Origin of the sequence: Tardiphaga sp. OK246 (assembly GCF_900188215.1) — a bacterium.
Lineage (GTDB): Bacteria > Pseudomonadota > Alphaproteobacteria > Rhizobiales > Xanthobacteraceae > Tardiphaga > Tardiphaga robiniae.
In genome coordinates this window covers 1,185,441-1,298,130 of the sequence record NZ_FZOX01000001.1, presented here as the reverse complement: position 1 = coordinate 1,298,130, position 112,690 = coordinate 1,185,441, and the positions used below count along the sequence as shown (strand labels likewise).

Annotated in this window: 111 protein-coding genes (2 of these 111 only partly in view); 59 read left to right on the top strand and 52 right to left on the bottom strand. The window is 61.6% G+C overall.

The window, feature by feature from the left end; genetic code table 11:
* Nucleotides 1-154, top strand: partial view of an MFS transporter gene (locus CHC01_RS06315; RefSeq protein WP_089263383.1) — the 3' portion only. Its footprint begins 1,181 nt before the window's first position; only the last 154 of its 1,335 coding nucleotides appear in the window; its start codon lies beyond the left edge, outside the window; its stop codon occupies nucleotides 152-154.
* Nucleotides 155-255: 101 nt separating this feature from the next.
* Here the strand turns inward: CHC01_RS06315 and ccoS are convergent, their stop codons facing one another.
* The 10 genes from ccoS to CHC01_RS06265 all read right to left on the bottom strand — a co-directional run bounded on the left by ccoS (nucleotide 256) and on the right by CHC01_RS06265 (nucleotide 8,902).
* Entirely contained in the window at nucleotides 256-411 is a 156-nt protein-coding gene (gene ccoS, locus CHC01_RS06310; RefSeq protein ID WP_089263381.1) for a cbb3-type cytochrome oxidase assembly protein CcoS, read from the bottom strand.
* Complete coding sequence (locus CHC01_RS06305; RefSeq protein ID WP_089263379.1) at nucleotides 408-2,672, bottom strand: cation-translocating P-type ATPase; 2,265 nt, start codon at nucleotides 2,670-2,672, stop codon at nucleotides 408-410. Before CHC01_RS06305 ends, ccoS begins: the two co-directional genes overlap by 4 nt.
* A gap of 70 nt (nucleotides 2,673-2,742) precedes the next feature.
* Nucleotides 2,743-3,543 (bottom strand): DUF2189 domain-containing protein, encoded by an 801-nt coding sequence (locus CHC01_RS06300; protein WP_089263377.1) that lies wholly within the window; start codon nucleotides 3,541-3,543, stop codon nucleotides 2,743-2,745.
* A 16-nt stretch (nucleotides 3,544-3,559) separates the two neighbouring features.
* Nucleotides 3,560-3,775, bottom strand: coding sequence for a hypothetical protein (locus CHC01_RS06295; protein WP_244558220.1), 216 nt, complete (start codon nucleotides 3,773-3,775; stop codon nucleotides 3,560-3,562).
* The gene (ccoP, locus tag CHC01_RS06290; protein ID WP_089263375.1) at nucleotides 3,772-4,653 is read right to left on the bottom strand and encodes a cytochrome-c oxidase, cbb3-type subunit III; all 882 of its coding nucleotides are present in this window, start codon (nucleotides 4,651-4,653) and stop codon (nucleotides 3,772-3,774) included. Before ccoP ends, CHC01_RS06295 begins: the two co-directional genes overlap by 4 nt.
* Nucleotides 4,644-4,829: a cbb3-type cytochrome oxidase subunit 3 gene (locus CHC01_RS06285; RefSeq protein WP_349636609.1), complete on the bottom strand. Its 186-nt coding sequence runs from the start codon at nucleotides 4,827-4,829 to the stop codon at nucleotides 4,644-4,646. Before CHC01_RS06285 ends, ccoP begins: the two co-directional genes overlap by 10 nt.
* 2 nt (nucleotides 4,830-4,831) lie before the next feature.
* Nucleotides 4,832-5,572: a cytochrome-c oxidase, cbb3-type subunit II gene (gene ccoO, locus CHC01_RS06280; RefSeq protein ID WP_170849621.1), complete on the bottom strand. Its 741-nt coding sequence runs from the start codon at nucleotides 5,570-5,572 to the stop codon at nucleotides 4,832-4,834.
* Nucleotides 5,573-5,574: 2 nt separating this feature from the next.
* Nucleotides 5,575-7,233: a cytochrome-c oxidase, cbb3-type subunit I gene (gene ccoN / locus CHC01_RS06275; protein WP_089263372.1), complete on the bottom strand. Its 1,659-nt coding sequence runs from the start codon at nucleotides 7,231-7,233 to the stop codon at nucleotides 5,575-5,577.
* A 241-nt stretch (nucleotides 7,234-7,474) separates the two neighbouring features.
* Nucleotides 7,475-7,849 (bottom strand): nuclear transport factor 2 family protein, encoded by a 375-nt coding sequence (locus tag CHC01_RS06270; protein ID WP_068729987.1) that lies wholly within the window; start codon nucleotides 7,847-7,849, stop codon nucleotides 7,475-7,477.
* A 93-nt stretch (nucleotides 7,850-7,942) separates the two neighbouring features.
* The gene (locus tag CHC01_RS06265; protein WP_089263370.1) at nucleotides 7,943-8,902 is read right to left on the bottom strand and encodes a tripartite tricarboxylate transporter substrate-binding protein; all 960 of its coding nucleotides are present in this window, start codon (nucleotides 8,900-8,902) and stop codon (nucleotides 7,943-7,945) included.
* Nucleotides 8,903-9,060: 158 nt separating this feature from the next.
* On the opposite strand from CHC01_RS06265, the gene CHC01_RS06260 reads away from it, so the two are divergent.
* Complete coding sequence (locus tag CHC01_RS06260; RefSeq protein WP_089263368.1) at nucleotides 9,061-9,534, top strand: DUF2867 domain-containing protein; 474 nt, start codon at nucleotides 9,061-9,063, stop codon at nucleotides 9,532-9,534.
* A 203-nt stretch (nucleotides 9,535-9,737) separates the two neighbouring features.
* Nucleotides 9,738-10,082 carry a hypothetical protein gene (locus CHC01_RS06255; protein WP_141137048.1) on the top strand — a complete coding sequence of 115 codons (345 nt, stop codon included), beginning with the start codon at nucleotides 9,738-9,740 and terminating at the stop codon, nucleotides 10,080-10,082.
* On the opposite strand, the gene CHC01_RS06250 is transcribed toward CHC01_RS06255, so the two are convergent.
* Nucleotides 10,066-11,205, bottom strand: coding sequence for an FUSC family protein (locus CHC01_RS06250; protein ID WP_089263364.1), 1,140 nt, complete (start codon nucleotides 11,203-11,205; stop codon nucleotides 10,066-10,068). The genes CHC01_RS06255 and CHC01_RS06250 overlap by 17 nt on opposite strands.
* 129 nt (nucleotides 11,206-11,334) lie before the next feature.
* Between CHC01_RS06250 and CHC01_RS06245 the strand changes: the two genes are divergently transcribed.
* Nucleotides 11,335-12,699, top strand: coding sequence for an MmgE/PrpD family protein (locus CHC01_RS06245; RefSeq protein ID WP_089263362.1), 1,365 nt, complete (start codon nucleotides 11,335-11,337; stop codon nucleotides 12,697-12,699).
* A 6-nt stretch (nucleotides 12,700-12,705) separates the two neighbouring features.
* Here the strand turns inward: CHC01_RS06245 and CHC01_RS31850 are convergent, their stop codons facing one another.
* Nucleotides 12,706-12,975: a DUF1330 domain-containing protein gene (locus CHC01_RS31850; RefSeq protein WP_244558252.1), complete on the bottom strand. Its 270-nt coding sequence runs from the start codon at nucleotides 12,973-12,975 to the stop codon at nucleotides 12,706-12,708.
* On the bottom strand, nucleotides 12,976-13,365 hold the full coding sequence (locus CHC01_RS32840; protein ID WP_244558219.1) for a DUF1127 domain-containing protein: 390 nt from the start codon (nucleotides 13,363-13,365) through the stop codon (nucleotides 12,976-12,978). It lies immediately after the preceding gene.
* Between the two features lie 72 nt (nucleotides 13,366-13,437).
* Between CHC01_RS32840 and CHC01_RS06235 the strand changes: the two genes are divergently transcribed.
* The 5 genes from CHC01_RS06235 (at nucleotide 13,438) to CHC01_RS06215 (ending at nucleotide 19,392) form a co-directional block, all read left to right on the top strand.
* Nucleotides 13,438-14,328, top strand: a complete 891-nt coding sequence (locus CHC01_RS06235) for a LysR family transcriptional regulator (protein WP_089263690.1) — start codon at nucleotides 13,438-13,440, stop codon at nucleotides 14,326-14,328.
* 87 nt (nucleotides 14,329-14,415) lie between these two features.
* A complete protein-coding gene (locus tag CHC01_RS06230) occupies nucleotides 14,416-15,018 on the top strand; it encodes a 3-keto-disaccharide hydrolase (protein WP_089263360.1) in 603 nt (200 codons plus the stop codon).
* A gap of 105 nt (nucleotides 15,019-15,123) precedes the next feature.
* Nucleotides 15,124-16,041 (top strand): pirin family protein, encoded by a 918-nt coding sequence (locus CHC01_RS06225; protein ID WP_089263359.1) that lies wholly within the window; start codon nucleotides 15,124-15,126, stop codon nucleotides 16,039-16,041.
* Between the two features lie 66 nt (nucleotides 16,042-16,107).
* Nucleotides 16,108-17,025 carry a phosphoribosylaminoimidazolesuccinocarboxamide synthase gene (locus tag CHC01_RS06220; RefSeq protein ID WP_089263357.1) on the top strand — a complete coding sequence of 306 codons (918 nt, stop codon included), beginning with the start codon at nucleotides 16,108-16,110 and terminating at the stop codon, nucleotides 17,023-17,025.
* A 174-nt stretch (nucleotides 17,026-17,199) separates the two neighbouring features.
* Entirely contained in the window at nucleotides 17,200-19,392 is a 2,193-nt protein-coding gene (locus CHC01_RS06215; protein ID WP_089263355.1) for an SLC26A/SulP transporter family protein, read from the top strand.
* Nucleotides 19,393-19,433: 41 nt separating this feature from the next.
* Here the strand turns inward: CHC01_RS06215 and CHC01_RS06210 are convergent, their stop codons facing one another.
* From CHC01_RS06210 to CHC01_RS06195, 4 genes are all read right to left on the bottom strand, one after another.
* On the bottom strand, nucleotides 19,434-22,601 hold the full coding sequence (locus CHC01_RS06210) for an efflux RND transporter permease subunit (RefSeq protein WP_089263353.1): 3,168 nt from the start codon (nucleotides 22,599-22,601) through the stop codon (nucleotides 19,434-19,436).
* An 8-nt stretch (nucleotides 22,602-22,609) separates the two neighbouring features.
* Nucleotides 22,610-23,800 carry an efflux RND transporter periplasmic adaptor subunit gene (locus tag CHC01_RS06205; protein ID WP_176454505.1) on the bottom strand — a complete coding sequence of 397 codons (1,191 nt, stop codon included), beginning with the start codon at nucleotides 23,798-23,800 and terminating at the stop codon, nucleotides 22,610-22,612.
* Between the two features lie 472 nt (nucleotides 23,801-24,272).
* Nucleotides 24,273-24,623, bottom strand: a complete 351-nt coding sequence (locus tag CHC01_RS33435; RefSeq protein WP_139285799.1) for a hypothetical protein — start codon at nucleotides 24,621-24,623, stop codon at nucleotides 24,273-24,275.
* Nucleotides 24,624-24,681: 58 nt separating this feature from the next.
* Complete coding sequence (locus tag CHC01_RS06195; RefSeq protein ID WP_089263347.1) at nucleotides 24,682-25,038, bottom strand: hypothetical protein; 357 nt, start codon at nucleotides 25,036-25,038, stop codon at nucleotides 24,682-24,684.
* 277 nt (nucleotides 25,039-25,315) lie between these two features.
* Between CHC01_RS06195 and CHC01_RS06190 the strand changes: the two genes are divergently transcribed.
* Complete coding sequence (locus CHC01_RS06190) at nucleotides 25,316-25,528, top strand: hypothetical protein (RefSeq protein ID WP_089263345.1); 213 nt, start codon at nucleotides 25,316-25,318, stop codon at nucleotides 25,526-25,528.
* A 113-nt stretch (nucleotides 25,529-25,641) separates the two neighbouring features.
* On the opposite strand, the gene CHC01_RS06185 is transcribed toward CHC01_RS06190, so the two are convergent.
* Entirely contained in the window at nucleotides 25,642-27,132 is a 1,491-nt protein-coding gene (locus tag CHC01_RS06185; protein ID WP_089263343.1) for an NAD-dependent succinate-semialdehyde dehydrogenase, read from the bottom strand.
* A gap of 154 nt (nucleotides 27,133-27,286) precedes the next feature.
* The gene (locus tag CHC01_RS06180; protein ID WP_089263341.1) at nucleotides 27,287-27,616 is read right to left on the bottom strand and encodes a hypothetical protein; all 330 of its coding nucleotides are present in this window, start codon (nucleotides 27,614-27,616) and stop codon (nucleotides 27,287-27,289) included.
* 274 nt (nucleotides 27,617-27,890) lie between these two features.
* Here CHC01_RS06180 and CHC01_RS06175 point away from each other — a divergent pair, with 274 nt between their 5' ends.
* On the top strand, nucleotides 27,891-29,075 hold the full coding sequence (locus CHC01_RS06175; protein ID WP_089263339.1) for a serine hydrolase domain-containing protein: 1,185 nt from the start codon (nucleotides 27,891-27,893) through the stop codon (nucleotides 29,073-29,075).
* Nucleotides 29,076-29,237: 162 nt separating this feature from the next.
* On the opposite strand, the gene CHC01_RS06170 is transcribed toward CHC01_RS06175, so the two are convergent.
* Nucleotides 29,238-30,239 carry an adenosine kinase gene (locus tag CHC01_RS06170; RefSeq protein WP_089263337.1) on the bottom strand — a complete coding sequence of 334 codons (1,002 nt, stop codon included), beginning with the start codon at nucleotides 30,237-30,239 and terminating at the stop codon, nucleotides 29,238-29,240.
* Between the two features lie 160 nt (nucleotides 30,240-30,399).
* On the opposite strand from CHC01_RS06170, the gene murJ reads away from it, so the two are divergent.
* The 4 genes from murJ to CHC01_RS06150 all read left to right on the top strand — a co-directional run bounded on the left by murJ (nucleotide 30,400) and on the right by CHC01_RS06150 (nucleotide 34,452).
* Entirely contained in the window at nucleotides 30,400-31,953 is a 1,554-nt protein-coding gene (murJ, locus tag CHC01_RS06165; protein ID WP_089263335.1) for a murein biosynthesis integral membrane protein MurJ, read from the top strand.
* An 88-nt stretch (nucleotides 31,954-32,041) separates the two neighbouring features.
* Nucleotides 32,042-33,094 carry a tryptophan--tRNA ligase gene (gene trpS, locus CHC01_RS06160; protein ID WP_089263333.1) on the top strand — a complete coding sequence of 351 codons (1,053 nt, stop codon included), beginning with the start codon at nucleotides 32,042-32,044 and terminating at the stop codon, nucleotides 33,092-33,094.
* 157 nt (nucleotides 33,095-33,251) lie between these two features.
* Nucleotides 33,252-33,746, top strand: coding sequence for a universal stress protein (locus CHC01_RS06155; RefSeq protein ID WP_089263331.1), 495 nt, complete (start codon nucleotides 33,252-33,254; stop codon nucleotides 33,744-33,746).
* A gap of 136 nt (nucleotides 33,747-33,882) precedes the next feature.
* Nucleotides 33,883-34,452, top strand: a complete 570-nt coding sequence (locus CHC01_RS06150) for a NifU family protein (protein WP_089263329.1) — start codon at nucleotides 33,883-33,885, stop codon at nucleotides 34,450-34,452.
* Between the two features lie 74 nt (nucleotides 34,453-34,526).
* Here the strand turns inward: CHC01_RS06150 and CHC01_RS06145 are convergent, their stop codons facing one another.
* A complete protein-coding gene (locus tag CHC01_RS06145) occupies nucleotides 34,527-36,206 on the bottom strand; it encodes a methyl-accepting chemotaxis protein (RefSeq protein WP_089263689.1) in 1,680 nt (559 codons plus the stop codon).
* Between the two features lie 377 nt (nucleotides 36,207-36,583).
* On the opposite strand from CHC01_RS06145, the gene tsaB reads away from it, so the two are divergent.
* The 11 genes from tsaB (at nucleotide 36,584) to CHC01_RS06090 (ending at nucleotide 46,383) form a co-directional block, all read left to right on the top strand.
* On the top strand, nucleotides 36,584-37,279 hold the full coding sequence (gene tsaB / locus CHC01_RS06140) for a tRNA (adenosine(37)-N6)-threonylcarbamoyltransferase complex dimerization subunit type 1 TsaB (RefSeq protein WP_089263688.1): 696 nt from the start codon (nucleotides 36,584-36,586) through the stop codon (nucleotides 37,277-37,279).
* Complete coding sequence (gene rimI, locus CHC01_RS06135) at nucleotides 37,279-37,764, top strand: ribosomal protein S18-alanine N-acetyltransferase (protein WP_089263687.1); 486 nt, start codon at nucleotides 37,279-37,281, stop codon at nucleotides 37,762-37,764. Before tsaB ends, rimI begins: the two co-directional genes overlap by 1 nt.
* Nucleotides 37,765-37,806: 42 nt before the next feature.
* Nucleotides 37,807-38,259, top strand: coding sequence for a Fur family transcriptional regulator (locus CHC01_RS06130; protein WP_068730031.1), 453 nt, complete (start codon nucleotides 37,807-37,809; stop codon nucleotides 38,257-38,259).
* A 13-nt stretch (nucleotides 38,260-38,272) separates the two neighbouring features.
* Complete coding sequence (locus CHC01_RS06125) at nucleotides 38,273-38,977, top strand: HAD family hydrolase (RefSeq protein WP_089263327.1); 705 nt, start codon at nucleotides 38,273-38,275, stop codon at nucleotides 38,975-38,977.
* Between the two features lie 104 nt (nucleotides 38,978-39,081).
* A complete protein-coding gene (gene miaB, locus CHC01_RS06120; protein WP_089263325.1) occupies nucleotides 39,082-40,500 on the top strand; it encodes a tRNA (N6-isopentenyl adenosine(37)-C2)-methylthiotransferase MiaB in 1,419 nt (472 codons plus the stop codon).
* A gap of 4 nt (nucleotides 40,501-40,504) precedes the next feature.
* Nucleotides 40,505-41,560 carry a PhoH family protein gene (locus CHC01_RS06115; protein ID WP_068730036.1) on the top strand — a complete coding sequence of 352 codons (1,056 nt, stop codon included), beginning with the start codon at nucleotides 40,505-40,507 and terminating at the stop codon, nucleotides 41,558-41,560.
* A gap of 65 nt (nucleotides 41,561-41,625) precedes the next feature.
* Nucleotides 41,626-42,138 carry an rRNA maturation RNase YbeY gene (gene ybeY, locus CHC01_RS06110; protein WP_089263323.1) on the top strand — a complete coding sequence of 171 codons (513 nt, stop codon included), beginning with the start codon at nucleotides 41,626-41,628 and terminating at the stop codon, nucleotides 42,136-42,138.
* 1 nt (nucleotide 42,139) lies between these two features.
* Entirely contained in the window at nucleotides 42,140-43,255 is a 1,116-nt protein-coding gene (locus CHC01_RS06105; RefSeq protein ID WP_089263321.1) for a hemolysin family protein, read from the top strand.
* Nucleotides 43,252-44,859: an apolipoprotein N-acyltransferase gene (gene lnt, locus CHC01_RS06100; RefSeq protein ID WP_089263319.1), complete on the top strand. Its 1,608-nt coding sequence runs from the start codon at nucleotides 43,252-43,254 to the stop codon at nucleotides 44,857-44,859. The genes CHC01_RS06105 and lnt overlap by 4 nt, the downstream gene beginning before the upstream one ends.
* Nucleotides 44,860-45,132: 273 nt before the next feature.
* On the top strand, nucleotides 45,133-45,549 hold the full coding sequence (locus tag CHC01_RS06095) for a helix-turn-helix domain-containing protein (protein ID WP_068730045.1): 417 nt from the start codon (nucleotides 45,133-45,135) through the stop codon (nucleotides 45,547-45,549).
* Between the two features lie 78 nt (nucleotides 45,550-45,627).
* On the top strand, nucleotides 45,628-46,383 hold the full coding sequence (locus CHC01_RS06090; RefSeq protein WP_089263686.1) for a tRNA (guanine(46)-N(7))-methyltransferase TrmB: 756 nt from the start codon (nucleotides 45,628-45,630) through the stop codon (nucleotides 46,381-46,383).
* Between the two features lie 90 nt (nucleotides 46,384-46,473).
* On the opposite strand, the gene CHC01_RS06085 is transcribed toward CHC01_RS06090, so the two are convergent.
* Nucleotides 46,474-47,475 carry a 2-hydroxyacid dehydrogenase gene (locus CHC01_RS06085; protein WP_068730047.1) on the bottom strand — a complete coding sequence of 334 codons (1,002 nt, stop codon included), beginning with the start codon at nucleotides 47,473-47,475 and terminating at the stop codon, nucleotides 46,474-46,476.
* A gap of 224 nt (nucleotides 47,476-47,699) precedes the next feature.
* Between CHC01_RS06085 and CHC01_RS06080 the strand changes: the two genes are divergently transcribed.
* Complete coding sequence (locus tag CHC01_RS06080; RefSeq protein WP_068730049.1) at nucleotides 47,700-48,227, top strand: SH3 domain-containing protein; 528 nt, start codon at nucleotides 47,700-47,702, stop codon at nucleotides 48,225-48,227.
* Between the two features lie 47 nt (nucleotides 48,228-48,274).
* On the top strand, nucleotides 48,275-49,021 hold the full coding sequence (locus CHC01_RS06075) for an SGNH/GDSL hydrolase family protein (RefSeq protein WP_089263685.1): 747 nt from the start codon (nucleotides 48,275-48,277) through the stop codon (nucleotides 49,019-49,021).
* 22 nt (nucleotides 49,022-49,043) lie between these two features.
* Here the strand turns inward: CHC01_RS06075 and irrA are convergent, their stop codons facing one another.
* Nucleotides 49,044-49,532, bottom strand: a complete 489-nt coding sequence (irrA, locus tag CHC01_RS06070) for an iron response transcriptional regulator IrrA (protein ID WP_089263317.1) — start codon at nucleotides 49,530-49,532, stop codon at nucleotides 49,044-49,046.
* Nucleotides 49,533-49,839: 307 nt separating this feature from the next.
* On the opposite strand from irrA, the gene fabA reads away from it, so the two are divergent.
* The 3 genes from fabA to fabI all read left to right on the top strand — a co-directional run bounded on the left by fabA (nucleotide 49,840) and on the right by fabI (nucleotide 52,499).
* Nucleotides 49,840-50,379: a bifunctional 3-hydroxydecanoyl-ACP dehydratase/trans-2-decenoyl-ACP isomerase gene (gene fabA, locus CHC01_RS06065; protein ID WP_210269351.1), complete on the top strand. Its 540-nt coding sequence runs from the start codon at nucleotides 49,840-49,842 to the stop codon at nucleotides 50,377-50,379.
* 82 nt (nucleotides 50,380-50,461) lie between these two features.
* Complete coding sequence (gene fabB, locus CHC01_RS06060; RefSeq protein WP_068730055.1) at nucleotides 50,462-51,688, top strand: beta-ketoacyl-ACP synthase I; 1,227 nt, start codon at nucleotides 50,462-50,464, stop codon at nucleotides 51,686-51,688.
* A gap of 4 nt (nucleotides 51,689-51,692) precedes the next feature.
* Nucleotides 51,693-52,499, top strand: a complete 807-nt coding sequence (gene fabI, locus CHC01_RS06055) for an enoyl-ACP reductase FabI (protein ID WP_089263315.1) — start codon at nucleotides 51,693-51,695, stop codon at nucleotides 52,497-52,499.
* 6 nt (nucleotides 52,500-52,505) lie between these two features.
* Here the strand turns inward: fabI and CHC01_RS06050 are convergent, their stop codons facing one another.
* Together CHC01_RS06050 and katG are read right to left on the bottom strand one after the other, a co-directional pair.
* Nucleotides 52,506-53,111 carry a glutathione S-transferase family protein gene (locus tag CHC01_RS06050; RefSeq protein ID WP_089263313.1) on the bottom strand — a complete coding sequence of 202 codons (606 nt, stop codon included), beginning with the start codon at nucleotides 53,109-53,111 and terminating at the stop codon, nucleotides 52,506-52,508.
* 220 nt (nucleotides 53,112-53,331) lie between these two features.
* Nucleotides 53,332-55,536: a catalase/peroxidase HPI gene (gene katG, locus CHC01_RS06045; protein ID WP_089263311.1), complete on the bottom strand. Its 2,205-nt coding sequence runs from the start codon at nucleotides 55,534-55,536 to the stop codon at nucleotides 53,332-53,334.
* 237 nt (nucleotides 55,537-55,773) lie between these two features.
* On the opposite strand from katG, the gene CHC01_RS06040 reads away from it, so the two are divergent.
* Entirely contained in the window at nucleotides 55,774-56,679 is a 906-nt protein-coding gene (locus tag CHC01_RS06040; protein ID WP_089263309.1) for a LysR substrate-binding domain-containing protein, read from the top strand.
* 75 nt (nucleotides 56,680-56,754) lie between these two features.
* Here CHC01_RS06040 and CHC01_RS06035 read toward each other — a convergent pair whose 3' ends face one another.
* From CHC01_RS06035 to ccmA, 6 genes are all read right to left on the bottom strand, one after another.
* Nucleotides 56,755-57,126: a ComEA family DNA-binding protein gene (locus CHC01_RS06035; RefSeq protein ID WP_089263307.1), complete on the bottom strand. Its 372-nt coding sequence runs from the start codon at nucleotides 57,124-57,126 to the stop codon at nucleotides 56,755-56,757.
* A gap of 145 nt (nucleotides 57,127-57,271) precedes the next feature.
* Nucleotides 57,272-57,850, bottom strand: coding sequence for a DsbE family thiol:disulfide interchange protein (locus CHC01_RS06030; RefSeq protein WP_089263305.1), 579 nt, complete (start codon nucleotides 57,848-57,850; stop codon nucleotides 57,272-57,274).
* Entirely contained in the window at nucleotides 57,847-58,026 is a 180-nt protein-coding gene (ccmD, locus tag CHC01_RS06025; protein WP_089263303.1) for a heme exporter protein CcmD, read from the bottom strand. The genes CHC01_RS06030 and ccmD overlap by 4 nt, the downstream gene beginning before the upstream one ends.
* Complete coding sequence (locus tag CHC01_RS06020) at nucleotides 58,026-58,763, bottom strand: heme ABC transporter permease (protein WP_089263301.1); 738 nt, start codon at nucleotides 58,761-58,763, stop codon at nucleotides 58,026-58,028. Before CHC01_RS06020 ends, ccmD begins: the two co-directional genes overlap by 1 nt.
* A 123-nt stretch (nucleotides 58,764-58,886) precedes the next feature.
* Nucleotides 58,887-59,555, bottom strand: coding sequence for a heme exporter protein CcmB (gene ccmB, locus CHC01_RS06015; protein WP_089263299.1), 669 nt, complete (start codon nucleotides 59,553-59,555; stop codon nucleotides 58,887-58,889).
* Nucleotides 59,552-60,154, bottom strand: a complete 603-nt coding sequence (gene ccmA / locus CHC01_RS06010) for a heme ABC exporter ATP-binding protein CcmA (RefSeq protein ID WP_089263297.1) — start codon at nucleotides 60,152-60,154, stop codon at nucleotides 59,552-59,554. The genes ccmB and ccmA overlap by 4 nt, the downstream gene beginning before the upstream one ends.
* Before the next feature lie 230 nt (nucleotides 60,155-60,384).
* Here ccmA and acnA point away from each other — a divergent pair, with 230 nt between their 5' ends.
* The 3 genes from acnA (at nucleotide 60,385) to CHC01_RS05995 (ending at nucleotide 64,824) form a co-directional block, all read left to right on the top strand.
* On the top strand, nucleotides 60,385-63,105 hold the full coding sequence (gene acnA, locus CHC01_RS06005) for an aconitate hydratase AcnA (RefSeq protein WP_089263295.1): 2,721 nt from the start codon (nucleotides 60,385-60,387) through the stop codon (nucleotides 63,103-63,105).
* Between the two features lie 167 nt (nucleotides 63,106-63,272).
* On the top strand, nucleotides 63,273-64,025 hold the full coding sequence (locus CHC01_RS06000; protein ID WP_089263293.1) for a DUF1223 domain-containing protein: 753 nt from the start codon (nucleotides 63,273-63,275) through the stop codon (nucleotides 64,023-64,025).
* Nucleotides 64,026-64,461: 436 nt separating this feature from the next.
* Complete coding sequence (locus tag CHC01_RS05995; protein ID WP_089263291.1) at nucleotides 64,462-64,824, top strand: DUF2794 domain-containing protein; 363 nt, start codon at nucleotides 64,462-64,464, stop codon at nucleotides 64,822-64,824.
* Between the two features lie 15 nt (nucleotides 64,825-64,839).
* Here the strand turns inward: CHC01_RS05995 and CHC01_RS05990 are convergent, their stop codons facing one another.
* From CHC01_RS05990 to CHC01_RS05975, 4 genes are all read right to left on the bottom strand, one after another.
* Nucleotides 64,840-65,364, bottom strand: coding sequence for a GNAT family N-acetyltransferase (locus CHC01_RS05990; protein WP_089263290.1), 525 nt, complete (start codon nucleotides 65,362-65,364; stop codon nucleotides 64,840-64,842).
* Between the two features lie 82 nt (nucleotides 65,365-65,446).
* A complete protein-coding gene (locus CHC01_RS05985; RefSeq protein WP_089263288.1) occupies nucleotides 65,447-66,235 on the bottom strand; it encodes a Bax inhibitor-1/YccA family protein in 789 nt (262 codons plus the stop codon).
* Nucleotides 66,236-66,547: 312 nt separating this feature from the next.
* Complete coding sequence (locus tag CHC01_RS05980) at nucleotides 66,548-69,118, bottom strand: ABC transporter permease (protein ID WP_089263286.1); 2,571 nt, start codon at nucleotides 69,116-69,118, stop codon at nucleotides 66,548-66,550.
* Nucleotides 69,119-69,122: 4 nt separating this feature from the next.
* Nucleotides 69,123-69,863 (bottom strand): ABC transporter ATP-binding protein, encoded by a 741-nt coding sequence (locus tag CHC01_RS05975; RefSeq protein WP_089263284.1) that lies wholly within the window; start codon nucleotides 69,861-69,863, stop codon nucleotides 69,123-69,125.
* Between CHC01_RS05975 and CHC01_RS05970 the strand changes: the two genes are divergently transcribed.
* From CHC01_RS05970 to sucD, 6 genes are all read left to right on the top strand, one after another.
* On the top strand, nucleotides 69,862-70,569 hold the full coding sequence (locus CHC01_RS05970; protein WP_089263282.1) for an arylesterase: 708 nt from the start codon (nucleotides 69,862-69,864) through the stop codon (nucleotides 70,567-70,569). The genes CHC01_RS05975 and CHC01_RS05970 overlap by 2 nt on opposite strands.
* Nucleotides 70,570-70,796: 227 nt before the next feature.
* A complete protein-coding gene (gene thpR / locus CHC01_RS05965; protein ID WP_089263280.1) occupies nucleotides 70,797-71,333 on the top strand; it encodes an RNA 2',3'-cyclic phosphodiesterase in 537 nt (178 codons plus the stop codon).
* Nucleotides 71,334-71,397: 64 nt separating this feature from the next.
* The gene (zapE, locus tag CHC01_RS05960) at nucleotides 71,398-72,582 is read left to right on the top strand and encodes a cell division protein ZapE (RefSeq protein WP_089263278.1); all 1,185 of its coding nucleotides are present in this window, start codon (nucleotides 71,398-71,400) and stop codon (nucleotides 72,580-72,582) included.
* Between the two features lie 205 nt (nucleotides 72,583-72,787).
* Entirely contained in the window at nucleotides 72,788-73,753 is a 966-nt protein-coding gene (gene mdh, locus CHC01_RS05955; protein ID WP_089263276.1) for a malate dehydrogenase, read from the top strand.
* Between the two features lie 206 nt (nucleotides 73,754-73,959).
* The gene (gene sucC, locus CHC01_RS05950; RefSeq protein ID WP_089263274.1) at nucleotides 73,960-75,156 is read left to right on the top strand and encodes an ADP-forming succinate--CoA ligase subunit beta; all 1,197 of its coding nucleotides are present in this window, start codon (nucleotides 73,960-73,962) and stop codon (nucleotides 75,154-75,156) included.
* Between the two features lie 4 nt (nucleotides 75,157-75,160).
* Nucleotides 75,161-76,045: a succinate--CoA ligase subunit alpha gene (sucD, locus tag CHC01_RS05945; RefSeq protein WP_089263272.1), complete on the top strand. Its 885-nt coding sequence runs from the start codon at nucleotides 75,161-75,163 to the stop codon at nucleotides 76,043-76,045.
* A 130-nt stretch (nucleotides 76,046-76,175) separates the two neighbouring features.
* On the opposite strand, the gene CHC01_RS05940 is transcribed toward sucD, so the two are convergent.
* The 3 genes from CHC01_RS05940 to CHC01_RS05930 form a co-directional block, all read right to left on the bottom strand.
* Nucleotides 76,176-77,054, bottom strand: coding sequence for a sulfurtransferase (locus CHC01_RS05940; RefSeq protein ID WP_089263270.1), 879 nt, complete (start codon nucleotides 77,052-77,054; stop codon nucleotides 76,176-76,178).
* A 125-nt stretch (nucleotides 77,055-77,179) separates the two neighbouring features.
* A complete protein-coding gene (locus CHC01_RS05935) occupies nucleotides 77,180-78,319 on the bottom strand; it encodes an acyl-CoA dehydrogenase family protein (protein WP_089263268.1) in 1,140 nt (379 codons plus the stop codon).
* A 67-nt stretch (nucleotides 78,320-78,386) separates the two neighbouring features.
* Complete coding sequence (locus CHC01_RS05930; protein ID WP_089263266.1) at nucleotides 78,387-78,929, bottom strand: OsmC family protein; 543 nt, start codon at nucleotides 78,927-78,929, stop codon at nucleotides 78,387-78,389.
* 237 nt (nucleotides 78,930-79,166) lie between these two features.
* Between CHC01_RS05930 and CHC01_RS05925 the strand changes: the two genes are divergently transcribed.
* The 7 genes from CHC01_RS05925 (at nucleotide 79,167) to CHC01_RS05895 (ending at nucleotide 88,151) form a co-directional block, all read left to right on the top strand.
* Nucleotides 79,167-79,850, top strand: a complete 684-nt coding sequence (locus CHC01_RS05925; RefSeq protein WP_089263264.1) for a TetR/AcrR family transcriptional regulator — start codon at nucleotides 79,167-79,169, stop codon at nucleotides 79,848-79,850.
* A gap of 174 nt (nucleotides 79,851-80,024) precedes the next feature.
* Complete coding sequence (locus CHC01_RS05920; RefSeq protein WP_089263262.1) at nucleotides 80,025-82,982, top strand: 2-oxoglutarate dehydrogenase E1 component; 2,958 nt, start codon at nucleotides 80,025-80,027, stop codon at nucleotides 82,980-82,982.
* 116 nt (nucleotides 82,983-83,098) lie between these two features.
* Nucleotides 83,099-84,343 carry a 2-oxoglutarate dehydrogenase complex dihydrolipoyllysine-residue succinyltransferase gene (gene odhB, locus CHC01_RS05915; RefSeq protein ID WP_089263260.1) on the top strand — a complete coding sequence of 415 codons (1,245 nt, stop codon included), beginning with the start codon at nucleotides 83,099-83,101 and terminating at the stop codon, nucleotides 84,341-84,343.
* Between the two features lie 122 nt (nucleotides 84,344-84,465).
* Nucleotides 84,466-85,212, top strand: a complete 747-nt coding sequence (locus CHC01_RS05910) for an SDR family oxidoreductase (protein WP_089263259.1) — start codon at nucleotides 84,466-84,468, stop codon at nucleotides 85,210-85,212.
* A gap of 45 nt (nucleotides 85,213-85,257) precedes the next feature.
* Nucleotides 85,258-86,661, top strand: coding sequence for a dihydrolipoyl dehydrogenase (gene lpdA / locus CHC01_RS05905; RefSeq protein ID WP_089263257.1), 1,404 nt, complete (start codon nucleotides 85,258-85,260; stop codon nucleotides 86,659-86,661).
* Between the two features lie 38 nt (nucleotides 86,662-86,699).
* Nucleotides 86,700-87,230 carry a hypothetical protein gene (locus CHC01_RS05900; protein ID WP_089263684.1) on the top strand — a complete coding sequence of 177 codons (531 nt, stop codon included), beginning with the start codon at nucleotides 86,700-86,702 and terminating at the stop codon, nucleotides 87,228-87,230.
* A 27-nt stretch (nucleotides 87,231-87,257) separates the two neighbouring features.
* Nucleotides 87,258-88,151 (top strand): alpha/beta fold hydrolase, encoded by an 894-nt coding sequence (locus tag CHC01_RS05895; RefSeq protein ID WP_089263683.1) that lies wholly within the window; start codon nucleotides 87,258-87,260, stop codon nucleotides 88,149-88,151.
* A 4-nt stretch (nucleotides 88,152-88,155) separates the two neighbouring features.
* On the opposite strand, the gene CHC01_RS05890 is transcribed toward CHC01_RS05895, so the two are convergent.
* From CHC01_RS05890 to CHC01_RS05880, 3 genes are all read right to left on the bottom strand, one after another.
* The gene (locus tag CHC01_RS05890) at nucleotides 88,156-88,746 is read right to left on the bottom strand and encodes a DUF4337 domain-containing protein (protein WP_089263255.1); all 591 of its coding nucleotides are present in this window, start codon (nucleotides 88,744-88,746) and stop codon (nucleotides 88,156-88,158) included.
* 102 nt (nucleotides 88,747-88,848) lie between these two features.
* Nucleotides 88,849-89,847, bottom strand: coding sequence for a tyrosine recombinase XerC (locus CHC01_RS05885; protein WP_089263253.1), 999 nt, complete (start codon nucleotides 89,845-89,847; stop codon nucleotides 88,849-88,851).
* An 84-nt stretch (nucleotides 89,848-89,931) separates the two neighbouring features.
* Nucleotides 89,932-90,564, bottom strand: coding sequence for a carboxymuconolactone decarboxylase family protein (locus tag CHC01_RS05880; RefSeq protein WP_176454504.1), 633 nt, complete (start codon nucleotides 90,562-90,564; stop codon nucleotides 89,932-89,934).
* Between the two features lie 144 nt (nucleotides 90,565-90,708).
* Between CHC01_RS05880 and CHC01_RS05875 the strand changes: the two genes are divergently transcribed.
* The gene (locus CHC01_RS05875; RefSeq protein WP_089263251.1) at nucleotides 90,709-92,907 is read left to right on the top strand and encodes a primosomal protein N'; all 2,199 of its coding nucleotides are present in this window, start codon (nucleotides 90,709-90,711) and stop codon (nucleotides 92,905-92,907) included.
* Nucleotides 92,908-93,099: 192 nt separating this feature from the next.
* Here the strand turns inward: CHC01_RS05875 and CHC01_RS05870 are convergent, their stop codons facing one another.
* Complete coding sequence (locus CHC01_RS05870) at nucleotides 93,100-93,591, bottom strand: septal ring lytic transglycosylase RlpA family protein (protein WP_089263249.1); 492 nt, start codon at nucleotides 93,589-93,591, stop codon at nucleotides 93,100-93,102.
* 694 nt (nucleotides 93,592-94,285) lie between these two features.
* Between CHC01_RS05870 and CHC01_RS05865 the strand changes: the two genes are divergently transcribed.
* The 5 genes from CHC01_RS05865 (at nucleotide 94,286) to CHC01_RS05845 (ending at nucleotide 99,462) form a co-directional block, all read left to right on the top strand.
* The gene (locus tag CHC01_RS05865) at nucleotides 94,286-94,846 is read left to right on the top strand and encodes a F0F1 ATP synthase subunit delta (protein ID WP_089263247.1); all 561 of its coding nucleotides are present in this window, start codon (nucleotides 94,286-94,288) and stop codon (nucleotides 94,844-94,846) included.
* Nucleotides 94,846-96,381 carry a F0F1 ATP synthase subunit alpha gene (gene atpA, locus CHC01_RS05860; RefSeq protein ID WP_089263245.1) on the top strand — a complete coding sequence of 512 codons (1,536 nt, stop codon included), beginning with the start codon at nucleotides 94,846-94,848 and terminating at the stop codon, nucleotides 96,379-96,381. Before CHC01_RS05865 ends, atpA begins: the two co-directional genes overlap by 1 nt.
* A 121-nt stretch (nucleotides 96,382-96,502) precedes the next feature.
* On the top strand, nucleotides 96,503-97,378 hold the full coding sequence (locus CHC01_RS05855; protein ID WP_068730146.1) for a F0F1 ATP synthase subunit gamma: 876 nt from the start codon (nucleotides 96,503-96,505) through the stop codon (nucleotides 97,376-97,378).
* A 76-nt stretch (nucleotides 97,379-97,454) separates the two neighbouring features.
* Entirely contained in the window at nucleotides 97,455-98,897 is a 1,443-nt protein-coding gene (atpD, locus tag CHC01_RS05850) for a F0F1 ATP synthase subunit beta (RefSeq protein WP_089263243.1), read from the top strand.
* 157 nt (nucleotides 98,898-99,054) lie between these two features.
* Nucleotides 99,055-99,462, top strand: a complete 408-nt coding sequence (locus CHC01_RS05845) for a F0F1 ATP synthase subunit epsilon (protein WP_089263241.1) — start codon at nucleotides 99,055-99,057, stop codon at nucleotides 99,460-99,462.
* A 43-nt stretch (nucleotides 99,463-99,505) separates the two neighbouring features.
* Here CHC01_RS05845 and CHC01_RS05840 read toward each other — a convergent pair whose 3' ends face one another.
* The 10 genes from CHC01_RS05840 to CHC01_RS05795 form a co-directional block, all read right to left on the bottom strand.
* Entirely contained in the window at nucleotides 99,506-100,000 is a 495-nt protein-coding gene (locus tag CHC01_RS05840) for an RNA pyrophosphohydrolase (RefSeq protein ID WP_089263239.1), read from the bottom strand.
* 7 nt (nucleotides 100,001-100,007) lie between these two features.
* Nucleotides 100,008-100,511 carry an RNA pyrophosphohydrolase gene (locus CHC01_RS05835; RefSeq protein WP_089263237.1) on the bottom strand — a complete coding sequence of 168 codons (504 nt, stop codon included), beginning with the start codon at nucleotides 100,509-100,511 and terminating at the stop codon, nucleotides 100,008-100,010.
* A 105-nt stretch (nucleotides 100,512-100,616) separates the two neighbouring features.
* A complete protein-coding gene (locus CHC01_RS05830; protein WP_089263235.1) occupies nucleotides 100,617-101,825 on the bottom strand; it encodes a divergent polysaccharide deacetylase family protein in 1,209 nt (402 codons plus the stop codon).
* 146 nt (nucleotides 101,826-101,971) lie between these two features.
* Nucleotides 101,972-103,348 carry a S41 family peptidase gene (locus tag CHC01_RS05825; protein WP_089263233.1) on the bottom strand — a complete coding sequence of 459 codons (1,377 nt, stop codon included), beginning with the start codon at nucleotides 103,346-103,348 and terminating at the stop codon, nucleotides 101,972-101,974.
* Nucleotides 103,345-104,649, bottom strand: a complete 1,305-nt coding sequence (locus tag CHC01_RS05820; protein WP_502695630.1) for a murein hydrolase activator EnvC family protein — start codon at nucleotides 104,647-104,649, stop codon at nucleotides 103,345-103,347. The genes CHC01_RS05825 and CHC01_RS05820 overlap by 4 nt, the downstream gene beginning before the upstream one ends.
* A 126-nt stretch (nucleotides 104,650-104,775) precedes the next feature.
* Nucleotides 104,776-105,258, bottom strand: a complete 483-nt coding sequence (gene rlmH, locus CHC01_RS05815; RefSeq protein WP_089263230.1) for a 23S rRNA (pseudouridine(1915)-N(3))-methyltransferase RlmH — start codon at nucleotides 105,256-105,258, stop codon at nucleotides 104,776-104,778.
* A 46-nt stretch (nucleotides 105,259-105,304) separates the two neighbouring features.
* Nucleotides 105,305-105,706 (bottom strand): ribosome silencing factor, encoded by a 402-nt coding sequence (gene rsfS, locus CHC01_RS32930; protein ID WP_420882365.1) that lies wholly within the window; start codon nucleotides 105,704-105,706, stop codon nucleotides 105,305-105,307.
* Between the two features lie 324 nt (nucleotides 105,707-106,030).
* Nucleotides 106,031-106,660 carry a nicotinate-nucleotide adenylyltransferase gene (locus CHC01_RS05805; protein WP_256461223.1) on the bottom strand — a complete coding sequence of 210 codons (630 nt, stop codon included), beginning with the start codon at nucleotides 106,658-106,660 and terminating at the stop codon, nucleotides 106,031-106,033.
* A 30-nt stretch (nucleotides 106,661-106,690) separates the two neighbouring features.
* A complete protein-coding gene (locus CHC01_RS05800; RefSeq protein WP_089263226.1) occupies nucleotides 106,691-107,983 on the bottom strand; it encodes a glutamate-5-semialdehyde dehydrogenase in 1,293 nt (430 codons plus the stop codon).
* Nucleotides 107,984-108,060: 77 nt separating this feature from the next.
* Entirely contained in the window at nucleotides 108,061-109,035 is a 975-nt protein-coding gene (locus CHC01_RS05795; protein WP_141137047.1) for a LysR family transcriptional regulator, read from the bottom strand.
* 82 nt (nucleotides 109,036-109,117) lie between these two features.
* Between CHC01_RS05795 and CHC01_RS05790 the strand changes: the two genes are divergently transcribed.
* The 5 genes in view from CHC01_RS05790 to rutD are tightly spaced (at most 31 nt apart) and all read left to right on the top strand, a layout consistent with a single transcriptional unit that may run on beyond the window.
* Nucleotides 109,118-110,131: an ABC transporter substrate-binding protein gene (locus CHC01_RS05790; RefSeq protein WP_089263222.1), complete on the top strand. Its 1,014-nt coding sequence runs from the start codon at nucleotides 109,118-109,120 to the stop codon at nucleotides 110,129-110,131.
* Nucleotides 110,131-110,859 carry a pyrimidine utilization protein B gene (rutB, locus tag CHC01_RS05785; protein ID WP_089263220.1) on the top strand — a complete coding sequence of 243 codons (729 nt, stop codon included), beginning with the start codon at nucleotides 110,131-110,133 and terminating at the stop codon, nucleotides 110,857-110,859. Before CHC01_RS05790 ends, rutB begins: the two co-directional genes overlap by 1 nt.
* 7 nt (nucleotides 110,860-110,866) lie before the next feature.
* Entirely contained in the window at nucleotides 110,867-111,253 is a 387-nt protein-coding gene (gene rutC / locus CHC01_RS05780; protein ID WP_089263218.1) for a pyrimidine utilization protein C, read from the top strand.
* A 1-nt stretch (nucleotide 111,254) separates the two neighbouring features.
* On the top strand, nucleotides 111,255-112,046 hold the full coding sequence (locus tag CHC01_RS05775; RefSeq protein WP_089263216.1) for an ABC transporter permease: 792 nt from the start codon (nucleotides 111,255-111,257) through the stop codon (nucleotides 112,044-112,046).
* Between the two features lie 31 nt (nucleotides 112,047-112,077).
* Nucleotides 112,078-112,690 carry the 5' portion of a pyrimidine utilization protein D gene (rutD, locus tag CHC01_RS05770; RefSeq protein WP_089263214.1) on the top strand. It continues 188 nt past the right edge of the window, so only the first 613 of its 801 coding nucleotides appear in the window; its start codon is at nucleotides 112,078-112,080; its stop codon lies beyond the right edge, outside the window.

The window sequence follows — 112,690 nt, the reverse complement described above, 5'->3', positions numbered from 1 at the left end:
CGGCTTCGCACCATTCGTGGCGCTAGTGATGTCGAGCCGCTTCGGCCTGTCCTCGTCGGGCGTGTATCTGCTGTCGGGCGCAGTCGTGACCCTGCTTGCGATCTCGATCAACCGGCAGTTCGCCAGCCGCGACGCCTCGGCGATCCAGCCGTAAGCAACACTGTCGCTAAAGAAAGAGCCCCAGTTCTGATCAGAACCGGGGCTCTTTCTTTTTGTTCTGGCTTATTTCCCTGACGCGAACCGGCATCTACTTCGCTAATGCGACAGCGGCACATCATCCTGATGCAGGATGCGTTCGGCGGCACCCTGCAGGTCGTCATACTGGCCTGATTTCAGCGACCACAGGAACGCCGCGAGGCCGCACAGGCCAAGCCCAATGGCGATCGGAATCAGATAGAAGTAGTCTGTCATTCCGCCGGCTCCATTCTGACTGACATTCGCGGCGTTGATGCGCTTGCGCCCTGAGACTTGTCGGACTTGCCGCGGCCACGCAGCCGCAGCGCGTTGGCCACCACGACGATGGACGAACCGGACATCGCAATCGCGGCAACTAGCGGCGTGACGTGACCCATGATCGCGATCGGCACCGCAATGAGATTGTAGCCGACTGCCAGAGCGAGATTCTGCCGCACGAGATGCCCGGCCTCGCGCGAGACCGCGATTGCCTGAGACACCGCCGACAGGTCCTCGCGCAAGAAGACGAGATCTGCCGCGTTGCGCCCGACATCGGCAGCCGATGCCGGCGCCATCGACGCATGCGCGGCCATCAGCGCCGGCGTGTCGTTGAGACCGTCGCCAACCATCAGCACCTTCTTGCCGGCGGATGCCAGCTCGGCCACATGCGCCGCCTTGCCGCCCGGCAGCACGCCGGCGAAATATGGCACGCCCATGCCTGCAGCGAGTGTCCGCACCGGCGTCTGGCGATCGCCCGAGACAACCTCGACTGACAGTCCGTCGCGCTTCAATGCGCCGACCGTTTCAGCCGCGCCCGCACGCAACCGATCCTCGAAGCGGAAATCCGCCACGCATTGTCCATCGCGCGACAACACGACGGAAGAGCCATCGAGATCCATACCGCTGGTATCGGTGAGGGCCCATTCCGGCCGCCCGAGGCGCAGCACGCTGCCGCCGAGACGCGCTTCCATGCCGCAGCCCGGATGTTCGGAGACATCATCGAGCGCAATCGGAGTCGTCGTTGTTGAAACGGCAGCAGCGAGTGCACGCGAATAGGGATGACGCGAATGCGCGGCGATCGCGCCGGCCAGTGCCAGGGTCGCAGGATCGACGTTGTGGGAATTGACGACGCGGGGATTGCCGAGCGTCAGTGTGCCCGTCTTGTCGAACACCACAGTATCGACCTCGGCGAGACGCTCAAGCGCCCCGCCATCCTTGATCATGATGCCGCTCTCAAACAGCCGCCGCGCAGCAACCACCTGCACCATCGGCACCGCGAGGCCAAGCGCGCAGGGACAGGTGATGATCAGCACCGCCACCGCAATGGTGATCGCGCGATGTACGTCGCCGGACACGATGAGCCAGCCGACGAGTGTGATAGCTGCGGTGAGATGCACCACCGGCGCATAAAGCCCGGCCGCACGATCGGCGATCCGGCGATAGACCGACCGGCCCTGCTCCGCGGCTTCCATCATCCGCAGCATCTCGGCGAGGAACGACTCGTTGGCAGAGGCCATCGCAGTAATCGTCAGCGGTCCCGTCAGATTCAATGTGCCGGCGCGCAGGATCGACCCCGGCAGTGCCGGCTGCGGCACGCTCTCGCCGGTGACCAGCGAAACATCGAGCTCGGACAAACCTTTGCTGACCTGCGAATCGACCGGCACGCGCTCGCCGGCAGCGAGCATGATGGTCATACCCACAGTGATTTCGCCGACCGGCAGGTAGGTCTGCGCACCGTCACTTTGCAGCACCAGCGCGCCGCGCGCGGCCAGACGCGCGAGCCCCTTGACTGCGACGCGCGCACGTTCGCGCATCATGTGATCGAGCGTGCGACCGATCAGCAGGAAGAACAGCAGCGACACCGCCGCATCGAAATAAGCATGTGGGCCATGGATCGCGGTCTCATACAGGCTCATGCCGAAAGCCAGCAATACGCCGAGCGAGATTGGCACATCCATATTGGTGCGACCGTGACGCAGCGCCTGCCAGGCCGAGCGAAAGAACACGCGGCCGGAATAGATCAGCGTCGGCAGCGCGATCAGTGCAGAGATGCCGTGGAACAGATCGCGCGTCGCAGGCTCGGCGCCGGACCACACCGAGACCGACAGCAACATGATGTTGCTGGCCGCAAAGCCCGATACCGCGAGCGCACGGATCAGTTCTGACAGCGTCGTATCCGTGGTATCGCCATCGACTTCGAACAGATGCGCTGCATAGCCGACATTGCGCAGCGTTTCGATGAAAGGCGGCGGTGCGACATCGGCGCGCCATTTGATGGTGACGCGCTTGGTCGAGAGATTCACCCGCGCCCATGTCACGCCGTCAAGCGCGCCAAGCGCTTGTTCGACCGTGCGGATACAGGCGCCGCAGTGAACGTCCGGCACCGAGAGATCGGTCTGCCTCAAACCGCCGGCAATGGTACGGCTGACCAGCAGGACTTCGCGCGGATCCGGCGCCGCCAGTATAGCCAATTCTGCTCCTGAGCCACAGCAACTCATCGGAGACCTCGTTTCTCACTTTGCACATGATCCTTTCGGAAAACCAGTTCCTACTTTTCCGGATCATGCTTTAGCCAGTCACCTCGACACCCGGCTTCATCGCCACATAGGCGTGCCATGTCCCGTGACCGAGCACGGGAAACACGACGATCATACCGAGCAGGCCGGTCATGACATTGATCAAGAACAAAGCCAGCGCGATTCCCGCCCAGGTCAGCATGACCGGCAGATTGGCCCAGACCATCCCCATGCTGGTGCCCATGGCGGTAAGCGCATCGACGCGTTCGTTGAGCAGCATGGGAATGGCGAACACGCTGATCGCAAACGAGAATGCCGCGAAGATGCCGCCGACCGCGGTGCCGGCGATCAGCATCGCCCACCCGATGGGTGTGGTGAACAGCATGGAAGCGACGCCATCGAGGCCGGGAAACGGGTTCATGCCGAAAAACAGCGCGTAGATGATCACCGCGGCGCGGATCCAGACCAGCATCAGCGAGCACAACAGGAGGCCCGCGAACAGCAACTGCCCGCCCGACTTTGGCCGGACAAGGATCATCTGCAGCAGCGACACCCGCTCATGGGCGGCGATCCGGCGACTCTTCTCATAGAGTCCGATGGCGAGCACCGGCCCGACCACCATGAAGCCGGCAAAGGCCGGAAACAGGATGTAGTCCCAGCCGAAGGCGAACAACCCGCCGACCAGGACGACCGAGACCGCAAAAACCAGCACGCCATAGCTGAGGCTCACCGACGGGATAATTGTCAGATCGCGCCAGCCGGCTTTGAGCCAGTCAAAGGCGACGGATGGCGCGACATGGCGATTCCACGACACCGAGGGTGGTAGCGGAGGAGCAACGGCTGGAAGAGTCATCTTCGACCTCGCAATCTCAATGACGCGGTGTGCATGACGAGGACGCCGCGCTGAATTGGCCGGCTTCCGCGACACTGGTGCCGCGCTTGACGTGATCAATACAGTCGGGCTGCGACGAGAACGCCACATAGACCATGTGCGCATTGGCCATCAGCACCAACAGCAGAGCGGCAGCAACCGCCATCCAGACCCAGACCTTCGCGTTGACCTGCTTCATCGCTGCTGCGCTCATGGTCCGGCAGCCCTGAGATTGACGAGATAGAGCGCGAGAATCTTGCGATCGAGCGCCGACAACCGCGAATCCCAGCTCGGCATGTGACCTTGCCGGCCCCCCCAGACAGTCGTGAAGACCGACTGGGCGTCGCCGCTATAGATCCAGAAATTGTCGCGCAGGTTCGGCGCGCCGAGTTCGATATTGCCGGTCGCGTTCTCGCCGTGGCAGGCGACGCAATTGTCGGTGAACACCGCCTTGCCGCTGGCGAGCTTCGCGGGCGCGATCGCCTTGGCCACCGCGGGATTCGACAGGCTGCTGACATAGTCGACGACATCGTCGATCTGCTCGCGCTTCAGCATCCCGTCGCGGCCGAAGGCCGGCATCTGCGAGGTCCGCGAGTCCTTGTGCGGCGAATTGATGCCAACGCGGATCGTCTCGGCGATCGCATCGGGCGTACCGCCCCAGAGAAAGGCCTGCGACACCAGCGTTGGAAAGCCGTTGCCACCCTCGGCGGTGCGGCCATGACAGGCCGCGCAATTGTCGCCGAACAACGTCGCGCCGGTCTGCCGCACGATCTTCATCAACTTCGGATCGGCCTGGATAGCTTCGAAGCTTTCGGTCTCGATCAGCTTGCTCCACTTGGCGCGGTCCGAGGCCGCGTCCTTTATCTGCTCGGCCACGATATTGCGCTGGTCGATCCCGAGCAGGCCCTTTGTATAGGTCACACCGAGCGGCCAGGCCGGCATCAGGATCCAGTACACGACCGAATAGAGAAAGGTCGCCCAGAGAAAGAAAACGACCGCACGCGGCACCGGCGTGTTCAATTCCTTGATGCCGTTCCACTCGTGGCCGGTGGTGAGATAGCCGGAGACGGGGTCGCGTTCCTCTACTGCCATCGCTTCGCCTCGTATGGCTTGTCCTCAACCGAGGGATCAAGGATCGACTGTGCCGCAGAGTCGAACGACGTCTTGTTCTTCGGCCAATAAGCATAGACCATCACGCCGATGGACATGGCGATCAGGTAGAACAGTCCGAAGGATTTCGCGAACCAGACGGTGGCCTCATGCTCCATCGTCACTCTCCCGCCGCAGCCGTTTTGGCCTTATGAGCCGCATCGGTCAGCTTACCCAATATCTGCAAGTAAGCGACCAGCGCATCCATCTCCGTCGGCTCACCGGGCTGACCGTCAAAGGCGCGCACATTGGTTGCCTCGCCATAGCGCTTGGTGACGCCTTCGGCGAAGGGCGTATCCGGCGAGGTCTGGCCATAGGCGTCGTTGGATGCGTTGGCGATCATCTCATCCGTATAGGGCACGCCGACCTTGCGCAGTGCGGTCAGATGCAGGCCGAGATCGTCGATCCGCGCCTTGGCGCGCGTGAGATAGGCATAAGGCGGCATCACGGATTCCGGCACCACGTCGCGCGGATTGATCAGATGCTTGACATGCCATTCGTCGGAATACTTGCCGCCGAGGCGCGCGATATCCGGTCCGGTACGCTTCGAGCCCCACAGCATCGGGTGATCGTATTTGGATTCGACCGCGAGCGAATATGGCCCGTAGCGCTCAACCTCGTCGCGCAATGTGCGGATCATCTGCGAATGGCAGGCATAGCAACCTTCACGGATATAGATGTTGCGGCCGGCGATCTCGAGCGGCGTGTAGACGCGCATGTCCGGCGCATCTTCCACGGTCTGATGGATCGTGAACAGCGGCACGATCTCGATGAGGCCGCCGATGCTGGCGGCAATGATGATACCGATGGCAAGACTCATCGTCTTGCGTTCGAGCTTGTAGTGCAGGCCGAACAAACCCATCGCTATTCTCCCGGCTGCAGCGCAGGCACGCCAGCGGGCTGTGCCGCCGGACGATCTGCGGCGCGTTCATCGGCGGGCTGACCAGCAGTGCGGATAGTCATGACGATGTTGTAGAGACCGATCACCGCACCAGCGAAGAAGAAGAACCCGCCGACCGCGCGCGCAACGTAATAGGGCTTCATCGCGATCACTGTCTCGATAAAGGAATAAGACAGCGTGCCGCTGCTGTTATAGGTGCGCCACATCAAGCCCTGGATGATGCCTGAATTCCACATCGCGAAGACGTATGTGAAGAGGCCGGCGACAGCGAGCCAGAAGTGCCATTCGACGAGCGCCGGCGAATACATCCGCTCGCGCTTCCACAGCCACGGCACCGACGCATAGATCGAACCGAAAGTGATCATCGCCACCCAGCCGAGCGCGCCGGCATGGACGTGGCCGACGGTCCAGTCGGTGTAATGCGACAGCGAATTCACCGAACGGATCGCCATGAACGATCCCTCGAACGTGGTGAGGCCGTAAAACACCGCAGCCACCATCATGAAACGCAGCGTCGCATCGTCGCGCACCTTGTACCAGGCGCCGTTCAGCGTCAGCAGAGCGTTGCCGGCGGAGCCCCAGGACGGAATCAGCAGCATCAGCGAGAAAGTCATGCCGAGTGTCTGCACCCATTGCGGCAGCGCCGTGTAATGCAGGTGATGGGAGCCCACCCACATATACATGAAGGTGATGCCCCAGAACGAGATGATCGACATCCGGTAGGAATAGATCGGCCGACCCGCGCGCACCGGCAGATAGTAATACATCATGCCGAGGAAGCCGGAGGTGAGAAAGAAAGCGACGGCGTTGTGGCCGTACCACCATTGGGTCATCGCATCCTGCACGCCGGAAAAGGCCGAATAGCTCTTGGCGTGACCGAACGAGACCGGCATCGCCAGATTATTGACGGTATGCAGAATCGCCACCACCAGGATGAAGGCCATGTAGTACCAGTTGGCGACGTAGATATGCGGCTCCTTCCGCCGCGCCAGCGTCCGCATATAGATGACGAAATAGACGATCCAGACGATTTCCAGCAGGAGGTCGGCATACCATTCCGGCTCGGCATATTCCTTAGACTGGGTGACGCCCATGAAGTAGCCGGTGGCGGCGAGCACGCAGAACAGATTGTAGCCGAGCAACACGAACCACGGGCTGATCTGATCGGGCAACCGCGCGCGCGAAGTCCGCTGCAGCACATAGAGCGAGGTGCCAATCAGCCCATTGCCGCCGAAGCCGAAGATCACTGCGCTGGTATGCGCGGGGCGGATGCGGCCGAAGCTCGACCAGCCGGCATCGAACGTCAGATTGGGAAACACCAGCTGCCAGGCAACCCAGTCGCCGATGAACATGCCGATGACGGCCCAGATCATCGCCAGAATGATCGCCAATTTGGTAGGGTCATCGTAGTACAGCGCGAGCCGGGCCTCGTCCGGCTCTGGCTCGTAATAGACATAAATGACACCGAAGATGCCGGCGATCCCCGCCAGCATGACAATCGCACCATGGACGCCGAGCGGATCCTGGCGGCCGGCGATCGCCATCGCGAGGCCGCAAATCGTGAGAGCCAGCAGGATGATGAGCGCGAGCTGCCGCTCCGATTTGGTCAATTGCGCGATCATCCGGTCATCCCCTGCTCGTCTCGCACCGGCTCGTCAGACAGGACGCGCAGCGCCCGATCGGCACAGAGCATCCTCACACCATCGAGAGTAGCTCACTCCGCCGCCACAGCGATTGACTTAGGTCAAGCCCGCGAACGGATTCCGACCGGGATCAATCGCAATTTTTGATACTTACAACCAATGTCGCGCAACCGAACCTGGCGCGTCTCTTCTACAGGCGCAGACAGGATGCCAGCGCCTGCTAGTCCTTCACGTCGTAGCGATAGGATTTCGAGACGATCTGCCAGCCATCGGCCAGCTTCATCGCGATCAGGTAGTCGGTGAAGTAACGCGGCGGCAGCTGGCAACGCACCTTGATGAAGGCCGTCTTGTCGTCAGAGCGATCGATGGTGACAATGAGGTCATCGCGGGTTTTGCCATCGACCTTGCCCGAGGTCCGCGTACGAACCATGGCCATCCAGTCCGGCATGGTCAGCACTTTCAGCTCGCCATTCTCGACCCAGCGCAGGTCCGCGGTCGGATGAAAGATCGCGCCAAGCTTGTCGGCATCAGCCTCGTAGAGGCCGTCGAAATAATGCTGGATCACCGCTTCAACGGTCGAACGATCATAAGCCAACTTAGTCCCCCACCCACAATCAGACTGGAACCCTTATAACACAGAAGCAATGACGGCCATACTATACCGTTGCATGGGTGGTCCGGCCTTAGATCACTTGCTGTCACCCAGCATCTTTCGAAAACGCTCGATCTCCTGCGGCACGAAATGCGCAAGATAGGCCGGCGCCATTTCGGCATCTGCGGCGGGCATCGAGCCGAGATCATCGAGGCGCTTCTGATAATCGGGATTGGCAACGGCAGCGCGCATCGCGGCATTGAGCTTCGCGATGATCGGCGCAGGCGTGCCCTTCGGCGCGAACAGCGCATACCAGCCAGATATTTCAAATTGCGGCAACCCGGCCTCGCTGGCGGTCGGAACGTCAGGCAGATGCGGCAAGCGCGTTCTGGATGCCAGCGCAATCGCGCGAATGAGACCGCTCTGGATGGCCGGCGTCACCGACGCCGAGGAATCGCAGATGCCATCGATCTGCCCACCGATCAGATCATTCAGGGCCGGACCGCCGCCGCGATAGCCGACCAGCGTAACATCGATGCCCGCAGCCTGAACGAAAGCCTTGCAGAATAGATAGTTCTGCGAGCCCACGCCGGAGTGGCCGATATTGAGACGGCCGGGATTCTGTTTCGCATGCGCTATGAATTGCGCGAGATTGTCGGCCGGAAAATTGCGCCGGATGGCAACCATAGCCGAACTCTTGTTGAACATGCCGATGCCTGCAAAATCCGACGGCGCGAATTTCACATCGGGCGTGAACAGGTAGACCGCAGTATTGGTGCCGCTATTGCCCTGCACGATGGTGTAGCCGTCAGGCGGGGCCTGCGCGACGCGAGCCAGCGCCACGGCCCCGCCCGCACCGCCGATATTTTCGATCACGATGGGCTGACCGAGATGCCGGCTCATCTGTTCGGCAATCAGCCGTGCGTTGACATCGGAACTGCCGCCGGCAGCGAATGGCACAACGAGCGTGATGGGACGGGTGGGATAATCCTGCGCGGATGCACACAGCGGCGCGATCAGCACCAGACAGAGCGGAGCAAGCCTGAACCAAGCCATCCCAAATCCTCCCTGACCAGGTCTTGTCTAAGTAGATCTTTGCCTGATTTTTCCGTGATCTTAGGGAGTATCCGGCGCCGGATGCAAAGACATGTTATGCTGCAGAGCGGCGTAACCGACGGCGTGCGGCGCCGTTCCTTGACGTCTACGGAGGTCCTATGACCATCTCCATGGTTCACCCAACGATCGATACCAAGAGCCTGCTGACCGGCGCACAATTCGCCGACGCCTTCAGTATCACGACCGAGACGACGGACCTGACCGCCCGCGACGCCGCCACCCGCATGCTCAGCCATTCTCCGCCCTGGGTGGACGCCTTGATGCGGCTGCGGGATCTGATCGTTGCGCCCTTCGGGCTGAAGACGGCGCAATCCGCGCGTCACGCCAATGTCGACAAGGTCGGCTTTTTCCCTGTGCTCAGCGAGACGCCGCAGCGTCTGATCGCGGGCTTCAATGACAATCATCTCGATTTTCGCGTCGTGGTCGATGTCGCAGCGGACGGTACCGGCCAGCGCGTTACGGCAACGACCGTCGTGCTGATGCATAACTGGCTCGGACGTATCTACCTGACGGTCATCAAGCCGTTTCACCGAATGGTGGTCCGTTCCATGCTGCGGCAGGTCACGCGCTGAATTTGCCGTGGCAGCCGTGGGGAACCTGGGTCATCGCAGCCCGTTGGCCCATATGCCATTTACAGAGATTGATCCGCAGAACGAGGAGCTGAAAGTCACGCTGGCGCACGCGTTTGACGCCGCTTGGCAGCCCTTTGTGACGCATGAAGGCGAGTCCGCGGACACGCCCGAACCGCCGCCGCCTTGCCGCGCGGATTGTCGCCGTGGCGCGGTCAGGACAGATCGATGAAAAGGCGCTCAGTGAGGCCGGATTGATTTACCTCCGCGTACTCGCCGAGGCGGCGCGGCTTTCCGCCCGCATTCGTGACGTCGCATCTCCCGATCTGGCGCCCCAAGCTGACGACCAACGAAACCAGTCGTTCGGCCCGGAGACGGTCGCTGCGATGTCCACAGCGCTGGATCGCTGCCTCGATGAATTGCCGCTGCGGATTTCATCGGACGCCGTGCAGTTGCTCTCGAGCAGTATTCTCGATGAAGCATCGCGCGGCGAGCGCGACCCGGAAAAGCTGCAGCTCCACGCCTTGGCATTGCTCAAGTCGCGTCAGTAGGCTCCTTGCTCACCGGATCCGTCTCGGCCCATTCGGCGACGCAACGTTCGAGATCCTTCAAATTCTGTCGCATTTGTTCCAGCGAAAAGCCGATCGCAAAGAAGCGCTCAGCCACATCGCCGGGTAATCCGCGCGTTAGCCCCTCTTGCCGAAGCGCACCGACCTCTCCTGCATAAGCCTGTAGTGCGGTCTGCACCGGCCAGATCGCCGGCGCGCCGGTGCCGCTGCGCAGTGCTACGGCGGTCGAATGCAGAAACGTCGTCATCGCATCGCTGACCCGCGACAGCGGACCCGCCAGCCTGACCTGCAACGCGGATGGCAACGGCACCACCGTGGACCGCCCGATCATGACCAGGTCATGCCGCAGCCGCAGCGTCGTACGCAGCAAGGGACCTGTATCGGGTCCGCGGGACAAATGCGCGGCACGCTCCCGTTCGGCTTCGGCTCCGATCGCATTCAGATTGGTGAGCGCATGGCCGATGCCGTCCTGCAACCGGTGCAGTGCCTCATTGTCGCGCCCGCGCGTCAATGACGCCAGCAGTTCGGTCAACGCCGTTGCGATCAGATCGAGCGCTTCCGCCGAACTGGCCCGGACTTGGCTATGCGCCCGCGACGGCAGCACCAGGAACGACACCAGAAGACCTGTGACGGCACCGACCGTGACTTCGAGCACACGATCGATGGCGGATTCCAGCGGCGTGTTGTGGTTCATCATCGGCAGCAGCAGCACGATGATGGCCGTCACGGTCGCGACATTGAGGCTCGGATTGATCGCCGCGATGAAGGCCAGTGGCGCCACGGAGAGCACAAGCACCGCGAGCAGCGCACCTTCATTGGAATGCGGGATCAGGATCGCAACCGCGCCGCCATAGATGGCGCCGCCGATCGTGCCGACCAGATAATCACGTGTTGCCTTCAGCGACCGCCCGACACTCATCTGGGTGACAATGATCGCCGTCAGCACAGCCCACAGCGGCAGTTTCAGCCCGACGGTCAGGGCTATGATCAGCGCAGCAAGCGCCGCCGTGGTCACCCGGACGCCGAGGCCGAGTTCGACCTTTCGTGCCCGGAAGAAGGCAACCACCCGTTTCAAGAAGCCGAGAATTCGCTTCGATGCGGACATGTCAGAATTGATCCCTGAAACGGATTTTGACGAACCAGTTTCAGCATGGCTGATCCACGCGTCGCCATGGCCGCTTGAAACGCCGATTTGGTCCGCCTAAGGCTATTTCAACAAGAGTGAGGAAACACAATGGCCAATGAGACCGCAACGCTTGCCGCTTATGTCGCGGACCTGAAATTCGACGACATTCCGCAGGACGTGCTGGAACGCGCCAAGGTCCTCACCCTCGATTATCTCGGCAGCACCATCCGTGCCCGCAGCGAGGCCGAATCTACCCCCTCACTGCTGAAGATGCTGGAGGCCCTGTCGCTGGACGGCAAGGGAGAATCCACTGTGTTCGGCGACAGCAAGACCTGGACGCCGGCCGTGGCCGCCCTGCTCAATGGCGCGCTCGGCCATTCGCTCGATTTCGACGACACCCACGCCGATTCCTCGCTACATCCCAGCGCTCCCGTGGTACCCGCCGCCTTCGCCGTCGGCGAAATGGTCGGCGCCTCGGGCAAGCAGGTGTTAACAGCCATCGTCGCCGGTTATGAAGTCTGCTGCCGGCTCGGCAATGCGCTTGATCCGACCTCGCATTATGCGAAAGGTTTTCACCCCACCGCCACCGCCGGCACCTATGGTGCTGCGGCTGCAGCCGGCAAGTTGTTCGGGCTCTCGAAGGATCAGCTGATTTCAGCCTTCGGCGTGTCGGGCAGCCAGGCGGCGGGCTCGCTGCAATTCCTCGTCAACGGTGCCTGGAACAAGCGCTACCAGGTCGGCGCGGCCGCCATGAACGGCGTGATCGCCGCGACTTTGGCGCGCAACGAATTCATCGGCGCGACGGAATCCGTCGAGGGCAAGCATGGCCTGCTGGTTGGCTATAGCGATAACGCGCATCCGGAAAAGGCCGTGGCCGATCTCGGCTCGGTCTACGAGACCATGAAGATCGGCGTGAAGCCGTATCCGAGCTGCCGCTATACGCATGCGGCCATCGACGCATTGGTGGCGATGCGGCGCGAGCACAATCTGACGCCCGAGCAGGTGAAACGCGTCGAGATTGGATTGCATCGCAACGGCATCACGCTGACCGGCGACGCCGCCACCAAGCGCCATCCGACCTCCATCGTTGGCGGCCAGTTCTCGATGTTCTTCACCGGCGCGCTGGCGCTCGATCAGGGCTCATTCGGCTGGGACGACTACAAGCGCCTCGGCGATAGCGCGATCAACACGCTGGCCGACCGTTTCGACGTGGTTCAGGACGAACGCCTGGAAGGCAAGCGTCATCCGTTCGGCGCACGCGTCAGCATCCATACTGAAGACGGCATGCATGAGCGCATCTATGCCGATCCGTCGGGCGAGCCGACATCGTTTCCCGATGCCGCCGCCATGCAGCAGAAGTTCCTGCAGCTCGCGCGCCCCGTGCTGAATAATCGCGCCGAGAAATTCGCGGATGCGATCCTCTCGCTCGAGACTTTCGACCGTGTGGCAACGGCGACCGCACTGGGACGGTAACGGACATCAGGCGCCGTCGATGATGATGAAATCGGCCTCGGCGTATTTTTGCCGGATGGATCTGGCGGTTTCGTATTCCGGGCTGCGGTAGCAGGCAGTTGCGGTCGCGCGGTCGGCGAATTCCACCACCACATTGCGGTCCCGGGCGTCGCCTTCCATGGTTTCGAGGGCGCCGCCGCGCACGATAAACCGTGCGCCGAACCTGTCGAACGCCGGCTTGGCCGCGGCGAGATATTCCGGGTAGCGGGTCTCGTCGCGCACCGACACGCGGACGATCTAGTAGGCTTTCGACATCATGGCTCTCCAGTTTTGATGTGATCGTTGTGGCGCGTCCTGTGTCGCATCGTCATTGCCGTGGCGGATCACGGCATCAATGCCGGCGCGGGTCACGCCGATATCGCGCAATTCGTAGTCGCTCATGGAGCGTAGTTGGTCTCGCGCCTGCTGCCGCTCGCGCAGGCGACGCCAGCCGTGGCGCAGGGCTGCGACGGCGGCGATCGCGATCGCACGCAACATCCGGCCACGCTCGACATGGGCGCGCCGGATGATGGATCGCCTCAGCGCGGTCCATTGCAGCGGCGTCAGGTGGCGCGCGTCGTACGCGTGCGGTTCGCGTTCGTTGTCAATCATGTCCACCCCTTTCCGCTGATGGGTGCCGTTGGCCATGACGGGTTTACCCGGCGCTTTTCATCCCATAAAATGAATAATCATGATCATTTCGATCTCATGGAGAGATGCATGGATCTGTCCGAGCTGCGCATCTTCCGCGCCGTAGTGCGCGAAGGCGGCGTGACACGCGCCGCGGAACGGTTGCACCGCGTGCAGTCCAACGTGACGACGCGAGTGCGTCAGCTCGAAGACGATCTCGGCACGGCGCTGTTCGTGCGCGAGGGCAAGCGGTTGCATCTGACGCCCGCAGGTCAAACGCTGCTCGGCTATGCCGACCGGCTGCTGGCGCTCGCCGACGAGGCCCGCGACGCGGTGCAGGACCCGCGGCCGCGGGGCGTCTTCCGCCTCGGCGCCATGGAGAGCACTGCAGCGGTGCGGTTGCCCGGACCGCTGAACGAATTTCACCGCCGCTATCCCGACGTGCAGCTCGAAATGCGCATCGGCAATCCGGAGACGCTCGCGAAGGGCATCCTCGCCGGCGATCTCGACGCCGCCTTCGTGGCCGAGCCGATCGCCGCGGCGCCGTTCGACCGTATGCATGCGTTCGACGAGGAGCCGGTGATCGTGTCGTCGCCCCGCCATCCGCCGATCGGTCGCAAGGAAAAAGCGCCGCGCGCGGTGCTGGTGTTCGAGAACGGCTGCCCGCATCGCAAGCGGCTGGAAGACTGGTATGCAAAGCGCGGCGAGATGCCCGAGCGCACCATCGAACTCGGCTCCTATCACGCCATGCTCGGCTGCGTAGTCGCGGGTATGGGCATCGCGCTGCTGCCGGAAAGCGTGCTGTCGACATTCCCGGAGGGCAAGCGGCTCACCGTGCATCGCCTGCCACGCGGCGAGAATCACGCCGAGACCGTGCTGATCTGGCGCAAGGGCGCAGCTTCACCGAACGTCCAGGCAATGCAAAAAGTGCTGCTGGACGAACGAACGACCCGCGGCCCAGCAGCTAAGGGCAAGCGTTAGCGCACCGCACAATGTGAAGTAGATTTACAACCGCATTCTCCCGTGGCTAACGTCACGCCAATAAAAAGCAAACGGGAGGAGACCTTTATGTTGCGCGTTACAGCGATTGCAGCCGGATTCGTTATCGGCGTTGCGGCTCTTACGACAATCCAGCCTGCCATGAGCCAGTCTGACGGCTGGGTCACGCTGGTCGACAGCACCAAGATGGGCGACTGGGACAAGGTTGGCGACGCCAACTGGGAGATGAAGGACGGGGCACTCGCCGCCGACAAGCTGCTCTCCGGCAAGGATCTCGCTTATCTCGTCAGCAAGACGCCATACAAGGATTTCCAGATCAAGGCCGAGTTCTGGACCGATGCCGAAGCCAATAGCGGCATCTTCATCCGCTGCGATAACCCGAAGGTGATCGATGGCAAGACCTGCTACGAGGTCAACATCTTCGACAAGCGGCCCGACCCGTCCTACGGCACCGGCGCCATCGTTGATGTGGCCAAGGTCAATCCGATGCCCAAGGCGGCGGACAAGTGGAACACCTACGAGATCACCGCCAAGGGCCCGAAGCTCACCGTGATCCTGAACGGCGAAAAGACCGTCGATGTCGAGGACACCAAGCACGCCGCCGGCCCGATCGCCCTGCAATACGGCTCCGGCGTGGTGAAATTCCGCAAGGTCCAGATCAAGCCGCTGTAAGCACAGCCATTCCTCAGCCCGGACGGAGCGATCCATCCGGGCTGAGGCCCTTTTACCCGCCCCGCCAAATGCTGCTATGATGGCCCCAACCCCACGGAGCCCCTCATGAGCTGGCAACCATCAGAAGATCCGATCCTCGGCGACGCCCAGACCTGCGACGCGCTGGAGCTTGTGATCGTGCCGCGCACCCGCGATCTCGGCGACGGCTTCCTCGTCCGCCGCGCCCTCCCCCATGGCAAGCGGCAGATGGTCGGCCCGTTCATCTTCTTCGACCATTTCGGCCCGATGCAGTTCATCTCCGGCAAGGGCATGGACGTGCGGCCGCATCCGCATATTGGCCTGGCCACGGTGACCTATCTGTTCGACGGCGCCATCATGCATCGCGACAGCGAAGGCAATGTCCGCGAGATCCAGCCGGGCGCCATGAATCTGATGACCGCCGGAAAGGGCATCGCCCATTCCGAGCGCACCCCGGATGTGCAGCGCCGCGACGGCCAGAAGATGCTTGGTCTGCAGAGCTGGATCGCATTGCCCAAAGGCTCCGAGGAAATCGCGCCGTCGTTCCAGCATTATGCCGCGGACAGCCTGCCGACCATCACCGATACGGGCTTCACCGCACGCGTGATCGCCGGCAAGGCGTTTGGCAAAGCGTCGCCAGTGTCGATGGTGTCGCCATGGTTCTATGCCGAAGTAGCCGTTGAGGCCGGCACCAGCGTGCCGCTCGATCCCGACCATGAGGAACGTGCAGTCTATGTGGTTGATGGCGAGATCGAGATCGCCGGCGACCGCCATGAGGGACCGCAATTGCTGATCTTCCGGCCCGGCGATGCCATCACCATCAAGGCGACGCGCAATACCCGCATGATGTTCCTCGGCGGCGACGCGCTGGAAGGGCCGAGGCATCTGTGGTGGAATTTCGTGTCCTCCAGCAAGGAGCGCATCGAGCAGGCGAAAGAGGACTGGAAGACCGGCCGCTTCGCCCATGTGCCCAACGAACACGAATTCATCCCGCTGCCGGAATAGGCTCACTCCTTCATCACGTCGCCGCCGGCCAGACGCCGGACGATTCTGCTTTCGAAAGACCCTGACATGACCACGATGGCCACCAGCGACCTGCCCCTCCCCAAGATCGGTCGCGGCAAGGTGCGCGATATCTATGCCGTCGGCGACGACCGCGTGCTGCTGCTGACCACCGACCGCATCAGCGCCTTCGACGTTGTCATGAACGAGACCATCCCGATGAAGGGCGCGGTACTGACCCAGATCAGCGCCTGGTGGTTCAACCAGCTTGGCGGCGTGGTCCCGCATCACATGATCTCGGCCGATGCTGACGAGATCATCAGGCAGGTGCCGGCTCTGGCAGGTCACCGCGCCGCCTTGGCCGGTCGCGCCATGCTGTGCCGGCGCACCACCGTGTTTCCGATCGAGTGCGTGATTCGCGGTTACATTTCCGGTTCGGCCTGGAAGGAATATGCCGCGTCAGGCACGCTGGCCGGCGAGAAGCTGGAAGCGGGGCTGCTCGAAAGCCAGAAATTCGCCGAACCGGTGTTCAGCCCGGCGACCAAGGCCGAGACCGGCCATGACGAAAACATCACCATCGCCCGGATGCGCGAGATCATCGGCGAGGAGGATGCCTTCACCCTCGAGAGCATGACTCGCGCCGTCTACACCCAGGGCGAAGAGATTGCCCGCGAGGCCGGGATCATCATCGGCGACACCAAGTTCGAATTCGGCAAGGAGGCCGACGGTCGCATCATCCTGATCGACGAGGTGATGACCCCTGACAGCTCCCGTTTCTGGGCCGCCGACGTCTATAGACCGGGCCAGCCGCAGCCGAGCTTCGACAAGCAGCCGCTGCGCGACTATCTCGACATCGAGCGCCGCGCCGGCCGCTGGAACGGCGAAGCTCCGCCGCCGCCGCTCCCCCCTGAGGTGATCGACGCCACCAGCAAGCGCTATTTGGAGGCCTATCGCCGCCTGACCGGCACGGAGCTGGTCATCAACTAACAAACTGACTGTCTTTCCCGCGGACTGTCATAAAAATAGTCTTGTCCGTACATCTCACCGTCGTCTACCAGAGACGGCGGCGGTTGCGCCTGTCGCGCAGCGCTCCTACAGGTTCGCGCGTGACATACTTCCGGCCCGCCCCCCTCATCGCCGTCATTGCGAAGGTAGCCGCCCATGACTGACACCCTTGTCAGCCCGGACGTGTTGCGCGCCTGGCGCAACGACGTGTTCGGCGGCCTGATCGCCAGCGTCCTCACCATCAGCTTCGGCCTGTCCTATTCGGTGCTGATCTTCACCGGACCGCTGGCCTCGCTGCTGCCCTACGGCATCGCCGCGACCTTCATCTCTGCAAGCGTCATAGCCGCCGTGATCGCGCTCGGCAGTTCGTTTCCCTTTGCGGTCGCCGGCCCCGAGAGCTCTACTGCGGCCGTCACCGCCATCTTGGCAGCAGCCCTAGTCGAACACATCGTTACGGCCGATGCGCCGTCTGCGTTGCTCGGCCCGGTACTTATTACCCTGTCCTCGGCCACGATCATCACCGGCATCGTGCTGTGCGGCTTCGGCGTTACCCGCATGGGACGCGCGATCCGCTATGTGCCCTATCCGGTAATCGGTGGATTTCTCGGAGCCACCGCCTGCCTGATCGTCGCCGGCGCCATTCAGGTGATCACCGGCTACAAGCTGCAATGGGCGAACCTGACAAAACTCGCCAATCCGATGACGATCTACGAGTTGCTGGCCGCGGCAGCCGTGGCACTGACCATCTATGCGACCTGGCATCGGTCCCGTAAGCCACTGGGCCTGCCGATGATTCTTCTCGGGAGCGTCATAACGGCTCATCTCGTCTTCCGGATCGCAGGCGTGTCCGTAATCGAGGCCCAGGCAATCGGCTGGACTTTCGCATCGCCGCCGAAAGCCAGCCTGACCTTGCCCTGGGCGTTCTTCAGCGACGGTTACCCATGGCAAGCGCTGCCCGGACTCATCGGCAATTTCATCGCTGTGATCTTCGTGACGGCCGTGAGCACCCTGTTCAATACGACGGGCCTTGAAGTCGCCGCACATCGGGAAGCCGATATCGAACGCGAGCTCAATGCGACCGGGGCGGCCAATATCCTGGCCGGTGTACTCGGAGGCTATGCTGGCTGCATCTCGATCAGCCGTTCGCTCCTGAATCGCAACAGCGGTGCCACAGGGCGGCTTTCGGGCCTCACCGTCGCCGCGGCAGCCGCGCTGATGCTCGTCGTCGACCCCGCGCTGCTGGCCTATATGCCGCGCTTCGTGCTCGGTGGCCTGCTGCTGTATCTCGGCCTGGAGCAACTTCATCGCTGGATCATCGACTCCCGCAAGCGGCTTTCGCTGCTCGACTACCTGTCACTGCTGGCGATCATCGTCATTATTCTCACATGGGGTTTCGTGGCCGGCGTGCTGATCGGCATCGTGATCGGCTGCGCCACCTTCGCGCTCAGCGTGTCACGGGTGTCCTCGATCAAATACAGTTTCGATGGCTCGGAATATCGCAGTTCGCTCGATCGGTCGCTTGAGGATCAGCGCACGCTGGCGGCGCATGGCCGCGAAATCCAGGGCCTTAACCTGCAGAGCTATCTGTTCTTCGGCTCGGCCAACCGGCTCTATCTGCACGTCAAGGCGCTGCTGCGCCGTCATCCCGAATGCCGCTATCTCGTCTTCGACTTCAAGCTGGTGACGGGCATCGATTCGTCGGCCGCCCACAGCTTCGCCCAGATCAAGCGCATCGCCGAAGGCCACGGCACCACGCTGGTGCTCGCCAATCTTCATCCCTCAGCCAATCGCAATTTGCGCGCCAGCCTGTTCATCGATGACGCCGTCAAGGTTATGGGCGAACTCGATCATGCGCTGGAGTGGTGCGAGAACGAGGTGATCGCGCGGCATCGCGGGCTCGCCGAAGAAGAAGCCAACTTGCGCGACTGGTTCACCAAGATCCTGCGCACCGCCGACGATTCCGAAGAACTGATGCGACGCTGCCAGCGCGTCGAGGTCGTTGCCGGCGAGATCATCGTTCAGGCCGGCGACGCCGCCGATTCCATGCACTTCATTCTGGACGGCCGACTCGGCATCATGGTGCCGGCGGGCGATGGCAAGCTGACGCGGGTGCGCAGCCTCGGGCGTTACACGACAGTGGGCGAAATGGGCCTTGTCGCCTATGCTCCCCGCAGCGCCACCATCCAGGCAGAGATCGCCAGCGTGCTGTATCTGCTGCGCGCCGACGCCTTCGAGGACATCAAGCAGAACCATCCGGCATTGAGCCAGAAGCTGCTGACTTATTTCGTGTCTGTGATGGCGGAGAGGCTCGCATTTGCGAGCCGGATGATTGCAGTGTTGCGAAGGTAAGAATAGCCGACACAGCGCATCTGAAACAGACGTACGATCGTCTACGAGTTGGGGCCCCCGGCACCGACGGTTGAATTGGCAGGTTTCGTTGCCTTGCGACTGGCGCGCCAGTTCTCCCACCTTTGGACGACGACAAAAAAGGTCGGAACGAACAGGACGGCAAGGCAGGTCGAGGCGAGCATGCCCGAGAATACGGTGATGCCGATCGACTTGCGAGCGTTGGCGCCGGCGCCGGTCGCGAGCACCAGCGGCAGCACGCCGAGAATGAAGGCGAAGGACGTCATCAGAATCGGCCTGAATCGCGCACGTGCAGCTGCGACCGCCGACTCCAGTAGTGGCTTGCGATCATGCACGTGCAGTTCGATCGCCACCTCAACGATCAGGATCGCGTTCTTCGCTGACAGCGCGATCAAAAGGATAATGCCGATCTGGGTGTAGAGATTGTTCTCGATCCGCAGCGCGGTGAGCACCGCCATCGGGCCAAGCAGTGACAGCGGCACGGCCAGGATCACCGAAATCGGCGCGTACCAGCTTTCATACTGTCCGGCGAGCACCAGATAGACGAGCAGCAGCGCAAGACCGAATACATAATAGAGCTGATTGCCGACAATCTTTTCCTGATACGACATCGCCGTCCACTCGAATCCCGTTCCCGGAGGCAAAGTCTTCGCTGCGATCTGCTCCATCAATGCCATGGACTGCCCGGAGCTGTAGCCCTGTGCTGGCAGGCCGATCACCGTCGCCGTCGGATAGAGATTGTAGAGACTGATCAGCGACGGCCCCACGGCAGGCGTAATCTTCGCCACGGTGCCAAGCGGGACCATATTGCCCTGCTGGTTGCGGACCATCAGGTTCTCGATGTCCCGGGCAGTCAGCCGGAATTTGGCATCTGCTTGTGTGTAGACCTGAAAGGTGCGGCCAAACTTGTTGAACTGGTTGACGAAGGACGAGCCCAGATAGGACGACAGGGTTGAGAACACCTGATCCGTCGTGACATGCAGGGTCTGGGTCTTGATACGGTCGATCTCGATATCGAATTGCGGCACCATTGAGCGGAACGGCGAACTGACGCGCTGCAAAGCACTCTGCGTCTCTGCATTAGCTACAATCGCCCCGGTGATCGCCTGCAGCTTGCTGTAATCGGCATTGCCATCGCGCAGTTCGATCTGCATGGCGAAGCCCGCCGCGTTGCCGATGCCCTGAATGGGCGGCGGCGGGATCACCAGAATGCGCGCCTCTGGAATCACCGACAGGCTCTCGTTCAATCCAACGAACAGCGAACGAAGATCCTGTCCCGGTCCGCGCTCGCTCCATTCTTTCAGGATCAGATAGGCGACACCGGCATTGGCCAGGCTGGAGCTGCTGTCGAGCGCGGAGATGCCGGCGATGGTAACCACCTGTTCCACCGCTGGCGTCTTCGCGGCCAATTCACTGACCCGATCGAGTACACGCTGAGTCCGATCCAGCGCGGCACCATCGGGCAACTGGACTGCGACCAGCAGATAACCTTGATCCTCGATCGGGATGAAGCCGGTGGGAATCCGGGATAGGCCGTAACCGCCAATACTGATCAGGATCAATGCTAGGACAACCGAGAGATTGCTGTGCGCGACCATGCGACCGATCAGAGCGGCATAGGCCCGTTCGAGCCGATCGTAGACCCTGTTGAACCCACGATAGAAAAAATTGCGCTTCTCCGGCGGCACCGGGCGGCGCAGCCACAATGCGCATTGTGTCGGCTTCAGCGTGGCCGCATTGACGGCGCTGAGCAGCGCCGTGGCCGCGATAACCAGTGCAAATTGCGCATACATGCGCCCCGTCAGGCCGGGCAGGAATGCCGCCGGCAAGAACACAGAGATCAGCACCAGCGTGATGCCGATGATCGGGGCGAACAGCTTGTCCATCGCGCTGATCGCCGCGTCGTGGCCGGACATGCCCTGCTCGATATTGTACGCCGCGCCTTCGACAACCACGATGGCATCGTCGACGACAATGCCGATCGCCAGCACAATGGCAAACAGGGTCGACAGATTGATCGTGAAACCGAGCGCCGCCATGGCCGCAAAGGCGCCGATGATCGTCACCGGCACCGTTGTCGCCGGTACCAGCATCGCGCGCCAGTCCTGCAGGAAGATCAGGATGACCACCAGCACTAGCAAACCTGCTTCGAGGAGCGTCTTGTAGACCTCGTTGATCGATGCCTGGACGAATTTCGTGGTGTCGAACGGCGTGTCGTATTTGATGTCGTCGGGAAATTGCGTGGCCAGCGCCGCCATCTTCTTCTCGACAGCCTTCTCCACCTCGAGCGCATTGGCGCCCGGCGACTGGAATACGCCGATGCCGACGGCTGGCTTCTGGTTGAGCGAAAAGATCTGGCTGTAGGTCTGCGCACCCAATTCGACGCGTCCGACGTCACGGACCCGCGTGACATCGCCATTGTCGCCGGTCTTGACGATGATGTCCTCGAATTCGCTGGGATCATCCAGCCGCCCGTTGATGTTCAGTGTGTACTGGAAGGCCTGCCCCGCGGGCGTCGGCGGCATGCCGATCTGCCCCGCAGAAACCTGCTGGCTCTGCTGCTGGATGGACTGGATGATATCCTGCGGCATCAGCCCGCGCACTTGCAGCTTGCTCGGATCCAGCCATATCCGCATCGAATACTGGCCGGCGCCGAACACCGTCACATTGCCGACCCCCGACAGACGCGACAACTCGTCCCGGATGTTGATCGTGGCGTAATTGCTCAGAAACAGGCTGTCATAGGTCGCCTTCGGCGACGTCAGTGTCACGAACAACAGGATCGCCGTCGATTTCTTCTGAACGGTCACGCCCTGATTCTGCACGGCGGTCGGCAGCGACGACAGCGCACTCGATACGCGGTTCTGCACCAGCACCTGCGCAAAATTCAAATCGGTGCCGATCTTGAACGTGACCGTGAGTGAATAGGTGCCATCCGCTGCGCTGTAGGACTGCATATAGAGCATGTCCTCGACGCCATTCACCTGCTGCTCGATCGGCAGCGCCACCGTGTCGACGATGGTCTTCGCGCTGGCGCCGGGATAGCGCGTCGTCACCTGGACGGTCGGCGGCACCACGTCCGGATATTGTGCGACTGCGAGGCCATAGAGCGAGACGCCGCCGATCAGGATCATCAGCAACGCGATGACATTGGACAGGACCGGCCGCTCGATGAAGAACTTCGAAATCATGGCCTGTCCTATTTGGTCGGGGTCGGCGCTTCGATCTTTCTCAGTTGCGGATCGACCTTCTGCCCCGGAATGGCACGCAGCAGGCCTGCAATGACGACGCGATCATCCGGCTTCAGACCGCTTTCAATTACGCGAAGCTCACCTTCCAGCGGGCCGGTGACGACCTTGCGCTGCTCGATGACATTGTCGCCATTCACGACCAGCACATAACGCCCGGCCTGATCGCTGCCGAGCGATACATCCGGCACCAGCAGGGCGTTGTCCTGCTGGTCGATAGGCACGCGCACGCGAACATAAAAACCCGGCAACAGAATGCGATCCGGATTTGGCAAAACACCTCGCACCGGCAGCGTACCCGTCGACTGGTTGATGGTCGGCGAGATATAGTCGATCTGGCCCTTGTGCGGAAAACCAGTCTCGGTCTGCAGTCCGATCTCGATCGGCAGCTGCCTGAGATCGTTCACCGTCAGCCCGCGTCGCCGGGCTTCATCCCGGATGCGCAGAACGTCCTGTTCGTTGACGTTGAAATTCACATAAATCGGATCGAGCTGCACGATCGTCGCAAGCTGGGTCGGCGACGCCACACCGACCAGTTCGCCAACCGACACCAGATGTGCGCTGACGATGCCGTCAAACGGCGCAATGACATTCGTATAGCCGTAATTGACGGCCGCGATCTTGGTGTTGACTTGCGCCTGCTGCAGATTGGCTTGTGAATTCTCTCGTGTCGCCGTCGACTGCTCGAGCGTTGACTGCGCAACAACCTGGCGGGATACGAGGTCCGACTGGCGTTTGAAATCCGCTTCCGCCTGCTTTGCAGACGCCTGCGCACCGGCTTCCGCAGCCTGCGCCTGTTCCAGCTTCAACTGGTATGTCTCAGGCTCGATCGTGAACAGCGTGGTGCCTTGCTTGACGAAGGAGCCGTCCTGATAGTTGATCGACTGCAGAACGCCCTGAACGCGCGCCACGAGATCGACATTCTTAATCGGTGCTGTATTGCCTGTCGCTTCGAGAAAGCGCGTGATGCCGCGCTGCACAGGAACCGCCACCTCAACTTTCGGCGGCGGTGGCGGCACGAAAGTGTTTTGCTCGCAGGCACTTAAAAAGATGCTCGTCAGCACAACGCCGGCAGCGCGTATAGTGGGGACGTGCTGCAGCTGCTCAATGCGATCTTTCGGTCCAGATGAACAGGCGCGCATAAATCGCATTGTCCTGCCTCAATCAAAAGACTCTCAAAAAAACCTTGGCCAAAAACGACAGCCGCCCGCATCAATAGCAACAATCCACTTGTAGTGAAACCGAAACCGTAAAATGATGTCGGACCGAAGTTGTTTTGCGAATGCCTTTCAGAACTCACGCTTCTTGAAGATTTTACGCAGTTGCCCTGACTAACCGGGCGGTAGCAACGAGGATTTCAGCGATGAATTTCATGTTCGGCTTGGCCGCGCGATATCGCGTATCGATGGCTACTATCATTCTAATCGCAATCGCGAGCCCCACCTTTGCGCAAGCGCCGAGCCAGGCGCAGCGTGACGCGATCAAGACGCAGTGTCGCTCGGATTACATCGCGCATTGCTCAAGCGTTCCTCCTGGTGGAGAAGCCTCGCTGCAATGCCTGCAAAAGAACATGGCTAGTCTTTCTGCGGGATGTGCGGGCGCGGTGCGCGCAGTTCAGGCGCCAACTGCGGCACCGAAGGCCACCGCGCCAACGCCTGCTGCAGCGCCCAAGACAGAAGCAACACCACCGGCTACCAAGCCCGCGCCCGCCACTGCCGCACCAAAGGCGGCAGTGAAAAGCACAGCCCCGCCACCTGCTGCGGCAGCCACAACCGCTACGCCTGCCGCCGCCGCTGCTCCTGCAGCCATCGTGCTGCGGCCGATGCGGCCACGCGAAGAATTGCTCGTGATGAGATCAGCATGCGGTGGCGACATCAGATCGCTCTGCGGCGGCATAGCGCCTGGTGGCGGCCGCATCGTGCAATGCCTGGCCAGCAACAGCGCATCACTTTCGCCGGCTTGCACCAGCGTTCTTGCGCCATTCGCTCAACGATGAACACGATGCGCCCGGCAATAGGCGGGATCACTCTCCACGGAAGGCCAAAATCAACTGGATCAACCGGACAGACAGAATGACGTAACAGAGCGACATGATGATCTGAAGCGCCACGTGCCATTCCAACTTTGCGAGCTTGTAGAGGCCATCGAGGAAATTCAGCAGCAACAAAACAATTCCGAACAGCATGACACCGCGACCGACAAGACCGTGGCGCAAATATCCAAACAGGACGATCAGGGGCTCATTGCTCGACACATGCGCCCCGGCCGAGATGATCAAAGTGCCGATCACCATCTTTTCGACGTGACTGAATATTTCCTTTGAAGCGGGCTCGATATGTCGACCGTGAAAAGTAAGCCACCTGGTTCTGAAATCCGACATGCTTTCTCCTGTTGAGATCAACACCGGGCGAAATCATCACATCGCATGTTTCTGGTCGGCAAGGATTTGTATTTACGAGATTGAATAAAAGTTCTGTCGGATCGAGACGCAAGGCGGCTTCGCAAGATTTCTCATTGACCACTCAGCCTTTGCGTCTCCTCCGAACTACTCTTTGCGCGTGAAGCCACTTCTCATTTGATCGTTCTTAATTCCGCCTACTGAAGCCCACGAACCTTTCTTCGTTTGTTTTGCCAACCAACACAGCCGGGAGATCACCATGCGTACTTTCTTGATGATGGTTGCAGCCGTTCTCGCATTCGGCACGACGATGACGTTTGAAGCCACCGACGCCAACGCCGTCGTCTGCGCACGCGGCGTTTACCGTGCCGGCTGCGCCGGCTATCGTGGCGCCGCGGTGGTGCGCCGCCCGGTGGCGGTCGCGTGCCGCACCGTCTGGGTCAATGGCGTGCGCGTACGTCGCTGCTACTGAGCGACGCTGGCTCGGCCAGCCCAAATGCAAATGCCCGGCACATCTAGCGAAGCTTGCTTCGCGCTGGCCGGGCATGACGCATAATGAATTTTAATTGGGTCGGAGGTGACGCCTCAGATCCCTGACATCATGATGTATTTGATCTCAACATATTCTTCCATGCCGTGATGCGAGCCTTCGCGGCCCAAACCCGACTCCTTCACACCACCGAACGGAGCGACTTCGGTGGTGATGAGGCCGGTATTAACGCCGACCATGCCGGACTCCAGCGCTTCCGCAACACGCCAGACACGGCCGAGATCACGCGAATAGAAGTACGATGCCAGACCGAACGGCGAGGCGTTGCACATGGCGATGACGTCGGCTTCGTCCTTGAAACGGAACACCGGCGCCAGCGGGCCGAAGGTTTCTTCCTGCGAGACCAGCGCATCCGACTTCACATTGGCGAGCACCGTCGGCTCGAAGAACGTACCACCGAGCGCATGGCGCTTGCCGCCGGTGACGATCCTTGCGCCGCCCTTCACGGCATCAGCGATGTGACGCTCGACTTTCTCGATCGCCTTTTCGTTGATCAGCGGGCCTTGGGTGATGCCTTGCTCGGTGCCGTCGCCGACCTTCATGGCCGCAACCTTCTTCGCCAGCTTCTCGACGAACTGATCGTAGATGGCGTCCTGAGCGTAGAGGCGATTGGCGCAGACACAGGTCTGGCCCATGTTGCGATACTTCGACACGATCGCGCCCTCGACGGCGGCGTCGATGTCGGCATCGTCGAACACCACGAAGGGCGCATTGCCGCCGAGTTCAAGGCCGAGCTTCTTCACACCGACCGAAGCCTGCCTGTAGAGGATCTTGCCGACATTGGTGGAGCCGGTGAAGCCGACGAAGCGCACCGCAGGATGTTCGCAGAGCACGAGGCCGATCGCCGATGCGTCGCCGGTGATGATGTTCAGCACACCCTTCGGCACGCCGGCGCGCTCGGCGAGTTCAGCCAGCGCGAGCGCCGACAGCGGCGTCTCGTTGGCAGGCTTGATCACCACGGTGCAGCCGGCGGCCAGCGCCGGCGACACTTTGCGGGTGATCATCGAGTTCGGGAAATTCCACGGCGTGATGGCGCCGCAGACGCCGATCGGCTGCTTGATGGCGAGGAGCCGGGCATCGGCACGCTGGGTCGGGATGGTCTCGCCATAGACGCGGCGGGCTTCCTCGGCGAAGAATTCGATATAGGCGGCGCCGATATCGACCTCGCCCAGCGCTTCGGCCAGCGGCTTGCCCTGCTCGGTGGTCAGGATCAGCGCGAGATCCTCGCGGTTGGCGATGATCAGCTCGAACCACTTGCGAAGGATGTTGGAGCGCTGCTTGGCGGTGAACTTGGCCCAGGCCGGAAACGCCTTTTCGGCGGCCTCGACAGCCTGCGTCGTTTCCTTGGCGCCCATATTGGGCACCTTGGCAATTTCAATCTCATTGACCGGATTGGTCACCGAGGTCTCGCCCGTGCCGACCCAGGCGCCGTCGATGTAGCACTTGTCGCGCAGCAGCGAGGGGTCCTTGAGGCGGTCGCGCAGCGAAGGGGCGGTGGACTGGCGTGCGGCTGAGGTCGGTGACATGGGCGGTTCTCCTGCGGAAAGTGTCGCGAACGTATAGCCGCGGACTTGTAGAGGAGTATAGGCCCGAAAGCGCCCCTTGGCGGCGAATGGCAGCTATCGCCCGCAGGGGTATTTAACGCCCGAATTCAACAGTCGCAGAACGCCGCAAGCCCGATCAGGCCGCGCCGCGCATATAGGTCTCGCGCCGATCGATCATTCGCTCGAAAGCGATGCGGGCGTTGGCACGGGTGGTCGTGGAGAAGGTGCGGTATTCCAGCTCCGGCAGCATCGCTGCGTCGCTGCGACCGAACCAGGAAATAAACGATTTGGGCGGGGCCGAAATCTTCGCCAACGCCTGCGCCAGATTGTCGGCCGCATCGAAAGCGAAAAGGGCGCCGGTCTGCGCCACGCGAACTTCGAAAATTCCTGGACCGATCGGGGCCTCGATGCTCTCGCCACGGGAAGCGCGGGGATAATGTTTCCAGTCGGTCCAGTTCGCGATCATCGTCGGTCTCCGCAGCTGACACGCTGCACGTGTTACTCATGGTCTTACGGATTAGTGTCGGAAGGCGCTTTGACGTTCACGTCATTTTTTGAACACAGCTGCGCCAATTTCGTTCCAAGGCGCGATCGAACTCGCTCCCATGCCCGATATGGTTCCCCTCAGATGCTAAAACCAGCGCAAATGTAATCACATCCGCGAGACCGACGACCTCGCGCCCAAGTTGAATGTCCACGCCGGAAATCGGTAAGATCAAAGAAAATCGGAGAGGAAACGGATGTCAGTTCAAGTCGAGATTGACCGGATTCTGCAGCAAGCCAGCGAAATAGGTGCGATTCCCGGTGCCGTGGCGATGGCTGCGACGCGGAACGAGATCATTTACCAAGGGGCGTTCGGCAAGCGCGACGCATCCAAGGATACCACCATCACACCGGACAGCGTGTTCTGGATCGCCTCCATGACCAAGGCGATCACGGCAGCTGCAGCCATGCAGCTGGTGGAGCGGGACAAATTGACGCTGGATGCACCGCTGGCGACCGTGCTTCAGGACCTCGCGGAGACGCAGGTGCTGGATGGCTTCGACAGCGAAGGCGCTCCGAAACTACGTCCGCCGCGCCAACCGATCACCTTGCGGCATCTGCTGACCCACACCGCCGGTTTCTGCTACGACATGTGGAACGGCGACATGGTGCGCTATCTTGAGACAACCGGCATTCCGCCGTTTCGCTCCGGACTGAACGCGGCCATGAAGGTGCCGATCATGCGCGATCCCGGGACCCGCTGGGAATACGGCACCAATATCGACTTCGTGGGCAAGGTCGTCGAGGCCGTCAGCGACGAACGCCTTGACGCCTATTTCCAAAACCATTTGCTGGCGCCGCTTGGGATGACCGACACCGCCTTCGTGATTGGCGGCGACCAGCGCAAGCGCCTCGTTGCCATGCACAGCCGCGGCGCCGACGGTGCACTGACCCCGATCCCATTCGAGATCAAACAGGATCCGGAATTCTTCGCCGGTGGCGGGGGGCTCTATGGCACCGCCCCCGACTACATCAAGTTTACGCAAATGATGCTGAATAACGGGACCGGAAACGGCAATCGGATATTAAAGCCAGAGACCGTCGCGCTGATGAGCCAAAACCACATCGGCGAACTCAACATGACGCCGATGGCTTCAGCGGTACCGACCGCCAGTAACAATGTCGACTTCCTTCCGGGCATCGACAAGAAATACGGGCTCAGCTTCATGATCAATACGGCGCAGTCAGCCGAAGGCCGCAGCGCCGGCAGCCTTGCCTGGGCCGGCCTCGCCAACACCTATTACTGGATAGATCCGGTGCGCGACGTCACCGGCGTCATCATGATGCAGGTGCTACCATTTGCGGATTCGACTTGTTTGAAGGTATTTTCGGATTTCGAACGCGCCGTTTATGCGGGGCTGGGTGCGAAGAAGGCGGCGTGAGAGCCGCGATGCGCTGATCTCTCACCACGTCATGGCCGGGCTTGACCCGGCCATCCACGACTTTCCTCTCTTGCCAAGACGTGGATGCCCGGCACACCTAGCGAAGCTCGCTTCGCGCTGGCCGGGCATGACGACAGAGAAGAAAGCCCAAGAAATGCAGCCTTAAACCGGCAACCCGTTCTTGCCCGCCAGGTCCTTCAGCGAAACCTGGGGACGCGCGCCGATATGCTGGATGACCTCAGCGGCGGCCATCGCGCCGAGCTTGCCGGCATTCTCATACCCGGCGTTGCGCACCAGGCCGAACAGGAAGCCCGCTGCGAACAAATCGCCAGCGCCTGTCGTGTCGACGAGCTTCTCGATCTTGTGTGCAGGGACCGCAACGATGCCATCGCCCGATGTCACGACACAGCCCTTCTCGCTGCGGGTGACGACGCCGAGCTTGGTGTCCTGGCCGAGCTGCTTGAGCGCCGCATCGAAATCCGTGGTTTCGTAAAGCGAGGTCAGTTCGGCCTCGTTCGCGAAGATGAGATCGACGGTGCCGGACCGCATCAGGTCGAGAAACTCGGCACGATAACGACCAACGCAGAACGCGTCCGACAGCGTCAATGCGACCTGACGCTTGGCGTCATGGGCGATCTTCGAGGCCTTCACGAAGGCTTCCTTGGCGCTGGCGGGATCCCACAAATAACCTTCGAGATAGACGATCGACGAGGCCGCGACCGCATCGGCGTCAATATCGTCGGGCGTCAGATCCTGCGCAGCACCGAGATAGGTGTTCATGGTGCGCTCGCCATCGGGTGTCACCAGGATGTAGGAACAGCCGGTGGCCGGACCGCCCGTGGCGGGTTTGGTGTCGAACGCAACGCCGGCCGCACGGATGTCGTGGGTATAGAGCGTGCCGATCTGGTCATCCTTGACCTTGCCGACATAGGCCGCGCGGGCGCCGAGGCTGGCGAGGCCGACGATGGTATTGGCGGCCGAACCGCCGGACATTTCGGTGGCAGGGCCCATCGCCTTGTAGATCGCAGCGGCGCGGGCTTCGTCGATCAGTGCCATACCGCCCTTGGTCATCTCATGCGCGGCGAGAAACTTGTCGTCGGCCTGCACCAGCACATCGAAAATCGCGTTGCCGATTCCGAGCACGTCATATTTTGCTGAGGTCATTAAGAATATCCCGTTGCGGCAATTGCGATGAGGCTGAAAATCCGTTTCAACTCGTCTCGCGGTCGCCCAAGTTGAGCCGTCGGTAAAGGCCGGTTTGATGGCTGCAGCGACTATCACGTTCTGCCCCGCGCCAGCAAGGACAGCCCCTTACGATGGTTCTATGATCCGTTCCATCCTGACCGTTTCCACGGGCACTTTGGCGTCGCGGTTGCTGGGCTTTGCCCGCGACGCAATGGTGGCTGCGCTGCTCGGTGCAGGCCCGATCGCGGATGCTTTTCTGGTGGCATTTCAGCTCGTCAACGTGATCCGGCGGCTGCTCACCGAGGGCGCGCTCAACGCGGCGCTGATTCCGGCCTGGCTGCGCATCCAGACGACGCAGGGCGCTGTCGCAGCCACAGCTTTTGCGGGTCGTGTGCTCGGCACCATCAGCGTTGCGCTGATGGTCGCGACGATCCTGCTCGGCTTTGCGATGCCGCTCGTGATCGCAATGCTTGCCCCGGGTTTCGTCGGCCAGCCGACGCTGCAGCTCGCCGTCGAGAATGCGCGATTGATGCTGCCCTATCTCGCCTTCGCCGGCCCCGTCACTGTCATGATGGGACTGCTGAACGCGCAACAACGCTTCGCGGTGACCGCATTTTCGCCGCTGCTCTTCAACATCGCCCTGATCACCGTCATGGCCCTACTGCTAGTGTGGCGGCAAGAGCCAGACACTGCCGCTATGGCCATGGCGGCCACTGTAGGCATTGCCGGGCTGCTGCAATTGCTGATGCTGATCTTGCGGAAATCTGGCGGCAATCTGGCGGCGCCTTTGCGGCTGTCGCTCGGTAGCGAGATGCGCGGCTTCTTCCGCAAGGCACTGCCTGGCATGGTCGCCAATTCCGGGCCGCAGCTTCTCATCGTCACCGGCGCAATCATCGCATCGACGACTCCGGCTGCCGTGTCGTGGCTGTATTTCGCGAACCGCCTGATTGAACTACCGCTCGGCATCGTCGGCACGGCCATGGGCACTGTGCTGGTCCCCGCATTGACGCGCGCCGTGCGATCAGACGATCAAGCCGCCATCGCGCAGGCGGAATCGCGCGGGTTTGAACTCGCGATCGGTCTCGCATTGCCGGCTACGCTCGGACTGATGATATTGAGCCATCTCATCGTGCAGTGTCTGTTTCAACACGGCGCGTTCGGCGCGAGCGACACGGTCTCGACTGCAAGTGCGCTGATATGGTTGGCGCTGGGCTTGCCCGCGCAGGTGCTTGTGAAAGCTCTGTCGCCCGCCTTCTTCGCACGCGAGGACACGACGACGCCGCTGCTGGCGACGTTCGTCGGTTTGGTAATCGCAATCATCTCCGCACTGGTTTTGAATAACCCATTCGGTGCGAGCGGCATCGCAGCGGCGATCGCTCTGGCTGCGTGGGGCAGCGCGATCTTTTTGATCGTCCGGAGCGCAGCAGCTTTCGGCTTCTCACTCGACCATGATGCAAGACGCCGGCTGCCGATCATCGTCCTGTCCTCGCTGGCCATGGGCGGCCTGCTATGGCTCGCCGCGCATATTGTCTTGCCCTGGACGGCACAGGCCCACGGCCTGGTACGAGCGAGCTTGCTCGGCCTCCTGATCGTTGGCGGGCTGGCAATCTACGCCGCGTTACTGACGCTGACGGGGGCCGTGCGCTGGGCCGAGGTCCGCGGCGCCCTCAAGCGATCACCGGCGGCCGGCTAGGGCAGATTGGCAATGGACGCCGCCCGGCGCCTATGGCAAGTCACGCCCCTTGGCCCGCATTCCACCACGGGCACACAGGAACTAGACGATGGCTTTTACTCAACGGGTTTTTTCGGGCGTCCAGCCGACGGGCAATCTGCACCTCGGCAACTATCTCGGCGCGATCGTGAATTTCGTCAAACTGCAGGAGACGCATAATTGCATCTACTGCGTGGTCGATATGCATGCCGTCACCGTGCCGATCTCCGTGTGGGGCGGCCCCGATGAATTGCGCCGCAACACCCGTGAAGTGACCGCCGCCTTCATCGCCTCGGGTATCGATCCGAAAAAGCAGATCATCTTCAACCAGAGCCAGGTCTCCGGCCATGCCGAGCTGGCCTGGATCTTCAACTGCGTCGCCCGCCTCGGCTGGCTGAACCGCATGACCCAGTTCAAGGAAAAGGCCGGTAAGGACCGCGAAAACGCGTCCGTGGGTCTCTATGATTATCCAGTGCTGATGGCTGCGGACATTCTGCTATATCGCGCCACGCACGTTCCGGTCGGCGAGGACCAGAAGCAACATCTCGAACTGTGCCGCGACATCTCGCAGAAGTTCAACAACGATTTCTCCGAGTCCATCGCAACGCAGGGCCATGACGGCCCTTACTTCCCGATGCCCGAGCCTGTCATCACTGGCCCGGCCACGCGGGTGATGAGTCTGCGCGACGGCACCAAGAAGATGTCGAAGTCGGACGCCTCGGACAATTCGCGCATCAACCTCACGGATGATGCCGACACCATCGCGCAGAAGATCCGCAAGGCGAAGACCGATCCGGAACCATTGCCGTCAGAAGAGAAGGGCCTTGAGCCACGTCCCGAGGCCGATAATCTCGTCGGCATCTATGCCGCACTGTCCAATCGGTCGAAGGCTGACATTCTCACAGAATTCGGCGGCGCGCAGTTTTCGGGCTTCAAATCGAGCCTTGTCGATCTCGCTGTCGAAAAACTGTCACCTATCGCCGGCGAGATGAAGCGGCTGACGACATCCGATCTGACCTATGTCGATCAGGTTCTGGCCGATGGCGGCGAACGCGCCGGCGTCATTGCCGCCGAAACCATCAAGTCCGTGAAGGACATCATCGGCTTCGTCCACAAGCGGTAATTTTCGCTATCGCATTCCTTTTCTCCGCCACAATCGACGCGACGCAAGTCATCCTTGCGTCGCGCTTGTCGAACGCCGCTGCGCCGTGGCAGCATGACGTCATTGCCAAGCCGCTCACATTCTGGCGCATCAGACGCGCCACAGCATCGGGACATGCATGAGCACCCAGCGACGTAGTTATGAAAGCGGCCACAAGCCGAAATGCCTCGTGGTCGTCGATGACAGCGAGGAATGGGACCGCGCAGTGTATTACGCCAGTCGCTGGGCCATTCGTGTCGGTGGCGGCGTGGTAATGCTGCGCATCATCGACACTGAAGATCGCAACCAGCAATGGCTCGGCGTTGCCGACGTCATGAAGGCCGAAGCCGAAGAAGGCGCCAATGCCGCGCTGGACCGCGCCTCGGGCCGCGCCAATGGCATCGCCGCCATCACCCCTGAACGCGTGATCCGCGAGGGTGATCCCACCGAGCAAATCCTCGACGTAATCGACAAGGACGTCGACATTTCGATGCTGGTCCTGGCCGCCTCGGCCGGCGCGGAAGGCCCCGGCCCGATCGTCACCATGATGGCCAAGCTGGTCGGCTCGTTTCCGGTGCCGGTCGTCATCGTGTCGGGCGCCCTGAGCGACCTCGACATCGACGCGCTGTCGTAACGGCCCTTTCAGACGGCTAAGGGACTGCGAAATAGGCCGAATTCGGCGATTTCGCGCCTTGATCGTGCGTTTTTCGTCGCCATCTGCTAGGGGATACTCACGCGCCGGCCTTGAACCGGCGACGCAGGAGAGACCGATGTTCATCCAGACCGAAGCTACCCCCAATCCCGCCACGCTGAAGTTCATTCCCGGCCGCGACGTGCTCGACAGCGGCACCATGGAATTCACCTCACCGGAAGCCGCAACGCGTTCGCCGCTGGCCGAAAAGCTGTTCGCCGTGAAGGGCGTCACGTCAGTGTTCTACGGCTCCGACTTCGTCACCGTGACCAAGGACGACAGCGACTGGCAGCACCTCAAGCCGGCGATCCTCGGCGCCATCATGGAGCACTACATGTCCGGCGCGCCGCTGATGGCCGACGGCAGCGTGAGCGGCGACGTGATCTCCGACGACGAGGCCGAATTCTTCAACGAGGAAGACGCCGAGACAGTCGATACGATCAAGGACCTGATCGAGACCCGCGTGCGCCCGGCTGTGGCCAATGACGGCGGTGACATTACTTTCCGCGGCTTCAAGGACGGCATCGTCTATCTGAACATGAAGGGCTCGTGCGCCGGCTGCCCGTCATCGACAGCGACCCTGCAGCACGGCATCCAGAACCTGCTGAAGCACTTCGTGCCGGACGTTGTCGAAGTCCGCCCGATGTAAGTTCGGTCGCACTGCGACACCTCAAAATGCCCGGGACAATCCCGGGCATTTTCGTTTCTGGAACTTGCCTTCGCTTAGCGACCGATGCTTGCGGCTTCTTCTGCGGCGCGCTGCATGCTCGATGACATCTCGTTCGTCACCGTGCTCTGCTCCTCAACCGCAGCCGCCGTTGCGGTGACATATTCGCTGACGTTCTGGATTTCCTGCTTGATCGCGTTCAGCGCATCGACCACATCGCTCGAAATGCCATTGAGGCTGCCGATCTCGCTGGCGATCTTATCGGTCGCCTGCTTGGCCTGGTTGGCCAGATTTTTCACCTCCGATGCAACGACCGCAAAGCCACGACCGGCCTCACCGGCACGCGCCGATTCGATGGTGGCGTTCAACGCCAACAGATTGATTTGTCCGGTGATGTTGCCGATCAGCTCGACGATCCCGCTCATCGCCTGCGCTGCCGTGCTGAGACGCTGCGCTTGATCGTCCGCCAACTCGACCTTGCCCACGGCAGACATCGCCGTGGTCTTTGATTTCATCATCGCTTCAGAGATTTCGCGCACCGACGCGTTCAGTTCCTCGGCGCCGGCGGCGACCGATTCCATCATCGCGCGTACGCGTTCGCTCTTCATGCGCGCGATCACCTGCGCCGTGGTGTCGGTGGCATACTTCACGACCTTGTAGGGCTTGCCATTGAGGTCGAGGATCGGATTGTACGAAGCCTGTATCCAGACTTGTTTGCCGCCCTTACCGATCCGCTGGTACTCCGCCGCCTGGTAGTTACCCCGCTTGAGCGCCGCCCAGAATTCGCGATAGTCCGCACCGTCGCGCTCACTCGGCACAACAAACATACTGTGGTGCTTGCCCTGTATTTCCGAGAGCGCGTAGCCGAGCACGTCCAGAAAATTCTCGTTGGCGCTGAGAACGATGCCGTCCATGCTAAATTCGATCACGGCCTGCGACTTGCCGATGGCCTCGATCTGACCTGAGAAATTTGCCGTGCGCAGCTTCTGTTCGGTGACGTCTGACGCGAACTTGACCACCTTGATTGGCCGGCCTGTCTCATCAAGGATTGGATTGTAGGTCGCGAGAATCCAGACCTCTTTGCCGTTCTTGCCGATCCGCTTGTATTCGGCGGCCTGATATTCACCACGATTGAGGCTGGCCCAGAATTCGCGATACGCCGCGCCGTCGCGGGTTGCGGGATCGACAAACATGCTGTGATGTCTGCCTTCGATTTCCGCGAGATTGTAACCCATAACATTCAGGAACAAGTCATTAGCCGTGACAATCGTCCCATCGAGCTTGAACTCGATGACAGCCTGCGAACGACCGATGGCTGCAATCTTGCCGGCATCGTCCATGCTGCGGATTTTCACTGCAGTTGTATCCATGGCAAACTTGACGATTTTCAGGGGCTTGCCATCATTCCCCAGGATCGGGTTGTAGGAACCCTGGATCCAGACTTCCTTGCCACCTTTGCCGAGACGCTTGAACTCGCCGGCCTGGTACTCGCCGCGATTGAGGTTATTCCAGAACGCGCGATATTCCGCGCTGCTCTTCATTTCCGGCGTCACGAACATGCTGTGGTTCTTGCCGACGATTTCTTCCAGCGTATATCCAAGGGCGGACAGGAAGTTTGGATTGGCTCCGAGGATCGTGCCGTCAGCGCTGAACTCGATCACGGCTTGCGATTTTTTGATCGCTGCCGCCAGGGCCCGCCCCTCGCGCGCCTCTGAACTGCTCAACCAATGCAGCATCGGATCGCCTCCCATAAATATAATCGTATCCAAAAAATTAGACGAATAATTTCAGCCCGCATGAAAGTCACACGCATCCGCGAAATGTCGCTTCCAAACGGTATGCTTATCTCATCGATCTCCGAAGAATTTATTAAGTGAAGCTTTTAACCAGCGTGAAACTGAAGCTGTTCCACGAGCCCATTTCGCTCACGGGAACTTTCGTGGTCTCGCTATCGTATCTTGTGAAATATCTTTATGAGAAAGCGAGTAGTGGATGCACGCCAAAGCTGCCGCCCCTCTCCGGCAGCAAAGCGAATCACAGCACCATTGCGCGTGGAGCGATATTCTGCGAGTGGCAGGCGCAAACCCTCGCAAGCCGTGGTAGCGTCTCTTTTATGTTGATCCTTGCCATCGATACCGCCCTTGACGCCTGCGCCGCAGGCATCCTCGACACCCGTACCAGCAAGCTTATTGCGCATGAGTCCATGCCGATGAAGCGCGGACATGCCGAGGCGTTGATGCCATTGCTCGGTCGTGTCATGGCAGACTCCGGCATTGCCTTCGCCGATCTCGACCGCATCGCCGTCACCACCGGACCGGGCAGCTTTACCGGCCTGCGCGTTGGCCTGTCGGCCGCACGGGGCCTCGGCCTGGCGGCCAGCAAGCCGGTGGTCGGCATCACCACACTGACAGCCTATGCAGCACCCGTCGTCAGTGAGAACATGGATGCGCCTGTCATCGCCGCCATCGACGCGCGGCATGACCATGTCTATTTCCAGGTCGTCAGCGGCAACGGCACCTCGCTGGTGCGGCCGGGCGTCATCCCCATCCACGAGGCCCTTGAGGCCGTGCAGTTCGGCGCACCGTATCTGGTCGGCAATGCCGCAGAGATCCTGGCCGCGCGTTGGCCGTCCGATGCGCCGGCGCCGCTGCGCGTCGATATGCAACCTGCTCCCGAAATCTCATGGGTGGCATGGCTCGGTGCCGCCGTGAATCCGGAGACCGCGCTGGCGCGTCCCTATTATCTGCGCGCACCCGATGCCAGGCCGCAAAGCAGCCTGATGCAGCAGGCCGCACTAGCCGCATCATGATGCCGGCCTGGTGGCTGCGCCTGTTCAGCCGCGGCAATGCTGTGGTCGAGCCCGCGACGTTGCGCGACGCGCGACAACTCGCGCAGTTGCATGCCGCGTCCTTCCATCGCGGCTGGGGTGCCGGGGAATTCGAGCAGATGCTGCGCGAACAAAACACCCTCGTACATCGGCTCAAACTGCGCGGCCGCCTCGTCGGCTTCGCTGTTTCACGAATCGCCGCCGATGAAGCCGAGATTCTCTCCATTGCGGTGTCGCCGGGTCATCGCGGCCGCGGCCTGTCGCGCGATCTGTTTCTCACCCATCTCGGCCATCTGGCCGGTCGCGGCGTGCGTACCGTATTCCTCGAAGTCGAGGAAAACAATCTACCCGCGCGGCGGCTTTATGACAGAACCGGCTTCGCAGTCGCGGGACGCCGGGAACGCTACTACAAGGAAGCGGATGGAGCGGAATTGAATGCGTTGGTGATGCGGCGCGACTTGTCCTGACGCCTGCGGAGTGGCAAAAGAAGCTACGATAGGACTCGGATCATGACTGCACTGAAATCATCTGCGATGAAGTCTGCTGGTATCGAGGCGCGCTGCGCCGCGACCGGCATGCGCATGACGGAACAGCGCCGCGTGATTGCGCGCGTTCTGGCGGAAGCTGACGATCATCCCGATGTCGAGGAACTGTATCGCCGCTGCGTTGCGGTGGATGACAAGATCTCGATCTCGACGGTGTATCGCACTGTGAAGCTGTTCGAAGACGCCGGCATCATCGAGCGTCATGATTTTCGCGAAGGCCGCGCGCGCTACGAGACGATGCGTGACAGCCATCACGACCATCTGATCAACTTGCGTGACGGGACCGTCATCGAATTCACGTCTGAAGAGATCGAGAAATTGCAGGCTGAAGTCGCCGCAAAGCTCGGTTACAAGCTGGTCGATCACCGGCTGGAGCTGTACTGCGTGCCGCTCGACGAGGACAAAACCACCAAGTGAGCGAATCAACCAAGTGAGTTCAGTTTCTTCGCGCTTCGATCTCGTCATCTTCGATTGTGACGGCGTGCTCGTCGACAGTGAGTCCCTCGCCTGCGTCGTCCACGCAGATGTCCTGACACAGTTCGGCTATCCCATCACCGCCGATCAGGTGCATGAGCGTTTCCTCGGCCGGTCCGCGCGCGAGGCGCGCCTGGAAGTCGAGACCGAGCTCGGCCGCGTGCTGCCCGATGACTACACCGCGACGCTGAAAGCCACGATCGACGAGGTGTTCGGCGCGAAGCTGCAGCCGATCCCGCATATCGCCGAGACACTCGCAATATTGTCACAGCCGGTTTGCGTAGCGTCCTCGGGCACACCGACACGCATTCGCAGCAGCCTCACTACGACCGGGCTGCTCGACCGTTTCGATCCGCATCTGTTTTCCGCTCTGCAGGTCGAGCGCGGCAAGCCGCAGCCCGATCTGTTTTTGTTCGCCGCCGCGCAGATGAATGCCGTGCCGGAGCGCTGCGTGGTGATCGAGGACAGCATTCCCGGCGTTACGGCGGGCGTCGCAGCCGGCATGACCGTGTTCGGCTATCACGGCGGCGGCCATTGCAGCCCAGCCACCGCGGCAGCCCTGACGGCCGCTGGAGCCCATCTCGTATTCGACGATATGCGGCAGCTCCCTGGCCTGGTGGTCAGGGGCGCACTGGCTGGCGAGCCCGTCGGCCTCGCCTAAGCCATTGCGAGCACTTATATTTTGCAGAAATGCTGGATTTTCCGAGCGTTAGCCTATAATTGAGCGCTGCGCAGCAAGCGCATTTCCAGCCCATTACAGGTTCCATGACCGCGCCGCGTAAGCTGCATATCAAATCCTACGGCTGCCAGATGAACGTCTACGATGCCCAGCGCATGGTGGACACGCTGGCGCCGGAAGGCTTCGTCGAGACGGCCAATGTCGACGACGCGGATCTGGTGATCCTCAACACCTGCCACATCCGCGAGAAGGCGTCCGAGAAGGTCTATTCGGAGCTCGGCAAGCTGCGCGTCGCCAAGGCGGAAGCCGCGCAGGCCGGACGCAAGATGAACGTGGTCGTCGCCGGCTGCGTCGCGCAGGCCGAGGGCAACGAGATCATTCGCCGCGCGCCTGTTGTCGATGTCGTGGTCGGGCCGCAGAGCTATCACAACCTGCCTGAGCTGCTGAAGCAGGCGAAAGCCGGCGGCCGCGCGCTCGACACCGAATTTCCGGTCGAGGACAAGTTCGGCTTCCTGCCGCCGCCGAAACCGGCAGCGATTCGCGCCCGCGGCATTTCCTCTTTCGTGACCGTGCAGGAAGGCTGCGACAAGTTCTGCACCTTCTGCGTGGTGCCCTATACCCGTGGCTCCGAAGTCTCGCGCCCTGTGGCGAAAATCATCGACGACGTGCAGCGGCTCGCCGACAACGGCGTGCGCGAGATCACGCTGATCGGCCAGAACGTCAACGGCTATCACGGCGAGGGTCCCGACGGCCGCCCGTGGGCGCTGGGCACACTGCTTTATCGCCTCGCCGAGATTCCCGGCATCGCGCGGCTGCGCTATTCCACCAGCCATCCCCGCGATGTCGAGGACACGCTGATCGCGGCGCATCGCGATTTGCCGGAGCTGATGCCCTTCGTGCATCTGCCGGTGCAGTCGGGTTCCGACCGGATTCTGGCGGCCATGAACCGGAAACATACAGCCGAAGATTATCGCCGCGTCATCGACCGTTTTCGCGACGCGCGGCAAGACATTGCTTTTACTTCTGATTTCATCGTGGGCTTCCCGGGCGAGACCGAGGAAGATTTTGCAGCCACGCTCGCGCTCGTCACACAAATCGGATACGCTGGCGCTTATTCGTTCAAGTATTCGCCGCGTCCGGGAACGCCGGCCGCGGATTTGCAGGAGACGGTGTCACAGGCTGACATGGACGAGCGATTGGTGCGGCTTCAGAACCTGATCGACAGCCAGCAATCGGCCTTCAACGCGGCCACGATTGGACGCACTGTGGATGTGCTGTTCGAACGCAAGGCGCGCAATCCCGGCCAGATCGTCGGTCGCACCGCTTACCTGCAGCCGGCCCATGTGATGGCTTCTGACGACATCATCGGCCAGGTGCTTCCGGTCACCATTGAGAGCCTTGAGCGCTACAGCCTGCTCGGCAGCCTCGCATCATCTCCAATTGCTAGTTCTCCAGTACCACCAGTGTTGCAGCCAGTCCGTTCTCACACCGTCACGGGAGCCTGAATTCTTGGCCAAAAGCGCATCGGATTCGTCTACGCTCGCTGTTCGCAAACTCGATACTCCACCGCAGGCCGAGACGCAGGTCGTCATCGACTTTGATGACAACCGGGCGGCCTCTTCGCTGGTCGGGCCTTATGGCCAGAACCTCGCGATCATCGAACGCCGGCTGAATGTCGTCGTCGATTCCCGCGGCAACCACATCACCCTCACCGGTACCCGCGACGCCTGCGATGCCGCACGGCGTGTGCTCGAAACGCTCTATGCGCAGGCAGTGCAGGGCCATGACCTTGCCCCCGGCGATGTCGAAGGCACGATCCGCGCGACGCTGGCGCAAGGCACGCTGTTTCCGTTCGATCCCAAGGGGTCGAAAGCAGCCGCCTCGAACTTCGACACCATCAATCTGCGCAAGCGCCCGGTACGTGCCCGCACCGCGACGCAGGACGCCTATATCCGCGCGCTGAGAAGCAACGAGCTGGTTTTCGGCATCGGCCCCGCCGGTACCGGCAAGACCTGGCTTGCGGTTGCGCAAGCGGCGATGCTGTTCGAGCGCAAGGAAGTCGATCGCATCATCCTGTCGCGTCCGGCGGTGGAAGCCGGCGAAAGGCTCGGCTTCCTGCCCGGCGATATGCGCGAGAAGGTCGATCCCTATCTGCGCCCTATCTATGACGCATTGTATGACCTGATGGACGGGCGCATTGTCGAACGCGCGTTGCAGACCGGCGAAATCGAAATCGCGCCGCTTGCGTTCATGCGCGGTCGCACGCTGACCAATGCCGCAATCATTCTCGACGAAGCGCAGAACACCACCTCAATGCAGATGAAAATGTTTCTGACGCGTCTGGGCGAGAACAGCCGCATGATCATCACCGGAGATCCCTCGCAGGTCGACTTGCCCAACGGCCAGACCTCGGGTCTCGCCGAGGCCGCGCGTCTGCTCGACGGCGTGCAAGGCATCTCGCAGGTGAAATTCACCGGCGAAGACGTGGTCCGCCACGAACTCGTGGCCCGCATCGTCGCCGCCTACGAAGGAACGCCGCAGAAGGCGGTCGCTACAAAGACCTGATGACACACTCATACGCTGACGGCGGACCCGGAATCGGGTCCGTTCGCGAAAGAAGTTCGATACCGATGCCGACCTATTCATCTCCCGCGACAGAGGTTCTTGTTGTCGCCGATTGCTGGTCTGCGGAGGCCGATGCCGACGCCGTGATTCACCGCGCCATCGAAGCTGCCGCCGCCATGGTCGATACCGATACGGCCGACGCCGAACTCGCCATCATGCTCACCGACGATGCCGGCATCCGCACGCTGAACCAGAACTGGCGTGGCATCGACAAGCCGACCAACGTCCTGTCATTTCCGGCGCTGCAGCCGCCCGAAGGCGCAGACGAGCCCGATGACATGCCGCGCATGCTCGGCGACATCGCCATTGCCTACGAGACCACGCGCCGCGAGGCTGACGAAGAAGAGAAGAGCTTCGCCAACCATCTCAGCCATCTCGCCATTCACGGTTTTCTGCATCTGGTCGGTTACGATCATGAGAAGGACGACGAAGCCGACGAGATGGAAGCGATGGAGCGCGAGATCCTGGCAACGCTCGGGATCCCGGACCCCTATGCAGATCAGGATCGGGTGACCTGAGATGCCGGACGGCGACACTAGAAGCGATCATTCGAAGACCTCAAGCAATCTGCCTGCGGTGGTTCACGACGGCGAGGTCATGCGCCCGACGTCGGAGACCTGGCTGACCCGCGCGATCCGCTCGCTGTTCGGCTGGAAGCCGGGCTCGGTGCGTGCCGACCTGCAAGTCGTGCTCGACGCCTCCGCGCCGGACGAGACCGGCTTCTCCACCATCGAGCGCACGATGTTGCGCAATATTTTGGGGCTCAACGAGCGCCGCATCGCCGACGTCATGGTGCATCGCGCCGATATTATCGCGGTGAAGCAGGATATCTCGCTCGGCGAATTGATGGGCCTGTTCGAGAGAGCGGCGCATTCGCGCCTGGTCGTATTCAACGAAACCCTCGACGATCCCGTCGGCATCGTCCATATCCGCGACCTGCTGGCATACATGACCGTGAAGGCGCGCAACGTCGTGCCGTCGACAGCCAAAAAGAAGAAAGTGTTTCCCGCGGGCCTCGACCTGCGTTCGGTCGATCTGGCGCAGACCGTCGTTGACACCGGCATCATCCGCAAGCTGCTCTACGTGCCGCCATCAATGCGCGCCATCGATCTGCTCGCGCAAATGCAGGCAGCACGCATCCATCTCGCACTCGTTGTCGACGAATATGGCGGCACCGACGGCCTCGTCTCTATCGAGGACATCGTCGAGCAGATCGTCGGCGAGATCGATGACGAACACGACAGCGACGAGCCGCCATCCATTGTCAGGCAGGGCGACAGCTTCATCGCCGATGCACGCGCCAGCCTCGATGACGTGCGCGCCATGATCGGTGAAGAATTCGAGACCGGCGAAGACGGCGAGGAAGTCGAAACGCTCGGCGGCTATCTCGTCACCCATGTCGGCCGTTTGCCCGTGCGCGGCGAAGTGATTTCCGGCCCTGGTAATTTCGAGATCGAAGTGCTCGATGCCGATCCGCGCCGCGTCAAGCGATTGCGCGTCGGCCCCCGCAAGGAGCGGCCTGCGCCGCGCACCCGCGAGCCGCGCCGCCGCGATACGACGTCGGACACCGGCGCGGCACCGTCCAATGACAATGTGAATACGCCTCCATCAGGCGACAGCGCGGGAACGCCGTGACATCACGCAGCCTGCGCTCGGTCGCACTCAGCATCATTCTCGCTTGGGGTTGGAAGCGCGCAGGCATCGCGCTGCTGGCCGGCGCGGTATCGTCGCTGGCGATGGCGCCGTTCAACGCCTGGCCGGTGCTGTTCATCACGTTCCCCGTCGTCGTCTGGCTGATCGATGGCGCCGCCGCCGGCAAGATGCGCGGCATTCCCGCGGCCGCCATGGCGGGCTGGTGGTTCGGTTTCGGCTATTTCGTGCCAGGCCTATACTGGATCGGCTACGCTTTCCTCGTCGACGCGCAGACCTTCGCATGGCTGTTGCCCGCCGCGATCTGCGGCCTGCCCGCCTATCTCGCGCTGTTCACTGCGATCGGCTTCGCGCTGGCACGCCTGCTCTGGACCAAGGATGCCAGCCGCATCTTCGCGCTCGCCGCCAGCCTGACGATCGGCGAATGGCTGCGCGGCCATGTGCTGACGGGCTTTCCCTGGAATGCGTTCGGCTATGCACTCACCGAACCGCTCGCGCTGGCGCAGAGCGCATCGCTGGTCGGCCTCTGGGGACTGACATTTATCACTGTAGCGATCTTTGCATCGCCTGCGGTTCTGATCGACGGACGCTCGCGCACGCAGCGGCCGTGGCTGGCGCCGGCGCTTGCGCTGGTGCTGCTCGTCGTGATGGGCACCTATGGCATGGCCCGGCTGTCGCGCACCCCGACGCAGCTCGTCGCCAATGTGAAGCTGCGCATCATGCAGCCGAACCTGTCGCAAGACACGCGCTTCAACTATTCCGCCAAGGCGGACGTCATGAGCAAATATCTTGCGCTGTCGGACCGCGCGACGGGTCCGCAGAATTCAGGCGTCGGTGCAGCCAATATCCTGATCTGGCCGGAATCCGCATTCCCGTTCTTCCTGTCGCGCGAACCCGATGCGATGGCGCAGATCGCCAATCTGCTGCCGAAGGGCACCGTGCTGGTCACCGGCGCGGTGCGCCCGCCGGATGCGCCGCTCGGCGTACGCATCACGCAGGCCTATAATTCCATTTACGTGATCGACCATGACGGCAGCATCCTGTCGACCTACGACAAACTTCATCTGGTGCCGTTCGGCGAGTATCTGCCGTTCCAGAGCTTCATGGAGAAGATCGGCTTCCAGCAATTGACCAAAGTCCATGGCGGCTTCATTCCCGGCACGCGCCGGAAGCCAATGGACATTCCCGGCGCGCCGCGCATGCTGCCGCTGATCTGCTACGAGGCGGTTTTCCCGGACGATATCACCACGCGCAACGATCGGCCGGGCTGGATCGTCAATCTCACCAATGATGGCTGGTTCGGGATTTCCACGGGCCCCTATCAGCACCTGCAGCAAAGCCGTGTCCGCGCCATCGAGGAAGGCCTGCCGCTGGTTCGCGCTGCGAACACCGGCATTTCCGTCGTGGTCGACCCCGTCGGCCGCCTGATCGCGCGGCTCGATCTCGGTGTCGAAGGCGTGCTGGATTCGGGATTACCAGCGGCCATTTCGCCGACGGTCTACTCGAAAATCGGCGATATTCCCGCCGCGATGTTTGTCGCGCTCGCGATCATTTTCGCCGTTCGGCGGCGTACGCCGGTACGCCACTAGCTTGATACTTGAAGCATTTGATATAGCTTGCAAGCTAGCTTTCGCCGCCTACCGAACAACCCTCTCGATGTGATTGCTTTTTAAGCTAGCTTTGTAAGCTTTATTTCTCACCTATTGAGAAATAAAGGTGCAGTGGCTTAAATTTTCCGCTTAGGAAAATTTGCGCGGTTGTTATAATCCACTAGGATACCTTTGGTTACAACCGAAGCCGCCCTAAATGACGGATTGCCACGCATGATCCGTCTCCCTTGATGTGATCCAGGAGTAATTGAGATGTCGACGAAAGCGCCCAATCCTGTTGACAAATATGTCGGCAGCCGTGTGCGCATGCGGCGCATTATGCTCGGCATGAGTCAGGAAAAGCTGGGCGAAGCCCTCGGTCTGACGTTTCAGCAAGTTCAGAAATACGAGAAGGGCACCAACCGCGTCGGCGCCAGCCGGCTGCAGCAGATTTCGGAAATTCTGCAGGTCCCCGTCTCGTTCCTGTTCGAAGGCGGCCCCGGCGCGATCCATAACGGCGAAGGCTTCGCTGAAGCGTCCTCGCCTGCCTATGTCTCCGACTTCCTCGCCACCTCCGAAGGCCTCGCTCTGACCCGCGCCTTCACGCGCATCACCGATGCCAAGCTCCGCCGCAGCATCGTCGACCTGGTCGAACAGATCGCTTCGCGCGAAGCCCCGGATCAGCGCTAAAATCACGGTAGTTTCAACGGAAATTCGTCATCGCGCCTGATGGCGCCGATGGCGTTTCGGCTGTATCACTCGCGCGCGATGACCACAGCCAATTCCAATCATAACGATCACGATGCCCCCGCTGATGCGGGTGCGTCCACGCCTGCCGAGAGCGGCCATTACACCGGCTCGTTCTTCGGACGCCGCAAGGGCCACAAGCTGCGCGACCATCAGGCCGATCTGATGGCGACGCTGCTGCCGGCGCTCACCGTCGACATCGCACATCCGGCACCTGACGATATTCGCACGCTGTTCGGCACTGATATCGAGACCGTGCGTCTGGAGATCGGCTTCGGCGGCGGCGAACATCTCGTCGCGGAAGCACTGGCGCGTCCCGACATCGGCTTCATCGGCTGCGAGCCCTACATCAACGGCATGGCGAAGATTCTGACGCAGATCGAGGCGCAGAACATCGGCAATATCCGCCTCGTCGCCGGCGACGCCGCCGAACTTCTCACATGGGCACCGGCACAATCGCTGTCACGCATCGACCTGATCCATCCGGATCCCTGGCCGAAGAAGCGTCACTGGAAGCGCCGCTTCGTGCAGGACGCAACACTGGCTGCGATGGCGCGCGTGCTGAAGCCGTCAGGCGAATTTCGTTTCGTGCATGACATTCCGGATTACGTCGCGTGGACACTCTGGCATGTGTCGCGATCGCCGGATTTCATCTGGACTGCAGAGCGCGCCGATGACTGGCGCCTGCCATGGCCGAACTACACCATGACGCGCTACGGCCGCAAAGCCACGCGTGAGGGCCGCATTGCGGCCTATCTCATCTTCAAGAGAAGCTGATATCGCAAGCGGTAGCCCGGATGAGCGAAGCAACATCCGGGGTCTGCGCCTGCCTCACCCGCATGTCGCTGCGCTCATGCGGGCTACAGGTCACAGCATGTTCGGCAACACACGATCCGGCGGCTTGTGATTGTCGAGGAAGGCACGGATGTTGATGATGACCTTCTCGCCCATCTCGACACGGCCTTCGATCGTCGCCGAGCCCATATGCGGCAACAATACCACTTTGCCGGCGCGCGCGAGCCGCACCAGTTTCGGACTCACCGCGGGCTCGTGCTCGAACACGTCGAGCGCGGCACCGGCAATGTCACCCGACTCGATCAGCTTGATCATCGTCTCTTCATCGATCACCTCGCCGCGCGCGGTGTTGACGATATAGGCGTCCTTGCGGATCAGCTTGAGACGGCGCGCCGACAGCAGGTGGAACGTCGCCGGCGTATGCGGACAGTTCACCGAGATGATGTCCATGCGCGCCAGCATCTGGTCGAGCGAATCCCAATAGGTCGCACCGAGTTCTTCGGCGATCTTCGGCGCGACAGGTTTGCGGTTGTGATAGTGGATCTGTAGCCCGAAGGCGCGGGCGCGGCGCGCCACGGCCTGGCCGATACGGCCCATACCGATGATGCCGAGTCGCTTGCCCCCTAACCGCTTGCCCAGCATCCAGGTCGGCGACCAGCCCTGCCAGTCCTTGCCTTCGGTCAGAATCGAGGCACCCTCGATCAGCCGGCGCGGCACCGCGAGAATCATCGACATGGTCATGTCGGCGGTGTCTTCAGTGAGCACCTTCGGCGTGTTGGTGACGGTGATGCCGCGGGCATGGGCCGCGACGACATCGATATTGTCGACGCCGTTGCCAAAATTGGCGATCAGCCTGAGCTTGCAGTCGGGATGCTCGAGCAGTTCCTTGGTGATCTCGTCGGTGACGGTTGGCACCAGCACGTCGGCGGTGCGGGTCGCTTCAGCGAGTTGCTCGGGCGTCAGCGGCGTGTCGTCGAGATTGATGTGCGCATCGAACAGTTCGCGCATACGGGTCTCGATCGAGTCCGGCAGCTTGCGCGTGACGATGACGAGAGGCTTTTTCTTGACCGACATGTCCTGCTCACTCGCGCTTTGGCTAATCCGTTCAGTCCGCATTAACCCGGTTGTTCGAAACTGCCGCAGCCGCGAATTCACCGTTTCCTCGGGTTCCCCGACACCCTTTTTGGTGCCTTGGCCTTCGGTCCTCTCTAGCAGAAGACCAAGCCAAAACAAGAACCCAACAGGCGCGTGCGGCGCGGCGGCACTTGCGTTCTTTGGATTGGGTTGAGGTGGGGTTGATGGCGTTCCGGCGATTTGCGTGTGCGATGTTGGCGATGGGTACTCTGATCGCGGCAGCAATCGATCCGGCTCTCGCTGCCAAGGACACGCCGCTGGGCGCCAGCGGCCTGCCGGTGCCGCGCTACGTCAGCCTCAAGTCGGATCACGTTAATGTCCGCGCCGGCCCCACTAAGGACAATGATGTCGCCTGGGTCTATACTCGCTCCGGCCTGCCGGTGGAGATCACCGCCGAATACGAGAACTGGCGCCGCGTTCGTGATTCCGAGGGCGCCGAGGGCTGGGTCTATCACTCGCTGCTGTCCGGCCGCCGCACCGCGGTCGTGACCATGAAATCCAAGGACGAACTCGCCTCGATCTACGACAATCCGGATGCGACCAGCGCCGTCGCCGCGCGGTTACAGGCGGGTGTCGTGGCGCAGGTAAAGCGCTGCAACAATGGCTGGTGCCGGGTGATCGGCAACGGCTTTGATGGCTGGATCGAACAGCAACGGCTATGGGGCGTCTACGCCGACGAGAAGGTGAACTGAGCATATCCCGCATCGGGAGCTTGACCTGCGCCGGCGCAGTGGTCGCCATGGCAGCGCTGTCATGGTCCGGCCCGGCTCGTGCGCAATCCGCCACTGAGACGTGTCTGGCTGTGGATCAGCGGCTGTCTGGTGATGCGACCCTTCCGCGCACCGTGGCTGCGCTCAAAACCGGTGGCCCGCTCAAGATCGTCGCCATGGGCTCGTCCTCGACGCTCGGCCTGTGGCAATCCGACCCCGCCAAAACCTATCCCGGCATGCTGCAGAGCGAGCTGCAACACCTGAAGCCGGGACTGCGGCTGGAGGTCATCAATAGTGGGCGGAACGCCGACACGATCCCGGGCAATATCGCCCGCTTCGACCGCGATGTGCTGGCGCATCGCCCGGATCTCGTGATTTGGCAGATCGGCACCAATGACGTGACCTGGCTGCAAAGCGCTGACAGCCTGACCGGCAGGATCGTCGAGGGCATCCGCCTGCTGAAGGCTGACGGCGCCGACGTGATCCTGATGGATCAGCAATACGCGCCGGTCATTCTCGCATCGCAATATTCCAAGATGCAGGCGAGCATAGCTGACGCCGCCCGGCAGGAACGCGTACCGCTGTTCTCACGCTTCGAGCTGATGCGCCGTGCAGTAGACGCAGGGCTCTCCATGGGAGCGCTAACGGCCTGGGACGGACTACACAATTCCGCAGCCGGCTACGAATGCACCGGTCGCTCCCTCGCCCGCGCGATCGTGGCGACAACTGCAGCTGGCGAGCAAACACCGCCGAGAACGGTTCGGCGGCGCAAATAACTTCAGAATTTGGATAAAGCCGTTAGCGCTTTTTGCGCAGACGAACGACCATGTCGATGCGGCTGATCTCGAAGCCCTCGGGGACTTCCGGCATCTTGGTCAGCACGAGGTTCTGGTCCGGAATATCGACCAGCTCGTGGTTGTTCTCAAGATAGTAGTGGTGATGCGAGGTCACATTGGTATCGAAATAGGTCTTCGTACCATCGACGCTGACCTGACGAAGCAGGCCGGAATCCGTGAGCTGATTGAGCGTGTTGTAAACGGTCGCCAGCGACACCGGCACCTTGGCGAGAGTCGCTTCCTCGTACAGCATTTCCGCAGTGAGATGACGCGCGCCCTTGCCGAACAGCAGCCAGCCCAGCGCCATGCGTTGACGGGTGGGTCGCAGACCGACCGACTGCAGCATCTCGTTGACGTCATGCCACGGGCAACCAGTCAAAGCCGGCTGACGGCCGTGATTGATTTCCGCAACTGCAGCTGCGTCATCCAGAACTGAAACGCTGTCGCTCATATCCACGTCAGTAATCCTGCCGTTCACACTCAAAAAGAACACTGAATTAGCCTTCTATTATAGAAAGGCGGGGCCTCAGATGCAAGGTTTTCGCAACTAGGAGCCATGCATCAGAAGGGATGCTTCCGCAGTGCATCGCAACATGGTCAATAACCCGCCAAAAGCAGGCGATCCGCCGCTTTGCCGCCCCATAAGCCTATGATAGAGAGCGCCCAACCGGGGCAAGTTCCCGTGTCATTTGGAACAATTCTATATGTGGCGACTCGACCCGGGTAGCCACCACCATCGATGGACCCAGAAAGCCGGCATGATCCAGGAACAACGCAACAGCTACGCATATGAAGACCTGCTGGCCTGCGGCCGCGGCGAGCTGTTCGGACCAGGCAATGCTCAATTGCCGCTGCCGCCGATGCTGATGTTCGACCGCATCACCGAGATCACGGCTGATGGCGGCGAATTCGGCAAGGGTCTCGTGCGCGCTGAACTCGACGTCAATTCGGACCTCTGGTTCTTTGCCTGCCACTTCAAGGGCGATCCGGTCATGCCGGGCTGCCTCGGCCTGGACGCCATGTGGCAGATGGTCGGGTTCTTTCTGGGCTGGTCGGGCGGCATCGGCCCCGGACGTGCGCTCGGGCTCAGCGAGCTGAAGTTTTCCGGCCAGGTTCTCCCGAACGTCAAAAAGGTCGTGTACACCATCGATATCAAGCGCGTGATGCGTTCAAAATTGTGGTTGGGGATTGCCGACGGCTCGCTTTCGGCCGATGGCGAGATTATCTATCGCGCCAAGGACCTGAAGGTCGGCCTGTTCAAGCAGGAAGCACCTGCCGCATTGCAGCCGGGAACGTGATCTACCGGGTGCCATTCCACGGCGGTCTCCGAGGGGGCGACCGCCAGTTCCACAACAACGTAATTCAAAGGGCGAGGCGATCATGAGGCGGGTTGTCGTCACGGGGATGGGCATTGTCTCATCTATCGGAAACAACACTCAGGAAGTGCTTGCGAGCCTCCATGAGGCAAAGTCGGGCATCACGCGCGCCGACAAATATGCAGAGCTCGGTTTCCGTTCGCAGGTGCAAGGCGCACCGACCATCAATCCGGCCGATGTGATCGACCGCCGCGCGATGCGGTTCCTCGGCGAAGGCGCCGCGTGGAATCACATCGCCATGGAACAGGCGATCCAGGACTCCGGTCTCGAAGAGTCGGATATCTCGAACGAGCGCACCGGCATCATCATGGGCTCGGGCGGACCTTCCGCGCGCACCATCGTCGAAGCCGCGGACATCACGCGAACGAAGGGTCCGAAGCGCGTTGGTCCGTTCGCGGTGCCGAAGGCGATGTCCTCGACGGCATCCGCCACGCTCGCGACCTGGTTCAAGATCAAGGGCGTGAACTATTCGATCTCTTCGGCCTGCGCGACCTCGAACCACTGCATCGGCAATGCCTATGAGATGATCCAGTGGGGCAAGCAGGACGTCGTATTCGCCGGCGGCTGCGAAGAGCTCGACTGGTCGCTCTCGGTGCTGTTCGACGCCATGGGCGCAATGTCCTCGAAGTATAACGACACCCCATCGACGGCCTCGCGTCCCTATGACGTCAGCCGTGACGGCTTTGTCATCGCCGGCGGCGCCGGCGTGGTCGTGGTCGAAGAACTCGAGCACGCAAAAGCACGCGGCGCCAAGATCTATGGCGAAATCATCGGCTACGGCGCCACCTCGGACGGTTACGACATGGTCGCCCCGTCGGGCGAAGGCGCAGAGCGTTGCATGAAGATGGCGCTGGCCACCACCGGCGGCATCAAGATCGATTACATCAACCCGCATGCGACGTCGACGCCTGCCGGCGATCCGCCGGAAATGCAGGCGATCCGCAACGTATTCGGCACGGGCGAGAAATGCCCGCCGATTTCAGCGACCAAGGCCCTCACCGGCCACTCGCTCGGCGCCACCGGCGTACAGGAAGCAATCTACTCGCTGCTGATGATGCAGAACGGGTTTATCTGCGAGAGCGGCAACATCACCGAACTCGATCCGGTGTTCGCCGACATGCCGATCGTGCGCAAGCGCATCGACAATGTGAAGGTCGGCACCGTGCTGTCGAACTCCTTCGGCTTCGGCGGCACCAACGCCACGCTGGTCTTCAAGCGGATGGACGCATAGCGCTATGCCATCACTGATGCAGGGCAAGCGCGGATTGATCATGGGCGTCGCCAATGATCATTCGATCGCGTGGGGAATCGCCAAGGCCCTGCATGCGCAGGGTGCCGAACTGGCTTTCACCTATCAAGGCGATGCGCTTGGCAAGCGCGTCAAGCCGCTGGCGGAATCGCTCAATGCGGATCTGATCCTGCCCTGCGACGTCGAGGACATCGCCAGCGTCGATGCTACGTTCTCTGCGATCAAGGAAAAATGGGGCGGGCTGGATTTCCTGGTTCACGCTATCGGCTTCTCCGACAAGAACGAACTCAAGGGGCGCTACGCCGACACCACGCGTGCGAACTTCTCGCGCACCATGGTGATCTCCTGCTTCTCCTTCACCGAAGTCGCCAAGCGCGCGTCGGAAATCATGAAGCCCGGCAGCGCCATGATCACGCTAACTTTTGGCGGATCGACCCGCGTGATGCCGAACTACAATGTCATGGGCGTTGCCAAGGCCGCTCTCGAAGCCTCGGTGCGTTATCTCGCATCTGACTTTGGCCGCCAGGGCATTCGCGTCAACGCGGTGTCGGCTGGCCCGGTACGCACACTGGCCGGCTCGGGCATCGGCGATTCCCGCGCGATGTTCGCATTCCAGCAGAAGCATTCGCCGCTCGGCCGCGGCGTAACACTGGAAGAACTCGGCGGCACTGCGCTGTATCTGCTGTCGGATCTTTCCGGCGGCGTGACCGGCGAAACGCATTTCGTCGACTCCGGCTACAACATCATCTCGATGCCGCATCCGGATGCGTTGAAGGCAGACGCAAGCGAGTAATTCGCCTTACGTCTTTTCCCCCGATGCAAATTCCATTGCCCGCTGGAAGGCCGGACGAGCGCTGCAACGGTCGAGATAGCGCTCGAACGCCGGGCGCGACGGGACCATCTTGAAATTGCGCACGGCAAAGTTCAGTCCTGAACCGATGGCGATATCGGCGGCAGAGAATTGTGCGCCAAGAATCCATGGACCTTCATCAAGCGCGGCTTCGAGCACATCGAACACGCGCTGCGCATCACCCCAGCCCGCGGCCACCGGATTCAGCTCCATCTTGGTCGCGATCTGTGCGATCGCCGGTTCGATACAGCCCGGCGCAAAGAACAGCCAGTAGAGATACTTCGCACGATGCGAGTCGCCGAGCGGGGGCGCCAGCTTCGCTTCGGGATAGCGCTCGGCCACATAAGCGCAAATCGCCGCAGCCTCGGCCATGGTGGCGTCGCCATCCTGCAAAGCCGGCACCTTGCCCATCGGATTGACGGCGAGGAATTCCAGCGTGCGCTGCGCACCGGTGGAGATATCGGTCAGCACGCGCTCATAGGCGACGCCGGTTTCCTCCATCAGCCAAAGCGCCGTGAATGAGCGCGAGCGCGGCGACCAGTAGAGTTTCATCATCTGGAGATCCTCCGGAGAAACATTTTGCCATTTGTGCGGGGATTCGGAGAAAGCTGCAAGACGCAGAGCGCTCAGACTCTTCGAAACTCTCATCGCCGCGAAAGCGGGATCCAGTAACCGGCAGTGTCAGTGATGACAGTTGAGTATGACGCGGCGCGACAAGAAAAAGCCCCCGCGACATAGTCGCAGGGGCTTTCATATTCACGATGGCGGGCCGAGGTTACTCAGCCGCCTGCAGTATCGGCTTCTCGACAAGATCGAAACGATCCGCGTTCATCACCTTCACCCAAGCCTTGACGAAGTCCTTCACGAACTTCTGCTTGGCGTCGGCGCTTGCATAGACCTCCGCGAAGGCACGCAGCTGCGAGTGCGAACCGAAGACCAGATCGGCGCGTGTACCGGTCCACCTGACTTCGCCGCTCTTGCGATCACGTCCCTCGTACACATTGTTCGAGCCATCGACCGCCTTCCACTCCGTGCTCATGTCGAGCAGGTTGATGAAGAAGTCGTTGGTCAACGTCTCCGGTGTCTTGGTGAAGACACCGCGCACGGACTGCCCGGAATTCGCACCAAGTACTCGCAAGCCGCCGACGAGAACCGTCATTTCCGGAGCAGTCAGCGTCAGCAATTGCGCGCGATCCACCAAAGATACTTCGGCCGGTACGGCCGACGTGGCCTTGAGGTAGTTACGGAAGCCGTCCGCGACCGGTTCCATCACCTCGAAGGATTCCACATCGGTTTGCGCCCGCGAGGCGTCGCCGCGCCCCGGAGAGAACGGAACGGTCACATCCAGGCCAGCATCCTTCGCGGCTTTCTCGACCGCCGCGCTGCCGCCGAGGACGATCAGGTCGGCAAGCGAAACCTGCTTGTCACCAGATTGCGCCGCGTTGAACTCCTTCCGGATTCCATCGAGCACCTGCAACACCTTGGCTAGCTGAGCCGGCTGGTTGACCTCCCAGTCCTTCTGGGGGGCCAGACGGATACGCGCGCCGTTGGCACCGCCACGCTTGTCGCCACCACGGAAGGTGGAGGCCGAAGCCCAGGCCGTGCTGACCAATTCGGACACGGTCAGGCCCGATGCCAGCAGCTTGGCCTTGAGCGCAGAGACGTCGGTGTCGTCGATCACCGGATAGTCAACCGCAGGGATCGGATCCTGCCAGATCAACTCTTCCTTGGGCACTTCCGGACCGAGATAACGCACGCGCGGACCCATGTCGCGATGAGTCAGCTTGAACCAGGCCCGAGCAAAAGCTTCAGCGAAGGCCTGCGGATTCTGCAGGAAGCGGCGTGAGATTTTCTCATAGGCCGGGTCCAGACGCAGGGACAGATCCGTCGTGAGCATGGTCGGCTTGTGCTTCTTCGATGGATCATGCGCGTCGGGGATCACTTCCTCGGCGTCCTTGGCCTCCCACTGGATGGCCCCACCGGGGCTGCGGGTCTGCACCCATTCATACTTGAACAGGTTCTCGAAGAAGAAGTTGCTCCACTGCGCCGGCGTCTGCGTCCAGGTGACCTCAATGCCGCTACCAACGGCGTCTGCACCGGATCCAGTACCGTAGTTGCTCGCCCAGCCAAGACCCTGCGCTTCCAGGCCGGCAGCTTCAGGCTCCGGACCCTTGTGGGACTCAGGCGCAGCGCCATGGGTCTTACCGAAGGTGTGACCGCCGGCGATCAGCGCCACGGTTTCCTCGTCGTTCATCGCCATGCGCTTGAAGGTCTCGCGGATGAAGCTGGCCGCCGCAACCGGATCGCCGCTGGCGCCCGGACCTTCCGGATTCACATAGATCAGGCCCATTTCCGTGGCACCGAGCGGAGCTTCGAACTTGTCGAGCGACCGGTGGGACAGCCACGTGGATTCGGGGCCCCAGTTCACGTCCTGATCAGGCTCCCAGACGTCGGCGCGACCGCCGGCGAAACCGAAGGTGCGAAAACCCATGGTCTCCAGCGCCACGTTGCCGGTCAGGATCAGCAGGTCGGCCCACGAAATCTTGTTGCCGTATTTCTGCTTGATCGGCCACAGGAGGCGGCGTGACTTGTCGATGTTGACGTTGTCCGGCCAAGAATTGAGCGGAGCGAAACGCTGCTGACCGCGACCGCCACCGCCGCGGCCATCGCTGAGCCGATAGGTGCCGGCAGCGTGCCACGACATGCGGATGAACTGCGGACCGTAATGTCCGAAATCAGCCGGCCACCAATCCTGCGAATCGGTCATCAGCTTGCGCAGGTCGTTTTTCAACGCCTCGTAATCAAGCTTCTTGAATTCCTCGGCGTAGTTGAACGCATCGCCCATCGGATCGGACAGCGACGAGTGCTGGTGGAGAATCGACAGGTCTAGCTTGTTCGGCCACCAGTCACGATTGGCCCGGGCAGCGGGGGCATGCGCAACGGGGCACTTGCCGGCACCATTCTCATTCGTCGTGTCCATCAGTCTCTCCTTCTGGCTGTTTGGAATATGAGCCGTCCCAGGCAACACCGACACACCGGATCGCCACCAAAAACCCGCTCAAATTTTCCAAAAGCTGTCTAATTTCAATTATCTGCCGAATTCCTCAGCGAGCCTGGCGCTCACCATAGTCGGACTTCGTGACGAGAGATTGGAAGAATTCTTAGATCAGGTCCAGTCGAATTGTCTTCGCTTCCCGATCAGTTTATCTGATAATCCATGATGACGCTCCGCCAGCTCCGCTATCTCGCCGCTCTTGCCAAACACGGCCATTTCGGCCGCGCGGCCGAGGCCTGCAACGTCACCCAGCCTGCGCTGTCGATGCAGATACGCGACCTCGAACGGACGCTGGGCGTCAAGGTGGTGGAGCGTCGGCCCGGCGAGGTGATGCTGACCGATGTCGGGCGCGAAGTGGCGCGGCGCGGCGAGGACGTGCTGGCGGCCTCGCGCGATCTGGTGGACTTTGCGCGGCATCGCGGCGGACTCCTGACCGGGCGGCTGACGCTGGGCGTGATCCCGTCGCTCGCGCCGTATCTGCTGCCGCGGATCCTGCCGGTGCTACAGAAACAGTTTCCGGAATTGCGGCTGGAGCTGCGCGAGACGCAGACCAGGCAACTGGTCGACGATATCAAGTCAGGCGCACTCGATGCTGCGATGCTGGCGCTGCCGCTTGGCGAGCCCGAGATCGACACGGCCAAGCTGTTCGACGATCTGTTCCTGCTCGCGGTGCCGGCAGACGATCCCCGCCCCGCCGACAAACGCATCAAGGCGATGGAGATCGACCAGAGTCGACTGATCCTGCTGGAAGACGGCCACTGCCTGCGCGATCAGGCGCTGGCCTTCTGCGCCACCGCAGCGCGCGGCCATCAGTCCGGCGGCAACGGCATGGCCTTCGCTGCGTCCAGCCTCTCCACGGTGATGCAGATGGTCGCCAGCGGCTATGGCGTGACATTGATCCCGCAGATCGCCGCCGATGTCGAACAACGCGACCAGCGCGTCAAATTCCTGCGGTTGGAGAATCCGCAGCCCGGCCGCACCATCGGCCTCGCCTTTCGCCGGACGTCTCCGCGCAAGGCGGACTTCGCCGCATTGGGCAATGTGGTGAAGGACAGCGTTATCGGCTGATCGTGATGGACCGCAAAAGAAAACGCACCGGCGCGGCTGCGCCGATGCGTTTCCGGACGAGCGAAGCGATCGCGCCTAGCTCTTCTGCTTGGCGATGACCTTGTCCTTGATGCCGTCATAGGTCTTCTCGGGCACGATCTTCTTCTGCACGAGTTCGTCCTTGCCCTTATACGGACGGCCTTTGACGATGGCCGCCGAATAGGCCTTGCCGATACCGGGCAGAGCCTCGAGCGCCTCGACACTCGCCGAGTTGAGATCGAGCAGTTCAGCCTTCGGTGCCGGAGCCATCTTCGATTCGCTGGCAGGCGCCATCTTGGATGTGGCGGCCGGAGCCATCTTGCCGGCGGGAGCAGCAGGCTGCGGCGACTGCGCCATCGACGGCGCGGATGCGAGCAGACCCAGAGTGAGAGCGGCAGCGGTCAAAGTAGCAAATTTGAAATGGCGCATCGTGGTGTCCCTCCAAGGACGGTTAAGTAACGCCATCAAGCTAGCTGCGGATTCATGGCGCCGCCATGGCGCGAAAATGAACCGCAGATAAAAGCTGAAGTTTATTTTGGTAGTTAAGCCGGCTTGCTCATGATGAGGATTGCGCTCAGGACCCTGCCTGCAGCGCCTTGTCGATCTCGACCTTCAGCACGCGCTCGTAATTCTCCTGCGTGATGCCGCCGACCATCTTGTAGGCGATGCGACCGTCGCGGCCGACGATGAAGGTTTCGGGCACGCCATAGACACCCCATTCGATCGCGGCGCGTCCGTTGCCATCGACGCCAACGATGCCGAACGGATTGCCGTAACGACCGAGAAAGCGGCGCGCGTTGTCCGGTGCGTCCTTGTAGTTGATGCCGACCAGTTGCAGCCGTTTGTCCTTGCCGAGTTCTGTCAGCAGCGGTGCCTCCTCGTGGCACGGCACGCACCACGACGCCCAGACATTGACGAGACTGACCTTGCCCTTAAAGGCCGCGGGATCGAGGCCCGGCACCGGCGCGCCGCTATCGGTGAGGCCATCCAGCGCGGGCAACGCCGTCTGCGGGGCGGCGCGGCCGATCAATGCCGAGGGCAGTTTCGCAGGGTCGGCTCCGAGCCGAAACCAGAACAGCCCTGCGAGCGCGGCAAAGATCAGCAGAGGCAGTGCCAGCACCCAGCGGCGCTTTGGAGTGGCTTGCGTGGTCATGTGAGATCCGTCGCGCCACGACCCGAGCGCCGCGCCACGCCGGAGGATTCCAACTCATGCAGCCGCGCGCGGACGCGACGATGATCGATGGCGATCCACACGATGAGGATCAGCACCACCGCTGCGACCAGCGCGTAGGACGTGACGATGAAAGATGCGTGGGGACCAAGCGCCATCACGGGAGTGCCACCGGCTTTGAGGCCTGCAGCATCTGCAGCGCACGCAGGCGGCGCCGCAGGATCTCGTTACGCATGGCCGCGAGATGCAGTGTGATGAACAGCAGCGAGAATGCCACCGCCATCACCAGCAGTGGGATCAGAAACGACTTGTCGAGCGACGAGCCGCCCATCTTCATCACCGACGCAGGCTGATGCAGCGTATTCCACCAATCGACCGAGAACTTGATGATCGGAATATTGATGGCGCCGACCAAGGTCAGCACCGCAGCGGCGCGCGCCGCCCGCGATGGATCTTCGACGGCGCGCCACAGCGCGATCAGGCCGAGATACATCAGAAACAGAATGAGCACCGAAGTCAGTCGGGCGTCCCATTCCCAATAGGTACCCCACATCGGCCGGCCCCACAACGAACCCGTGACCAATGCGAGAAAGGTGAAGGCCGCGCCGATCGGTGCTGCGGATTTGGCGGCGACGTCGGCGAGCGGATGCCGCCACACCAGCGTGCCCAGCGATGCCACGCTCATGACCCCCCAGACGAACATCGATAGCCAGGCGTTCGGCACATGGATGAACATGATCTTGACGGTGGCGCCCTGCTGATAGTCATCGGGGGCCATGGCCGACTGATACAAGCCGATCGCAAGCAGAATGCCCGTCGCCATCGCCAGCCACGGCAGGATGCGGGTGGCGAGCGACAGGAACCGGGTTGGATTGGCGAGTTCGGTCAGCGTCATGACATTTCCAATAGTCGCGGCCCTGTCCGCGATCAATGCAACTTATTCTCGTTCAACACGGCTCGCGACGAGTTGACCCAGGTCAATCCAGTGTCTCAGCCTGTCGTGATCCATCCAACTGTCTCAATCCAGTCCATGCCGCAGGCTCGCCGCCGCCGCGAAAGGCCCGATCACGAGGCTCGCCAGCGATAGCGCGCAGAGGATCGAGAATGGCGTCGAGAATGACAACTGTCCGGCGATGGCCGCATTGGAGGCCGCAACGCCGAAAATCAGCACCGGTATCGATAACGGCAACACCAGCACCGCCAGCAAGAGCCCTCCGCGCTGCAGGGTCACCGCCAGCGCGGCCCCGATCATGCCGGTGAAGGTCAGCGCCGGCGTGCCCGCCAACAGCGTCAGGGCGACCGCCAGCGTCGCCGGTCCGTCGAGATTGAGCAGCAGCCCCAACACTGGCGTCGCGACGATCAGCGGCACGCCCGCGGCCAGCCAGTGTGCAAGAGCCTTGGCGGCGCAGGCGAGTTCCAGTGGCGTCCGGCTCATCAGAATGAGATCCAGCGAGCCATCGTCGTGATCGGCGGTAAACAACCGGTCCAGCGTCAGCAGGCTCGCGAGCAGCGCCCCGAGCCATAGAATCGCCGGCCCCAGCCGTGCCAGCAACGCCAGATCCGGCCCCAGCGCGAAAGGCATCAGCACGACAACCGTCAGAAAAAACAGCACACCGATCAGCGCCCCGCCACCAACCCGGACGGCAATGCGGATGTCGCGTCGAATCAACGCGCCGAGGGCACTCACGCCTCGCCCCCGATGCGCAACTCCCGTGCAGGAATACCAAGTGGGCCATGGGTCGCAGCGATAATCAGACCGCCGGTTGCGAGATGATCCGTCATCAGTCCCGCGAATACCCGCTGACTGACCAGATCGAGCGCCGCTGTCGGCTCGTCGAGCAGCCAGATCGGCCGGCGGACGGTCAGCAGACGCGCAATCGACAGCCGGCGACGCTGGCCGGCCGACAAGAAACCCGCGGGCAATGCTGCGGCATGGGAGAGACCTACTGCTGCAATGCACGTGGCTGGATCGGCCGGCGTGCCACCGAGGAAGTCGGCCCAGAAGGTCAGGTTTTCCGTCACCGTCAAAGCCGGCTTCATGGCGTCGCGGTGGCCCAGGTAATGGGCCTGTTCGGCAACGGTCATTTCGCCGTCGCCGCCCTCGAGAGTGATGGAGCCCTCGGCCGGCGCCAGCAGGCCTGCGATCAACCGCAGCAATGAGGTTTTGCCTGCCCCGTTAGGGCCAATGACCGCCACTGCCTTGCCTGCCGTGGCATCGAAATCGAGCCCGGCGAAGACTTCGCGGCCGCCCCGCAGGCATCGTAAATTGCGCCCCGAGAGCCGCATCTTAACCCTTCCATGACCATCTGATTTGGCTCAGAGGTCGCCGCGGCGTTGTTGCATCATTTCGCAGGGCTGCAAACGATTGTCGATATGGCAGCGGTTCTAGAAAGATTCTATAAGTCGGAACTTGATGCAGCACACAATCGGCGCCTGCGAGCAAACCGGCCTTCTCCGCCGACGGTGTCTCGGTACCATTTTCCGGGTATCGGTCAACTGAATTGGGACCCCTTCACATGACCTCGCTCGACAGTTTCAGGTGCCAAAAAACCCTCAAGGTGGGCGCTAAAACTTACGTGTACTACAGCCTGCCGCTCGCTGAGAAAAACGGTCTGACGGGCATTTCGAAGCTGCCGTATTCGATGAAGGTCCTGCTCGAGAATCTGCTGCGCAACGAGGACGGCCGCAGCGTCAAGAAGGAAGACATCGTTGCTTTCTCGAAATGGCTGAAGAAGCGCAAGCTTGAGCACGAAATCTCGTTCCGCCCTGCGCGCGTGCTGATGCAGGACTTCACTGGCGTCCCCGCGGTAGTCGATCTTGCTGCCATGCGCAACGCGATGCAGGCGCTGAAGGGCGATCCCAAGAAGATCAACCCGCTGGTCCCGGTCGATCTGGTCATCGACCACTCGGTGATCGTGAACTTCTTCGGTGACAACAAGGCGTTCGGCAAGAACGTCGCCGAAGAGTACAAGCAGAACAAGGAGCGCTACGAGTTCCTGAAGTGGGGCCAGAGCGCGTTCTCGAATTTCTCTGTCGTGCCGCCCGGCACCGGCATCTGCCACCAGGTCAATCTCGAATATCTCGCCCAGACCGTCTGGACGAAGAAGCAGAAGATGACGGTCGGCAAGAAGACCGCCACCTTCGAGGTCGCCTATCCGGACACGCTGGTCGGCACCGACTCGCACACCACCATGGTCAACGGCCTCGCCGTGCTCGGGTGGGGCGTCGGCGGCATCGAGGCGGAAGCCGCGATGCTCGGCCAGCCGCAGTCGATGCTGCTGCCCGACGTGGTCGGCTTCAAGCTGTCGGGCGCACTCAAGGAAGGCGTCACCGCCACCGACCTCGTGCTCACCGTCACCCAGATGCTGCGCAAGCAGGGCGTCGTCGGCAAGTTCGTGGAATTCTACGGCCCCGGCCTCGACGCCATGTCGGTCGCTGACAAGGCGACAATCGGAAATATGGCGCCGGAATATGGCGCGACCTGCGGCTTCTTCCCGGTCGATGCCGCCACCATCGACTATCTGAAAACTTCGGGCCGCAAATCGGCGCGTGTCGCACTGGTTGCCGCTTATGCCAAGGCGCAGGGCCTGTACCGCACCGCCAAGTCGCCCGATCCGGTGTTCACCGAAACGCTGAAGCTCGATCTCGGCGACGTCGTACCCTCGATGGCCGGCCCGAAGCGTCCGGAAGGCCGCGTCGCACTGCCCGCCATCGCCGAAGGCTTCTCTGCCGCGCTAACCACCGAATACAAGAAGCCGGATAGCCACAACGCGCGCTTCCCCGTCGAGGGCAAGAACTTCGATGTCGGCCATGGCGACGTGGTGATCGCTGCCATCACCTCCTGCACCAACACCTCGAATCCGAGCGTGCTGATCGCCGCCGGCCTGCTGGCACGTAACGCCGTGGCCAAGGGCCTCAAGACCAAGCCGTGGGTGAAGACCTCGCTGGCGCCGGGCTCGCAGGTCGTCGCTGAATATCTCGCCAATTCCGGCTTGCAGCTCGATCTCGACAAGATCGGCTTCAACCTCGTCGGCTTCGGCTGCACCACCTGTATCGGCAATTCCGGCCCGCTGCCGCCGGAGATTTCGAAATCGATCAACGACAACGGCATCGTTGCCGCAGCGGTTCTTTCGGGCAACCGTAACTTCGAGGGTCGCGTCTCGCCGGACGTGCAGGCAAACTATCTCGCCTCGCCGCCGCTGGTCGTCGCGCACGCACTTGCCGGTACGGTGACCAAGAATCTAGCGGTCGAGCCGATCGGCGAAGGCAAGGATGGCAAGCCGGTGTTCCTGAAAGACATCTGGCCGACCACGAAGGATATCAACGCCTTCATCAAGAAGTACGTGACGTCGACTATCTTCAAGAAGAAGTACGCAAACGTGTTCGACGGCGACGCCAACTGGCGCAAGATCAAGACGGTCGAGAGCGAGACCTACAAGTGGAACATGGGTTCGACCTATGTGCAGAACCCACCCTACTTCGAAGGCATGAAGAAGGAACCGGAGCCGACCACCGACATCATCGATGCGCGCATCCTGGCTCTGTTCGGCGACAAGATCACTACCGACCACATCTCGCCTGCCGGTTCGATCAAGCTCACCTCACCCGCGGGCAAGTATCTGTCGGAGCACCAGGTGCGCCCGGCCGACTTCAACCAGTACGGCACGCGCCGCGGCAACCACGAAGTGATGATGCGCGGCACCTTTGCCAATATCCGCATCAAGAACTTCATGATGCAGGGTGCTGACGGCAACGTGCCGGAAGGCGGCATGACCAAGCACTGGCCCGATGGCGAAGCCATGTCGATCTACGACGCCGCGATGAAGTATCAGGCCGAACAAGTGCCGCTGGTCGTGTTCGGCGGTGCCGAATACGGCAACGGTTCGTCGCGCGACTGGGCTGCGAAGGGCACCCGTTTGCTCGGCGTTCGCGCCGTGATTACCGAAAGCTTCGAACGTATTCATCGATCCAATCTGGTCGGCATGGGCATTCTGCCGCTAACCTTCGAGAACGGCTCATCGTGGAAGAAACTCGGCCTCAAGGGCGACGAGAAGGTCACGATCCGCGGCCTGACCGGCGACATCAAGCCGCGCCAGCAGATGGTGGCGGAAATCGTGTCGGCCGATGGCTCACTCCACAAGGAGACGCTGCTCTGCCGCATCGATACGCTGGACGAGCTCGAATATTACCGCAATGGCGGCATCCTGCATTACGTGCTGCGTCAGCTTGCAGCCTGACGCCCATACGTGGTGTGACGTAGTGCCTCACCGCGAAGTGAGTGGCTAGTGAACAGAAGGCGGCCTATGAAGGGCCGCCTTCTGGCGTTTGAGGGCATGAACGTGTTAGCGACACCAATGTGTGACACCGTCTGTTATGTGTCTCACCTCGAGCGTGGCAAAACCTCATGAAATCCTTTGGCGGCATATCGCAGTGGACCGGCGCGCTCAGCGTGTGCGCCGCCATTGCAGCAAGCGGTAGCGCGCTGGCCCAGCCTAGGGCCGTGGTGGAGCTGTTTACCTCGCAAGGTTGCTCGTCCTGCCCGCCTGCAGACAAGATCATCGGCGACCTCGCCAAAGACCCGTCCGTGATCGCATTGAGCATGCCGATCGACTACTGGGACTACCTGGGCTGGAAGGACACGCTGGCCGACTCGCGTTTCAGCGCGCGGCAGAAGGCCTATTCACAGATGCGCGGTGATCGCGACGTCTACACGCCGCAAGTCGTCGTCAACGGCGCCACTCAGGTGATCGGCAGCGATGCCGATCGTATCCAGGGCGCGATCAGCGAAACCAAGAAAGGCACCGTGATGACGGTGCCGGTGTCGATGTCGGTTTCCGGCAAACACGTCAACGTGTCCGTTGCCGCATCGAGCAATGCGCCGGATACGGCGCATGGCGAAGTCTGGATCTGTTCCGTGTCGAAGGCAGTGCCGATCACGGTCGGGCGCGGCGAGAATCGCGGCAAGCAACTGACCTACTACAATGTCGTCCGGAACTGGCTGAAGGTCGGTGACTGGACCGGCAACGCCGCCAACTGGACGCTGCCGCTGGAGAACATCTCCAGGGATGGTGTCGATGCCGCCGTCGTTTATGTGCAAGACGGCACGCGCGACAAGCCCGGCGCGATGCGCGGCGCGGCCTATACGTCGCTACAGTAAGTCTTCAGATTGATAACTTCGGTAGCTGCTGCGCTTACGCGTGGCATGCCCGCACCATTGTGAGCCCTCGGCGAAGACTGGATTGCTTCGTCGCTTCGCCTATCGCAATGACGCTTGATGGTCTCGCAAAAGCATCCACCAAAAAGAAAAGGACCAACTTGCGTTGGCCCAGTGGGGATTAACTTCCTGCGCAGGGTCCGATCCCAACGACCGCGGGGGGCTGGGGGCTGAGGAATCCGAGACCGGAAGAACCGGACCCGACGCAGTATCTTCTTGTCGCAATCCAGAAGGGCGCCCAATGGGCCAAAATTTGGCGGCAATAAGATTCACCTGACGTTCCCGTGACGGGAAATTTCTACCATCAGCCCTGCGGATCGGCCCTTGCAGAGGACCGCGGTCGGCGCGATCATGTCGGCGATATGACAGGAGGCGCTGCATGAACGTGATTCCGGGAGATACTGAGCCCACCGAGAATCGCGCGGCGACGGGCTCCGCCGCCGCCGCGCCCGTCGTCAGCTTCAACCGCCTTGAGCTCAGCCGCATCCTCAATCTGTACGGCCGTATGGTCTCCGACGGTGAGTGGCGCGATTACGCCATCGACTTTCTGCGCGACCGCGCGGTGTTCTCGGTGTTCCGCCGCTCGTCGGAAGTGCCGCTCTATCGCATCGAGAAAGATCCGCGACTGGCGCGCAAGCAGGGCATGTATAGCGTGATTTCGGCCAGCGGCATGATTCTGCGCCGCGGCCAAGAACTCGACCGCGTGCTCCTGGTGATCGATCGCAAGCTGGCGGTGGTGTAATCGATTCGCAGAGCGTCAGGGCAGCGTGCGGGCGCCGTCGCCAAGTGCGAGCTGCATCGAAACGGTGTCAAGCCAGCGATCGAACTTGAACCCGACATCGGTATGCACCCCAACCATCTGAAATCCGGCATTGCGATGAACCGCGATGGAGCCGGCATTCGCGCTGTCACCGATCACGGCGACCATCTGGCGGTAGCCGCGGCTCTCGCATTCGGCGATCAACCGCGCGAGAAGTTTGCCGCCAACGCCTCGCCGTTGGGCTTTCGGATCGAGATAAATCGAATTCTCGACGGTAAAGCGATAGGCCGGTCGCGGGCGATGCGCGCTGGCATAGGCATAGCCGACAACCCGGCCTTCCAGCACAGCCGCGAGATACGGATAGCCCCCGCTCACCATCCCCTCGAAACGCCGCGTCATCTCGGCCAAATCTGGCGGGATCAGTTCGAACGTGGCCGTGCCGAACTGCACCGCCTCGGCATAGATCGCGGTGATCGCGGGCAGATCTGCCGCCGTGGCGGGCCTGATTTCAATATCGGACATGGCGCTGAGACTATTTTTGCTCCACCCAAAAGAAAAGCCCCGGCCTTTCGGCCGGGGCTAAGATCTTCTCTATGCTCTGAGCTTATTCGCGCTGTCCGAGCAGCTGCAGCAGCAGCGTGAACAGGTTGATGAAGTTCAAGTAGAGCGACAGGGCACCGGTGATCGCCGCGCGCTCGGCGATATCGCCGCCCTGCGAGGCGTAACCGTAGATGTAGTCGTTCTTCAACCGCTGGGTATCGTAGGCAGTGAGGCCCGCGAAGATCAGCACACCGACGACCGACACGATGAACTGCAGCATCGACGAAGCGACGAAGATGTTCACGACGCTCGCGATGATGATGCCGAACAGGCCCATCAGCAGGAACGAGCCCATGCCCGTCATGTCACGCTTGGTAGTGTAGCCGTAAAGGCTCAGCGCACCGAACGAGGCAGCGGTGATGAAGAACACCCGCACGATCGATGTGTGCGTGTACACCAGGAAGATCGACGACAGCGAGATGCCCATCAGAGCCGCGAAGGCCCAGAACAGCAACTGCGCAGTAGCCGGCTTCAGCCGGTTGATGCCGAACGAGATGGCGAACACCATGACCAGAGGCGCCAGGATGAACACCCACTTCAGCGGGCTCACGAACATCGCATAGCCGAACGGCGTCAGGTAGGAGCTACCGATCCGGGCAGCAGCGCCCGACGGATCGGTCGTGACAGCCGCCATGTACACGCCGAGAGCAGCGAGGCCGGTGATGGCCAGACCGATCGTCATGTAGTTGTAGATGCGCAGCATGTAGGAGCGCAGTCCGGCGTCTACGGCAGCGGCATCGCGCGCGCCGGCCCGGCCGAAGGGGGAAGCATAGTTACGGTCTAGATCCGACATGGTCGAAACCTCGATGTTGTCCGGCTGATCGCAAAGGGTTCGCGTCGCCGGTTCGAATTATATCCCAGATATCTGCGCTTCCTGACACTAAACTCGATTTCATAAAAAATCGATGTCATCTGCGCTCGATGTCTGACCCATAGGGTATGTGGTAAACTAACACATTCGCTGCAAGCTTCCACGCGTGGCGGAATGTCGCTCCGATTTACATTCAGACATCCTGGTAAACTTTCAGCCTGACGCAAGCTTGGCGATTTCTCAGTCATTTTGCACGAATCAGCCCGCGCAAAGGCTGCTTCGTGTCAAAACAGGTCACAAATTCCGTAACACGGTGGCAGGCTTCTGGTTCAAGGCTACCAACGTACCCACCAGGCCCAGGCCCACTGTGACAATTAGCGCCGCCAGCACGACGCCAGCCGCGCTGCCAGCCTGCCAGACGAAGCTCAGCGTCATCAGGCGCGTGACGATCAGCCACGCCGCCACCGAGCCGGCAATGACCCCAAACACCGCTGTGGCCAGGCCGATCATCAGATATTCGAGTGCATAGGCACCCAGAAGCCGCGCACGCGTGGCGCCGAGGGTCTTGAGGATCACGGCGTCATAGACGCGATGCCGGTGACCGGCGGCCAGCGCGCCACCGAGCACCAGGATCGCCGAGAGCAGCGTCACCGCGCTGGTACCGCGGATCGCCAGCACGAGATTTGTGACAACCGATCCCACAGTGTCGAGCGCTTCCCGGACCCGGACGGTGGTGATCATCGGAAATGCGTCGGCCACCGCCTTGACCAGACCGGCGTCCTGGGACGGATCGGACTTCGGTTCGGTCAGCGTGGCAATATGGGTATGCGGCGCACCGCGGAAGGTATTGGGCGAGAACACCAGCACGAAATTGATGCCGAGGCTCTGCCAGTCGACGGACCGCATATTGCCTATCCTGGCGGTGATATCGCGGCCGAGCACGTTGACGGTAACCTCGTCGCCGAGTTTGAGCGCGAGCCCGTCGGCCAACTTCTTCTCGAACGACACCAGTGGCGGCCCGCTATAGTCGGGTGCCCACCATTCGCCCTCGACCAGCTTGGAGCCGCGCGGAACCTCGTTGGTGTAACTGAGGCCGCGGTCGCTCTGCAGTACCCATTCGGCATCGGATGACGGCTTGAGGTCTTCTGCCTTGACGCCGCGCGCGGCGACGATCCGGCCGCGCAGCATCGGCACATCCTCGACGGTCGACTGCGGCTGCTTCTCCCTGAGAAACGCGCTGAAGCGGTCGGCATCGGTTGAGGGAATGTCGATGAAATAGAACGACGGCGCCTTCTCCGGCAGCGCCGCCATGAACTGCCGGCGCAGATTGCCGTCGATCTGGGTGACGGTCACCAGCACCGTCAGGCCAAGTCCGAGCGACATCACCACCGACGGCGTCAGCGCGCCCGGCCGGTAGATATTGGCAATAGCCAGCCGCAGCATGGTCATGCTCGGCCGCGGTAATTTGCGCGCAAAAGCCATCAATGCGCCCGCGATACCGCGCAGCAAGGCGAACACGACCATCGACGACACCACGAATACGGCAGCGACGCGTTTGTCGTAAGCGAGCCCGACCACCACCGCGATCAGTAGCCCGACCACGAGTGCCATCCAGAGCATGTAGCGCAGCTTCGGCCGGTGCAATTCCGTCAATGCCGCATCACGAAACAGCGCCGCGACCGGGACATCATGCACCCGGGCCAAGGGCCACAGCCCAAAAGCCAGCGCCGTCAGGAGCCCGTACAGCAACGACAGCGCCAGCTCGCCGAGATGAAGCGCCGGCACCACCGGCAGCGGCAGCAGCTTGCCAAACAGGCCGACAATGGCAAACGGCAGGGATGCACCGACCACCATGCCGATCAGCGAGCCGATCACCGCCAGCACCAGTACCTGGGTGAGATAGATCGCGAATACGTCGCGGCCGGTCGCGCCAAGCGCTTTCAACGACGCGATGACATCGCGGCGGCGATCGATATGGCTCTTCACGGCATTGGCGACGCCGACGCCGCCGACCAGCAGGGACGCGAGGCCGACCAACGTCAGGAACTGGGTGAATCGCGTGATGGTGCGCTCAAGCTGCGGCGACGCGTTGTCGCGCGAACGGATCTCCCAGCCGGCTTGCGGCAATTGGGCACGCGCATCGTCGGCCAGCGCCTTGGCAGCGCGATCGCCGGAAACGGTGTCCGGCAGGCGAACACGATAGATCCAGCGCACCAGACTGCCGGGCTGCAGAAGCCGAGTGGCGCGCAGAGCGTCTTCACTGGTGAGGAAGCGCGGCGCGAAACCGACACCGCCGGCGAGCTTGTCGGGCTCCGCTGAAATTTCGCTGCGAAGCTCGAACGTCGCATTACCGACCGTGAGGCGGTCACCAACCTTGAGGCCTAGCCGGGCCATCAATGTCGTATCCGTCGCGGCGCCATAGGCCCCGTCATGTTCGGCGAGCAGATCGCTCATCGGCATGTCCGGCGCCAAGGTCGCCTTGCCGAGCAAGGGATAGCTGCCATCGACGGCCTTGATCTCAACAAGCGCAAGATTGCCGTCCGGCGCGCGCGCCATGCCGCGCAGCGTTGCGGCAACCGACACTGCACCGCGTGCGCGCAAGAAGGCGAGTTCTTCCGGCTTGGCCTCACGCTGCATCAGCGAGAATGCCACATCGCCGCCGAGCAGCGTACGGCCTTCGCGCGCCACGCCCTCGCCGAGACTTGCCGCGACCGAGCCAACGCCTGCGATGGCCATGACGCCCAGCGCGATGCAGGCGATGAAAACGTAAAAGCCGCGCAGGCCGCTGCGCATCTCGCGGAAAGCGTAACGCAACGCCAGCGACGGGCCTCGGCTGTTAGGAATGGTCTCGGTGATGGTGGTCATCGGATCAGGCCGTCTCGACCCAGTTGCGCTCGGTGGCGGGCCCATCGATCCGGCCGGAACGTAATCGCACCACGCGGTCGCAGCGATGCGCCAACGTATTGTCGTGGGTCACCAGCACCAGCGTCATGCCGCGCTGGGCGTGCTGCGCGAACAGCAGATCAACTATCTGGCCGCCGGTGGATTCGTCGAGATTGCCGGTCGGCTCGTCGGCGACCAGGATCGCGGGATCTGGCGCCAATGCGCGCGCCAGCGCGACGCGCTGCTGCTCGCCACCGGAAAGCTGGGTCGGATAGTGATGCAGACGGGCGCCGAGACCGACCGCTTCCAGCTCGCGCGCCGCACGGCCGGCTGGGTCGGGATGACCTGCCAGCTCCAGCGGTACCGCGACATTCTCCAGCGCCGTCATGGTCGGGATCAGGTGAAAGGACTGGAAGACGATACCGACATGACGGCCACGAAACCGCGCCAATCCGTCCTCATCGAGATCATTGAAAGAGGTGCCATTGACCACCACCTGACCGGAGTCAGGACGCTCCAGCCCCGCCATCACCATCAGCAGCGTGGACTTGCCGGAGCCCGACGGGCCAATCAGCCCGATCGCTTCACCCGATCCGACGCGCAGGCTGATATCCTTGAGGATATGCACGCGCGCGGCGCCGGTGCCGAGCGAGAGGTTGATGTTCGAGATTGAAATGGTGTCCGGCGAAACGCCGGCCGATGATGAGGCTTCAATGAAAGTATCCATGCGAGCTTCATATGGCACTTCGTTTGCGGCGGTCGAGGGGCTGCTGCGCACGTTTATGTGGCTGGTCGTCGCCGGGCTGACGGTCGCACTTCCGATCCCCACCGCCACGGCGCAGACGGCCGCCACCGGCACGGCCAAGCCCGTCAAACTGGTCGTGCTGGGGGACTCCCTGAGTGCAGGTTATGGCCTGCCGGCGGCAGCCGCGTTTCCGGTCCGGCTACAAAAGGCCCTGAAGGACAAGGGGATAGAGGTCGAGATGATCAATGCCGGTGTATCCGGGGATACCACCTCGGGCGGCCTCGGGCGGCTCGACTGGTCGGTGCCCGAGGGGACGCAGGGCGTGATCGTCGAACTCGGCGCCAACGACGCGCTGCGCGGCACCGATCCGAAGGTCCCGCGTGCGGCACTCACCGAGATTCTGACGCGGCTGAAGGCCCGCAACATCGCCGTGCTTCTCTGCGGCATGGTGGCACCGCCGAACTACGGCGCCGACTATGCGGAAAAGTTCAATTCGATCTATCCGGATCTCGCCAAGCAATTTGGCGTGCCGCTCTATTCGTTCTTTCTCGAAGGCGTCGCCGGTGACAGTAAGCTCAACCAGGCCGACGCGATGCATCCGACAGCGGATGGGGTCGACATCGTCGTGAAAAACATCCTGCCCAGCGTCGAGGCATTTGTCGGCACGATCGCTGGGCAACGCAGTTGAGAAACAGGCAGCCTCAACCTTAATGACGGTTTTTCACGGAACCTTCATGCACCGAGCGCGGCATCTGCTTCGCAGAGTCACAGAAGTCGGGTAAAAAAAGACATCGGTGATTCGTCACCGGCTCGTTTGTTCGGGCATGATTTTCGCCGAGGGGTGCGGGCGTGCATAAGCACACCGTAGTCAGCACCTTTCGGCGAAAATCGCGCCCCGGCAAAGAGGAGCTGACTATGCCGCGTTTGTTCGCCGGACTGGAGATACCAGCCGAGATCGGCCAGACATTGGCCAATTTGCGTGGCGGCCTGCCAGGCGCACGCTGGATCGATCCCGAAAATTATCATGTCACGCTTCGCTTCATCGGCGACATCGACGGCGTTTCCGCCAACGAAATCGCCGATCTGATGTCGCGCGTGGAACGTAGGCCCTTCGAGGTCGCGGTGCGTGGCCTTTCGAGCTTCGGCGGCAAGAAACCCCGCGCTGTCGTCGCTGCGGTCGAGCCGAGCCGTCCGCTGCTTGAACTGCAATCCGAACTGGAACGGCTGGTGCGCCGCTGCGGGCTCGAGCCCGAGGGCCGCAAATTCACGCCGCATGTCACGCTGGCCCGACTGCGCGATTCCTGCGACCGCGACGTCGCCGACTATCTTTCGGTGCGCGGCTACTTCCCGACGAAGATCTTCACCGCCTCGCGCTTCGTGCTGTTCTCCTCGCGGGCATCCACGGGCGGCGGCCCTTATCTGGTCGAGGATTCCTACGCGCTCTGCGCATGAGCGCATATCCGCTTCGACCAATTCGCATCTTGCATTTTCCGGGCGCATGGGGCCGTTAGGGCCCATGTCGTCCAGCCCTCCTCAATCCTTCCGCGAACAATATCAAGCCCTCGTTGCCTCCGGCGCCATCGAGGCTGACCCGGCGCAGGCCGGCGCCGTCGAGGCCATCGCGGCGCTCGATGGTGCGCTGGCCACCTATAAGCCACCGCGCAAGCAGGGCTTCTTCGGACGCCTGTTCGGTGACAAGGATATGCAACCGCCGCGCGGTCTCTACGTCCATGGCGAGGTCGGCCGCGGCAAGACCATGCTGATGGACCTGTTCTTCGAAGCCAGCGCGGTCACGCACAAGCGTCGCGCTCATTTCCATGAGTTCATGGCCGACACCCATGAGCGCATCTATAATTTTCGCCAGAAAATCGCGAGCGGCGAGCTCCCCGACGGCGATGTCATCGCGCTGACGGCGAATTCGATCTTCGACGAAGCCTGGCTCCTCTGCTTCGACGAATTTCACGTCACCGATATCGCCGATGCGATGATCCTCGGCCGACTATTCGCATGGCTGTTCGAACTCGGCACCGTCGTCTTCGCGACGTCCAACGTCGAACCCGTCAATCTCTACAAAGGCGGCCTCAACCGCGCGCTGTTTCTGCCGTTCATCAAACAGATCGAAGATCATATGGAAGTGCGCAAGCTGGATTCGCGCACCGACTATCGATTGGAAAAACTGGCCGGCGTAAAGAGCTGGCTGGTGCCGGACGATGATGCAGCAAAGGCTGCGCTCGACAAGGCTTGGGCAAAGCTCACGGGCGGCGCACCCGCAAAGTCGCGTGATATCTCGATCAAGGGCCGCACGCTGCGTGTTCCCCTGGAAGCGCAGGGCGTGGCCCGGTTTTCATTTGGCGACCTCTGCGAGAAGCCGCTTGGCGCGTCAGACTATCTGAAACTGGCGCACGACTATCACACGCTGTTCATCGAACATATTCCGATGATGGACTACGGCGACCGCAACGCCGCCAAGCGCTTCATCGCGCTGATCGACACGCTCTATGACAATGCTGTGAAGCTGATGGCCTCAGCCGCCGGCGAGCCGCACGCGCTGTATCAGGCCAGCGAAGGTTTCGAGGCAATGGAATTCGCGCGGACCGCGTCGCGGCTGTTCGAGATGGGTTCAGAAACGTATCTGGCCCTGCCCCACGGCCGCAGCGATTCTACGGCTTCAGGCGCCACCACGGGCTTGGTCGAAACCTGACGCGCGATTGGATCGATATCAAAGCGGAATCGGTACTTTCGCGAGCGATTCCAATTTCCAGTTCGCTCATAATAATTTGCATTGCAGGCCAGCGCTCGACAATTGGGCAGGCCCCGACTTGAACGGTGTCCGCGAAAGGGATAACCAGCCTGTCAGCATTTCCTGCTCCCTCCCTACCCCTTCGGGCTTAAAGGATAGATTTCCCATGGCGCGTAACAAAATCGCATTGATTGGTTCTGGTCAGATCGGCGGAACACTTGCTCACCTCGTCGGCCTGAAAGAACTCGGCGACGTCGTGATGTTCGACATTGCGGAAGGTGTGCCGCAGGGCAAATCGCTCGATCTCGCGCAATCGTCGCCGGTTGACGGCTTCGACGCCAAGCTGACCGGCGCCAACTCCTATGAGGCGATCGAAGGTTCGGACGTCATCATCGTCACCGCCGGCGTGCCGCGCAAGCCGGGCATGAGCCGCGACGACTTGCTCTCGATCAATCTCAAGGTGATGGAGCAGGTTGGCGCAGGCATCAAGAAGTACGCCCCGAACGCCTTCGTCATCTGCATCACCAACCCGCTCGACGCGATGGTCTGGGCGCTGCAGAAGGCCTGCGGCCTGCCGGCAAACAAGGTCGTCGGCATGGCGGGCGTGCTGGACTCGGCGCGCTTTCGCTACTTCCTGGCCGATGAATTCAATGTGTCGGTCGAAGACGTCACCGCTTTCGTGCTCGGTGGCCACGGCGACACCATGGTTCCGCTGGTCAAGTATTCGACCGTTGCCGGCATCCCGCTGCCTGACCTCGTGAAGATGGGCTGGACCTCGCAGGCTCGCATCGACGAAATCGTCGACCGTACCCGTAACGGCGGCGCCGAGATCGTCAACCTGCTGAAGACCGGTTCGGCCTTCTACGCTCCGGCGGCTTCGGCCATCGCGATGGCCGAGAGCTACCTCAAGGACAAGAAGCGCGTCCTGCCCTGCGCCGTGCACCTGAACGGTGAATACGGCGTCAAGGACATGTATGTCGGCGTTCCCGTCGTGATCGGCGCCAAGGGTGTCGAGCGCATCGTCGAGATCGAACTCGCCGGCAAGGACAAGGAAGGCTTCGATAAGTCGGTGGCTTCGGTGGTCGGCCTGATGGACGCCTGCAAGAAGATCGCACCCGATCTGCTCGGCTAAGATCAAGCTCACTTCACCGGCACCCTAGGGGTGCCGGTTTTGCATTTGACGACATTGGCAAACACTGCAACGAACCCCTCAGCCAATTCGTCCGTCACGCGGAATTATCGTCGACTTTGACATGCAGCATGCTTGGTATACGGTATGCCAGTTCAAAGAAAACGACGTGAATTCCAAGTTCACCAACCGGGGTTCGGGAGCGACTTATGAATATCCATGAATATCAGGCGAAGGCCGTGCTGAAGGAGTTCGGCGTGCCCGTTTCTAAAGGCGTGCCCATCCTCAAGGCCGAGGAAGCGGAGGCTGCCGCCAAACAACTCGGCGGTCCGTTGTGGGTGGTGAAGAGCCAGATCCACGCCGGCGGCCGCGGCAAGGGCAAGTTCAAGGAAGCATCGGCCGGCGACAAGGGCGGCGTCCGCCTCGCCAAGTCGATCGACGAGACCAAGCAGTTCGTCAAGGAAATGCTCGGCGCAACCCTCGTGACCGAACAGACCGGCCCGGCCGGCAAGCAGGTCAACCGGATCTATCTGGAAGACGGCTCGGACATCGAGAAGGAATTCTACCTCTCGCTGCTCGTCGACCGTGAAACCTCACGCGTGGCTTTCGTGGTTTCCACCGAAGGCGGCATGAACATCGAGGAAGTCGCGCACAACACCCCGGACAAGATCGTGACCTTCTCGGTCGATCCGGCCACCGGCGTGATGGGCCACCACGGCCGCACCGTTGCGCAGGCGCTGGGCCTCAAGGGCGATCTCGCCAAGCAGGCCGAGAAGCTGGTGTCGCAGCTCTACACCGCGTTCATCGCCAAGGACATGGACATGCTGGAGATCAATCCGCTGATCATCTCCAAGCAGGGCGAGCTCAAGTGCCTCGATGCCAAGATGTCGTTCGACTCGAACGCGCTGTATCGTCACCCGGAAATCGTCGCGCTGCGCGACACGACCGAAGAAGACGCCAAGGAAATCGAGGCGTCGAAATATGACCTCGCTTACATCGCGCTCGACGGCACCATCGGCTGCATGGTCAACGGCGCCGGCCTCGCAATGGCTACGCTCGACATCATCAAGCTCTATGGCGAAAGCCCGGCCAACTTCCTCGACGTCGGTGGCGGCGCTTCCGAGGAGAAGGTGACCGCAGCGTTCAAGATCATCACTGCCGATCCGAACGTGAAGGGCATCCTGGTCAACATCTTCGGTGGCATTATGAAGTGCGATGTCATCGCTGCCGGCGTGGTTGCCGCAGTGAAGGCTGTCGGCCTCCAGGTGCCACTGGTTGTCCGCCTCGAAGGTACCAATGTCGAGGAAGGCAAGAAGATCATCCGTGAATCCGGTCTCAACGTTCTGCCCGCCGACGATCTCGACGACGCCGCTCAGAAGATCGTCAACGCCGTGAAGGGAAAGTAAGCCGATGTCCGTCCTGATCGACAAGAACACCAAGGTCATCTGCCAGGGCTTTACCGGCAAGAACGGCACCTTCCACTCCGAACAGGCGATTGCCTACGGCACCAAGATGGTCGGCGGCACCTCGCCGGGCAAAGGTGGCTCGACGCATATCGGCCTGCCGGTGTTCGACACCGTGGCTGAAGCCCGCGACAAGACCGGCGCCGATGCGTCGGTGATCTATGTGCCGCCGCCGGGCGCAGCAGACGCGATCTGCGAAGCCATCGACGCGGAGATTCCGCTGATCGTCTGCATCACCGAAGGCATTCCGGTGCTCGACATGGTGCGCGTGAAGCGCTCGCTGTCGGGCTCCAAGTCGCGCCTGATCGGGCCGAACTGCCCGGGCGTCGTCACCGCCGGTGAATCGAAGATCGGCATCATGCCGGCCAACATCTTCAAGCCCGGCAGCGTCGGCATCCTGTCGCGCTCCGGCACACTGACCTATGAAGCCGTGTTCCAGACCACCCAGGCCGGCCTCGGCCAGAGCTCGGCAGTCGGCATCGGCGGCGACCCGGTCAAGGGCACCGAGTTCATCGACGTGCTCGAGATGTTCCTGGCCGACCCCAAGACCACCTCGATCATCATGATCGGCGAAATCGGCGGCGCGGCAGAAGAAGACGCGGCACAATTCATCCGCGACGAAGCCAAGCGCGGCCGCAAGAAGCCGATGGTCGGCTTCATCGGCGGCGTCACCGCCCCTCCCGGCCGCCGCATGGGCCATGCCGGCGCCATCGTCTCGGGCGGCAAGGGCGATGCCCAGTCGAAGATCGCAGCCATGGAAGCCGCCGGCATCCGCGTCTCGCCGTCACCGGCCCGCCTCGGCACCACGCTGGTGGATGTGCTGAAGGGCTAAGCTGAGCTCAAAAGCGCTGAGAATAAGAAAGGCCCGCTCGTGAGAGCGGGCCTTTTGTTTTGACACTCTGACTGGATCGCCCGGTCAAAGCGCGCAATTGCGCGCCAGGCCGGGCGACGACACTGGAGTTCTACGCCGCCTGCGCCTGCTTCTCGCCAACCAGCGGCAAACCTTCCTCGATTGGATACTTCGTATCGCGGCTCCATTCGTTCCACGAACCAAAATACATCCGGACATCAGCCACGCCGGCGTTCTTTAGCGCGAGAAACGTGTTCGACGCGCGTGCGCCCTTGAAGCAGTAAAGATAGACAGTGGTCGACGGCGTGATCCCGACAGTGGCGCATTCGGCAAGGATCTCGTTCTTCGACTTGAAGCGCGGACCGTCTGATGTCGGTTTCATCATGCGGTACCACTCGATCCAGACGGCGCCGGGAATGCGGCCCATGCGCGGGCAGAAGTCCTTGCCATAGGGCGACGAACTCTCGCCGATCCACTCGTCGACATCGCGCACGTCGAGAATGGCGATCGACGGATTGCCGAGCGCGCCCTGCATGGTGCCCGCGTCGATCAGGATCGAACCGGCTTCCGGCTTGATGGCGAAGGATGCTGCTGTCGGCGTCGGAACATCCGTGGTGGTCGGCAGGCCCTTCATGGTCCAGGCTTCAAAGCCGCCATGCAGAACCTTGATCTTGGGATAGCCGAGAAACTCCAGCAGGAAGTAGCCGCGGCAGGACTGGCCGAATCCCGAATTCATCGACTGTTCGTAGATCACCGCAGTCTCGCTGCCGGACAGGCCGGCACCGCCGAAGGCGGCAGCGAACTTCTTCTTCAGCTCGTCCATGCCTTCGGGCGTCGAGGTAGCGAGGAACGTAAAGATCTCATGGAGATTGACGGCGCCGGGGATATGCCCGGCCGCATAGGCGTCGGGATTGCGCGTGTCGATGATGACACAAGATTCTGACTTCATGAACGTGACGAGGTCGTCTGCGGAAATGAGAACTTCAGCCATTGAAAGCCTCCACTGTGTTGAACCGTCGTTGTTGAGTCGTTTGTGCTGGATCGCCTGTCGTTTCGCCGTGACTTAAGTCAATTCGCTTTCCGTTCGCGTGATCGGGATCATTTGCATGATCGGGATCACGCCCCGCCCTGGTCTCCCTGATATTCGCGCGCATTGTCTGCGAGCATTTTTCTGAGCTGCTTGGTGGCGGGGGTGACGATCGCCACGAAATAGGCTTCGCGCAGCCGGCGCTGGGCGCGGTGCGATTTGAGATAGCCGCGCGCGCCACAATGCAGCATCGCTGCATGGGCTGCGGCGACGGCGGCGTCGCCGGCGCGCAGACGCAGTTCGACGACGCTGCGCCAATAGGCATTGCTCGTGTCAAAGGGTGTGGCGGCGAGCATCATCGTCTCGGCCTCCATTTTCGCGAGAAGCCCGGCGAAATCCTCGGGCTGCTGCGGCAGGAAGCAATTGACGTGGGCGAGCGACAGCTTGACGCTATGCATGATAGCAACGCAATCGCGCACCAGCCCGAGGCCCATGCCCATCTGCATTAGGATGAACCCGGCGCGAATTCTCTTCACGAAAGGCATCGCCGGCGCCGCGAGCACCTGATCGTCTGGAATGAAGACGTCGCGAAATTGCACGGCGTAGGTGCCGGTGCCATCCATCGCGAGGAACGGCTTGCACGGCGTCAGCGAGAGATTCTCGTCGGCGCAGTCGGCGAGGAACATCACCTTCTCGCCGGAGCCGTCATCGAGTTCAAAGATGGTGCCGAACATATGGTCGGGGCCAAGATTCGATACCCATGGCAGAGCACCGCGCACGATGTAACCGCCGTTGGTGCGGCGACCTTTCAGCTTGAGCTTCTCGATGCCAAAGAAGCTCTTCATCGGATTGGACAGGCCGGTGCCGCCGAGCAGCTTGCCGCTCGCGGCATCGCTCAGATACTTCGCCTTCAGTGCGGCGTTGTCGGAGTTGAGGATATACCAAACCAGCGTGTTCTGGCACCACGCCATGAAGGCCGTGGAGCCGCAGGTCTCGCCGATGGTGGTGATGCCCGCGATCGTCTCGCCGAGATCCGCGTGTGCCGACCAGGCACCAACATCGCCGAGATGACGTAGCGCCCGATCTGGATAGATTGTGCCTTCATCGATCTCCAAAACTATTGGTGAAAGATTGGTGCGCGCGACGACAGCTATTCGTTCAACGAGCGACGGTGTGTCGCCGGCCCCTTCAATATCGTCAGATTTCCGCAACACTGCCGTCGTGGTCATGTCGATCTCCGTCACGCACAAGGAAGAGAGACTGCGGCCGCATCGCTGCGGCCGCGCTAACTCACATTCAGGCAGAGACTTCGAGATTGACCGGGCGCGTAAACGTGTTGGCGACGGGCGACCACTTCTTGACGTGGGTGATCAGCGCATCGATCTCGGCCTGGGGAACGCCTTCGCATTCCATGTCGACCTTGATGCGCACATCGGTAAAACCGACCGGCTTCTCGCTGATATCGCCGGTGCCCCAGACAGCTGTGATATTGAGATCGCCTTCGAGCTGCAGTTCGAGTTTGTTGACGGTCCAGCCACGATGCACGGCATTTGCGTGCAGGCCGACGGCGATGCAGGAGCCAAGCGCCGCCAATGACGCCTCTGACGGATTCGGCGCGGTGTCGTCACCGAGCAGGGCCGGCGGCTCATCGACGATATAGGGCGGCAGATTGCGGATGTAGTTGGCGTGGCGGAACTTGCCCTCGGCCACCGTCTTGCACTTCAGCGTCTTGATGACATTGGGATTGGCTTTGCCGTTGGCGATCAGCTGTTCGAGGCCGCCTTTGTCGATCGGCGCGAGGCAGCCGGTCAGGGCGGTTTTGGCGGCAACAGCAGTCATTGGTTTTCTCCCTTGGAAAGATGCAAAGATACAGAACGTTCTGTATCTTTGCAGAAACCGTGCCAGCGTCGACCGATGCGAAAATCGTCGTGGGATCAGCGAGTTGCGCAATTGACGCGAAATAGGGCAGAGACTGGACTGCCGCTTAGCGCGGCAAACGCGTATTTACCCGCTCGAATATTGGTCAGGAACCGATGATCGCTTGCGCCGCGCGCGCGCCATGACATATGACAGGGCATGACTGATGCGATGCCGCAGGCTGTCGAAAGCAATGTTCCGCAGGTAACGCCGCGGGAGCGGCTGATGGACGCGGCAACAAGGCTGTTCTGCAAGAATGGCATCAATGCCACCGGCATCGACGCCATCGTCAGTGAGGCTGGCACGGCCAAAACCACGCTCTACAAGAACTTCAAATCGAAGGACGATCTCGTCGACGCCGTGCTCAAGGCGGAAAGCGAGGCCTGGCGCGGCTGGTTCATTGCAGCCGTGGAACGCGCCAAAACCCCGCGTGAAAAGCTAGATTCGATCTTCCCCGCGCTGAAGAGCTGGTTTGCCGAAGAGACCTATTATGGCTGTGTTTTCATCAATGCAGTCGGCGAGCACTCCAAGGACGAGACCCGGCTGCGCGACATCACGATCCGGCACAAATCGTTCGTTCTCAAGCACATCTCCGGACTGGCTGAGGCCGCCGGCGCCAAGAAGCCGGACTTTCTCGCGCACCAGATCGGCCTCTTGATGGACGGCGCCATTGTCGCCGCCATGGTGACCCGCGATCCGACTGTCGCGGACGCCGCCGGTATGGCCGCCAATGCCCTGCTCGACGAGGCCTGCGGACCGCCCAAAATCCGCCGCACCCGGCGCGCCGGACTGCAGGGCGGCGCTGCCGCTTTGGCTAAGGAAGACCTCAGTGTCGTCGACTGAAATCAGCGGACAAAATCTCGCGCACAAAGAATTGACGAAATATTCAGTTCTTCGTGCTTTTCAGGGCGCACATTCGGATTAAATAGGGTAGAAGCTCGCTCGACTTTAGGATGGTCCGGCAACCGGATCAGCCCACGTTAAAATTTCCGCGCGATACCAAATCAGGACGCCATCATGTCTCGCCAGGACGCGAACGCCGCCTTTGCACTCTCCTCATTTCTGCAAGGCGCAAACGCCACTTACATCGACGAACTCTATGCCCGTTACGAAAAGGACCCCTCCTCGGTCGATACCGAGTGGCAGGAGTTCTTCAAGAGCCTGAAGGACTCGCCCGCCGACGTTCAGAAGAACGCCGAAGGCCCGTCCTGGGAGAAGGCCAACTGGCCGCTGACGCCCAAGGACGACCTGACCTCCGCCATGGACGGCAACTGGGCCCAGGTAGAGAAGGTGATGGGTGCCAAGCTCGCCGCCAAGACCGCGCAGCCCGGTGCTGCCGCCCCGACCGGCGACATCAATCAGGCGACCCGCGATTCGGTGCGCGCCTTGATGCTGATCCGCGCCTTCCGCATGCGCGGCCATTTCCACGCCAATCTCGATCCGCTGGGCATCGAAGGCCAGAAGGATCACGAGGAACTCGATCCGCGCTCCTACGGCTTCACCGATGCCGACTACGACCGCAAGATCTTCCTCGATAACGTCATCGGCCTCGAATACGGCACGCTTCGTGAGATCGTTGCGATCCTGCAGCGCACCTACTGCCAGACCCTCGGCGTCGAGTTCATGCACATTTCCAACCGCGCGCAGAAGGCGTGGATCCAGGAACGTATCGAAGGCCCGGACAAGGAAATCAGCTTCACGCCGGAAGGCCGCCGCGCCATCCTCCAGAAGCTGGTCGAAGCCGACGGCTTCGAGAAGTTTTGCGACGTCAAGTTCACCGGTACCAAGCGCTTCGGCCTCGACGGCGGCGAATCACTGATCCCGGCGCTGGAACAGATCATCAAGCGCGGCGGCAGCCTGGGTGTCCGTGACATCGTCGTCGGCATGCCACATCGCGGTCGCCTCAATGTGTTGACCCAGGTGATGGGCAAGCCGCACCGCGCGCTGTTCCATGAATTCAAGGGCGGTTCGGCCAATCCGGACGAGGTCGAAGGCTCGGGTGACGTCAAGTATCACCTCGGCGCCTCGTCGGATCGCGAGTTCGACAACAACAATATCCACCTGTCGCTGACGGCAAACCCGTCGCATCTTGAAATCGTCGATCCCGTGGTGCTCGGAAAGGTCCGCGCCAAGCAGGACCAGAATGGTGATCCGCCAGACCAGCGCATTTCCGTGCTGCCTCTGCTGATGCATGGCGACGCGGCCTTCGCAGGTCAGGGCGTGGTCGCGGAATGCTTCGCGCTGTCGGACCTGAAGGGCTATCGCACCGGCGGTTCGATCCACTTCATCGTCAACAACCAGATCGGCTTCACCACCTATCCGCGCTACTCCCGTTCGTCGCCCTATCCGTCCGACGTTGCGAAGATGATCGATGCTCCGATCTTCCACGTGAACGGCGACGATCCGGAAGCGGTGGTGTTCGCCGCCAAGATCGCGATCGAGTTCCGGCAGAAGTTCCACAAGCCTGTCGTCATCGACATGTTCTGCTATCGCCGCCACGGCCATAACGAAGGCGACGAGCCGGCGTTCACCCAGCCGGTGATGTACAAGAAGATCGGCGCGCATCAGTCGACGCTGGATATCTATGCCAAGCGCATCATCGCCGATGGCGTGATGACCGAAGGCGAAGTCGACAAGGCGAAGGCCGACTGGCGCGCCCGTCTTGATGCCGAGCTCGAAGCCGGCGCCGGCTACAAGCCGAACAAGGCTGACTGGCTCGACGGCAAGTGGGCCGGCTTCAAATATGCCGACCAGGAGGAAGATCCCCGTCGCGGCGTGACCGGCGTCGACGTCAAGACGCTGAAGGAGATCGGCGCCAAGATCACCAAGGTGCCCGATGGCTTCCGCGTTCACCGCACGGTGCAGCGTTTCCTCGACACCCGCGCCAAGGCGATCGACAGTGGCGAAGGCATCGACTGGGCGACCGGCGAGGCGCTGGCATTCTGTACCCTGATGGAAGAAGGCCACCATGTCCGGCTGTCCGGCCAGGACTCGGAGCGCGGCACCTTCTCGCAGCGCCATTCGGTGCTGTTCGACCAGGAAGACGAAAGCCGCTACACGCCGTTCAACCACCTCAAGCCCGACCAAGGTCACTACGAGGTCATCAACTCGCTGCTGTCCGAAGAAGCCGTGCTCGGATTCGAATACGGCTACTCGCTGGCCGAGCCGAAGGCGCTGACCATCTGGGAAGCGCAGTTCGGCGACTTCGCCAACGGCGCACAGGTGCTGTTCGACCAGTTCATCTCCTCGGGTGAACGCAAGTGGCTGCGTATGTCGGGCCTCGTCTGCTTGCTGCCGCATGGCTATGAAGGCCAGGGCCCGGAGCATTCCTCCGCACGCCTTGAGCGTTTCCTGCAGATGTGCGCGGAAGACAACATGCAGGTGGTCTATCCGACTACTCCGGCCAACTACTTCCACATGCTGCGTCGTCAGTTGAAGCGTGAGATTCGCAAGCCGCTGATCGTCATGACGCCGAAGTCGCTGCTGCGCCACAAGCGTGCGGTATCGAAGCTGAGCGAACTCGGTGCCGACACCTCGTTCCATCGCGTGTTGTTCGACGATGCGGAGAAGCTGCCGGACGAGAAGATCAAGCTCACCGCCGACAACAAGATCCGTCGCGTCGTGCTGTGCTCCGGCAAGGTCTATTACGACCTCTACGAGGAGCGCGAGAAGCGCGGCATCGACGACGTCTACCTGATGCGCATCGAGCAGCTCTATCCGGTGCCGCTGAAGACGCTGGTGCAGGAGTTGACCCGCTTCAAGGGTGCGGAATTCGTCTGGTGTCAGGAAGAGCCGCGCAACATGGGCGGCTGGCACTTCATCGAACCGTATCTTGAATGGGTGCTCAACCAGATCAACGCCACCCACAAGCGTCCGCGTTATGCCGGCCGCGCTGCTTCGGCAGCGACCGCCACCGGCCTGATGTCCAAGCATCTCGCCCAGCTCAAGGCCTTCCTCGACGAAGCGCTCGGCTAAGCCTCCATTCTATTGGCGAATGCCCCGCACCCGCGGGGCGTTCGCATATCCCCATTGATTTCAAGTTCAGGCAGGAATGACCGAGCGGGTCGCCACGCCACAAGAGGAAATAGACAATGACTGAAATTCGCGTTCCCACGCTCGGCGAATCCGTGACGGAAGCCACCATCGGCCGCTGGTTCAAGAAGGCCGGCGATGCCGTCGCCGTTGACGAGCCGTTGGTCGAACTCGAGACCGACAAGGTCACCATCGAAGTCCCGGCGCCCTCCGCCGGCGTGCTCGGCGAGATCGTTGCCAAGGACGGCGAGACCGTGGCCGTCGGCGCACTGCTCGGCCAGATCACCGATGGTGCCGGCGGCACCAAGCCGGCAGCAGCCCCCGCCAAGCCCGCTGCCCCGGCTCCAGCCGCTGCGCCTGCCGCTGCTGCACCTGCTCCCGCTCAGAAGTCCGCGCCCGTCGATGCGCCGCTGGCGCCGTCGGTCCGCAAGATCTCGGCCGAGAGCGGCATCGATGCCGCCACCGTCCCCGGCTCGGGCAAGGATGGCCGCGTGACCAAGGGCGACATGCTCGCTGCGATCGAAAAGGCTGCGTCGGCACCGACGCCGATCAATCAGTCTGCCGCCGCCGTGCAGGTACGTGCGCCGTCACCCGCTGACGATGCTGCCCGCGAAGAGCGTGTGAAAATGACGCGCCTGCGTCAGACCATCGCGCGTCGCCTTAAGGACGTGCAGAACACCGCAGCGATGCTGACGACCTTCAACGAGGTCGACATGACCAACGTGATGGCACTGCGCTCGCAGTACAAGGATGTGTTCGAGAAGAAGCACGGCACCAAGCTCGGCTTCATGGGCTTCTTCACCAAGGCCTGCGTGCAGGCGTTGAAGGATATTCCGGCCGTGAACGCCGAGATCGATGGCTCCGACCTGATCTACAAGAACTATTATCACGTTGGCGTTGCCGTCGGCACTGACAAGGGCCTCGTCGTTCCCGTAGTGCGCGACTGCGATACCAAGTCGATCTCCGACATCGAAAAAACCATCGCGGATTTCGGCAAGCGCGCCCGTGACGGCCAGCTCAAGATCGACGAAATGCAGGGCGGCACCTTCACCATCACCAATGGCGGCATCTACGGGTCGCTGATGTCGACGCCGATCCTGAACGCACCGCAGTCGGCCATCCTCGGCATGCACAAGATCCAGGAACGTCCGGTCGTGGTCGGCGGCAAGATCGAGATCCGCCCGATGATGTATCTGGCGGTGTCCTACGATCACCGCGTGATCGACGGCAAGGAAGCCGTGACCTTCCTCGTCCGCGTCAAAGAAAGCCTGGAAGATCCGGCCCGTCTCGTTCTGGATCTCTGACCTCTCCTTATTCACTATTATCAACCGGTAGCGGCGACGCTGCCGGTTGATGACCAAGAAGCGTTGATATCCGAAGCCTCGATACCTGAAGTCTTGGCACCTCAGCGAAGCTGGAGCAGGACATGACCGATAGCGTCGTCATCATCACTGGTGGTAGCCGGGGTATCGGCCGCGCAACGGCGCTCAAGGCGGCGGCACGCGGGTTCAAGGTCGTGGTCGGCTATGCCAGCAACGAAGCCGCTGCGAATGAAGTTGTTACGAAGATCGAAGCGACCAACGGCAAGGCCGTCGCCGTAAAATGCGATGTCGGTTCCGAGGCGGACATTCTCGCGCTGTTCAAGGCGGCTGACGCGTTCGGGCCACTCGGTGCGCTGGTCAACAATGCCGGCATTGTCGGCCCTTCCATCCGCGTCGATCAGATGACTGCCGAACGTATCGCCAACATGATGACGGTGAATGTCACCGGCAGCATTCTTTGCGCCCGCGAGGCCGTGAAGCGCATGTCGACCAAACATGGCGGCAAGGGTGGCGTCATCGTCAATCTGTCATCGGTAGCCGCCAAGCTGGGTGCGCCGAACACTTATGTCGACTATGCCGCGTCGAAAGGCGCGATCGATTCCTTCACCATCGGATTGGGACACGAAGTCGCAGCCGAAGGCATTCGCGTCGCCGGCATTCGGCCGGGGTTGATCGATACCGATATTCACGCGTCAGGCGGCGAGCCGGACCGCGCGCATCGTCTTTCCGTCAACGTGCCGATGAAGCGCGTCGGCACTGCGGATGAAGTTGCCAATGCCATCGTCTGGTTACTGTCGAACGAGGCTTCTTACGTCACATCCACCATTATCGACGTGTCCGGTGGCCGCTGAGGCTCTGACACCCCATATCATCTGAAGACAATACAGGACTGCATCATGGCTTCTTACGACCTCGTTGTTATCGGCACCGGACCCGGCGGTTATGTCTGCGCGATTCGCGCGGCGCAGCTCGGCATGAAGGTCGCCGTCGTCGAGAAGAACAGCACGCTGGGCGGCACCTGCCTGAACATCGGCTGCATGCCCTCGAAGGCTTTGCTCTATTCGTCGGAGCTTTTTGAGGAAGCCGGCCACTCCTTCGCCAAGATGGGCATCAAGGTGTCCGCCCCGACGCTTGATCTTCCAGCGCTGATGAACTTCAAGCAGCAGGGCATCGACGGCAACGTCAAGGGTGTCGAGTTCCTGATGAAGAAGAACAAGATCGACGTCGTGATGGGCACCGGCCGTGTGCTCGGCACCGGCAAGGTCGAAGTCACCGGCGCTGACGGCAAGGCCCAGACGCTGGAGACAAAGAACATCGTCATCGCTACCGGCTCTGACGTTGCGAAGCTGAAGGGCATCGAGATCGACGAGAAGCGCATCGTGTCGTCGACCGGCGCGCTGTCGCTCGACAAGGTGCCGGAGAAGATGATCGTGGTCGGCGCCGGCGTGATCGGTCTCGAACTCGGCTCGGTGTGGCGCCGCCTCGGCGCCGAAGTCACCGTGGTGGAATTCCTCGACCGCATCCTGCCCGGCATGGATGGCGAAGTCGCCAAGCAGTTCCAACGCATGCTCGAGAAGCAGGGCATGACCTTCAAGCTCGGTGCCAAGGTCACCGGTGTCGATACGTCGAGCAAGAAGCTGAAGGCGCAGATCGAGCCAGCCGCGGGCGGCGCTGCCGAGTCCATCGAAGCCGATGTGATTCTCGTGGCGATCGGACGCGTGGCTTACACCGAAGCGCTTGGCCTCAAGGAAGCTGGCGTCGAACTCGACGAGCGCGGCCGCGTCAAGATCGATCATCACTTCTCAAGCAATGTGAAGGGCGTCTACGCTATCGGCGACGTCGTCGCGGGCCCGATGCTGGCGCACAAGGCGGAAGACGAAGGCGTTGCCTGCGCCGAGATCCTTGCAGGTCAGGCTGGTCATGTGAACTATGACGTAATCCCGGGCGTCGTCTACACCACGCCGGAAGTCGCCGCCGTCGGCAAGACCGAGGAAGAGCTCAAGGCTGCCGGTATCGCTTACAATGTCGGCAAGTTCCCGTTCACGGCCAATGGCCGCTCCAAGGTCAACCAGACCACCGATGGTTTCGTGAAGATTCTCGCAGATGCGAAGACCGATCGCGTGCTCGGCGTGCATATGATCGGCCGCGAAGTCGGCGAAATGATCCATGAAGCCTGCGTGCTGATGGAATTCGGCGGTTCCGCCGAAGATCTGGCCCGCACCTGCCATGCCCATCCGACCCGCTCCGAGGCGGTGAAGGAAGCAGCATTTGCAGTAGCCAAGCGCGCTATCCATATGTGAGTCACGGCCGGCACGACGCCGGCTGGGAGACGAGCACCATGATGCGACGCGTGCTGCAGCCGCTATGGTTCTTCCTCGCCTTGATCTTCCTGATCGAAGCGTGGTTGTGGGATCATCTCGAACCGGTCGTCGCGCGCATCGTTGCAGCGATACCGCTGCGCGCTTTCAAGGAATGGCTAGCCGCGCGGATCGCGCGGCTATCGCCGATGTTGACGCTGGCCGTGTTTGTTATTCCGGCGATCCTGCTGTTTCCGTTGAAACTGGCCGGCGCCTGGCTGCTCATGCATCAGTATTGGATCAGCGCTTTCGCGCTCATCGTGTTCAGCAAGTTTCTCGGCGTCGGCGTCGCTGCGTTCATCTTCGATGTGACACGGCCGAAGCTGTTGCAGATGAACTGGTTTCGGAAGCTCTACGAATTCGTTCTCGACATCCGCCGCCGGGCCGGCGAATTGGTCGCGCCTGTGACTGCAAGAATCAAGGCGACGATGGCGATGTTCCGCTCCAATTCATCGTCGCGTTGGATGCGGCTGGTACAGCGGCTGCGTCATCGGGCGCATTCGGCGCGGTAGATCGAACGGGAGAGCAACTTGGCTGAACTGGCACGCATCCAAACTCCCTTTCTCGATATTACCTATGAACATAGCGGACCGGAGGGTGGCCTACCCGTCCTGCTGATGCATGGTTTTCCCTATGACATCAGAGGCTATGACGACGCGGTCGCCATCATCAACGCCGCCGGCTTCCGCACCATCGTGCCCTATCTGCGTGGCTATGGGCCAACGCGGTTTCTTTCCAGCGCAACCATCCGCTCGGGGCAACAGGCTGCGCTCGGACAGGATCTGCTGGAGCTGATGGACGCGCTGCGTATCGGCAAGGCCCTGGTCGCTGGTTATGACTGGGGCGGCCGCGCGGCCTGCGTCGTCTCGGCGCTATGGCCCGAACGCGTGCACGGCCTCGTCAGTTGCACTGGCTACAACATCCAGGACCTGACGAATGCGGCGCGGCCATCCGCTCCCGAGCAGGAAGCGCGACAGTGGTATCAGTATTATTTCCATACCGAACGCGGCCGCAACGGCCTGATCCAGAACCGCGACGCATTAGCCAAACTGCTCTGGAAGATGTGGTCGCCCAGCTGGGCGTTCGACGACGCCACATTCGAGCGCTCGGCGTCGGCCTTCGACAACGATGACTTCGTCGATGTGGTCGTGCATTCCTACATGCACCGTACCGGCAGTGTTGCCGGCGATCCGAATTATGCTTTTCTGGAGACCCAGCTTGCGGCGCAGCCGAAGATCGATGTCCCGACTATCGTTCTGCACGGCGCTGACGATGGCATTGGACCCGTAAAGAATTCCGAGAATCACGGCCAGTATTTTACGGGCCCTTACGAGCGCCGCGTCATCGCGGGCGTTGGCCACAATGTACCGCAGGAAGCGCCCAAGGCGTTTGCCGAAGCGGTCCTGCAGCTATGCCGGACCGCTTCGGCTTAAGTCGTTACATGAGATGAACCGCATGCGGCGCGAACAGGCCGATCGCCGTGAAGGCGACGCCGGCAACGGCCAGTGCACCTGATACCCAGGCCAGCGCGATCATGCCGGTGATGATCGTGGCCGATGCCAGCACAATGCCGATCTGGAATGCGGCGGAGGCCACTTCATAGTGATGATAACGCGCCATCGCGAGGTCGCGCGCATGCTCGGCTTCCTTGGCACGGGCGGCGAGCTGTTCGGAGCCTTCGCCGGTCTCCGGCTCGGAGCGATAACGATCCGCGGTTTTCTTCCAGTCGTCGATCTGCTTGGACAGTGCGGCCTTGGCGGCATCGTCACCCATCAGGCCGAGGCTGAGCCTGGCCTGATCTGACGTCGCCTGAACGACGGTGCGGCGGATGCTTTTGGCCTGGAAGAACGCCCAGAGGTTGGATGCCTCGACGTTCTTGCTGATAGATTCGGTTTGCGCACCCTTGCCGAGGGTTTCCGAGAACGCCAGAAACAGCGCGATCACGGCAATCAGCAGTGCAATATTCTTGTTCGAGCCGGACGCATGCTCGGCATGCTCCGCGTGCTCCATACTTTCGTGCGCACCCATCGTAATCCCCTCCGGTTGGTCGATGTGTCGATTTGACCGAACCGCGGCGACTTCGCAAGGGGCAGCTCATGACACTTCTACTACAGCTGGGGCTTGCCTGGCCTACGCTCGCGGGTGTGCGGTCTTGTAGACCTCGAACAGCCGCTCGGTGTCGATGCCGGTATAGATCTGTGTGGTCGACAGCGAGGCATGACCGAGCAATTCCTGGATCGCGCGCAGGTCACCACCGCGGGTCAGCAGATGGGTGGCAAAGGAATGGCGCAGCGCGTGCGGCGTGGCGCTGTCGGGCAGGCCGAGCGCGCCGCGCATCCGCTCCATGGTCAACTGGATGATCCGAGGGCTAAGCGGCCCGCCCCGCGCGCCGACGAACATCGGGCCATCGGCAGGGAGCGGATGCGGGCACTGCGCGGCGTAGTCGGCGATGAGCTCCAGCACATTATGCAGCACCGGCACCATACGGGTCTTGTTACCCTTGCCGTTGACGATCAGCACATCGCCCGCGCCGGGTGCCGGCACGTCGCGGCGCTTCAGGCCAAGTGCTTCGGAGATACGCAAGCCGGCCCCGTAGAGTAGCGCCATCACCGCGGCATCGCGCGCCCAGATCCACGGATCGCGATTTTCGCCCGCGCGCTCATCCGCATCGGCGAGGCGCTTGGCCGAGACCATCTGCAACGGTTTCGGCAGGCTCTTGCCGATTTTCGGCGCGCGAATCGCGGACAACGCACCGACATTGCCCTTGCCTTCGCGTTCCAGAAATCGCCCAAACGACCGCAAACCGGCCAGCGCGCGCATCAGCGAGCGGCCACCAATGTCATCGCTGCGCCGTGCCGCCATGAAGGCTCTGATATCGCTGGTTTCCAGTTTGGCGAAACGCGGTAGCGAGACGAGCGCGCCCCAGTGTTCGGCGAGAAATGTCAGAAACTGCCGGACGTCGCGCGCATAGGCTTCGAGCGTCTTTGGCGACAGCCGCCGCTCGGCGCGGAGATGTGACAGCCACCGCGTCATCTGCAGCGAGACGTCGGCATCCGCACAGATGAGGTCGATCGGCGCCGGCCCACCTGATTTGGCTTCGGCTGGTTTCTTGTCGGAAAGCTTGGCCATCGGGATGCCTTGCAGTTCGCGGTACGCGAACGGGCGGAGATTATCACACCCTGCTCGTTTCACTTTGGTGAACCGCCGGCATCGTCAATCCGGGAACCGCTTCAGGGGCTCCGCGACACCGGCCGGGAGGCCTGTTCGCGCTGCATTCATGGCCATGGCCAGGAAGGTGTAATAGCCATTGATCCCGAGCAGATCGATGACGCCCTGCTCGCCGAATTTGGCGACGGCCTTGTTCCAGGTCGGATCACTCACGCGTTTGGTGCGCTGGATTTCGATCGACATGTCGTAGGCGGCCTCTTCGTCCTCGGCCATGCCAACAGGACGCCGGCCATCGGCAATCGCATCGGCGATGTCGTTGCGCAGGCCAGCTTTGATCGCGATGTCATGATGCGCAACCCACTCATATTGCTGGGTCCATTCGCGTGCGGTGATCAGGATGATCATTTCGCTGAGCCGCGGCGCCAGCGCGCTCTTGAACCTGAGATGATCGCCCATCGCCTTGGCGCGGAGCATCACTTCCGGACTCCGAATCAGTGGCACGAAGGGACCCCGCACCTCGTAGCCACGGCCGCCGGCGAATTCTTCGGCGGCTTTCTTCTGCGCGTCGGTGTATTTGTCGGCCGGGATCGGCGGCATCCGGTCCTGTGCCCGTGCGGGGATGGCGGTAACTGACAGCACGAGAAGTGAGGCTAGAGTCCCGGCGAGCTTGTGGCGCATGATGTTTCTCCCTGCGGGTTCTTGTTCTTGTTTCATTGTCGTGGCGGCCGATCGGTCATAAGACCGGCCATCCGGCGGACACTGGTCCGGACCGCACCGCGAGCTTAGGTTAGCGGATACCCCAATTCGAGTCTGATTCCGCCGATGGACGAAGCTGCGCGCACCAAAACATCGTCTGGCGTCGTTGACGTGCTGGTGCCGGTCGCGCTGAACCAGGCTTATTCCTATCGCGTGCCCCGTGGCCTCGACCTGCAGCCCGGCGATGTCGTCAGCGTACCGCTCGGCGCCCGCGAGGTGATCGGCGTGGTCTGGGCAGAAAATGCCAATCCCGACCCCCGCCTGCACAATCGCCTGAAAGAGGTTGGCGAGAAATTCGATGTCCCCCCGCTGAAGCAGGAATTGCGCAGCCTGGTCGACTGGGTGGCGAATTACACTTTGTCCGCGCGCGGCATGGTCATGAAGATGACTCTGCGGATGGGCGAGCACCTCGGCCCGGAGCGGGTGCGCATGGGCGTCCGCCTGGTCGGCGAAGTGCCCAAGCGCATGACCTCGGCACGCGCACGGCTGATCGAGATCCTGTCGGACGGCCTGCTGCACGCGAAGTCTGAGGCAGCCAAGGAGGCCGGCGTCAGCGCAGGCGTAATCGACGGCCTCGTCGATGAAGGCACGCTTGCTATTGAAGCCATGCCCCGCGCGCTACCGCCGCCAGCGCCTGATCCCACCTTCGCCGAACCGGACTTTTCAAACGATCAGGCCGTCGCGGCCGAGGCGATGCGGACCTTCGCCGCCAAGGGGGATTTTCACGCCGCCCTGCTCGACGGCGTCACCGGCTCCGGCAAGACCGAGGTCTATTTCGAGGCGGTTGCCGAGGTGATCAGGCGCGGCGAACAGGTGCTGATCCTGATGCCCGAAATTGCGCTGACGGGGCAATTCCTGGAGCGCTTCTCAAAACGCTTCGGCGTGCGGCCGCTGGAGTGGCATTCCGAACTGACACCGCGCACCCGCGCGCGCAACTGGGCGTCGATCGCCAATGGCGAGGCCCATGTCATCGTCGGCGCCCGCTCGGCACTGTTTCTGCCCTATGCGAAACTCGGCCTGATCATCGTCGATGAAGAGCATGACCAGGCCTACAAGCAGGACGAAGGCGCGCATTACCACGCCCGTGACATGGCGGTGGTGCGCGCATCGATTGCGAAAATCCCCATCGTGCTCGCTTCTGCCACACCATCGGTCGAGTCCGAGGTCAACGCGCGCAAGGGACGCTATCAGCGCATCGCGCTGCCGTCGCGCTTTGGCGGCCAGCACATGCCGCATATCGAAGCCATCGACCTGCGCCGCGAAGGGCCGATGCGCGGCCGCTTCATCGCACCGCGCCTCGCCGAGAAAATCCAGATCGCCATCGAGCGCAAGGAACAGGCGCTGCTGTTCCTCAATCGCCGCGGCTATGCGCCGCTGACGTTATGCCGCGGCTGCGGACACCGGTTTGCCTGCACGATCTGCGATGCGTGGTTGGTCGATCATCGCTTTCGGCAGCGGTTGGTGTGCCACCACTGCGGTTTCTCGATGCACCGCCCGCATCAATGCCCGCATTGCCAGGCCGAAGAATCGCTGGTCGCCGTTGGCCCGGGCGTCGAGCGCTTGCAGGAGGAAGCGGCGAGCCTGTTCCCGGACGCGCGCACCATGGTGCTGTCGAGCGATCTTATTACGTCGATCGATGCGATGCGCACGGAGCTGGCCGAGATCGCAGAGGGCCGTGTCGATGTCATCATCGGCACGCAACTCGTGGCCAAGGGCCATAACTTCCCGCGGCTCAATCTGGTTGGCGTCATCGACGCCGATCTAGGCCTCGGCAATGGCGATCCGCGCGCCGCGGAACGCACCTATCAGATGCTCAATCAGGTCATCGGCCGCGCCGGACGTGAACAGGGCCGCGGCGTCGGCTATCTGCAGACCCATCAGCCGGAACATCCGGTGATGAAGGCGCTGATCGCAAACGACCGCGAAGCGTTTTACGCCAGCGAGATCGAGGCCCGCGAGCGCGCCGGCTATCCACCCTTCGGACGGCTGGCGAGCCTGATCATCTCAGGCGGCGACCGGCCAACCACGGAGGGCTACGCGCGCAAGCTCGCCGCCGTAGCACCGATCGACGAGCGCATCATGGTGCTCGGCCCCGCCGAAGCACCGCTCGCCGTGATCAAAGGTCGCTATCGCTTCCGACTGCTGGTGAAGTCGGCGCGCAATGTCGACCTGTCGCACTATCTCCGCGACTGGCTGGCGCACGGCCCAAAGCCTACAGGCAACCTAAAGCTCGAAGTCGATGTCGATCCGCAGAGCTTTCTTTGAGCTTCGTCATTCCGGAAGGCTCACTCTTGTGAGCGAACCTGGAATGACGGTGTGAATTGACAACGCAAAAACAAAAAAAAAGCCTGCTGTCTTTTGATGACAGCAGGCTCTTTTACTCAACGCTTACTCTACTCAATACACACACAACGCTACTGAACTTGGAAGATCAGGGACGCGACGCGTTTGTCTTGCTTACATGACTTCCGCAACGACGCGGCCGACGCCACGCCCAGTCAAACCGATCGCGCTCGCTGCGCCTTTCGACAGGTCGAGTACGCGGCCACGGATGAATGGTCCGCGATCATTGACGGTGACGACAACGCTGCGACCGCCATGGGTCACGCGCAGCTTGGTGCCGAACGGCAGCGAACGATGCGCGGCGGTCATCGCATTCTGATTGAAGCGCTGACCCGACGCAGTGCGGCTGCCGGACTCATTGCCATAATAGGACGCAACACCCGAGAAGCTGCGACCGCCGGTCGAAGGCGCGATCGACGCATTGGCATCGAACAGCGACGGCGAAGCCTTGGCGACGTGATGGTGCTTGTGGTGATGGCGATGGTGCCGGGATTTGGCCGAAGCCTCAGAAACCGTTCCCCCGAGAACAAGAGCGGCAGTCATGACAGCGATTGCCGTACGCGGCCGGGCGATAGCGCCCAGCGTCGATTTTCCGTAACGCAGCATAAGTTGTTGTCCCTCAGACAGTATTGCCACAAATGTGGCAAGTGGACCCCCGTCCCAATTTCATTGGCTGAGCGTTTGACGACGTAATGAGGCGTAAAATAGGCAACGCAATCGTTCCATGACCAGATGAAATATCTTGTGATGGAACAGAACATGCCTAATGAGCCGCTTTAATGAATTTTTAACTATTAAATATACTGCACATTACATAACTATACTGAATAGCTAAGTGATCGCCGTGCATGGATAGCATTCGATAAGTAAATGTTAAGCAGTCCGAAACGGTGACATGAAACGCGCACGCCGCGCTGCCCGCCGCGATTTCAATTGCCGACTCACCGTACTCGACGTTGCGTGATTCAAAAGAATCGGCACCGTGTACCGTCATGCGGAATAAGAAATTCCGCCTCGGAGATGGACGATGAAACACTCCGTCAGCGACCCGATTGGCGCGTCACATCTCCCTGAAATGATTCTTTGCGAGGGCCTGCGACAAGGCATCATCAAACGCTTTCGTCGCGTTGCACCAGCGCGCGGGCTATGTTAGCAAAGCCGCGATTTGAACGGGTCACGACATTTTGTTGTGACCTAAAAATCGAAGTCCCGCTTGAATTCCAAGGACTTGGATCGCTAGGCGCCACATTCAGGCGATAGTTATTCCCTTGCGAGTTTGACAGCCTGAAGAGCGCAATTCGTGGCAACACAAGATCCGTCGGTTTCGGGAATGTCCGGTCGTTATGCAACGGCTCTGTTTGAGCTGGCGCGTGACGAAAAGTCCGTCGATGCGGTGAAGGCCGATCTCGACAAATTCGCAGCGATGCTGGCCGACAGCGCCGACTTGGCGCGACTGGTTCGCAGCCCGGTGTTCTCTGCCGAGATTCAGGGCAAGGCCCTCGCTTCGGTTCTGGAGAAAGCCGGAATTACCGGCATCACCGCCAACTTCCTCAAGGTCCTCACCGCCAACCGCCGCCTGTTCGCCATTGGTGACGTGGCGCGCGGCTTCAATGCGCTGGTCGCCAAGTTTAAGGGCGAAGCTACGGCTGACGTAACCGTCGCCGAGCCGCTCAGTGACAAGAATCTCGACGCTCTCAAGACCGCGCTGAAGTCAGTGACGGGCAAGGACGTCGCGCTCAACGTGAAAGTCGATCCGTCCATCATCGGCGGGCTTGTCGTCAAGCTCGGCAGCCGCATGGTGGACAGCTCGCTTCGCACCAAACTCAACTCGATCAAGCACTCGATGAAAGAGGCAGGCTGATGGACATCCGCGCCGCAGAAATTTCCGCGATCCTCAAAGACCAGATCAAGAATTTCGGCCAGGAAGCTGAAGTTTCCGAAGTCGGACAGGTGTTGTCCGTCGGCGACGGCATTGCCCGCGTCTACGGCCTCGACAACGTCCAGGCCGGCGAAATGGTCGAATTCGAGAACGGCACCCGCGGTATGGCGCTGAACCTCGAAACCGACAACGTCGGTGTCGTTATTTTCGGCGCTGACCGCGAAATTAAGGAAGGCCAGACTGTTAAGCGCACCCGTTCGATCGTGGACGCGCCGGTTGGTAAGGGTCTGCTCGGCCGCGTGGTCGACGCGCTCGGCAATCCGATCGATGGCAAGGGTCCGATCCAGGCCGACAAGCGTATGCGCGTCGACGTCAAGGCACCGGGCATCATTCCGCGCAAGTCGGTCAACGAGCCGATGGCAACCGGCCTGAAGTCGGTCGACGCTCTGATCCCGGTCGGCCGTGGCCAGCGCGAGCTGATCATCGGTGACCGTCAGACCGGCAAGACCGCAATCGCGCTCGACACCATTCTGAACCAGAAGTCGCTGAACGTTGCTGGCGCTCCCGAGAGCCAGAAGCTGTACTGCGTGTACGTCGCCGTTGGTCAGAAGCGTTCGACCGTCGCTCAGTTCGTGAAGGTGCTCGAAGAGCAGGGCGCGATGGAATACTCCGTCGTCGTCGCCGCGACCGCTTCAGATCCGGCTCCGATGCAGTACATCGCGCCGTTCACCGGCTGCACGATCGGCGAATTCTTCCGCGACAACGGCATGCACGCCGTCATCATCTATGACGATCTCTCGAAGCAGGCTGTTGCTTACCGTCAGATGTCGCTGCTGCTGCGTCGTCCGCCGGGCCGCGAAGCTTATCCGGGCGACGTGTTCTATCTTCACTCGCGTTTGCTCGAACGCGCTGCGAAACTCAACGATTCCCAGGGCAATGGTTCGCTGACGGCGCTGCCGGTCATCGAAACCCAGGCCAACGACGTGTCCGCCTACATTCCGACCAACGTGATTTCGATCACTGACGGTCAGATCTTCCTTGAAACCGACCTGTTCTTCCAGGGCATCCGTCCTGCCGTGAACGTCGGTCTGTCCGTGTCGCGCGTCGGCTCCGCCGCGCAGACCAAGGCGATGAAGAAGGTCGCCGGCAAGATCAAGGGTGAGCTCGCGCAGTACCGCGAAATGGCGGCCTTTGCGCAGTTCGGCTCGGACCTCGACGCGTCGACCCAGCGCCTGCTGAACCGCGGCGCACGTCTGACCGAACTCCTGAAGCAGCCGCAGTTCTCGCCGCTGAAGATGGAAGAGCAGGTTTGCGTAATCTGGGCCGGCACCAACGGCTATCTCGACACTCTGCCGATCGCCAAGGTTCGGGGCTTCGAAGACGGTCTTCTGTCGCTGCTGCGCGGCAAGAACGTCGATATCCTCAACGCGATCCGCGACAGCCGCGATCTCAAGGATGACGTCGCCGCCCAGCTCAAGGCCGTCGTCGAAGGCTTCGCGAAGACCTACGCTGCTTAATACTGTCAATGAATGGCCGGCTCCTGCCGGCCATTCGCGTTGATGTCCGGCACGAGGTCGGGCGTTTCGAACGAGAGGTTCGCGATCGGCCAAACGGCCAGATCGCCGGGGTGGACTGAGAATGGCCTCACTTAAAGACATGCGCGTCCGCATCGCCTCGACCAAGGCGACGCAGAAGATCACCAAGGCGATGCAGATGGTCGCAGCGTCGAAGCTGCGTCGTGCGCAGACCGCTGCCGAAGCTGCACGTCCTTACGCCGAGAAGATGGATACCGTGATCGCCAGCATTGCCGGCGCTACAACGGCAGGCTCCGGTCCGGCGCTGCTCGTCGGCACCGGCAAGGATCAGGTTCATCTGCTGCTGGTCTGCACCGGCGAGCGTGGCCTGTGCGGCGCTTTCAATTCCTCGATCGTCCGTCTGGCGCGCGAACGCGCACTGGCGCTGATGAACCAGGGCAAGACGGTCAAATTCTTCTGCGTTGGTCGCAAGGGCTACGAGCAACTGCGCCGTAATTTCGACAAGCAGATCGTCGGTCATCTCGAATTGCGTTCGGTGCGTCAGCTTGGCTTCGTCAATGCCAACGACATCGCCAAGAAGGTTCTCGAACTCTTCAACACTGGCGAATTCGACGTCTGCACGCTGTTCTATTCGCGCTTCAAGTCGGTGATCGCGCAAATCCCGACTGCCCAGCAGATCATCCCCTTGGTAGTCGAGGCGCCTAAGGCCGATGCCGGCCCAACGCCGAGCTACGACTACGAGCCCGCCGAGGATGAGATCCTCGACGGCCTGCTGCCGCGCAATCTGGCGGTGCAGATCTTCCGCGCTCTGCTGGAGAACAACGCTTCGTTCTACGGCGCGCAGATGAGCTCGATGGACAACGCTACGCGCAACGCCGGCGACATGATCCGCAAGCAGACATTGATCTACAACCGCACCCGCCAGGCGATGATTACGAAGGAGCTGATCGAAATCATCTCCGGCGCCGAGGCGATCTAATAACAACCTTCCGGCCTCATGGGCCGCCGTTCAAGTTTCGGACTTCCGAGTCCTTGAAGTTTATGGAGAAGTTTTCATGGCCGCATCCGCCAACCAGACCGGACGTATCACCCAGGTCATCGGCGCCGTCGTCGACGTGCAGTTCGAAGGTTACCTGCCCGCAATTCTGAACGCGATCGAAACCAAGAACGGTGGCAACCGCCTGGTTCTCGAAGTCGCCCAGCATCTCGGCGAATCGACCGTCCGCACCATCGCGATGGACACCACCGAAGGTCTGGTCCGCGGTCAGGAGGTCACCGACACTGGCTCGCCGATCCAGGTTCCCGTTGGCGTCGGCACCCTCGGCCGTATCATGAACGTGATCGGCGAGCCGATCGATGAAGGCGGTCCGATCGCTTCGGAAGGCAACCGCGCTATCCATCAGGAAGCGCCGATGTATACCGAGCAGTCCACCGAGGCTGAAATTCTCGTCACCGGCATCAAGGTCGTCGATCTGCTCGCGCCTTACGCCAAGGGCGGCAAGATCGGCCTGTTCGGCGGCGCCGGCGTCGGCAAGACGGTTCTCATTCAGGAACTGATCAATAACGTCGCGAAGGCGCACGGCGGCAACTCGGTGTTCGCCGGCGTCGGCGAGCGTACCCGCGAAGGTAACGATCTCTATCACGAGTTCATCGAGTCCAAGGTGAACGCCGATCCGCACAATCCGGATCCGGCCGTGAAGTCGAAGTGCGCTCTCGTGTTCGGCCAGATGAACGAGCCTCCGGGCGCCCGCATGCGCGTTGCTCTGTCCGGTCTGACCGTCGCCGAGCACTTCCGCGATCAGGGCCAGGACGTGCTGTTCTTTATCGACAACATCTTCCGCTTCACCCAGGCCGGTTCGGAAGTGTCGGCGCTGCTCGGCCGTATTCCTTCGGCGGTGGGTTATCAGCCAACGCTCGCGACTGACATGGGCGCGCTGCAGGAGCGTATCACCACCACGCATAAGGGTTCGATCACCTCGGTGCAGGCCATCTACGTTCCGGCCGACGACTTGACCGATCCGGCGCCTGCTACCTCGTTCGCCCATTTGGACGCGACGACCGTGCTCAACCGTGCGATTTCGGAAAAGGGCATCTACCCCGCAGTGGATCCGCTCGACTCCACCTCGCGCATGCTGTCCCCGCTGATCGTCGGCCAGGAGCACTACGAGACCGCGCGTATGGTTCAGCAGGTGCTGCAGAAGTACAAGTCGCTGCAGGACATCATCGCCATTCTCGGCATGGACGAACTGTCGGAAGAGGACAAGCTGGCCGTGGCCCGCGCCCGCAAGATCGAGCGCTTCCTGTCGCAGCCGTTCTTCGTCGCTGAAATCTTCACGGGTTCGCCGGGCAAGTTCGTCGAGCTCGCCGACACCATCAAGGGTTTCCGCGCGATCTGCGAAGGCAAGTACGATCATCTGCCGGAAGCCGCCTTCTATATGGTCGGCGCGATCGAAGAAGCCGTCGAGAAGGGCAAGAAGCTGGCTGCTGAAGCGGCATAAAGTTCTTACCCTCCCCCCGCGCGAAGCAAAGCTTCGCTAGGCGGGGAGGGTCGGCGCATTTGCGCCGGGGTGGGTGTGCCACAAGCGCCTTCGCCCTTGGTTACCCCCCTCCCCAACCCTCCCCCGCAAGGGGAGGGAGCAGTCAGCGGATAACGACATGGTCACGTTCCACTTCGATCTCGTCTCACCGGAAAAGCTCGCTTTCACAGGCGAAGTCGAGCAGGTCGATATCCCGGGCGCCGAGGGTGATGTCGGCGTGATGGCCGGCCACGCACCTGTGGTGATTGCGTTGCGTCCGGGCATTATGACTGTCACCAACGGTGGCAAGCATGAGAAGATCATTGTGCTCGGCGGCCTTGCCGAAGTCTCGGACAAGGGCTTGACGGTTCTTGCTGACGTCGCAACCTCAATCGCCGAGCTGGACCGCGAAGCTTTCGCCAAGGACATCGCGGAGATGGAGGAGAAGCTGGCCGAGAAGGAAGGCTCCGCTCTGGACCGTGCCATCGAGCGTCTCGACCACTTCAAGGTCATCCAGCAGCACATCACCTCGACGGCGATGCACTAAGCGCTATAGCCCGGGTAGCGCTTCGTTTCGTCAGGGCTTGGCTTCAGACAAATTTCGCAAAACTCTCGGCCACGGCGCGATAGACCTCCCGCCGGAACGGCACCACGAGATCCGCGACGCGATCCAGCCGCTCCCAGCGCCAGGCGTCGAATTCAGGCGGTTGACCGTTGCGCGGCGTCAGCGGATCGACTTCGGCGTCGTCCCCGGTGAATTTCAGCGCAAACCACTTCTGCCGTTGCCCGCGGAACTGCGCAAAGCGATGGCTGGGGTTCTCGAACGGGATGAAGTCGTAGGTCATCCAGCCGGTCTCGCCGAGATAGTCGGCATGGCTGACGCCAGTCTCTTCCCATAATTCGCGCATCACGGCGACGCGAGGATCTTCGTCGGGATCGATACCACCCTGAGGCATCTGCCATTCCAGGCCCGGCAGGACGATCTCTGGCCCGTCATCCTTGAAACGGCGGCCGATCAGAACTTTGCCGTCGGCATTAAACAGTGCGACGCCCACATTGGGGCGATAGGGGCGGTTATCCGTCATTCCGGCGCTAGCCGTCCGCCAGACCGGCGAATTCCTTCACCACCCGCTCATAGACGGGGCGCTTGAACGGCACGATCAGCTCCGGAAGGTTCTTCATTGGCTCCCAGCGCCAATTGATGAACTCGGCCTTGTGGCCACCAGGTGGATGCGTGACGTTGATTTCCTTGTCATCGCCGGTGAAGCGTACGGCGAACCATTTCTGCCGCTGGCCACGATAGCGACCCTTCCAGGCCCGCCCGGCCACCGTGCGGGGAATGTCATAGATCAACCAGTCTGGCACTTCGCCGAGCTTCTCGACCGATTGGACGCTGGTTTCTTCGTAGAGCTCGCGCTTTGCGGCCTCCCAGGTGTCCTCACCGGGATCGACGCCGCCCTGCGGCATCTGCCAGACATGCATGTCATCGACGTGCTCGATACCGCCGGCACGTCGGCCGATAAAGACGAGCCCTCGCGGGTTGATCAGCATCATTCCGACGCAAGTTCGATAGGGCAGGTCTTCGTAGCGCGCCATTCCGTCAATGCCTCTCGCGTCCGTTCGAGCACTCTTTACGCAGCGATTCGACCTTGCTGAATCGCAGCGATTCGGCCGTGCCGAATTCACCCTAGCCCAAAGACGCTAGCTTGATTTTGATTTCAGCATCGCGGTTGTCAATGGCACCAGCATGACCCCGCGGCTTTCAAGGGTTTTCGCCCAGGCGCTGATACGTTCGATCGAGATCGGCAGCGCCGAAGCGACGCCGACAGCCACACCCCGCTCCTTGGCCAGCCCCTCAAGCCGCGCCAGCGCCTTGTCGATGTCTGCGGAGGTCGGCACCGCGTCAATGGCAACATCGGAGCGTGCGAAGGGCATGCCCTGCCCTTCGGCGGCCGCGGCGGCAACGCTGCGCGGCGTCGAGCCATCGTCGAACAATGCAAGCCCGCGTTTGCTGGCCTCACGTGCAATGGGTTGCATGGCCGTGTCGGTGGCGATGAAGCGCGCGCCCATGAAATTGGCCACGCCGACATAGCCCTGGAAGCGGCTCATATGCCACATCATGCGATCGAGGTTCTGCTCGGCTGTAGCCGAGGACAACAGCGTCTGCGGACCGGGATCGTTGTCGGGATAGTCGAACGGCTCCATCGGCAGCTGCAGCAGCACCTCGTGGCGCTGCGCACGGGCGCGTTCGACCAGCTTGCCGGGATCCGAACCATAGGGTGTGAAGCCGAGCGTCACGGCCGGCGGCAGCTTCATGATGGCATCGGTGGTCTTGGCTGCACCGACGCCGAGACCGCCAATGACGATGGAAATGCTCGGCGTCTTCATCGCCCTGGCGCGCTCGGCCTCGGAACCGGCGGCATAGGCCGTCACGGGCTTCAGTGCGCCGATGGCGATCGGCACCATACCGTGGCGAGATTTCTCCAACAGTTTCTGATCGATACCCGTCATAACCGGCGGCGGTGCATCGACCGCAGCGCTGTCCGAGCCCTCGCTGGACACCACGACGTCCTTACGAGCGCCACTGGAGCCGTCGATGATGGTAATGGTCTTCTGGCCCGGAGCCTCAGGCGCCTTGACCGTCTCGGGCGTACCGTGCTTGACCTCGACCGGTGGTTTGGCGACGACCTTCTCATTATCGGTCACGGCAGGCGCCTTGATCGCTACGCGCGCTACCGGCTCGCCGCCCATCGGGTTGTTATTGAAGATGGCAACACCGAGAAAGCCGAGCAGCAGTAGGGCAAGGATCGTGGCAAACGCCTGCGTCCCGGAAAAAGGCAGCCGGAACCGCCGCTTACGCGTCGATTTTTGTCCAAGCGGGGCGCTTAGATCGTCCGCCGACACTGCCATGAATCTCCCGAATCAGCCGACCGGACAATAACACGCCCGGTCGTGGCCACGGCAGCCGGAAGGACATCGGATCCCTTTGGGAGGATTCCAACAAAAAGGGCGACCCGAAGGCCGCCCTGTCCGCAGAATTGATGCGTACTCGCCGATCAGTTCGGCTTGGCGGCCGGCTTATCGTCTGCTGGCTTGTCCGCAGCAGCAGCGGCTCCCGGCGGCGGCGTGATGATTGCGTTCGACGTCACCTTGATGCCATGGAGCAAATCGGCAGCGGCCTTCAGCGCCTTGTCATTCTTGGCATCCGGCGGCACATAGGACTGCGAACCGGTCTTCTCGTCGCCATCATTCTTCAGATGGCCACGGAGCGAAGCCTCGCCCTTGATGTCGCGGGACTTCAGCTCATCCGGCACGTCCTGCACGATCTCGATGTCCGGGACGATGCCCTTGGCCTGGATCGACTTGCCCGACGGCGTGAAGTAACGCGCCGTGGTCAGACGCAGCGCACCGTTGCCGGAGCCCAGCGGGATGATGGTCTGCACCGAGCCCTTACCGAACGAGCGCGTACCGATCGTGGTCGCACGCTTGTGATCCTGCAGCGCGCCGGCGACGATTTCCGATGCCGAAGCCGAACCGCCATTGATCAGCACGACCACCGGCTTGCCCTTGGTCAGATCGCCTGCATGCGCCGTGCGGCGCTGGGTTTCTTCAGCGTTACGACCGCGGGTCGAGACGATCTCGCCACGCTCGAGGAACGCGTCGGAAACGGTGACGGCTTCTTCAAGCAGACCGCCCGGATTGTTGCGGAGGTCGATGATATAGCCCTTGACCTTGTCCGCGCCGATTGCCGCGGTTTGGGCCGCGATCTCACGCTTCAGGCCTTCTGTGGTCTGCTCGTTGAAGGTCGTGATGCGGATGTAAGCGATATCGTCGCTTTCAACGCGAGCACGCACCGAGCGAACACGGATGTTGTCGCGCACGAGGGTGACATCGAGCGGATTGTCCTGGCCCTTACGGATGATCTTGAGCTTGATCTTGGTATTGACCGGGCCACGCATCTTCTCGACGGCCTGGTTCAGGGTGAGACCCTGCACGGCTTCCTCGTCGAGGCTGGTGATGATGTCGTTGGCCATGATACCGGCCTTCGATGCCGGGGTATCGTCGATCGGTGACACCACCTTGATCAGGCCGTCTTCCATGGTGACTTCAATGCCGAGGCCACCGAACTCACCGCGGGTCTGCACCTGCATGTCGCGGAAGCTCTTGGCGTCCATGTAGCTGGAATGCGGATCGAGACCGGTGAGCATGCCGGAGATCGCCGACTCGACCAGCTTGCTGTCGTCGGGCTTCTCGACATAGTCGCTGCGGACGCGCTCAAACACGTCGCCGAACAGGTTGAGCTGGCGGTAGGTATCCGAGGTCGCTGCGCGGGCACTGGTGCCCATGAACACGGCGCGTGGCTGAGTCACGAAGAGCGTCAAGGCGGCGCCAGTGGCAGCACTCAGCAGAATTATGGAAGTCTTGCGCATCATCCGCGAACCTTTTCGCCTTCGTTAGCGGCCCACCATGGGCCTGGATCAATGGGAGTCCCGTCTTTCCGGAACTCGATATAAAGCACAGGCTGGCTGGCATTGGCCGCAAGGACGGATGCTACCCGGGATGTTGATCCCATGACAGCGATCGGTTCCCCGGTAAGGACGAACTGACCAATGTTCACCGAAATACGCTCCATCCCGGCGATCAAGACATGATACCCGCCCCCGGCATTGAGGATCAAGAGTTGTCCATAGCTACGGAACGGACCGGAATAAACAACCCAGCCGTCACACGGTGTTGTGACCTGCGCACCCGCCCGTGCGGCCAGTGACATGCCCTTTTCGACGCCACCCACGCCGTCGGAACCGCCGAAATTGCGAATTTTAACCCCGTTGACCGGAAGTGCGAGCATGCCCTTTGCCGACGCAAAGGCGATCGCCGGACTGAGCCGGCCGGGATCCTTGAAGGCGCCGATATTTGGCTTGCCGTTGCTGAGCGCCGCCGGCGTGCCCTGCAGACTGGCTGTGGCCGCTGCCTTCGCCGCCGCCTTGGAGTCCTGCTCCATCTTCGCGATCAGGCCCTGCAGACTGTCGACCTGACGGGACAACGTCAGCGCGCGCGCGGCTTCCGCTTCCATGTCCTTTTCCGCAGCCAACTGCTGCTTCTGGCGCTCCTCGGTAAAGGACGCGAGGCGTGTCTGTTCTTCCTTCAGCTTGTCGCGATCGCCGGCAAGCTGATCGCGCTCGGTCGAGATCGCCTTGCGCAAATTCACGAGTTCGCTGAGGTCAGCCACCAGTTGCTCGGCGCGCGCGCGCATCTCGGGCACAACGGAGCCGAGCAACATCGCGGTGCGCAGCGACTTCAGCGCATCTTCGGGACGCACCAGCAAAGCCGGCGGCGCACGGCGGCCGGCGCGCTGCAAGGCGGACAACACTTCGACGATTTCGCCGCGGCGCGATTCCAGCGTGCCGCGGATCTTCTGCTCGCGCGCATCCAGCGGCCGCAATCGTACTTCGGCATCGTCGATCCGGGTTTCGACGCTGCGGACGCGGGCGGCAATATCGATGAGCTGCTGACTGAGCTTGCCGCGATCCTGTCCGATCGCCGCGATATCGGCTTTCAATTTCGCCTGCAGCTCCGCAGCGCTCTTCTGCTGCGCGCGGACCGCTTCAAGCTCCTGTTCGCGTTGACGAATGATATCGGGTGACGGCGCATTCGCTTGCTGGATCGGCGCAGCGGTTTGCGCACGGACTGACGTCGTCATCAAACCTGCAAGAGTCGCTGATACCAGCATCATGGACAACGACGATGCGTTCGACATCCCGCGGCGAACGGCGTCGTGTTCAGATGGAATGGACCGCGGTGATAGCATCGTGGTTTCGACAGCGCCTTCTTTCAAACGCGATACGCTCAATATAGCGAGCTAAACGCGGTGATACGGGTGGCCAGCTAAAATTGTAGCGGCCCGGTAAATCTGTTCCAGAAGCATGACGCGAACCATTTGATGCGGCCAGGTCGCCGAGCCGAATGCAATGCTCAGTTTGGCTTTGCGCCGCAATTCGGGCGAAAGTCCGTCCGCCCCGCCGATGACAAAAACATTATGTGGCACCGATTCGTCCCGCCACTTCCCGATATGGCGAGCAAAACTGGCGCTGTCGACGCTGCTGCCACGCTCGTCGAGCGCTACTAATACAGCCTTTTCCGGAATCAGCGCCGAAATCGCCGCTGCTTCCTCATTGATCCGGGTCGCCGCATCGCGTGCGCGGCTTTCCGAAATTTCATGAATCGCAAGGCCGCGAAAACCGAGCTTGCGGCCAATATCGTCGAAGCGATCACGGTACCGTTCCGCGAGCTCGCGTTCCGGACCCTGCTTGAGCTTGCCGATGGAGATCACAAGAAGATGCATCAGCACAGACTAGCACGCGTCGCGCCGTTGCCGAATGGCCGCTGGCTCAAACAGCCTTCAGGTCGATCCGCGGTTCATCCGACGGACTCTGCGTCCACAGACGTTCCAGATTGTAGAATTCGCGAACTTCAGGCCGGAAGACATGCAGGATGACTTCGCCGGTATCGATCAGCACCCAATCGCAATTGGACAGGCCTTCGACATGCAGCTTCTTCTGACCGGCTTCCTTGAGACCTTTGGCGACATTTTCGGCCACCGCGCCGACATGGCGGTTTGACCGGCCGGTGGTCACGACCATGTAATCGGAGAAAGCCGACTTGCCACGCAGGTCGATGGTCACCGTTTCCTCGGCCTTCATGTCGTCAAGGCGGGCGAGAACTAGATTGAGCGTTTCGGTCGCGCTATCGCGCACCGCCGCAGCTGATTTCTTCGCCTTGGGCGAAGCAATCTTCTTCGGAATGACAGCCTTCGGTGCAGCTTTTGCCGCAGCAGGTGTCTTAGCTGCAGCCTTCGGCTTTGCGGTTTTGGTTGCGGCAGCCTTTTTAGGCGCGGCAGCCTTCTTTACCGAAGCGGACTTCTTGGGTGGGACAACCTTGGACGAGGCTTTCTTGGCACCCGTCTTGGACAATACAGAAGTGGCCAGAGGACCATTCCTTTCACTGTATTGGGACGCCGAATCCGACGCCCGGTGAGATCAAGTATGCATGTGGGAATGCCGGATTCAATATTCCAGCGCCCGCCCTATAGCACTTATCGGGCGAGTGTTGTGGAATTACGTCTTCCAGCTGCCATCCGGGTTCCGCAGCCGGGTGGAGGACAGATTCAGCTTCAAACCGGTCAAAAATACCCACGCGGGGGGCTTCAGGTCGGCCAATGACCCAGCGTCCTGCTCCGGTATCCGGTAACGGCCGAGGGCCTGGGCGGCGGTCGATGCCAGTCCCTGGAAGCTCTGCGGCGGTCGGTCGATGACCGCAAAGGGAACCTCTCCGGCAATCACCTGCCAGCTCTCCCAGCGATGAAACTGGGCGAGATTGTCGGCACCCATAATCCAGACAAATCGTGCTTGCGAACATCGACGTCGGAGATAGCTGATGGTGTCGACGGTATAACGCGTACCGATGACACTCTCGAGACAGGTGATATCGATGCGCGGGTGATCGGCCATCGCCTTCGCAGCCGCCGCGCGCTCGGCGAGATCGTGCAGATTGCGTTGATCCTTCAGCGGATTGCCCGGAGACACCAGCCACCAGACGCGATCCAGCTGCAGCCGTTTCATCGCGAACAGGCTGATAGCCCGATGCGCGGCATGCGGCGGATTGAACGATCCGCCAAGCAGACCGATCCGCATCCCGGGACTATGTGGCGGTATGCCCTGCGCCGGCGGGACTGAATGCAAATCCAATTCAGTCTCCACGCGCCGAAACGCACATGATCACGGCCGGGTCTGTCCGGTGCCGTGAATGCGATATTTGAAACTGGTGAGCTGCTCGGCGCCGACCGGGCCGCGCGCATGGAATTTGCCGGTGGCGATTCCGATTTCGGCACCGAAGCCGAATTCACCGCCATCGGCAAACTGCGTCGAGGCGTTATGCAGTACAATCGCCGAATCCACTTCGTTGAGAAACTTCGTGGCCACCGCGACGTCCTCGGTGACGATCGCATCGGTGTGATGCGAACCGTGATCGCGAATATGCGCGAGCGCATCATCGACACCATCGACGACCCTGGCCGAGATGATCGCGTCTTCGTATTCGGTGTCCCAGTCCTCGTCCGTTGCAGGCTTGACGCGCGCATTGGCCTGCTGCACGGCGGCATCGCCGCGCACCTCGCAGCCGGCATCGATCAGCATTTCCACCAACGGCTTGAGATGCGTGCCCGCCACCGCGCGGTCGATCAGCAGCGTTTCCGTCGCGCCGCAGACACCGGGACGGCGCATCTTCGCATTCAGCACGATCGACTTCGCCATATCGAGCTTCGCGGTACGATCGACATAGGTGTGATTGACGCCTTCGAGATGCGCAAATACCGGCACCCGCGCTTCGGCCTCGACACGCGCGACCAGGCTCTTGCCGCCGCGCGGCACGATCACATCGACGCCGCCATTGAGGCCGGTGAGCAGCAAGCCAACCGCCGCACGATCGCGCGTCGGCACAAGCGTAATCGCGGCCTCAGGCAGACCGGCTTCACGCAGGCCCTGCACCAGACATTCATGAATTGCACGACAGGAGCGGAAACTGTCCGAGCCGCCGCGCAGGATCACGGCATTTCCGGACTTCAGACACAGCACGCCGGCATCCGCCGCGACATTCGGACGGCTCTCGAAAATCACCGCAACGACGCCGAGCGGCACCCGCACGCGCTCGATGGTCATGCCATTCGGCCGCTGCCAGCTCTCGGTGACGGCGCCGACGGGATCGGCGATGTCATGGATGACGCGGATGCCATCCGCCATCGCGTGCACGCGCGCCTCGGTCAGGGTCAGCCTATCGATAAAGGCCGATGTGGCGCCATTGGCGCGCACCTCGGCGACATCCTCGGCATTGGCCGCCAGAATCGCAGGCGCACCGGCACGGATCGCGCGCTCCATGGCCGCAAGCGCCCGGTTCTTCTGTTCCGTTGGGGCCACCGCCAACGCACGCGCAGCCGCACGGGCGCTCCGGGCGAGGTCGTTCATCAGGACAGGCAGATCAGCCGATCCGTCGATGGCTTTCAGCGAGGCGGTCATGGCGGGCTCAAATGGGCGGAATGGGAATTCACGACCCCAAAATAGGGACTCACGGGAGCAAGGTCAAAGCGTGTTCGCTACCATCCTGCCACTGTGCGCTCGCGGATCGATTGCGCCACGAGCTGGATACCGCGGTAAAGCGCGCGACCGGCCGGCGACAGGTCACGCCCGACGCGACGGATCAGATACAGATCGCGCTCGATGACCGGATCAAGCAGCCTGCGGAAGGTCAGCACGGGGTGGTCCGTCGCCGGCAACGCCAGACCTGGCAATGGCGCCACGCCGACGCCGGCCTCGACCATGGCGAGCAGGGTCGCCGGGTGTTCGGCCTCATGCAGCGGGTTGCTACGCCCCAGTTCCTGCAGACCGCGTTCCATTTCCAGCCGGATGCCGGTGCCGGTCGCCATTGCGATCATGCCTGCAGCGACGCCGTCCATCCAGTTCACGGTGCTTTGTGACGCCAGCTGATGATCCCGCCGCATCACCAGCGCAAAACGGTCCGTCAGCAGCTTCGTCGCGTCAAGATCCGCATCCTCACCCGGCACATTGGCGATGCCAAGCTCGGCATCGCCGCTGCGCAGCCCGGCAATGATCTGATGCCGTGACACTTCCTTGAGCGTCACGCTCACCATGGGATATTCGCGCTGGAAGTTCGCCAACACCACCGGCATCAGACGCAACGCCACCGACGGCACGCAGGCCACCGTAACATGGCCGCGGCGATGCTCGCGCAGATCGCGTAAATCCTGAATTTGGTGATCGAGATCCGCCAGCAGGCGTTGGATCCCCGGCAGGAATTCGGCACCGACCTTGCTGAGTTGAACGCTGCGCGTCGTCCGGTCCAGCAGCCGGACCTGCAGCTCGTCCTCGAGCTGGCGAACGGCCTGGCTGAGGGCGGACTGGGAAACGCCAAGTTTCCGCGCAGCCCGGCTGAAGCTGCCAGCCTGAACCACCTCGGCGAAGGCACGGAGTTGCCGGAGGTCAATATTCATAAGCATTACAGATAAATATATCTGTTTTTCCCGACTTGTTAATGAAATTAACGGGTGCAAGAATTTTATGCGAAAACGCGCTGCGGCTAAAAACTATGCAGCGCACCATCTGACATCGGCAATGGCGGCGAGGGACAGAGGCATGATCGACAGGCGCAACCTACTCAAATATTCGCTCATCGGCGCCGCAACGGCACCGTTCGCAGGCCTGGGAGGCCCGGCCTTTGCCGCCGGCCGCAAGGTTCTGGTGTCCGAGGCCATCCGGCTCGGCATGTATGCCTCGCTCTATGTCGCCGCCGATAAGGGCCTGTTCGCCAAACATGGCCTCGACACCGACCTGTCGACCGCGGGCGGCATCGCCCTGCCGGTGCCGATCCTGTTGTCCGGCCGCGGCCAGATCGGCGTCACCAGCCCTGGTATGTCGGTCAACGCCACGCGTGAAGGCGGCAAGCTCAAGAATATCGCCAAGATCGTCGGCGGCGTATCGATGTGGGGAATGACCCGCCCGGACACCAAGATCACCACCATCGATGATCTCCGCGGCAAGACCATCGCGACGCTGAAATTTCCGTCCTCGACGATCCAGGTCCCGACTTACGCGATGAAGACGGTCGGCAAGTTCGACCCCAAGGAAGCGGGCGTCACCTTCCTAGAATTGCCACCGGGCGCCCAGGCCGCAGCCGTCAAGGATGGCCGTGCCGACATCGCCACCGCATTCGAATGGGATATCAGCATCGGCGCCGAACAGTTTGGCCTCGTACCGTCGCTATCATTCGCCGATCTGCTTGGTCCGCTGTGTTTCACGACGGCCATGGCCACCGAAGACGTGATCGCCTCCAACCCGGAGGCGGTGCAAGGCTTCTGTAACGCCATCGCCGAGGCGCAGAAGATGATGCACGAGAACAATGCTGTCTTCACCGAGGTCGCAGAGAAGTACTTTCCGAAAGTCTCGCCGTCGGTGGTCGGAAATGCGACGAAGAACTTCTTTGGCAGCAAGACGGCTATCCCGAAAAACCCCACCATCTCCGCCGAGGAATGGGATCGCGCGATGTTGCTGGAACAAGGCGGCGGCGCAGTCTCAACGACGCTTCCCTATGCACAAATGGTCGACAATCGCTTCGCCGAGAAAGCGACCAAAGAATTCGGATTGGCGTGATGTCGGTCTCAACCAGCTTTCCGCCTGAACGGCGCTACGTCACCTTGCCCGCACGCCCCGAGCCGTTGCGGCTCGCGGTCGAGGAGACCGCAGTCATCGTGGTCGACATGCAGAACGCCTACGCGTCGCCGAACGGCTATCTGGATCTCGCGGGCTTCGACGTGACCGGCGCCAAGGCAGCGATCGTGGCCGTCAAGGAGACGCTGGAGGTCGCGCGCGAGGCCGGCGTCACTGTGATCTATTTCCAGAACGGCTGGGACGCCGACTATGTCGAGGCCGGCGGTCCGGGCTCCCCGAACTGGCACAAATCGAACGCACTCAAGACCATGCGCGCGCGCCCGGAATTGCAAGGCAGCCTGCTCGCCAAGGGTGGCTGGGACTACGCGCTCGTCGATGAACTCCAGCCGCAGCCCGGCGACATCGTGGTACCGAAGCCGCGCTACAGCGGCTTCTTCAACAGCCAGTTCGACAGCATCCTGCGCGCGCGCGGCATCCGCAATCTCGTCTTCTGCGGAGTTGCTACCAATGTTTGCGTGGAATCGACTCTGCGCGACGGCTTCCATCTCGAATATTTCGGCGTGATGCTCGAAGACGCGACGCATCAGGCCGGCCCCGACTACGTCCAGAAGGCGGCTGTCTTCAACATCGAAACCTTCTTCGGCTGGGTTTCCAGCACGGCCGATTTCCGCCGCGCATTCGCGCAGACTGAAACCTCCACGAAAGCCTGAGGATCCCATGACAGATCGCGCGATTATTCCGCCCGGCACTCATCCGCCGCTCGCACCTTACTCGCCCGGCATGATGGCCGACGGCGTGATCTATGTGTCCGGCACGCTGGCCTTCGACAAGAACAACGACGTCGTTCATGTCGGCGATGCGGCGGCGCAGACCCGGCACATCCTTGAGACGATCAAGAGCGTGCTGACTGCCGCAGGCGCCACGATGGCCGATGTCACCTTCAACTCCATCTTTGTGACCGACTGGGCCAATTACGGCGCCGTCAATAAGGTCTATGCCGAATACTTCCCCGGCGAGAAGCCGGCTCGCTACTGCATCCAGTGCGGACTGGTGAAACCGGATTGCCTCGTCGAGATCGCGTCGATCGCACACAAGCGAGTTTGATGTGACGACCATCGAAGCCACCCAAGCCAATGTCGCGCGGCGGCTGATGCCCCCGGTCCTGCGGATCGCGCTGCTGCAAGTGGCACTGCTAGCTCTGTTACTTGCTGCCTGGGAAATTGCGATCAGCTTCAAATGGATCGCGGTCTATCTCTACGGACGGCCAAGCGGCATCTTCGCCAAGGCCTCTATTCTGATCGCCAACGGAGAACTCCTGCGCGATGCTGCGCTGACTGCCTGGGAAGCCATCGCCGGATTCCTGATCGGCACTATTGCCGGCAGCGCCGTCGGGCTGCTGCTCTGGCTGTTTCCCACCAGCGCGGCGGTGCTGCGCCCCTATCTCATCGCGCTCAACGGCTTGCCGAAGATCGCACTCGCACCCTTGATTATCGTGTGGTTCGGAATCGGCATCTCGTCGAAGATCGCCATCGCCGCCATCATCACCTTCATCGTCGCGGTGATCACCGCGCAACAGGGCGCCAAGGAAGTCGATAGCGACCTGATCAAGTTGATGCGCTCGCTCGGCGCCAGCCGATGGAAGACCTGGCGAACCGTCGTCATTCCGGGCGCCATGCCGTGGATCGTGTCCGCCTTCCGTCTCAATGTCGGCTTCGCGCTGATCGGCGCAGTCGTCGGCGAATACATCGCCTCGAAAGAGGGCCTCGGCTACATGATCTATTATGCCGGCGTGCTCTACGATTTGAACGCCGTCTGGGTCGGCATCGCCGCGCTCATGGCCGTGGCGCTACTGATGTACGGCGCGATCGACATTCTCGAACGCCGCCTGCGCTTCTGACTTTCCATCGCTCGAACCCGCAAGACAACCCATGCCCTATGCAAGCGGCGGTGACGCCGACATCTATTACGAAACTCATGGACACGGAACGGCGATCCTCATGTCTGCCGGCATGGGCGGCAGCGGATCGTTCTGGGCGCCGCAGGTCGCAGCACTCGCGCAGCGCCACCAGGTCATCCTCTACGACCACGTCGGCACCGGCCGTAGCGCTGCGAACAGTGCGCCATCGCGATCGATTGTCGGCATGGCCGATGACATCACGCATGTGCTCGACCATGCCGGTGTCAGCAATGCACATGTGGTGGGCCATGCCATCGGCGGCATCGTCGGAATTGAACTTGCCCTGCGCGACCCCGCGCGCTTGCGCAGCCTGGTGGTGGTGAACGGCTGGGGTCGCGCCGATCCGTTCCTGCGGCGCTGCTTCGAAGTCCGCAAACAGATACTGAATCAGTCCGGCCCGAAAGCCTATGTGCGTGCGCAGCCACTGTTTCTCTATCCGCCGCGATGGATTTCCGACAATGCCGCGCAGCTCGACGCGGAAGAAGAGCGCATCCTCGCGCACTTCCCGACAGCGGCGACGATGAATGCGCGGATCGACATGTTTCTCGCCTTCGACCCCGGCGACGCTCTCGCGACCATTGCAA

What these genes read in the sequence shown, in the direction of transcription:
- ccoS (WP_089263381.1), bottom strand. Translation starts at nt 411, where the DNA reads ATGACAGACTACTTCTATCTGATTCCGATCGCCATTGGGCTTGGCCTG.
- CHC01_RS06305 (WP_089263379.1), bottom strand. Translation starts at nt 2,672, where the DNA reads ATGAGTTGCTGTGGCTCAGGAGCAGAATTGGCTATACTGGCGGCGCCG.
- CHC01_RS06300 (WP_089263377.1), bottom strand. Translation starts at nt 3,543, where the DNA reads ATGACTCTTCCAGCCGTTGCTCCTCCGCTACCACCCTCGGTGTCGTGG.
- CHC01_RS06295 (WP_244558220.1), bottom strand. Translation starts at nt 3,775, where the DNA reads ATGAGCGCAGCAGCGATGAAGCAGGTCAACGCGAAGGTCTGGGTCTGG.
- ccoP (WP_089263375.1), bottom strand. Translation starts at nt 4,653, where the DNA reads ATGGCAGTAGAGGAACGCGACCCCGTCTCCGGCTATCTCACCACCGGC.
- CHC01_RS06285 (WP_349636609.1), bottom strand. Translation starts at nt 4,829, where the DNA reads ATGGAGCATGAGGCCACCGTCTGGTTCGCGAAATCCTTCGGACTGTTC.
- ccoO (WP_170849621.1), bottom strand. Translation starts at nt 5,572, where the DNA reads ATGGGTTTGTTCGGCCTGCACTACAAGCTCGAACGCAAGACGATGAGT.
- ccoN (WP_089263372.1), bottom strand. Translation starts at nt 7,233, where the DNA reads ATGATCGCGCAATTGACCAAATCGGAGCGGCAGCTCGCGCTCATCATC.
- CHC01_RS06265 (WP_089263370.1), bottom strand. Translation starts at nt 8,902, where the DNA reads ATGGCTTGGTTCAGGCTTGCTCCGCTCTGTCTGGTGCTGATCGCGCCG.
- CHC01_RS06260 (WP_089263368.1), top strand. Translation starts at nt 9,061, where the DNA reads ATGACCATCTCCATGGTTCACCCAACGATCGATACCAAGAGCCTGCTG.
- CHC01_RS06250 (WP_089263364.1), bottom strand. Translation starts at nt 11,205, where the DNA reads ATGTCCGCATCGAAGCGAATTCTCGGCTTCTTGAAACGGGTGGTTGCC.
- CHC01_RS06245 (WP_089263362.1), top strand. Translation starts at nt 11,335, where the DNA reads ATGGCCAATGAGACCGCAACGCTTGCCGCTTATGTCGCGGACCTGAAA.
- CHC01_RS32840 (WP_244558219.1), bottom strand. Translation starts at nt 13,365, where the DNA reads ATGGCCAACGGCACCCATCAGCGGAAAGGGGTGGACATGATTGACAAC.
- CHC01_RS06235 (WP_089263690.1), top strand. Translation starts at nt 13,438, where the DNA reads ATGGATCTGTCCGAGCTGCGCATCTTCCGCGCCGTAGTGCGCGAAGGC.
- CHC01_RS06230 (WP_089263360.1), top strand. Translation starts at nt 14,416, where the DNA reads ATGTTGCGCGTTACAGCGATTGCAGCCGGATTCGTTATCGGCGTTGCG.
- CHC01_RS06225 (WP_089263359.1), top strand. Translation starts at nt 15,124, where the DNA reads ATGAGCTGGCAACCATCAGAAGATCCGATCCTCGGCGACGCCCAGACC.
- CHC01_RS06220 (WP_089263357.1), top strand. Translation starts at nt 16,108, where the DNA reads ATGACCACGATGGCCACCAGCGACCTGCCCCTCCCCAAGATCGGTCGC.
- CHC01_RS06215 (WP_089263355.1), top strand. Translation starts at nt 17,200, where the DNA reads ATGACTGACACCCTTGTCAGCCCGGACGTGTTGCGCGCCTGGCGCAAC.
- CHC01_RS06210 (WP_089263353.1), bottom strand. Translation starts at nt 22,601, where the DNA reads ATGATTTCGAAGTTCTTCATCGAGCGGCCGGTCCTGTCCAATGTCATC.
- CHC01_RS06205 (WP_176454505.1), bottom strand. Translation starts at nt 23,800, where the DNA reads ATGCGCGCCTGTTCATCTGGACCGAAAGATCGCATTGAGCAGCTGCAG.
- CHC01_RS06195 (WP_089263347.1), bottom strand. Translation starts at nt 25,038, where the DNA reads ATGTCGGATTTCAGAACCAGGTGGCTTACTTTTCACGGTCGACATATC.
- CHC01_RS06190 (WP_089263345.1), top strand. Translation starts at nt 25,316, where the DNA reads ATGCGTACTTTCTTGATGATGGTTGCAGCCGTTCTCGCATTCGGCACG.
- CHC01_RS06185 (WP_089263343.1), bottom strand. Translation starts at nt 27,132, where the DNA reads ATGTCACCGACCTCAGCCGCACGCCAGTCCACCGCCCCTTCGCTGCGC.
- CHC01_RS06180 (WP_089263341.1), bottom strand. Translation starts at nt 27,616, where the DNA reads ATGATCGCGAACTGGACCGACTGGAAACATTATCCCCGCGCTTCCCGT.
- CHC01_RS06175 (WP_089263339.1), top strand. Translation starts at nt 27,891, where the DNA reads ATGTCAGTTCAAGTCGAGATTGACCGGATTCTGCAGCAAGCCAGCGAA.
- CHC01_RS06170 (WP_089263337.1), bottom strand. Translation starts at nt 30,239, where the DNA reads ATGACCTCAGCAAAATATGACGTGCTCGGAATCGGCAACGCGATTTTC.
- murJ (WP_089263335.1), top strand. Translation starts at nt 30,400, where the DNA reads ATGATCCGTTCCATCCTGACCGTTTCCACGGGCACTTTGGCGTCGCGG.
- trpS (WP_089263333.1), top strand. Translation starts at nt 32,042, where the DNA reads ATGGCTTTTACTCAACGGGTTTTTTCGGGCGTCCAGCCGACGGGCAAT.
- CHC01_RS06155 (WP_089263331.1), top strand. Translation starts at nt 33,252, where the DNA reads ATGAGCACCCAGCGACGTAGTTATGAAAGCGGCCACAAGCCGAAATGC.
- CHC01_RS06150 (WP_089263329.1), top strand. Translation starts at nt 33,883, where the DNA reads ATGTTCATCCAGACCGAAGCTACCCCCAATCCCGCCACGCTGAAGTTC.
- CHC01_RS06145 (WP_089263689.1), bottom strand. Translation starts at nt 36,206, where the DNA reads ATGCTGCATTGGTTGAGCAGTTCAGAGGCGCGCGAGGGGCGGGCCCTG.
- tsaB (WP_089263688.1), top strand. Translation starts at nt 36,584, where the DNA reads ATGTTGATCCTTGCCATCGATACCGCCCTTGACGCCTGCGCCGCAGGC.
- rimI (WP_089263687.1), top strand. Translation starts at nt 37,279, where the DNA reads ATGCCGGCCTGGTGGCTGCGCCTGTTCAGCCGCGGCAATGCTGTGGTC.
- CHC01_RS06130 (WP_068730031.1), top strand. Translation starts at nt 37,807, where the DNA reads ATGACTGCACTGAAATCATCTGCGATGAAGTCTGCTGGTATCGAGGCG.
- miaB (WP_089263325.1), top strand. Translation starts at nt 39,082, where the DNA reads ATGACCGCGCCGCGTAAGCTGCATATCAAATCCTACGGCTGCCAGATG.
- ybeY (WP_089263323.1), top strand. Translation starts at nt 41,626, where the DNA reads ATGCCGACCTATTCATCTCCCGCGACAGAGGTTCTTGTTGTCGCCGAT.
- CHC01_RS06105 (WP_089263321.1), top strand. Translation starts at nt 42,140, where the DNA reads ATGCCGGACGGCGACACTAGAAGCGATCATTCGAAGACCTCAAGCAAT.
- CHC01_RS06095 (WP_068730045.1), top strand. Translation starts at nt 45,133, where the DNA reads ATGTCGACGAAAGCGCCCAATCCTGTTGACAAATATGTCGGCAGCCGT.
- CHC01_RS06090 (WP_089263686.1), top strand. Translation starts at nt 45,628, where the DNA reads ATGACCACAGCCAATTCCAATCATAACGATCACGATGCCCCCGCTGAT.
- CHC01_RS06085 (WP_068730047.1), bottom strand. Translation starts at nt 47,475, where the DNA reads ATGTCGGTCAAGAAAAAGCCTCTCGTCATCGTCACGCGCAAGCTGCCG.
- CHC01_RS06080 (WP_068730049.1), top strand. Translation starts at nt 47,700, where the DNA reads ATGGCGTTCCGGCGATTTGCGTGTGCGATGTTGGCGATGGGTACTCTG.
- CHC01_RS06075 (WP_089263685.1), top strand. Translation starts at nt 48,275, where the DNA reads ATGGCAGCGCTGTCATGGTCCGGCCCGGCTCGTGCGCAATCCGCCACT.
- irrA (WP_089263317.1), bottom strand. Translation starts at nt 49,532, where the DNA reads ATGAGCGACAGCGTTTCAGTTCTGGATGACGCAGCTGCAGTTGCGGAA.
- fabA (WP_210269351.1), top strand. Translation starts at nt 49,840, where the DNA reads ATGATCCAGGAACAACGCAACAGCTACGCATATGAAGACCTGCTGGCC.
- fabB (WP_068730055.1), top strand. Translation starts at nt 50,462, where the DNA reads ATGAGGCGGGTTGTCGTCACGGGGATGGGCATTGTCTCATCTATCGGA.
- fabI (WP_089263315.1), top strand. Translation starts at nt 51,693, where the DNA reads ATGCCATCACTGATGCAGGGCAAGCGCGGATTGATCATGGGCGTCGCC.
- CHC01_RS06050 (WP_089263313.1), bottom strand. Translation starts at nt 53,111, where the DNA reads ATGATGAAACTCTACTGGTCGCCGCGCTCGCGCTCATTCACGGCGCTT.
- katG (WP_089263311.1), bottom strand. Translation starts at nt 55,536, where the DNA reads ATGGACACGACGAATGAGAATGGTGCCGGCAAGTGCCCCGTTGCGCAT.
- CHC01_RS06040 (WP_089263309.1), top strand. Translation starts at nt 55,774, where the DNA reads ATGATGACGCTCCGCCAGCTCCGCTATCTCGCCGCTCTTGCCAAACAC.
- CHC01_RS06035 (WP_089263307.1), bottom strand. Translation starts at nt 57,126, where the DNA reads ATGCGCCATTTCAAATTTGCTACTTTGACCGCTGCCGCTCTCACTCTG.
- CHC01_RS06030 (WP_089263305.1), bottom strand. Translation starts at nt 57,850, where the DNA reads ATGACCACGCAAGCCACTCCAAAGCGCCGCTGGGTGCTGGCACTGCCT.
- ccmD (WP_089263303.1), bottom strand. Translation starts at nt 58,026, where the DNA reads ATGGCGCTTGGTCCCCACGCATCTTTCATCGTCACGTCCTACGCGCTG.
- CHC01_RS06020 (WP_089263301.1), bottom strand. Translation starts at nt 58,763, where the DNA reads ATGACGCTGACCGAACTCGCCAATCCAACCCGGTTCCTGTCGCTCGCC.
- ccmA (WP_089263297.1), bottom strand. Translation starts at nt 60,154, where the DNA reads ATGCGGCTCTCGGGGCGCAATTTACGATGCCTGCGGGGCGGCCGCGAA.
- acnA (WP_089263295.1), top strand. Translation starts at nt 60,385, where the DNA reads ATGACCTCGCTCGACAGTTTCAGGTGCCAAAAAACCCTCAAGGTGGGC.
- CHC01_RS06000 (WP_089263293.1), top strand. Translation starts at nt 63,273, where the DNA reads ATGAAATCCTTTGGCGGCATATCGCAGTGGACCGGCGCGCTCAGCGTG.
- CHC01_RS05995 (WP_089263291.1), top strand. Translation starts at nt 64,462, where the DNA reads ATGAACGTGATTCCGGGAGATACTGAGCCCACCGAGAATCGCGCGGCG.
- CHC01_RS05990 (WP_089263290.1), bottom strand. Translation starts at nt 65,364, where the DNA reads ATGTCCGATATTGAAATCAGGCCCGCCACGGCGGCAGATCTGCCCGCG.
- CHC01_RS05985 (WP_089263288.1), bottom strand. Translation starts at nt 66,235, where the DNA reads ATGTCGGATCTAGACCGTAACTATGCTTCCCCCTTCGGCCGGGCCGGC.
- CHC01_RS05980 (WP_089263286.1), bottom strand. Translation starts at nt 69,118, where the DNA reads ATGACCACCATCACCGAGACCATTCCTAACAGCCGAGGCCCGTCGCTG.
- CHC01_RS05970 (WP_089263282.1), top strand. Translation starts at nt 69,862, where the DNA reads ATGCGAGCTTCATATGGCACTTCGTTTGCGGCGGTCGAGGGGCTGCTG.
- CHC01_RS05975 (WP_089263284.1), bottom strand. Translation starts at nt 69,863, where the DNA reads ATGGATACTTTCATTGAAGCCTCATCATCGGCCGGCGTTTCGCCGGAC.
- thpR (WP_089263280.1), top strand. Translation starts at nt 70,797, where the DNA reads ATGCCGCGTTTGTTCGCCGGACTGGAGATACCAGCCGAGATCGGCCAG.
- zapE (WP_089263278.1), top strand. Translation starts at nt 71,398, where the DNA reads ATGTCGTCCAGCCCTCCTCAATCCTTCCGCGAACAATATCAAGCCCTC.
- mdh (WP_089263276.1), top strand. Translation starts at nt 72,788, where the DNA reads ATGGCGCGTAACAAAATCGCATTGATTGGTTCTGGTCAGATCGGCGGA.
- sucC (WP_089263274.1), top strand. Translation starts at nt 73,960, where the DNA reads ATGAATATCCATGAATATCAGGCGAAGGCCGTGCTGAAGGAGTTCGGC.
- sucD (WP_089263272.1), top strand. Translation starts at nt 75,161, where the DNA reads ATGTCCGTCCTGATCGACAAGAACACCAAGGTCATCTGCCAGGGCTTT.
- CHC01_RS05940 (WP_089263270.1), bottom strand. Translation starts at nt 77,054, where the DNA reads ATGGCTGAAGTTCTCATTTCCGCAGACGACCTCGTCACGTTCATGAAG.
- CHC01_RS05935 (WP_089263268.1), bottom strand. Translation starts at nt 78,319, where the DNA reads ATGACCACGACGGCAGTGTTGCGGAAATCTGACGATATTGAAGGGGCC.
- CHC01_RS05930 (WP_089263266.1), bottom strand. Translation starts at nt 78,929, where the DNA reads ATGACTGCTGTTGCCGCCAAAACCGCCCTGACCGGCTGCCTCGCGCCG.
- CHC01_RS05925 (WP_089263264.1), top strand. Translation starts at nt 79,167, where the DNA reads ATGACTGATGCGATGCCGCAGGCTGTCGAAAGCAATGTTCCGCAGGTA.
- CHC01_RS05920 (WP_089263262.1), top strand. Translation starts at nt 80,025, where the DNA reads ATGTCTCGCCAGGACGCGAACGCCGCCTTTGCACTCTCCTCATTTCTG.
- odhB (WP_089263260.1), top strand. Translation starts at nt 83,099, where the DNA reads ATGACTGAAATTCGCGTTCCCACGCTCGGCGAATCCGTGACGGAAGCC.
- CHC01_RS05910 (WP_089263259.1), top strand. Translation starts at nt 84,466, where the DNA reads ATGACCGATAGCGTCGTCATCATCACTGGTGGTAGCCGGGGTATCGGC.
- lpdA (WP_089263257.1), top strand. Translation starts at nt 85,258, where the DNA reads ATGGCTTCTTACGACCTCGTTGTTATCGGCACCGGACCCGGCGGTTAT.
- CHC01_RS05900 (WP_089263684.1), top strand. Translation starts at nt 86,700, where the DNA reads ATGATGCGACGCGTGCTGCAGCCGCTATGGTTCTTCCTCGCCTTGATC.
- CHC01_RS05890 (WP_089263255.1), bottom strand. Translation starts at nt 88,746, where the DNA reads ATGGGTGCGCACGAAAGTATGGAGCACGCGGAGCATGCCGAGCATGCG.
- CHC01_RS05885 (WP_089263253.1), bottom strand. Translation starts at nt 89,847, where the DNA reads ATGGCCAAGCTTTCCGACAAGAAACCAGCCGAAGCCAAATCAGGTGGG.
- CHC01_RS05880 (WP_176454504.1), bottom strand. Translation starts at nt 90,564, where the DNA reads ATGCGCCACAAGCTCGCCGGGACTCTAGCCTCACTTCTCGTGCTGTCA.
- CHC01_RS05875 (WP_089263251.1), top strand. Translation starts at nt 90,709, where the DNA reads ATGGACGAAGCTGCGCGCACCAAAACATCGTCTGGCGTCGTTGACGTG.
- CHC01_RS05870 (WP_089263249.1), bottom strand. Translation starts at nt 93,591, where the DNA reads ATGCTGCGTTACGGAAAATCGACGCTGGGCGCTATCGCCCGGCCGCGT.
- atpA (WP_089263245.1), top strand. Translation starts at nt 94,846, where the DNA reads ATGGACATCCGCGCCGCAGAAATTTCCGCGATCCTCAAAGACCAGATC.
- CHC01_RS05855 (WP_068730146.1), top strand. Translation starts at nt 96,503, where the DNA reads ATGGCCTCACTTAAAGACATGCGCGTCCGCATCGCCTCGACCAAGGCG.
- atpD (WP_089263243.1), top strand. Translation starts at nt 97,455, where the DNA reads ATGGCCGCATCCGCCAACCAGACCGGACGTATCACCCAGGTCATCGGC.
- CHC01_RS05845 (WP_089263241.1), top strand. Translation starts at nt 99,055, where the DNA reads ATGGTCACGTTCCACTTCGATCTCGTCTCACCGGAAAAGCTCGCTTTC.
- CHC01_RS05840 (WP_089263239.1), bottom strand. Translation starts at nt 100,000, where the DNA reads ATGACGGATAACCGCCCCTATCGCCCCAATGTGGGCGTCGCACTGTTT.
- CHC01_RS05835 (WP_089263237.1), bottom strand. Translation starts at nt 100,511, where the DNA reads ATGGCGCGCTACGAAGACCTGCCCTATCGAACTTGCGTCGGAATGATG.
- CHC01_RS05830 (WP_089263235.1), bottom strand. Translation starts at nt 101,825, where the DNA reads ATGGCAGTGTCGGCGGACGATCTAAGCGCCCCGCTTGGACAAAAATCG.
- CHC01_RS05825 (WP_089263233.1), bottom strand. Translation starts at nt 103,348, where the DNA reads ATGATGCGCAAGACTTCCATAATTCTGCTGAGTGCTGCCACTGGCGCC.
- CHC01_RS05820 (WP_502695630.1), bottom strand. Translation starts at nt 104,649, where the DNA reads ATGATGCTGGTATCAGCGACTCTTGCAGGTTTGATGACGACGTCAGTC.
- rlmH (WP_089263230.1), bottom strand. Translation starts at nt 105,258, where the DNA reads ATGCATCTTCTTGTGATCTCCATCGGCAAGCTCAAGCAGGGTCCGGAA.
- CHC01_RS05800 (WP_089263226.1), bottom strand. Translation starts at nt 107,983, where the DNA reads ATGACCGCCTCGCTGAAAGCCATCGACGGATCGGCTGATCTGCCTGTC.
- CHC01_RS05790 (WP_089263222.1), top strand. Translation starts at nt 109,118, where the DNA reads ATGATCGACAGGCGCAACCTACTCAAATATTCGCTCATCGGCGCCGCA.
- rutB (WP_089263220.1), top strand. Translation starts at nt 110,131, where the DNA reads ATGTCGGTCTCAACCAGCTTTCCGCCTGAACGGCGCTACGTCACCTTG.
- rutC (WP_089263218.1), top strand. Translation starts at nt 110,867, where the DNA reads ATGACAGATCGCGCGATTATTCCGCCCGGCACTCATCCGCCGCTCGCA.